Source organism: Acidovorax sp. GW458-11-26-14-TSB4 (assembly GCF_059423865.1).
This window is the reverse complement of sequence record NZ_JBWKYR010000019.1, coordinates 1-91916: the sequence shown is the minus strand read 5'-3', so window position 1 is coordinate 91916 and position 91916 is coordinate 1. Positions and strand designations below refer to the sequence as shown.

General features: G+C 68.7%; 79 protein-coding genes and 1 tRNA gene. 36 read left to right on the top strand and 44 right to left on the bottom strand.

What is annotated here, in order from left to right; genetic code table 11:
• Positions 1-896 (bottom strand): HAMP domain-containing protein (locus tag AC07X5_RS26565; protein WP_494772569.1); only part of this gene is annotated, 896 nt, incomplete at its 3' end.
• Between the two features lie 196 nt (positions 897-1092).
• Here AC07X5_RS26565 and AC07X5_RS26560 point away from each other — a divergent pair.
• Both AC07X5_RS26560 and AC07X5_RS26555 read left to right on the top strand, forming a co-directional pair.
• The gene (locus AC07X5_RS26560; RefSeq protein ID WP_494772568.1) at positions 1093-1959 is read left to right on the top strand and encodes a 3',5'-nucleoside bisphosphate phosphatase; all 867 of its coding nucleotides are present in this window, start codon (positions 1093-1095) and stop codon (positions 1957-1959) included.
• Positions 1960-1967: 8 nt separating this feature from the next.
• A complete protein-coding gene (locus AC07X5_RS26555) occupies positions 1968-2603 on the top strand; it encodes an L-threonylcarbamoyladenylate synthase (RefSeq protein ID WP_494772567.1) in 636 nt (211 codons plus the stop codon).
• A gap of 199 nt (positions 2604-2802) precedes the next feature.
• On the opposite strand, the gene AC07X5_RS26550 is transcribed toward AC07X5_RS26555, so the two are convergent.
• A complete protein-coding gene (locus tag AC07X5_RS26550) occupies positions 2803-4002 on the bottom strand; it encodes a methyl-accepting chemotaxis protein (RefSeq protein ID WP_494772566.1) in 1200 nt (399 codons plus the stop codon).
• Between the two features lie 184 nt (positions 4003-4186).
• Here AC07X5_RS26550 and AC07X5_RS26545 point away from each other — a divergent pair, with 184 nt between their 5' ends.
• A complete protein-coding gene (locus AC07X5_RS26545) occupies positions 4187-4855 on the top strand; it encodes a site-2 protease family protein (protein WP_494772572.1) in 669 nt (222 codons plus the stop codon).
• A 41-nt stretch (positions 4856-4896) separates the two neighbouring features.
• Positions 4897-6219: a tryptophan--tRNA ligase gene (locus AC07X5_RS26540; protein ID WP_494772565.1), complete on the top strand. Its 1323-nt coding sequence runs from the start codon at positions 4897-4899 to the stop codon at positions 6217-6219.
• A 2-nt stretch (positions 6220-6221) separates the two neighbouring features.
• On the opposite strand, the gene AC07X5_RS26535 is transcribed toward AC07X5_RS26540, so the two are convergent.
• Together AC07X5_RS26535 and AC07X5_RS26530 are read right to left on the bottom strand one after the other, a co-directional pair.
• Positions 6222-9638: a FecR domain-containing protein gene (locus AC07X5_RS26535; RefSeq protein WP_494772564.1), complete on the bottom strand. Its 3417-nt coding sequence runs from the start codon at positions 9636-9638 to the stop codon at positions 6222-6224.
• 21 nt (positions 9639-9659) lie between these two features.
• Complete coding sequence (locus tag AC07X5_RS26530; RefSeq protein ID WP_494772563.1) at positions 9660-11606, bottom strand: CHASE2 domain-containing protein; 1947 nt, start codon at positions 11604-11606, stop codon at positions 9660-9662.
• Positions 11607-11817: 211 nt separating this feature from the next.
• On the opposite strand from AC07X5_RS26530, the gene AC07X5_RS26525 reads away from it, so the two are divergent.
• The 4 genes from AC07X5_RS26525 (at position 11818) to AC07X5_RS26510 (ending at position 17802) form a co-directional block, all read left to right on the top strand.
• Entirely contained in the window at positions 11818-12852 is a 1035-nt protein-coding gene (locus AC07X5_RS26525) for a formylglycine-generating enzyme family protein (RefSeq protein ID WP_494772571.1), read from the top strand.
• 97 nt (positions 12853-12949) lie between these two features.
• Entirely contained in the window at positions 12950-13648 is a 699-nt protein-coding gene (locus AC07X5_RS26520) for a response regulator transcription factor (protein WP_494772562.1), read from the top strand.
• Between the two features lie 78 nt (positions 13649-13726).
• Entirely contained in the window at positions 13727-15436 is a 1710-nt protein-coding gene (locus tag AC07X5_RS26515) for a FecR family protein (RefSeq protein WP_494772561.1), read from the top strand.
• Between the two features lie 14 nt (positions 15437-15450).
• A complete protein-coding gene (locus AC07X5_RS26510) occupies positions 15451-17802 on the top strand; it encodes a CHASE2 domain-containing protein (RefSeq protein WP_494772560.1) in 2352 nt (783 codons plus the stop codon).
• 24 nt (positions 17803-17826) lie between these two features.
• Here AC07X5_RS26510 and AC07X5_RS26505 read toward each other — a convergent pair whose 3' ends face one another.
• The 6 genes from AC07X5_RS26505 to AC07X5_RS26480 all read right to left on the bottom strand — a co-directional run bounded on the left by AC07X5_RS26505 (position 17827) and on the right by AC07X5_RS26480 (position 24312).
• Positions 17827-18138 carry a hypothetical protein gene (locus AC07X5_RS26505; RefSeq protein ID WP_494772559.1) on the bottom strand — a complete coding sequence of 104 codons (312 nt, stop codon included), beginning with the start codon at positions 18136-18138 and terminating at the stop codon, positions 17827-17829.
• A 126-nt stretch (positions 18139-18264) separates the two neighbouring features.
• The gene (locus AC07X5_RS26500) at positions 18265-18975 is read right to left on the bottom strand and encodes an ABC transporter ATP-binding protein (protein ID WP_494772558.1); all 711 of its coding nucleotides are present in this window, start codon (positions 18973-18975) and stop codon (positions 18265-18267) included.
• Positions 18976-18985: 10 nt separating this feature from the next.
• Positions 18986-20794 carry a branched-chain amino acid ABC transporter ATP-binding protein/permease gene (locus AC07X5_RS26495; protein WP_494772557.1) on the bottom strand — a complete coding sequence of 603 codons (1809 nt, stop codon included), beginning with the start codon at positions 20792-20794 and terminating at the stop codon, positions 18986-18988.
• Positions 20795-20801: 7 nt separating this feature from the next.
• Positions 20802-21719 (bottom strand): branched-chain amino acid ABC transporter permease, encoded by a 918-nt coding sequence (locus AC07X5_RS26490; RefSeq protein ID WP_494772556.1) that lies wholly within the window; start codon positions 21717-21719, stop codon positions 20802-20804.
• Between the two features lie 34 nt (positions 21720-21753).
• The gene (locus tag AC07X5_RS26485; RefSeq protein WP_409962542.1) at positions 21754-22962 is read right to left on the bottom strand and encodes an ABC transporter substrate-binding protein; all 1209 of its coding nucleotides are present in this window, start codon (positions 22960-22962) and stop codon (positions 21754-21756) included.
• A 66-nt stretch (positions 22963-23028) separates the two neighbouring features.
• On the bottom strand, positions 23029-24312 hold the full coding sequence (locus AC07X5_RS26480; protein ID WP_494772555.1) for a hydroxymethylglutaryl-CoA reductase, degradative: 1284 nt from the start codon (positions 24310-24312) through the stop codon (positions 23029-23031).
• Positions 24313-24456: 144 nt separating this feature from the next.
• Here AC07X5_RS26480 and AC07X5_RS26475 point away from each other — a divergent pair, with 144 nt between their 5' ends.
• From AC07X5_RS26475 to AC07X5_RS26465, 3 genes are all read left to right on the top strand, one after another.
• Positions 24457-25878, top strand: coding sequence for an aminotransferase-like domain-containing protein (locus AC07X5_RS26475; RefSeq protein ID WP_494772554.1), 1422 nt, complete (start codon positions 24457-24459; stop codon positions 25876-25878).
• A gap of 211 nt (positions 25879-26089) precedes the next feature.
• Positions 26090-26599: a hypothetical protein gene (locus AC07X5_RS26470; protein ID WP_409962538.1), complete on the top strand. Its 510-nt coding sequence runs from the start codon at positions 26090-26092 to the stop codon at positions 26597-26599.
• A 13-nt stretch (positions 26600-26612) separates the two neighbouring features.
• Positions 26613-27599 carry a cation diffusion facilitator family transporter gene (locus AC07X5_RS26465; RefSeq protein WP_494772553.1) on the top strand — a complete coding sequence of 329 codons (987 nt, stop codon included), beginning with the start codon at positions 26613-26615 and terminating at the stop codon, positions 27597-27599.
• Between the two features lie 9 nt (positions 27600-27608).
• Here the strand turns inward: AC07X5_RS26465 and AC07X5_RS26460 are convergent, their stop codons facing one another.
• The 6 genes from AC07X5_RS26460 to AC07X5_RS26435 form a co-directional block, all read right to left on the bottom strand.
• Positions 27609-28247, bottom strand: coding sequence for a hypothetical protein (locus AC07X5_RS26460; RefSeq protein ID WP_494772552.1), 639 nt, complete (start codon positions 28245-28247; stop codon positions 27609-27611).
• A 331-nt stretch (positions 28248-28578) separates the two neighbouring features.
• Positions 28579-30744, bottom strand: coding sequence for an NHL repeat-containing protein (locus AC07X5_RS26455; protein ID WP_494772551.1), 2166 nt, complete (start codon positions 30742-30744; stop codon positions 28579-28581).
• 932 nt (positions 30745-31676) lie between these two features.
• A tRNA-Ser gene (locus AC07X5_RS26450) sits at positions 31677-31766 on the bottom strand.
• 70 nt (positions 31767-31836) lie between these two features.
• Complete coding sequence (locus AC07X5_RS26445) at positions 31837-32349, bottom strand: DUF1993 domain-containing protein (protein ID WP_409962530.1); 513 nt, start codon at positions 32347-32349, stop codon at positions 31837-31839.
• 185 nt (positions 32350-32534) lie between these two features.
• Positions 32535-33857: a serine--tRNA ligase gene (serS, locus tag AC07X5_RS26440; RefSeq protein ID WP_494772550.1), complete on the bottom strand. Its 1323-nt coding sequence runs from the start codon at positions 33855-33857 to the stop codon at positions 32535-32537.
• 33 nt (positions 33858-33890) lie between these two features.
• Positions 33891-34832 carry a threonine/serine dehydratase gene (locus AC07X5_RS26435; RefSeq protein ID WP_494772549.1) on the bottom strand — a complete coding sequence of 314 codons (942 nt, stop codon included), beginning with the start codon at positions 34830-34832 and terminating at the stop codon, positions 33891-33893.
• Between the two features lie 175 nt (positions 34833-35007).
• Here AC07X5_RS26435 and AC07X5_RS26430 point away from each other — a divergent pair, with 175 nt between their 5' ends.
• A complete protein-coding gene (locus AC07X5_RS26430; protein WP_494772548.1) occupies positions 35008-35700 on the top strand; it encodes a CBS domain-containing protein in 693 nt (230 codons plus the stop codon).
• An 18-nt stretch (positions 35701-35718) separates the two neighbouring features.
• On the opposite strand, the gene ispH is transcribed toward AC07X5_RS26430, so the two are convergent.
• A complete protein-coding gene (gene ispH / locus AC07X5_RS26425; protein ID WP_494772547.1) occupies positions 35719-36714 on the bottom strand; it encodes a 4-hydroxy-3-methylbut-2-enyl diphosphate reductase in 996 nt (331 codons plus the stop codon).
• Entirely contained in the window at positions 36714-37178 is a 465-nt protein-coding gene (locus AC07X5_RS26420; RefSeq protein WP_494772546.1) for an FKBP-type peptidyl-prolyl cis-trans isomerase, read from the bottom strand. Before AC07X5_RS26420 ends, ispH begins: the two co-directional genes overlap by 1 nt.
• A gap of 89 nt (positions 37179-37267) precedes the next feature.
• Here AC07X5_RS26420 and radC point away from each other — a divergent pair, with 89 nt between their 5' ends.
• The 3 genes from radC (at position 37268) to AC07X5_RS26405 (ending at position 40040) form a co-directional block, all read left to right on the top strand.
• Positions 37268-37981, top strand: a complete 714-nt coding sequence (gene radC, locus AC07X5_RS26415; RefSeq protein ID WP_494772545.1) for a RadC family protein — start codon at positions 37268-37270, stop codon at positions 37979-37981.
• Positions 37982-38286: 305 nt separating this feature from the next.
• Positions 38287-38931 carry a Smr/MutS family protein gene (locus AC07X5_RS26410; protein WP_409962572.1) on the top strand — a complete coding sequence of 215 codons (645 nt, stop codon included), beginning with the start codon at positions 38287-38289 and terminating at the stop codon, positions 38929-38931.
• 149 nt (positions 38932-39080) lie between these two features.
• Entirely contained in the window at positions 39081-40040 is a 960-nt protein-coding gene (locus tag AC07X5_RS26405; RefSeq protein WP_494772544.1) for a Bug family tripartite tricarboxylate transporter substrate binding protein, read from the top strand.
• A gap of 10 nt (positions 40041-40050) precedes the next feature.
• Here the strand turns inward: AC07X5_RS26405 and AC07X5_RS26400 are convergent, their stop codons facing one another.
• The 3 genes from AC07X5_RS26400 to AC07X5_RS26390 all read right to left on the bottom strand — a co-directional run bounded on the left by AC07X5_RS26400 (position 40051) and on the right by AC07X5_RS26390 (position 41631).
• A complete protein-coding gene (locus tag AC07X5_RS26400; protein ID WP_494772543.1) occupies positions 40051-40524 on the bottom strand; it encodes a RidA family protein in 474 nt (157 codons plus the stop codon).
• A gap of 30 nt (positions 40525-40554) precedes the next feature.
• Positions 40555-41136, bottom strand: coding sequence for a hypothetical protein (locus AC07X5_RS26395; RefSeq protein WP_494772542.1), 582 nt, complete (start codon positions 41134-41136; stop codon positions 40555-40557).
• Positions 41137-41199: 63 nt separating this feature from the next.
• Positions 41200-41631 (bottom strand): group II truncated hemoglobin, encoded by a 432-nt coding sequence (locus AC07X5_RS26390; RefSeq protein WP_184862997.1) that lies wholly within the window; start codon positions 41629-41631, stop codon positions 41200-41202.
• A 118-nt stretch (positions 41632-41749) separates the two neighbouring features.
• Here AC07X5_RS26390 and AC07X5_RS26385 point away from each other — a divergent pair, with 118 nt between their 5' ends.
• From AC07X5_RS26385 to AC07X5_RS26370, 4 genes are all read left to right on the top strand, one after another.
• The gene (locus AC07X5_RS26385; protein ID WP_494772541.1) at positions 41750-42577 is read left to right on the top strand and encodes an ABC transporter substrate-binding protein; all 828 of its coding nucleotides are present in this window, start codon (positions 41750-41752) and stop codon (positions 42575-42577) included.
• 92 nt (positions 42578-42669) lie between these two features.
• The gene (locus AC07X5_RS26380; RefSeq protein ID WP_494772570.1) at positions 42670-43368 is read left to right on the top strand and encodes an amino acid ABC transporter permease; all 699 of its coding nucleotides are present in this window, start codon (positions 42670-42672) and stop codon (positions 43366-43368) included.
• Between the two features lie 9 nt (positions 43369-43377).
• Positions 43378-44091: an amino acid ABC transporter permease gene (locus tag AC07X5_RS26375; RefSeq protein ID WP_494772540.1), complete on the top strand. Its 714-nt coding sequence runs from the start codon at positions 43378-43380 to the stop codon at positions 44089-44091.
• The gene (locus AC07X5_RS26370; protein WP_494772539.1) at positions 44088-44831 is read left to right on the top strand and encodes an amino acid ABC transporter ATP-binding protein; all 744 of its coding nucleotides are present in this window, start codon (positions 44088-44090) and stop codon (positions 44829-44831) included. Before AC07X5_RS26375 ends, AC07X5_RS26370 begins: the two co-directional genes overlap by 4 nt.
• 8 nt (positions 44832-44839) lie before the next feature.
• On the opposite strand, the gene AC07X5_RS26365 is transcribed toward AC07X5_RS26370, so the two are convergent.
• The 8 genes from AC07X5_RS26365 to apbC form a co-directional block, all read right to left on the bottom strand.
• Entirely contained in the window at positions 44840-47359 is a 2520-nt protein-coding gene (locus AC07X5_RS26365; RefSeq protein WP_494772538.1) for an ABC transporter permease, read from the bottom strand.
• Between the two features lie 85 nt (positions 47360-47444).
• Positions 47445-49013, bottom strand: a complete 1569-nt coding sequence (locus AC07X5_RS26360) for a C13 family peptidase (RefSeq protein WP_494772537.1) — start codon at positions 49011-49013, stop codon at positions 47445-47447.
• Between the two features lie 54 nt (positions 49014-49067).
• Positions 49068-49970 carry a formate dehydrogenase accessory sulfurtransferase FdhD gene (gene fdhD, locus AC07X5_RS26355; RefSeq protein ID WP_494772536.1) on the bottom strand — a complete coding sequence of 301 codons (903 nt, stop codon included), beginning with the start codon at positions 49968-49970 and terminating at the stop codon, positions 49068-49070.
• Complete coding sequence (locus AC07X5_RS26350; protein ID WP_494772535.1) at positions 49967-50260, bottom strand: hypothetical protein; 294 nt, start codon at positions 50258-50260, stop codon at positions 49967-49969. The genes fdhD and AC07X5_RS26350 overlap by 4 nt, the downstream gene beginning before the upstream one ends.
• Before the next feature lie 4 nt (positions 50261-50264).
• The gene (locus AC07X5_RS26345) at positions 50265-52598 is read right to left on the bottom strand and encodes an FdhF/YdeP family oxidoreductase (RefSeq protein WP_494772534.1); all 2334 of its coding nucleotides are present in this window, start codon (positions 52596-52598) and stop codon (positions 50265-50267) included.
• A 165-nt stretch (positions 52599-52763) separates the two neighbouring features.
• Positions 52764-54440, bottom strand: coding sequence for an OFA family MFS transporter (locus AC07X5_RS26340; protein WP_494772533.1), 1677 nt, complete (start codon positions 54438-54440; stop codon positions 52764-52766).
• A 240-nt stretch (positions 54441-54680) separates the two neighbouring features.
• Positions 54681-55625 (bottom strand): LysR substrate-binding domain-containing protein, encoded by a 945-nt coding sequence (locus AC07X5_RS26335; RefSeq protein WP_409958271.1) that lies wholly within the window; start codon positions 55623-55625, stop codon positions 54681-54683.
• A 52-nt stretch (positions 55626-55677) separates the two neighbouring features.
• The gene (gene apbC / locus AC07X5_RS26330) at positions 55678-56769 is read right to left on the bottom strand and encodes an iron-sulfur cluster carrier protein ApbC (protein ID WP_409958269.1); all 1092 of its coding nucleotides are present in this window, start codon (positions 56767-56769) and stop codon (positions 55678-55680) included.
• A 400-nt stretch (positions 56770-57169) separates the two neighbouring features.
• Between apbC and AC07X5_RS26325 the strand changes: the two genes are divergently transcribed.
• Together AC07X5_RS26325 and AC07X5_RS26320 are read left to right on the top strand one after the other, a co-directional pair.
• A complete protein-coding gene (locus AC07X5_RS26325) occupies positions 57170-57745 on the top strand; it encodes a restriction endonuclease (RefSeq protein WP_494772532.1) in 576 nt (191 codons plus the stop codon).
• A gap of 85 nt (positions 57746-57830) precedes the next feature.
• Positions 57831-59102, top strand: coding sequence for a patatin-like phospholipase family protein (locus AC07X5_RS26320; protein WP_494772531.1), 1272 nt, complete (start codon positions 57831-57833; stop codon positions 59100-59102).
• Here the strand turns inward: AC07X5_RS26320 and AC07X5_RS26315 are convergent.
• The gene (locus tag AC07X5_RS26315; protein ID WP_494772530.1) at positions 59089-60225 is read right to left on the bottom strand and encodes an SMP-30/gluconolactonase/LRE family protein; all 1137 of its coding nucleotides are present in this window, start codon (positions 60223-60225) and stop codon (positions 59089-59091) included. The two genes, AC07X5_RS26320 and AC07X5_RS26315, sit on opposite strands and share 14 nt — an antisense overlap.
• A gap of 111 nt (positions 60226-60336) precedes the next feature.
• Here AC07X5_RS26315 and metG point away from each other — a divergent pair, with 111 nt between their 5' ends.
• Entirely contained in the window at positions 60337-62442 is a 2106-nt protein-coding gene (gene metG / locus AC07X5_RS26310; protein ID WP_494772529.1) for a methionine--tRNA ligase, read from the top strand.
• A gap of 30 nt (positions 62443-62472) precedes the next feature.
• Here the strand turns inward: metG and AC07X5_RS26305 are convergent, their stop codons facing one another.
• The 3 genes from AC07X5_RS26305 to AC07X5_RS26295 are packed head-to-tail and all read right to left on the bottom strand — an operon-like array spanning position 62473 to position 65212.
• Positions 62473-63087, bottom strand: a complete 615-nt coding sequence (locus AC07X5_RS26305) for a DUF2306 domain-containing protein (protein WP_494772528.1) — start codon at positions 63085-63087, stop codon at positions 62473-62475.
• 59 nt (positions 63088-63146) lie between these two features.
• Positions 63147-64556 carry a sensor histidine kinase gene (locus AC07X5_RS26300; RefSeq protein WP_494772527.1) on the bottom strand — a complete coding sequence of 470 codons (1410 nt, stop codon included), beginning with the start codon at positions 64554-64556 and terminating at the stop codon, positions 63147-63149.
• Entirely contained in the window at positions 64553-65212 is a 660-nt protein-coding gene (locus tag AC07X5_RS26295; protein ID WP_007861256.1) for a response regulator, read from the bottom strand. The genes AC07X5_RS26300 and AC07X5_RS26295 overlap by 4 nt, the downstream gene beginning before the upstream one ends.
• A 213-nt stretch (positions 65213-65425) precedes the next feature.
• Between AC07X5_RS26295 and AC07X5_RS26290 the strand changes: the two genes are divergently transcribed.
• A complete protein-coding gene (locus tag AC07X5_RS26290; RefSeq protein ID WP_494772526.1) occupies positions 65426-66202 on the top strand; it encodes a MipA/OmpV family protein in 777 nt (258 codons plus the stop codon).
• A 2-nt stretch (positions 66203-66204) separates the two neighbouring features.
• Here the strand turns inward: AC07X5_RS26290 and AC07X5_RS26285 are convergent, their stop codons facing one another.
• From AC07X5_RS26285 to AC07X5_RS26270, 4 genes are all read right to left on the bottom strand, one after another.
• Positions 66205-67185 (bottom strand): Bug family tripartite tricarboxylate transporter substrate binding protein, encoded by a 981-nt coding sequence (locus AC07X5_RS26285; RefSeq protein ID WP_494772525.1) that lies wholly within the window; start codon positions 67183-67185, stop codon positions 66205-66207.
• An 83-nt stretch (positions 67186-67268) separates the two neighbouring features.
• A complete protein-coding gene (locus AC07X5_RS26280; protein ID WP_494772524.1) occupies positions 67269-68258 on the bottom strand; it encodes a tripartite tricarboxylate transporter substrate binding protein in 990 nt (329 codons plus the stop codon).
• Positions 68259-68493: 235 nt separating this feature from the next.
• On the bottom strand, positions 68494-69429 hold the full coding sequence (locus tag AC07X5_RS26275; RefSeq protein ID WP_494772523.1) for a hydroxymethylglutaryl-CoA lyase: 936 nt from the start codon (positions 69427-69429) through the stop codon (positions 68494-68496).
• Between the two features lie 9 nt (positions 69430-69438).
• Positions 69439-70635, bottom strand: a complete 1197-nt coding sequence (locus AC07X5_RS26270; protein ID WP_494772522.1) for a CaiB/BaiF CoA transferase family protein — start codon at positions 70633-70635, stop codon at positions 69439-69441.
• 166 nt (positions 70636-70801) lie between these two features.
• Between AC07X5_RS26270 and prpR the strand changes: the two genes are divergently transcribed.
• Entirely contained in the window at positions 70802-72739 is a 1938-nt protein-coding gene (prpR, locus tag AC07X5_RS26265) for a propionate catabolism operon regulatory protein PrpR (RefSeq protein WP_494772521.1), read from the top strand.
• Here the strand turns inward: prpR and AC07X5_RS26260 are convergent.
• Positions 72733-73365, bottom strand: a complete 633-nt coding sequence (locus AC07X5_RS26260; RefSeq protein ID WP_409957736.1) for a YitT family protein — start codon at positions 73363-73365, stop codon at positions 72733-72735. The two genes, prpR and AC07X5_RS26260, sit on opposite strands and share 7 nt — an antisense overlap.
• A gap of 196 nt (positions 73366-73561) precedes the next feature.
• On the opposite strand from AC07X5_RS26260, the gene AC07X5_RS26255 reads away from it, so the two are divergent.
• On the top strand, positions 73562-75223 hold the full coding sequence (locus tag AC07X5_RS26255; protein WP_494772520.1) for a SulP family inorganic anion transporter: 1662 nt from the start codon (positions 73562-73564) through the stop codon (positions 75221-75223).
• Between the two features lie 6 nt (positions 75224-75229).
• On the opposite strand, the gene AC07X5_RS26250 is transcribed toward AC07X5_RS26255, so the two are convergent.
• The gene (locus AC07X5_RS26250) at positions 75230-75742 is read right to left on the bottom strand and encodes an outer membrane protein assembly factor BamE (protein ID WP_409957734.1); all 513 of its coding nucleotides are present in this window, start codon (positions 75740-75742) and stop codon (positions 75230-75232) included.
• 42 nt (positions 75743-75784) lie between these two features.
• Here AC07X5_RS26250 and AC07X5_RS26245 point away from each other — a divergent pair, with 42 nt between their 5' ends.
• The 8 genes from AC07X5_RS26245 (at position 75785) to bioF (ending at position 82839) form a co-directional block, all read left to right on the top strand.
• Entirely contained in the window at positions 75785-75991 is a 207-nt protein-coding gene (locus AC07X5_RS26245; protein ID WP_409957733.1) for a DUF3460 family protein, read from the top strand.
• Positions 75992-76038: 47 nt separating this feature from the next.
• Positions 76039-76890, top strand: a complete 852-nt coding sequence (locus tag AC07X5_RS26240; RefSeq protein WP_494772519.1) for a segregation and condensation protein A — start codon at positions 76039-76041, stop codon at positions 76888-76890.
• A gap of 72 nt (positions 76891-76962) precedes the next feature.
• Positions 76963-78552, top strand: a complete 1590-nt coding sequence (gene nadB, locus AC07X5_RS26235; RefSeq protein ID WP_494772518.1) for an L-aspartate oxidase — start codon at positions 76963-76965, stop codon at positions 78550-78552.
• Positions 78553-78566: 14 nt separating this feature from the next.
• Positions 78567-79202, top strand: a complete 636-nt coding sequence (queE, locus tag AC07X5_RS26230) for a 7-carboxy-7-deazaguanine synthase (RefSeq protein WP_494772517.1) — start codon at positions 78567-78569, stop codon at positions 79200-79202.
• A gap of 31 nt (positions 79203-79233) precedes the next feature.
• A complete protein-coding gene (locus tag AC07X5_RS26225) occupies positions 79234-79608 on the top strand; it encodes a 6-carboxytetrahydropterin synthase (RefSeq protein WP_409957729.1) in 375 nt (124 codons plus the stop codon).
• On the top strand, positions 79608-80951 hold the full coding sequence (gene bioA / locus AC07X5_RS26220) for an adenosylmethionine--8-amino-7-oxononanoate transaminase (RefSeq protein WP_494772516.1): 1344 nt from the start codon (positions 79608-79610) through the stop codon (positions 80949-80951). Before AC07X5_RS26225 ends, bioA begins: the two co-directional genes overlap by 1 nt.
• On the top strand, positions 80951-81625 hold the full coding sequence (gene bioD / locus AC07X5_RS26215; protein ID WP_494772515.1) for a dethiobiotin synthase: 675 nt from the start codon (positions 80951-80953) through the stop codon (positions 81623-81625). Before bioA ends, bioD begins: the two co-directional genes overlap by 1 nt.
• On the top strand, positions 81622-82839 hold the full coding sequence (gene bioF, locus AC07X5_RS26210) for an 8-amino-7-oxononanoate synthase (RefSeq protein WP_494772514.1): 1218 nt from the start codon (positions 81622-81624) through the stop codon (positions 82837-82839). The genes bioD and bioF overlap by 4 nt, the downstream gene beginning before the upstream one ends.
• A 207-nt stretch (positions 82840-83046) precedes the next feature.
• Here the strand turns inward: bioF and AC07X5_RS26205 are convergent, their stop codons facing one another.
• Positions 83047-83805, bottom strand: a complete 759-nt coding sequence (locus AC07X5_RS26205) for a carbonic anhydrase (protein WP_494772513.1) — start codon at positions 83803-83805, stop codon at positions 83047-83049.
• Between the two features lie 391 nt (positions 83806-84196).
• Here AC07X5_RS26205 and AC07X5_RS26200 point away from each other — a divergent pair, with 391 nt between their 5' ends.
• A complete protein-coding gene (locus AC07X5_RS26200; protein ID WP_409957724.1) occupies positions 84197-84556 on the top strand; it encodes a 5-carboxymethyl-2-hydroxymuconate Delta-isomerase in 360 nt (119 codons plus the stop codon).
• 193 nt (positions 84557-84749) lie between these two features.
• On the opposite strand, the gene AC07X5_RS26195 is transcribed toward AC07X5_RS26200, so the two are convergent.
• The 4 genes from AC07X5_RS26195 to nadC form a co-directional block, all read right to left on the bottom strand.
• A complete protein-coding gene (locus AC07X5_RS26195; RefSeq protein ID WP_409957723.1) occupies positions 84750-85814 on the bottom strand; it encodes a porin in 1065 nt (354 codons plus the stop codon).
• Positions 85815-86049: 235 nt separating this feature from the next.
• Positions 86050-87828: a chorismate-binding protein gene (locus AC07X5_RS26190; protein WP_494772512.1), complete on the bottom strand. Its 1779-nt coding sequence runs from the start codon at positions 87826-87828 to the stop codon at positions 86050-86052.
• A gap of 19 nt (positions 87829-87847) precedes the next feature.
• Positions 87848-88987: a quinolinate synthase NadA gene (nadA, locus tag AC07X5_RS26185; protein ID WP_494772511.1), complete on the bottom strand. Its 1140-nt coding sequence runs from the start codon at positions 88985-88987 to the stop codon at positions 87848-87850.
• Positions 88984-89856: a carboxylating nicotinate-nucleotide diphosphorylase gene (nadC, locus tag AC07X5_RS26180; protein ID WP_494772510.1), complete on the bottom strand. Its 873-nt coding sequence runs from the start codon at positions 89854-89856 to the stop codon at positions 88984-88986. The genes nadA and nadC overlap by 4 nt, the downstream gene beginning before the upstream one ends.
• Positions 89857-89953: 97 nt before the next feature.
• On the opposite strand from nadC, the gene panB reads away from it, so the two are divergent.
• Together panB and panC are read left to right on the top strand one after the other, a co-directional pair.
• Complete coding sequence (gene panB, locus AC07X5_RS26175; RefSeq protein ID WP_409957719.1) at positions 89954-90835, top strand: 3-methyl-2-oxobutanoate hydroxymethyltransferase; 882 nt, start codon at positions 89954-89956, stop codon at positions 90833-90835.
• 50 nt (positions 90836-90885) lie between these two features.
• Positions 90886-91722 carry a pantoate--beta-alanine ligase gene (gene panC / locus AC07X5_RS26170; protein WP_494772509.1) on the top strand — a complete coding sequence of 279 codons (837 nt, stop codon included), beginning with the start codon at positions 90886-90888 and terminating at the stop codon, positions 91720-91722.
• Positions 91723-91916 lie beyond the last annotated feature (194 nt).

Below are 91916 nucleotides of genomic sequence, written 5' to 3'. Positions count from 1 at the left end.
TCGAGGTTGGAAGCGGTCTGCTCGGTGCGTGCCGACAGGTCGTGGTTGCCGTTGGCGATTTCCACCGAGGCCGAGGAGACCGAGTCCACGCCGTGGCGCACTTCGGTCACCACGGTCTTCAGCCGGGTGGACATTCCGGACAAGGCCCGCGTCAGCACACCCAGCTCGTCCTTGCGCTCGTCATGGATGCTCTGCGTCAGGTCACCGGCAGAGATGGCTTCGGCCAGCAACACGGCCCGGTCCAGCGGCCGCGTGATGGAGCGCACCAGCAGGGCTGCCATCAACATGCCCAACACCACCACGGCAATGGCGGCGGCTGCGCCGATCACCACCAGGCTGGCGCGAGAGTCGCGGGCCGCCTGCACCGCCGCATCGCGCTGGCGCTCCTGCACGGCGACGAACTTGTCGATGGACTCCAGGTAGGCCACTGCTTTCGGGCGGTAGACCTTGGCCAGGTAGTCCTGCTTGGCCGCCGCGTCGCCCGCGTCGGTCAGCTCCTTGAGCTTGTCGGTCTGCCCACGGATGTCGGCGCGGGTGGCGGCGACATTGGCCAGGGCGGCCTTGTCCTCGGCCGACACCGAGCTCTTGCCGATCTTTTCCTGCACCGGCGTGATGCGCGCCGTAAGGGCCGCCACGCGCGCGTCGAAGTCGGCCTTGAGTGCTGCATCCGTGGTCACGAAGCTGGCCATGGACATGGTGACCGCCACCTCGGCCAGCCCGCGCCAGCTCACCGCGGTGGTGATGGCGGCCTCGTATTTCTCGACGGCCTTTTCGGTGTCGGCCGTCACCTGTCGCCCGTACCACTGCGTCCAGATGGCTGCCACCAGCATCAGCGCCAGCAGCCCCAGGATCACGCTCCACATCTTGTGGGCCACACGCAGATTGTCGAATTTCATGGTTGATCCTTGCGCTCTGCGGGGTCGGCGATCGCCCCGCTCTGTGGGTTTTTGCCTGAGGAGAACCTTCTGTCGCACGGGCCCGCACCGGCCATCCTCCGGCAAGGCAGAAGGCGCTGGCGAAACCCGTCCATTTGTAACCAGTGTTGCTGGAATCCGCACGGCACGTTATCGGTACAAGCCCTAAAATGGCCCGGTGACCACCCTGCTCAACGCCGACCTGCACTGCCACTCCGTGGTTTCCGACGGAACCATGACGCCCGAGGAGCTGGCAAGCCGCGCCAAGGCCAACGGGGTCGAGCTGTGGGCGCTGACCGACCACGACGAGATCGGCGGCCAGCACCGGGCCGCCGCGGCGGCCCGCGCACAGGGCATGGCCTACCTCACAGGTGTGGAGATCTCGGTGACCTTTGCCGACACCACCGTGCACATCGTCGGCCTGGGCTTCGATCCGGACGACGTGCAATTGGCCGAGGGACTCGTTGCCACGCGCGGCGGGCGCGGCGAGCGCGCCCGCGACATGGCCCAGCAACTGGCCGAGGTGGGCATCGAAGGCGCCTACGAGGGCGCTCTGAAGTTCGTGGGCAACCCGGCACTGATCTCGCGCACGCACTTTGCGCGCTTTCTCGTGGAATCGGGCGTCTGCCGCGACACGTCCGAGGTGTTCCGCCGCTTTCTCACCGAAGGCAAGCCCGGCTACGTGCCGCACCGCTGGGCCCGCCTGGGCGACGCCGTGCGCTGGATCACCGAGGCCGGCGGCCTGGCCGTGATCGCCCACCCGGCCCGTTACAAGTTCAGCGCCAACGAGGAGTTTGCGCTGTTCTCCGAGTTCAAGGCCCATGGCGGGCGCGGCGTCGAGGTGGTGACCGGCAGCCACAGCCCGCCCGAGTACCTGACCTATGCCGCCATGGCGCAGGAGTTCGGCCTGGCCGCCTCGCGCGGCAGCGACTTCCACAGCCCCGACGAATCGCATACCGACCTGGGCACCCTGCCCCCGCTGCCCGGCACGCTGATCCCGGTGTGGGAACTGCTGGCCGACCGCATTCGCCCGGCAGCCGCCTGACCCCCACCATGGCCCAGTACTTCGAAGTCCACCCCGACAACCCCCAGCCCCGGCTGCTCAAGCAGGGCGCCACCTTGCTGCAAAAAGGCGGCATCCTGGCCGTGCCCACCGATTCGAGCTACGCGCTGGTCTGCCACCTCGATGACAAGGATGCCGTGGACCGGCTGCGCCGCATCCGCCAGGTGGACGAAAAGCACCACCTGACCCTGCTGTGCCGCGACCTGTCGGAACTGGCCAACTACGCGCGCGTGGACAACCGCCAGTACCGCCTGCTGAAGCTGGGCACGCCCGGGCCCTACACCTTCATCCTTGAAGCCACCAAGGAAGTGCCGCGCCGCGTGAGCCACCCGTCGCGCAAGACCATCGGCCTGCGCGTGCCCGACCGCAAGGGCCTGCAGCTGCTGCTGGAGCTGCATGGTGCGCCACTGCTGGCCACCACACTGATCCCGGCCGGCGAGACCGAGCCACTCAACGATCCACAGGAGATCCGCGCGCGCTACGAGAAGCTGCTCGACGCCATCGTGGACGCGGGCGCCTGCCCGCTGGAGCCCACCACGGTGGTGGACCTCACCCCCATGGGCACGGGCGGCGACCCCGAAGTGGTGCGCGAAGGCCGCGGCAGCCTGAAGGCATTGGGCCTCTGAAACAGGTGGGTGAGAGATTCATGGCACGCGCAAAAATGCGCGCCAATGCTTGAAACTGGCGCTACCCCAAGCCAGTGCCCCCGCGCAAGGGCCCCCCGCCGCGAAGCCGGCATATCCAGCTTTTGCGCTGGGGCGTCCCCCTCCCGACTCGCACAGCGAGTCGGGAGGGGGGTGAAGGCGCGAAGCGACTCCGGGGGTGTCAATCCAGCTTGAAAGCACCGACCGCGCGCTGCAGGTCTTGCGCGCGCGACGACAAGGCCGATGCCGCGCTGGCCGCCTGCTGGACCAGGGCCGCGTTCTGCTGCGTGGCGCTGTCCATCTGGGCCACGGCGCCGTTCACCTGCTCGATGCCCGAACTCTGTGCATGCAGCGCACCGGAGATCTCGCCCAACAGCGCGGTGACCTGGCCGACGGCGCCCACGATCTCCTCCATGGTCTTGCCGGCGCGGCCCACGTGGCCGGCGCCGCTCTCGACCTGGTCCACCGACTGGCTGATCAGGGTCTTGATCTCGCGCGCTGCCACGGCGCTGCGTTGCGCCAGGCTGCGCACTTCGCTGGCCACCACGGCAAAGCCCCGGCCCTGTTCGCCTGCACGCGCCGCTTCCACGGCGGCATTGAGCGCCAGGATGTTGGTCTGGAAGGCAATGCCTTCGATGACCTGGATGATGTCCACGATCTTGCGCGAGCTGCCGCTGATGGCTTCCATGGTCTGCACCACATCGCCCACCACGCTGCCGCCATGCGCTGCGATCTGGGAGGCATTCACGGCCAGGTTGCTGGCCGAGCGCGCGCGCTCGGCGTTCTGGCGCACGGTGGAGGTCAGCTCGGCCATGCTGCCGGCCGTGTCGGCCAACGAACTGACTTGGTCTTCCGTACGGCGCGCCAGGTCGGAGTTGCCCGAATCGATGTCCGCCGCGGCTTCGGTGATCGAATCGGTGGACTGCTTGATGCCCGAGACCAGCTCGGTCAGCGTGTCTTCCATGGTGCCCAGGGCCGTGAGCAGGCGGCCAAAGTCGCCTTCGAGCTCGGACGAGAACTCCTGGCTCAGGTCGCCCGCCGCCACCGTCTCGGCGATCAGGATGGCCTGGTTCAGCGGGTGCACGATGCCGCTGCGCAGCAGCACGAAGGACACCAGCGAGACCACGAACACGCCGGCACCCAGCAGCAGCACCCACAGGCGCGCGCGCTCCAGGTGCTCATGGCCGGCCCGGATGGCCTGCTCCAGGGGCGCGCGCTGCTCCGCCGTGAGCCCCGTGGCCGAACCCACCGCAGCGCGGTAGGCATCGTCGGCCTGGCCGATGCCCGAGCTGGCCACCACCATCAGTACCGCCACCAGCAAGGCAATGGCACCAAACGCCAGAATGAGGCGCGTTCCAATCTTCAAACGATCCAGGCCCATGGGATTCATCTCCGATATCAGTGTTGTATTTGGCAGGGTGGCCGCTGTGTTCAATGTAGCGCGCGCATGTCCCGGGGAGAGTCTGCCACGCCTGTATCCATTTGAAACAACGGAACCATCGTAACAATCCCGGAATGTGACTGTGCCAAAGGGTTGTTGTCGTGTGTCTGAGACAATTGGCATGGTGGACATCTCCAATCTCATCCAAACCGTTCTGATCTATGCCCTGCCGGTGCTCTTTGCGATCACCGTGCACGAGGCCGCCCATGGCTACGCCGCGCGCCACTTCGGCGACAACACGGCGTTCATGATGGGCCGGATCACCCTCAACCCGATCAAGCACATCGACCCCATCGGCACCATCCTGATGCCGCTGGTGCTGTACTTCGCCACCTCGGGAGCCTTCCTGTTCGGCTATGCCAAGCCGGTGCCGGTGAATTTCGGCAACCTGCGCAACCCCAAGCAGCACATGATCTGGGTCGCGCTGGCGGGCCCGGCCTCGAATTTCTTCCAGGCCATTTTCTGGGCCGTCCTGCTGGTCGTGCTGCTGGGCGCAGAGGTGGACGAGCGCTTCTTCATTGAGATGGCGCGCGCCGGTGTGCTGGTCAATCTGGTGATGTGGGCCTTCAACCTGTTCCCGCTGCCGCCGCTCGATGGCGGCCGCATACTTGTGGGCCTGCTGCCCTGGAAGGCAGCCCACATGGTCTCGCGCATCGAGCCCTTCGGCTTCTTCATCGTGATGGGCCTGGTGGTGGCCGGTGTGGTGGGCACCATCTGGCTGCGCCCGCTGATGTCGCTGGGCTATGGCGCCATCAATCTCCTGATCACGCCGCTGGTCGCGGTGCTGCGCTGACCCGCCTTTACTCCTATCTTCCCGCTGATTTCGTCTTTCCCATGAGCACCACGCGCTTTCTCACCGGCATCACCACCACGGGCACGCCCCACCTGGGCAACTTCGTGGGCTCCATCCGCCCCTCGGTGGCGGCCAGCCTCACGCCCGGCGTGCAGAGCTTTTACTTCCTGGCCGACTACCACGCGCTCATCAAGTGCGAGGACCCCGTGCGCATCCAGCGCTCCACGCTGGAGATCGCCGCCAGCTGGCTGGCCGCGGGCCTGGACCCCGAGAAGGTCACCTTCTACCGCCAGTCCGACATCCCCGAGATCCCCGAACTGACCTGGCTCTTGACCTGCGTGACCGGCAAGGGCGTGCTCAACCGCGCCCACGCCTACAAGGCCAGCGTGGACAAGAACACCGCGGCCGAGCGCGATGCCGATGATGGCGTGACCGCCGGCCTGTTCATGTACCCGGTGCTCATGGGCGCCGACATCCTGATGTTCAAGGCCCACAAGGTGCCCGTGGGCCGCGACCAGATCCAGCACATCGAGATGGCGCGCGACATGGCGGCGAGCTTCAACCACCTCTATGGCGAGCACTTCGTGCTGCCCGAGGCTGCCATCGACGAGCACGTGGCCACCCTGCCGGGCCTCGACGGCCGCAAGATGAGCAAAAGCTACGACAACACCATCCCGCTGTTCAGCTCGCGCGAGCAGCTCAAGAAGCTCATCGGCGGCATCCTGACCGACTCGCGCGCACCCGGCGAGCCCAAGGAGGTGGAGGGCTCGGCTCTGTTCCAGATCTACCAGGCCTTCGCCACCGAGGCCGAGACGGCCGCGCTGCGCCAGCAGTATGCCGACGGCATCGCCTGGGGCGATGCCAAGCAGCTGCTGCTGGAGCGCGTGGACCAGGTGATCGCCCCGATGCGCGCGCACTACGAGGAGCTGATCAACAACCCGGCCCGCATTGAAACCACCTTGCTGGCCGGCGCCGAGCGCGCCCGCGCGCTGGCCACACCCTTCATCCGCGAGCTGCGCAAAGCTGTTGGCCTGCGCGACCTTCGCGATCAGGCGATAGCACTCGAAGGCGTAGAGCTGGTTACGGCGGGCAAGCCTTCTATAAAACTTCTCCCGGCCTTCAAGCAGTACCGTGAGGCCGATGGCAAGTTCTATTTCAAGCTCGTCGCGGCAGATGGCGGGCTGCTGTTGCAGAGCACAGGCTTCGATGCGCCCAAGGAGGCCGGGCAGGCCATCGCCCAATTGAAGCGGGGTGGTGACGCCCTGCAGGCATTGGCGCCGCGGCTGATCCCGGTGGACGGCGTGCAAGCCGATGAAGTCGCCACCGCCCTGCAGGCCCTGGCGGACGCCGCTTCAGCGGGCTGAGCTCAGTCACGGTAACGCACCCGGGCCCACAGCGTGGGCCGGGTATCGCCGTTCAACGGCGCCTGCGCCGTGGCGATGAAGGCCCAGCGCCGGTCCGCTGACTCCAGGGAGTGCGCCAGCACCAGGTCCCAGCCCGGCCGGCGCGGCGTTGCGTTGGCCTCGTCGGCGAAACGGGAACCCCGGTAGACCAGCGAGCCGGCCGTCAGGTCACGCCCGCCGTGCTTCCACACGCTGGCCAGCGCCAGGGTGTGCTGCGCAAACCCTGGCAAGGCATTGCCCGCGAACTGGCTGCCCAGGTTGCGCGACCGGGCCCAGGTGTAGCTGCCCAGCACGCTCCAGCGCGGCGCCAGCACCCGGTTGAGCGCCAAGCCCGCCTGGTGTAGCCGGCCCTGGCTGAACTCCGGGTTCTCGTTGTACGGGTCCACCACCGTCTGCCCGGTCTGGATCTGCGCGCCCAGGCTGCCCACCCGGTCCAGGTTCACCAGGCCCCGCGGCGGCAGCGCCAGGCCTCCGCCCGCCAGGGTGGGGTTCACGACATCCTGGCTCGACATGGTGGCAAAGCCGAAGGTGCGCGCGTCGAATTCCCAGTCGAACTGCGCCGCGCGTTTGCGCCCGAAGGCGCCCGGCAACTGGTACTGGTGGTCGATGGCAATCGCCCCCAGCGCCACCGGCGACAGCGTGTGCGAGCCGGGTGAGCGCACGCTCTCGATGTAGGCCAGGTGCAGCGCACGGCCCGGCCCCAGGCGGTAGGACAGGCCCAGGCGCGGCAGCGGCTGGCGCGCTCGGCCGCCACGCTCGGCCGTGGGGTCCAGCAAGTCCTCGCCGGTCAGCGAATCGTAGAAACGGTCGCCACGCTGCACGGCCAGGCGCGCCCAGTAGGCCTCGGCATGCCAGGTCCATGGGCCCTGGCGCCATTCACCCGCGAGCCAGGGCATCTGAAAGCGCACGCGCGTGCCCTGCGCCGACGTCACGAGCGGGTCGGAGAGGCTGGAAACGAACACGCCCCGCGTTCCCTCCCAGCCCAGGCTCAGGCGCTGGCCGCCCCATTGCAGGGTGTGGCGCAACAGCACGCCATCGTCCTGGTCCGTGACGCGCGAATCCTGCGGGCCCCAGGCCGCATCGTCGAGCACCAGGCCCTGGCCGAAGCGTGCGCGGTGCAGCTTGAGCCAGGTCTGCGCGTCGGGCGACCAGCGCCAGGAGCCACCCAGGTCGGTGCGCTCGCTGCGCTGGCGCGCCAGGCCATTGAAGGTGATGCCATTGCCGAAATCCCGGCCGTCGGGGAAGCTGTAGCGCAGTCGGTGTTCGGTGTGCAGCAGGAACAGCCCAAGGCTTTCGGTAGGCCGCAGGCCCAGCGCGACATCGAAACCAGGGGATGACAAACGATAGCTGGGCACATTGCCGTCGTTCGGCCACATCTGCACACCGTTGGTCCGCACCTGCCAGGCCACGGGCACGGGTGCCGCGGCAAAGCCGTGGTGGCCCACGTCGGCGGCCAGCGTGTCGTGCAACGGACCACGCTCGGCGCTTGCAATCCAGAGCCACTCGCCGCCTTGGGTGAGCACGAGCGGGGCCTGCTTCTCGCTGGCGCCGAAGGCCGTGGGGTCGCTCAGGTAGCCTTGGTAGCGCTCGGAATTGCGGCTGAAATCGCTCTCGTAGCGGTTAGCCAGGAAGAAGTGGCTGCCCGCCCACAGCGGGTAGTACGAGGCACTGGCATAGGCGCGCGCCCAGTGCTCCAGGCCGAAGTCGCCCAGGGCCTTGCCCAGGTTGGCCGAGCCCTGGCTGTCGCTGGTCAGCGGATCGAGCGATTTGAGGTAGGGCAGCCGGGTGAGAGCCTCGCGCGCGGCGGCGATGGCTTCGATGGGCTCGCCCTGGTCATTGCGCAGCACCGATTCGACCTGCCAGGGCAACGGGTCTTTGGGATCGGCCACCTTGGCGCGCGCCAGGGAATCGAGCGCGGCGGCCCGCTCGCCCAGATGGTACTCGGCCACGGCCAGCCAGACCTGCGCGCGCGCGTAGCGCGGCTCGATCACCAGGGCCTTGAGCAGTTGGGTGCGTGCACCGGCCGGATCGCCCTGCTGCAGCGCCACCAGGCCCGCACCGGCCAGGCTCACGTAGTCGTCGCCGGCCTGGGCCAGGGCGGCATCGAAGCCGCTGCGCGCGTCGCCCAGGCGCAGTGCCTCGGCCGCCAGCGTGGCCTGCTCGCCCTGGTATGCGGGTTGTTCCGGTGCCAACGCCACGGCGCGTGCCAGGGCCTCGCGCGCGCCACGCAGGTCGCCGCGCTCGCGCAGGGCGCGGCCCAGGCTCCACTGGGCGGCGGCCTGGTCCCCGGCCGGCTCCTGGCGCCCCTGGGCACCGGCCACGGCACGGCGGTACAGCGCGATGGCCTCGTCGCCCCGGCCCTCCAGGCGGTGCCAGTCGCCGTCGGCCAGCAGCAGGGCCGTGGCATCCGGTGCCTGCGTGCGCGCGGCGTCGAGCCAGGTGCGCGCCTCGGCACCCCGGTCCAGGGCCAGCAGCAGTTCGGCCCGGCGGGCCGACGTGCGCGGATCCCGGGTACGCTGCCAGGCCGCAGCCAGGCGCTGTCCGGCTGCGTCCATCTGGTCGGCAAAGACCTCCAGGTCGGCCAACAGCAGATCGATCACCGCACCGCCCTGCCCGCTGGCGGACAGCGCCTGCAGCTGCTCGCGCGCACGCGGCCACTGCCCCGCGCGCAGGTCATCGCGGATGGCGGCCAGCGGGGGCGCCACGGCATCGCCCTGCAGCTCCACCCAACGTGTGGGATCCACCGGGTTGGCCATGACCCACTGCACACGGTCGCGCGGGCGCACCAGCACGCGCTTGACCGGGGCCTTGCCGGGCTCCACATACCCTTGTTCCGCCGGACCCAGTTCCACCCGGCCGAAGGCGTTGGACAGATCGACCTGGCCCGAGAGCACCGTGAGCGTGGTGCGGCCGCTGCCATCGACCTCCACGTCCCAGTCGGTGCCACGCACCACGGCCAGGGCGGCCGGGGTCTGCAACTCCAGCGCGGCCGGCGTCTTCTTGGTGCGCGCCCAGAGCCGGCCGGCGGCCAGTTCCAGCAGCGTGCGCTCGGGCTGCGACGCGCACAGGCGCAGTTGCGCATTGGCCGACATGCGGATCTGCGTGCGGTCGGCCAGCAGCAGCGCAGCCGATGACAGCTCCAGGGTGCGCACGCCCGTGCCCGCACCCAGTTGCTGGGCCAGGGCGGCGGGCGACCAGGGCCCCTCGCCCGCGGGCCGGGTCTGGCCCTGGCCGGCCAGGGCCACGATCTGCGCAGCCATGGCACCGGGTGCCGTGGCCACGCCAGCGCACTGGGCCCAGGCACCTGGCAGGAACAGGCTGGCAGCAGCCAGGGCCAGCGGGGTGGCAGCCCAGCGGCACCGGAAAGGCGAGGAAGGCATGGCGGGGGTCCTTCTGATGAATTACTTGTCCAGGGCGCTGGCAAAGCCCGCGTCGGACGGTTCCGTGCTGGCTTCGGCGTCGGCCAGGGCCTGCAGGCGCAGGCGCAGGCGCCCGGCCTGGGCGGCCAGCCCGGGCGCCGCCTGCAGCGCACGCGCGCTCCATTCGGCGCAGCAGGCCAGGGCATCGTGCCAGCGGCCCGCACGCACATGGGACTGCAGGTCCAGGCTGATGGCCACGAGCGGCGCATCGCTGCAGGGGGTGTAGACGTTGATGCCATTGCTGCGGCCCGCCAGCACCACCGCATCGAGCCAGAGCAGTTGCGCAGGCTGCGGCAAGGCGCTGCGCGTGGCCTCGGACAGCAGGATGCCGGTGCCAAAGGCCTTGTTCGCGCCTTCGAGCCGGGCCGCGGTGTTCACCGCGTCGCCCACGGCGGTGTAGGTGAAGCGTCCCTCGGAGCCCAGGTGCCCCACGGCCGCCTCGCCCGTGTGCAGGCCGATGCGCAACTGCAGGTCGGCAAAGGGGGTGCCGGCCCACTGGCTGCGCAGGGCCTGCATTTCCCGCTGCATCTCCTGCGCGCAGGCCAGGGCGCGTGCCGCATGCTGCGGCTCGGCCACGGGGGCGTTCCAGAAGGCCATCACGGCATCGCCGATGAACTTGTCGAGCGTGCCACCGTGGCGGTGCACGGCATAGGTCATGCGCGTGAAATAGGCGTTGAGCGCCTGCGCCACCGATTCGGGCGGCAGGTGCTCGCTGGCCGAGGTGAAGCCCGCCAGGTCCGAGAATAGCAGCGTGAGTTCGCGCCGCTCGCCGCTGATGGCCGGTGCGGTGCCGCTGGCGATCAGCGCGCTGACCACGGCTGGCGGCACGTAGCGCCCGAAGTCCAGCCTCAGGCGCTCGCGCTGGCGCCGTTCGCGCCAGTAGCTGTCGGTCGCGCCCACGTTGAAATGCAGCACCAGTGCCACCAGCGTGGGCAGCGTGGGCCACCACACGCCCTGCAGGTAGGCCCAGAGCCCGCCGATCAGCGCCAGCAGGGCCAGCGCCACGCTCAGCCACACGGCGAGCCAGCCGCGCCAGCGCCGGGTGAGCGCGGCCACCAGGACGATCGCCGCCGCGGCCTGCAGCAGCGGGCCCGCCGGGTGCGCGGGCACGATCCAGTCGCCCGTGAGGCCATTGATGAGCGCTGTGGCATGCAGCATCACGCCCGACTGCGTGCCGTGGCCCAGGCTGCGCAGCGGCGTGGTGAACTGGTCCACCCCGCCCACCGGCGTGTTCTGGCCCAGCAGCAGCAAGCGCCCCTGCAGTGCACCGGGCGCCAGTTGCCGCGCCGGGTCCAGCGCCTGGGTGTAGTGCACATAGGGCAGCGCCACTTCAGGAGCGTAGTAGCGCAGCAGCGCACCGGGCGGCGGGGGCACCACGCTGCGGCCCGCGGCCTGCGCCAGCACCCGCCACATCGCATCGCTCTGCGGCGGTGCGCTGCGCTGCACACCATCGTCGTCGGGCTGCATGCCCACGTCGCCGTGCAGCGCCTGGGCAAAGATGGAGCGCAGCGTCTGCCGGTACTGCGCCACCTGCCCGGTCTGCACCGCCACCTGGGCACTGGCCAGCACCACGGGCATGCGGCCCTGCAGGGCCCGGCCCAGGGCGGCGTCGTCCTCGGGGGACTGGGCGGTGGAAAGCAACAGATCGATGCCGAGCCCCGCCGCGCCGGCCGCGGAAAGCGCCTCGACCAGTTGCGCGTGCAGGCGCCGCGGCAAGGGCGGCGTGGCCTGCAGCGCAGCCAGGCTGGGCTCGTCGATGCCGATGACCAGCACACCGGCATCGGGCCGCACGGGTGCGGTCAGGCTGCTGAAAAGATCGTATTCCAGGCGCTGCAGCGGCTGCCATACCGGCAGCAGGTGCAGCACGGCCAGCAGCAGCAGCGGCACCAGCAGGCGCAGCGCCCACTGGCGCGCGGTGTCCCTTGCCACGGCGGACCGGATCCAGGCCATACATCTCCCGTCAGGTGTAACGCACTGTATCGCAGCGCGCCGGGGCCGCAAAGCGCAAGCCGGTGCACTTACATCTGGCGCGCGGCATTTGCCCCACAGTGCCGTAGACTGGTTTGCAAGCCAGCTTTCGGAGACTGCCATGGACGTTCGGATTGCCTGGGCCGCTTTCGCGGCCGCGCTGGCCCTTGCGATGGGCCCGCTGGCGCTGGGCCAGGTGCACCGCGGCCCGGCACACCCGGTGTGGACCAACAGCCTGGGCATGCACTTCGTGCAGGTGCCCGCCGGCAGCTTCGTGATGGGCGGGCCCGAGGCGCCCGACGTGCTCGCGCAGGCCTACCCACAGCTGGAAGTCAAGCGGTTCACCGAACTGGCCGATGAAGGCCCAGCCCACCGCGTGCTCATCAGCAAGGCCTTCTACCTGGGGCAGCATGAGGTGACGGTGGGTCAGTTCAGGCGCTTCCTCCAGGCATCGGGCTACCAGCCCGAATCCGTTGCCGACGGCACCGGTGGCTATGGCTACAACCCGCAGTACGACCCGGCCACCACGCGGCGCGGCGATGCCTTCGAGGGACGCGACCCGCGCTACTCCTGGCGCAACCCGGGGTTCCCGCAGGGCGACGACCATCCCGTGGTCAACGTCACCTGGAACGATGCCCAGGCCCTGGCGCAGTGGCTGAGCCGCACCGAAGGCCACCGCTACCGGCTGCCGACCGAGGCCGAATGGGAGTACGCCTGCCGCGCCGGCACGCGCACCCGCTACCCGCATGGCGATGACCCCGAGGGCCTGCTCCGAAACGCCAACACCTTCGACCAGGACGCCGCCCCACTGTGGCAGCGCTGGCGCCAGCATGCGCTGCGCGGCAGCGACGGCCACGCCTTCACGGCCCCCGTGGGCAGCTACGCGCCCAACGCCTTTGGCCTGCAGGACATGCTGGGCAATGCCTGGGAGTGGGTGTCCGACTGGCATGGCGACAGCTACTACGCGGAGTCACCCGCCGTGGACCCGCAGGGACCGGCCGACGGCAGCGTGCGCGTGCGCCGCGGAGGCTCCTGGCACACCTGGTCTTTCTACGCACGCTGCGGCTACCGCAACTGGAACAGCCCGCAGACCCGCTACACCCTGGTGGGCATGCGGCTGCTGCGCGAAATCGCACCGCCCCTTGCCAGCCGGCCCCACACGCGCCCCAGTGCCACGCGCCGCCTGGCATCGCCCGTGACACGGTGAACAACTGTCAAACCTGGCGATCACCGAAAAGGTGCATGGCCCTGGCCACCCGACATCGCGAATAATGCGGGGTGAATCTTGAACGGAACGGAGAACCATGCGCATAGCGGCGTTAGACGACGATGCGCTTCAGCTGGATCTGATCAAACAGGCCACCGAAGCGATGGGCCATGTGTGCCACACCCACCTGACCGGTGCCGCGCTGATGCGCGAGATGCGCCGCGAAACCTTCGACCTGCTGATCGTGGACTGGCACCTGCCCGACACCACCGGCCCCGAGGTGGTGCGCTGGGTGCGCGAGAACGTGGGCAAGCAGTTGCCCATCCTGTTCGTGACCAACCGGCAGGAGGAGCGCGACATCGTCGAAGGCCTGGGCAGCGGGGCCGACGACTTCATGGTCAAGCCTGTGCGCATCGGCGAACTCAACGCGCGCGTGGGGGCGCTGCTGCGCCGCGCCTACCCGCAGAGCACCGGCGGCACGCTCGATTTCGGGCGCTACAAGTTCTTCCCCGAATCGCGTTCGCTCGAGATCGATGGCACCGTGGCCGAACTCAAGAACCGTGAATACGACCTGGCCCTGTTCCTGTTCCAGAACATGGGGCGCCTGCTCTCGCGCGACCACCTCAAGGAGGTGATCTGGGGCCAGGGCTCGGACGTGCTGTCGCGCTCGCTCGACACCCATGTCTCGCGCCTGCGCACCCAGCTGGACCTGCGCCCGGCCAATGGCTACTTCATCACCGCCGTGTATGGTGTGGGTTACCGGTTCGAAGCCGTGGAACCCGACCGCAAGCCTTGATGCGCCCCTGGGCTCCCGCGCTGGAGCTCGCCCCCGAGAACGAAGCCCCGCGCACGCCGCGGCCGTAGGAGAGTTGACGTGGTCATCCACCGCCTTGCATTGCCCCTGTCCGCCATCGCCATGGTCACGGCGGGCCTCGGTTGCGCGCATGCGCAAGCCATCCCAGACCCGCAGACTGACGAAATCGCGCACACGGTGCGGGCCGGCGACACACTCGAAGGCCTGGCCGGCGCCTACCTGGACAACCCGCGCCAGTGGCCGCTGCTGCAGCAGCGCAACAAGGTGGCCAACCCCAGGCGCCTGCAACCGGGCTCCACCGTGTGGATTCCCGTGCGCCTGCAGCCGCGGGCCTCGGCCCAGGTGGAATTCGTGCAGGGCAATGCCACGGCCCAGCCGGCCGCGCAGGCCAGCCCGCAAACCTTGGCCCCGGGTGCCCGTCTGGACGAAGGCACGCGCCTGCAGGTGGGGCCGGACAGCTTTGTCGCCGTGCGCCTGGCCGATGGCACCGTGGTGCGCGTGCAGCCCCAGTCCGACCTGCAGCTGCGCCAGCTGCGCCGGCGCGGGCGCACGGGCAGCATCCAGTCGGTGATGGAGGTGCGTGCCGGCAGCGTGGAGTCGAGTGTCACCCCCAGCACCGATGCGCTGCGCCGCTTCGAGGTGCGCACGCCGCGCGCCGTGACCAGCGTGCGCGGCACCGAATTCGGCGTCGCGCTGGCGGCCTCGGGCCAGGCCACGGCCTCGGTGCTCGAAGGCACGGTGGCGGTACAGTCCCGCGCCGAGAATGCCGCGCAGCCAGAAGCCGGCGCCACCTTGCTGGCGCGCGGGCAAGGCATGTCGGTGGCGCCCGATGGCACGCTGGGTGCGCCGCGCCCCCTGCTGGCCCCGCCCGACCTGTCCACCGTGCCGACGCAACTGCACGACCTGGGCCTGCTGGCCATCAACCTGCCGGCCACGCCCGGCGCCAGCGGCTATGTGGCGCAGGTGGCGCGCGATGCGGCCCTGACCCAGGTGCTGCGCAGCGGCCGCTTTGCCGATGGCCAGCTGCGCTGGGCCGCGCTCGACGACGGCAGCTACCACCTGGCCGTGCGCGCCGTGGACGAGGCCGGCATTGCCGGCCAGCCCGCCACGCGCGCCATCACCATCAAGACCCGGCCGGTGCCGCCGCTGTACCAGCAGCCCGCACCCGGGGCCGTGGTGCCGCGCGTGACGGGCGCCCTGCGCTGCACCGAGGTTCCCGGAGCCCGCTGGTACCGCATCCAGGTGGCGGCCAGCGCGGATTTCACCAGCCCGCTGGTGGACGAGGCCCGCCTCAATCCCTGCCAGCTGACGCTGGCCACGCTGCCCCTGGGCAACTACTTCTGGCGCGCCGCCACGGTCGCGGAACTCGCAGGCGGCGCCCTGGACCAGGGGCCCTTCGCGCCCGCGCAGGCCTTCACCGTGGCCCAGCAACCCGCTGCGCTGGACCTGTCGGACATGCAGGCGACCGATGGCGACACCATTGTGCGCCTGCACTGGCCTGCCCAGGCCGGCCAGCGCTTTCGCGTGCAGTTGGCGCCGGACCTGGAATTCACCAAGGTCCTGCAGGACACCCAGCTCGACGAACCGCGCTGGACCTCTGCGGCCGATCTGCCTGCAGGCACCTACTTCGTGCGCATCCAGGTGCTCGACCCTTCGGGCCTGCAAAGCGAGTTCTCGCCGCCGCGCAGCATCCGCGTGGGCACGGGGCTGAACACCAGCTTTGGGCTGCCCCTGTCCACCATGGGCGGTGAGCCGGTGCGCCGCCCCTGAGCCCCCTGCGGCCAATGCCCACGCAACACTCCCGCACGCGCAACCAGCAGCGGCGGATCGAATGGGCGGCCATCGCGCTGAGCCTGCTGGCCCTGGTTGCCTGGCTCAGCACGCCCGGCACGCTGCCGCGCACCAACCACCTGGTGCAGGACACGGGGCTGCGCCTGGTGTCGCGCCCGCCGCAGCCGGACATTGCCGTGATTGCGGTGGACGACCGCAGCATCGGCGTGATCGGCCGCTGGCCCTGGCGGCGCGCCCTGCATGCCCAGCTGATCCAGAACGTGTCGCGCCAGGAACCGCTGGTGATCGGCATGGATGTGCTGTTCAACGAGGAAGACCTCGACTACCCCGAGGACGATCTGCTGCTCGCCGATGCCCTGGCCCGAAGCGGCCGCGTGGTGCTGCCGGTGATGCAGCGCCATGGCCCGTACGAACCAGGCGATGGCGCGGACAGGCCGATTCCCGCGCTGGAGCAGGCTGCAGCCCGGCTGGGGCATGTGCACGTGGCCGCGGACGAGGACGGCGTGGTGCGCAGCCTGTACGTGCGCGAAGGGCCGGCCAGTGCGCCCTGGCCGCACTTCAGCACCGCCATGCGCTGCGTGGCCACGCCCTCGCTCGGCGGCTGCCCACCGGCGCGCTGGAGCGACCCACCGGCCGATGGCGCGCGCTGGGAGCGGGCCGGGCGCCGCCTGATCCCCTACGCGGGCGGGCCGGGCCACTTCACCACCTACTCCTACATCGACGTGCTGCGCGGCGAGGTGCCGGCAGATGCCTTCCGCGGCAAATACGTGCTGGTGGGTTCCGTGGCCGCCGGGCTGGGCGACATGTTCGCCACCCCGGTGGGCCAGGAGTCGCGGCTGATGCCGGGGGTGGAGGTGATCGCCCAGGTGCTGGATGCCGACCTGGCAGGCGTGCACATCCACACGGCGGCGCCCGCCCTGAACATGGCCTTCAACCTGCTGCCGGTGGTGCTGGCCCTGCTGGCGCTCCTGCTGCTGGGCCCTTTCACGGCCCTGCTCATCAGCATTGCACTGGGTGCCGTGACGCTGGCCCTGGCGGTGTTGCTGCCCGTGTGGAGCGGCCTGCAGTTCGCGCCCGCCGCCGCCCTCATCGGGCTGGTGCTGGCCTACCCGCTGTGGAGCTGGCGGCGATTGAGTGCCGCGGCCCAGTTCCTCAGGCTGCAGATGGAGAACCTGCAGCGCCAGGGCCTGGTGATCCCGCTGCGCGGCCCGGCCGCCAGCAGCGGCGACTTCCTGGAGCGGCGCATCAACGCCGTGGAATACGCCTCGCGCCAGTTGCGCGACATGCACCATTTCGTGAGCGAGAGCCTGCAGCAACTGCCCTCGCCCACCATGGTCTGCGACACCGAGGGCCGCATCCTGCTGGCCAACACGGCCGCACGGCGCCATCTGCTGGGCGTGGCCGAGGTCGAGGGCGACCCCATGGTCTGGCCCTTGCAGGGCCGCCAGATCACTGACGTGTTGGGCGACCTGATCGACATCGCCACCGAACAGCCGCTGGTGACCCCGGAACGCCTGGCCAGCCGCAGCTTGCCGGCCCGCCGCGAAGGGCGCGACGCCAAGGGCCGCAGCGTGCTGGTGCAAAGCCGGCAGTTCACCGACCTGGCGCAGTCGGGCTGGCTCGTGACCCTGGTGGACCTGACCGAGATGCGCAGCGCGCTGCAGCAGCGCGACGAGGCCATGCACTTCATCTCGCACGACATCCGGGCGCCCAACGCCTCCATCCTCACGCTGCTGGAAATGCACCAGGCCTACCCGGGCCGCATGTCGGACGCGCAACTCATGCAGCTCATCGCACGCTATGCGAAAACCTCGCTGGGCATGGCCGAGAATTTCATCCAGCTGGCCAGCGCCGAATCGCAGGCGATGCGGCGCGAGGCCCTGGACCTGGCGGACGTGCTGCACCAGACGGTGGACGAAACCTGGGTGCTGGCGCGGGATGCGGACGTGCAGGTTGTGGTAACCGGTGCGCCGGATTCGGCGCCGTTCACAGGTGACCGCTCGCTGCTGTGCCGGGCACTGGCCAATGTGGTGAACAACGCCATCAAGTACAGCCCGCGCGGCGCTACCGTGCACTGCACCCTGGCGGCACGGGCGGGCCAATGGGTGATTGCCGTGCGCGACGAGGGTCCGGGCATTGCACCGGCCCTGCAGGACAAGCTGTTCGCCCCGTTCCAGCGGCTGCATGACCGCAGCCACCCCGGCATTGCCGGCGTGGGGCTGGGGCTGGCCCTGGTGCGCACCGTGGTGCAGCGCCATGGCGGCAGCATCGAGGTGGAAAGCGATGAGGGAAAGGGCGCGGAATTCAGGCTGGTGCTGCCTCAGGGCGATGTACCTGCAGAATGAGCCGGCACAACCTCTGGGCGCCTGTCAGGCCAGTGCTTCGTCTTCCACCTTCACAGGGTCGGCCAGGGCATCGCCCTCACCGGCCAGCAGGCCGATGCAGTCGAGGGCGGTGGGCGGATCGCAAGGCTCGGCATACACGCGCAAGGCAATGTCCTGCGCGGCGGGCGAGAAGAACAGCCACAGCTTGTCTGCCTGCTTGTCGTAGCACGAGAAAAGGGCACGTTTCGATCCGGCAGGCGAGATCAGAAACTGCGACATGAACATCTGCTGAATGCGCTGGGTGGGCTCGAAGGCCTGGGCATCGTTACCCAGCGACAGCTTGTACCAAGTTTTCATGGGAGCCTTTCGACCGCGAGGTCTGTTGTGTCTGGCTCCATCGTATTTTTGCCTCCGGGTTTTCCCTCCTCTCCAAGCGCGCATTGGTCTGTAGGACTGCCGCCCTTGGGCACGCCAGCAGCCCGGTCAGTGCTTGCCCAGGTAGGCCTCGCGCACGGCCGGGTCCTCCAGCAGCGCCCGCGCCGGGCCCGACGAAGCGATCTCCCCGGTCTTGAGCACATAGGCCCGGTCGGCCACCTTGAGGGCTTGGTTGGCCATCTGCTCCACCAGCAGGATGGTGATGCCGCGCTGCTTGAGCGTGCGGATCACGCCGAAAATTTCCTTGACGATCAGCGGCGCCAGGCCCAGAGAGGGCTCATCGAGCAGCAGCAGGCGCGGGCGCGCCATCAGCGCGCGGCCGATGGCCAGCATCTGCTGCTCGCCCCCGCTCAGGGTGCCGGCCATCTGGTGCTGGCGCTCGCGCAGGCGCGGGAAGGTGGTGAACTGCTCTTCAAGGTCGGCTTCGACCGAGGGATCCCCCGCCGGCCGCAGGTAGGCACCCAGGAGCAGGTTGTCACGCACGCTCTGGTCCGGGAACACCTGGCGCCCCTCGGGCGACTGGGCAATGCCCAGGGCCACGCGCCGGTGCGCTGGCGTGCGCGCCAGGTCCTGGCCGTCGAACACGATGCGCCCGCCGGCACAGGGCTCCAGGCCCGAGATGGCCTTCATCAGCGTGCTCTTGCCGGCACCGTTGCCACCGATGAGGGTCACCACCTCCCCGGCCGCCACCGTGAGGCTCACGCCCTTCAGGGCCTGGATGGCGCCGTAGTTCACTGCGAGTTCTTCGATTTGGAGCATGGACAACGCCTCAGGCAGGGACGGGGTGTGGTGTGGCGAGGGCGTTCTCCTCCTCGTCATCCACGCCCAGGTAGGCGGCAATGACCTTGGGGTCCGCCTGCACGGCGGCCGGCGCGCCCTCGGCGATCTTGGCGCCGTAGTCGAGCACCACCACATGGTCGGACACGGCCATCACCAGGTCCATGTGGTGCTCGATCAGCAGCACGGTGATGCCTTTGGCGCCAATGCGCCGGATCAGCTCCGTCAGCGCCTGCGTCTCCTGCGGGTTCAGGCCGGCGGCCGGTTCGTCGAGCAGCAGCAGGCGTGGCTGCGTGGCCAGCGCGCGGGCCAGTTCCAGCCTGCGCTGCAGGCCATAGGGCAGGCTGCCGGCCTCGTCATGGGCGCGGTCCAGCATGCCCACGAACTGCAACAGGCGCACCGCCTCCTCGCGCGCCTGGCGCTCCTCGCGGCGCGCCGATGGCAGGCCGAGCAGGCTGGCCCAGAAGCCCACGCGCAGGTGCGGGTGCAGGCCGGCCAACACGTTGTCGAGCACGCTCATGTGGGCAAACAAGCGCAGGTTCTGGAAGGTGCGGCCTATACCCAGCCGGCAGATCTGGCTGGCGCGCACGCGGGCGATGCCCTGTCCGGCAAATTCGATGCTGCCCCGGTCCGGCGCCACGATGCCCGACAGGATGTTGAGCAGCGTGGTCTTGCCAGCGCCGTTGGGGCCGATCAGCGCATGCACATGGCCCGCGCGCAGCGACAGGCTGACCTCGTTGGTCGGCACCACGCCGCCATAGGCCTTGTACAGGCCCTGGGCCTGGAGCATCACGCCTGCGGCCTCGGCGCCCAGCGCCTGGCGCGGCTGCCATTCCCCCTGCACCACCGGCAGTGGCTGCGCCTGATGCAGCCGCGGCCAGAGGCGCCGCCCCAACCGCTGCAGTGCCCCCGCCAGGCCCTGCGGCATGGCATAGAGCGCGAACAGCAGCAGCGCACCGTAGGTGAAGTGCTGCAGCCCCGGCCAGCGCGCGAGGAAGGCATCGAGCAGCGTGAGCACGATGGCGCCCACGGCCGGCCCCATCACCGAGGGCCCGCCGAACAGCACGATGAGCAGCAGGAAGATCGACAGGTTGAAGCTGATGAAGTCCGAATTGATGTACTGATTCTGCTGCGCCACCAGGGCCCCGGCCACGCCGCAGGTGACGGCGCTGATGACAAAGGCCAGCACCTTGGTGCGGTAGACGTCGATGCCCACGCTCTCTGCCGCTACCTCGGCGGCCTGCACGGCCTGGAACGCCCGGCCGTACTTGCCCCCGAGCAGGGTGCGCAGCACCAGGTGCGTGGCCAGCGCAAAGGCCAGCACCAGCCAGGCCCAGCCGCGCATGTCCAGCATGCGCCCGCCGATGGAGGGCGGCACGATGCCGTAGATGCCCTGCTGGCCACCAAAGGGCACCTGCCACTCGGTCACGATCTTCTCGACCACGATGCCGAAGCCGATGGTCACCATGGCCAGCGAAGGCCCCTTGACACGCAGCGAGGGCAGCGCGATCAGCACGCCAAAGAGCCCGGCCACCACGGCCGCCGCCAAGAGCGCGAGCCAGGGGTTCCACCCCGCCTGGGCCGTGAGCAGGGCTGCCGTGTAGGCCCCTGCGGCGAACAGGCCGGCATGGCCCAGGGACTTCTGCCCGCTCCAGCCCACCAGCACATTCAGGCCGGCGGCGGCCAGGTAGTACATGCCCGCCGTGAAGATGATCTTGAGGTAGAAATCGTTGCCGATCACCAGGGGGACCAGCACGGCCGCCGCAGCGGCTGCGATGAACGCAAGGGTATGGGTGCGCATGCTGTGCTCACACCTTCTCGAAAGGCTTCTGGCCGAACAGCCCTTCGGGCTTGACCACCAGCACCAGGATGATGAGCGCAAAGACCGTGATCTCGCGCAGCTCGGCACGCCACAGCCCCACCAGCGCCTCGATGCAGCCCAGCAGGAAGCCGCCCGCGATGCAGCCGCGCGGGTTGGTGAGCCCGCCCACGATGGCCGACGAAAACGCCTTGAGCGCGATGGCCAGGCCCATGAAGGCCGAGGCCGTGGTGATGGGCGCGATCAACAGGCCGGCCAACCCGGCCAGGCTGGACGATATGACGAAGGCCAGCACCACCATGGCACCCACGTTGATGCCCATGAGGGCCGCGGCCTGCTTGTTCACCGCCACCGCACGCACGGCCTTGCCGACCTTGGTGCGGCGCAGCACATAGTCCAGAGCCAGCATGACCACGGCCGTGACGCAAAGCACCAGGATCTCCTGAGCACGCATACCGGCCCCGGCGATGCGGATCACTTCGTCGCCCAGCGGCGAGGGCATGGCCATGGAGCCCGGGCCCCAGATGGCCAGCGCGGTGTTCTGCACGATGATGCCGAAGCCGATGGTGCTCATGACCCAGGCCATGCCGGTGGCACCAACGAAGGGCCGCACCGCCGTGAAGTACAGCACCACGCCCAGCAGCGCCAGCACCGCGAGCGAGGCCAGCAGGGCCAGGCCATAGCGGGCAAAGGTCACATCCGCCGCAGCCAGCACACCGGTGTGGCCCTTGCCCGAGAGCAGCAGCAAGGTGGCCACCGCGATGAAGGAGCCCGCTACCAGGAACTCGCCCTGGCCGAAGTTGAGCGTCTTGGTCGTGGTGTGGGTGATGCTGAAACCCAAGGCGACGAGCGCGTAGATTCCGCCAAGGGCCAGGCCGCTCAGCAAGGCCTGCAGTACGTTGGTCATGGGGTGCCGTCTCCGGGCTTGCCGCGCTGCGGGCTTATTTCTTGTAGTCGGCCGGCGTCAGCGCCTTGGTGATGGCGTCCTCATAGGCCGACACCTTGCCATCGCGCCAGCGGGCCAGGTGGAAGTCGGCCACCGACAGCGCCTCGTGGTCGCCCTTGGCAAAAGGCTTCTGGTAGAGCTTGACCACGCCCTGGGTGTCGGGTACACCGTTCTCCAGCGTGGCGGCGAGCTTCTCGCCATCGGTGCTGCCGGCCTTCTTCACGGCGGCGGCCAGCAGCATCACCGAGTCGTAGGACTGCGCGGCCGCCACGAAGGTGGGCAGCTGCGGGTAGCGCTCGCGCACGCGCGCGGCCAGCGCCACGGCGCGCGGGTTGCTGTCCTCGGCCGTGGAGGTGGCGAAGATGATGTGCTCGGCCAGCTTCTTGCCCGCCGTGTTGAGCAGCGGCGTGCTCATGTTGCCCCAGGTGCCCAGCGTGGTGGGCATGTAGTTGATCTTTTCCATGCTGCGCAGCAGCTGGGCATTTGCGTCGGCCAAGCCGTATACGATGAGCGTGTCGGCCCCGGCATCGCGGATCTTGGCCAGCTGCGAGGTCATGTCCGTGTCCTTGGGGCCGAACTTCTCCACCGCCACGGCCTTGGCGCCGTGCAGGGCCAGCACCTCGGTCAGGTCCTTCACGCCCTGCTGGCCAAAGCCCGTGGAGTCGGCTATGAAGGCGATCTTCTGGTTCTTGGTGGCCTTGACGGCGTAGGCGATCAGCAGCGCCACCTGCTCGCGGTCGACCATGGAGACGCGGTAGATGTAGTTCTGCGCCTCGTTGGCGTAGCGCTTGGTGATGTCGGTGGCCGTGGCCACGGGCACGATCACGGGCACCTTCTTTTGCTGCGGAATGTGCAGCCAGGCCAGGGCGTTGCCCGAGTTGGTCGGCCCGACCACGGCGGCCACCTTCTCGCTGTCGATCAGCTCGGTCATGTTCTGGATGGACTTCGGGGGCTGGCCCGTGTCGTCGCGCACGATGCCCACGACCTTGCGCCCCAGCAGCCCGCCGGCCTTGTTGATGTCCTCGATGGCCAGGTCGAAGCCGTGGCGCGCGGCCACGCCCAGCTCGGCAGCGCCGGTGCCCGACTGGTCGGCATTGAAGCCAAAGCGGATGTCCTGCGCCTGGGCCGCGGACAGGCCGAGCGCCAGCGCCGCGGCCGCGATCAGCGGCCGGAGCAGGGAGGGGATGCGTGTGTTCAGCTTCATGGTCTTGTCTCCTGTCGTTGTCGTTGAAAAAAGGCGGCCCTGTCGCGGGCCTGCCGGCCGTCTCTGTCAGCCTCTGATTTCTGCGAGCAGCGCGAGCGCGCGGTCCACGCGCACGTCGTGCTCCTGCGCCATGCTTTTGGCGATGCGGTCGATCTCGTCCCCCGTGGCGCCGGCCACCAGCGCGATGTTGCGGGCGTGCAAGGCCATGTGGCCGCGCTGGATGCCTTCGGTGGAGAGCGCACGCAGGGCGCCCAGGTTCTGCGCCAGGCCCACGGCCACGGCCACCTCGCCCAGCTCCTGCGCCGACTGCACGCCCAGGATGCGCAGCGCCAGGCGCGCCAGCGGATGGGTCTTGGTGGCGCCGCCCACCAGGCCCACGGGCATGGGCATCTCGATGCTGCCGACCAGGGCGCCGCTGGCGTCCTTCTCCCAGCGGGTGAGCGAGGTGTAGCGCCCGCCGCGGCAGGCATAAGCGTGGGCGCCGGCTTCCACCGCGCGCCAGTCGTTGCCGGTGGCGACGATGACGGGGTCGATGCCGTTCATGATGCCCTTGTTGTGCGTGGCCGCGCGGTAGGGGTCGATCACCGCGAAATCGCAGGCATCGACGATGCCATCGATGATGCGCTCGCCGCTGTGCTCGGCCGTGGCCATCACCTCGGGCGTGAGCCGCACCCGCGCCCGGGCCAGGCGCAGGTCGGCCAGGTTGGACAGGATGCGCAGGCGCACCGTGCTGCCGGTGATCTGCTCGACCAGCGGCGAGACGGCCTCGGCCATGGTGTTGACGGTGTTGGCGCCCATGGCGTCGCGCACGTCCACGATGAGGTGCATGACCACCATGGCGCCGCGCGGCGCGTCGTCGAACACGTGCACCTCGATGTCGCGGCAGCCGCCGCCCAGGCCGATCAGCACCTTGTCGCGGCTGTTGGCCACGGCCAGGATGGCCTCGCGCTGCAGCAGCAGGGCCTGGCGCGCGCCATAGGGATCGGCCAGACCGATCACCTGCACCTGGGCGCGCATCAGCGGCCCGGTGCTCGATGCCTGGAAGCCCCCGCATTCGCGCGCCAGCTTGGCCATGTACGAAGCGGCGGCCACCACCGAGGGCTCTTCCACCGCCATGGGCACCAGCACCTCGCGGCCATTGACCTGGAAGTTGCCGGCCACGGCAAAGGGCAGCTCGAAGGTGCCGATGACGTTCTCGATCATCCCGTTGGCCCGCTCCACGCCCAGGGCACCAGGCCCGGCCAGCAGAGCGGCCTCGTCAGCGGTGAGGCCGGCGGCCTGCACCACATGGTCGAAGCGCTGCGCGGGGCTGAGTGCGCGGAAGTGGGGAAGGCGGGAGTCGGCGACCATGTTGGGATGTCCTCGGGCATGTGATGGAACGGACTCTAGGCCATCTGTACCAGTATTTATGGGTACAGTTTTCAGGGACAGTTACGCCATCTGTCCAGGTACACACTGGCTGTGTCATAGTGGTCCAACCGCTGTGGAACCCTCATGAAAGCCGCGCCAAAGACCGCCTCGCTGACCCTCACGCTGGCCGATTCCATCGACCGGCAGATCCGCGACGGCGCCTACCAGGCGGGCGACAAGCTGCCCTCGCTGCGCGAGCTGGCACAGCTGCACGGCTATGCCAAGAACACCATCGTCGCGGCCTTCGAGATGCTGGTGGCGCGCGGCCTGATCGAGCCGCGCCGGGGCTCGGGCTATTTCGTGCGCGAGCAGCCCAGGGCCGCGGCCAAGGAAGAAGAGGCCGGCTCGCTGGGCCGCGCGATGGACATCGTGTGGCTGATGCGCGAGCAGCTCAAGTCCGAACCCGGCGCGCTGGCGGTGGGTGACGGCTTCCCTCCCGTGGAATGGCTGGCCGATGTGCGCCTGGACAAGTTCCACCACAAGGTGGTGCGCACGGGCCTGGGCGCGCTGTTCCGCTATGGCAACCGCTTCGGCTACGAGCCGCTGCGCCACCACCTGGTGCGCAAGCTGGCCGATCTGGGCATCGGCACCGAACCGCGGCAGATCGTTCTCACCCACGGTGCCAACGAGGCCATGGACACGGTGATACGCTACTTCGTGCCGCCCGGGGCGCCGGTGCTGGTGGACGACCCGGGCTACTACCCGCTGTTCGGCAAGCTCAAGCTGGCGGGTGCGCACATCGTGGGCGTGCCGCGCCTGGCCGACGGGCCGGACCTTGATGCGCTGGAGCAGTTGCTCATCGTGCACAAGCCACGGCTGTTCTTCACCCAGTCCGTCGCGCACAACCCCACGGGCTCGGACCTCACGGCCGCCAAGGCCTACCGCGTGCTGCAGCTGGCGCAGAAGTACGACCTGATGATCGTGGAGAACGACCCGCTGGCCGACTTCAAGCCCACCGGCGCACCGCGCCTGTCCTCGCTGGACCAGCTCGAGCGCACGATATACATCGGCAGCTTCTCCAAGTCGTTCTCGGCCGCGCTGCGCGTGGGGTACATCGCCTGCGGGGCCGACTTGGCCAGCGACATCGCTGACCTGAAGGCGCTGATCCACGTGAGCAGCTCGGAGTACGCCGAGCGCACGGTGGACGTGATCCTGAGCGAAGGCCACTACCAGCGCCACATCCAGCGCCTGCGCGACCGCCTGTCCGCGGCCACGCAGAGTGCCACGCAGATCTTCGACGCCGTGGGCGCCGAGGTCTTCACGCGCAACCCGCAGTCGCTGTACCAGTGGGTGGCCCTGCCGGGCGTGCAGGACTCGCTGGCCTTTGCGCAGCAGATGCTGCCGCGCCAGATCGTCATGGCGCCGGGGCGCATCTTCTCGGTGGACTTTGCGGCCACCTCGCGCTGGTCGCGCTTCAACGTGGGTGCGGTGACCGACCCGCGCTTCGCCAAAGCTTTGCGCAAGGCGCTGGTGCAGGCCGCAGAGGCCGCCGGGCGAGGCGCATGAAGAGGTGCGGGCTCAGCATCACAGCAAAGTACTACTGGCCCTGCGCTGTCTTGTCCGACCCCTTTGCGGGCAAGTCCAGCGCTCATGCATCGCCGTGGATTGCGGCGCTGCGGTGGCAAAGGCTTGATAGGATGCAACGGTACGGCTGTTGCATCCTTGCAGGATGCCCAGCACTTGGAATCACACGCCCAATCTTGGAGAAAGATATCCCATGAAAAAACCTGCTGTACTGGTTCTTGCACTGTTGGCGTCGCATGGTGTCTTTGCGGAACCCCTGTGGGGCAAGGTAGAAGCCGGGGCATCGCTGGAAACCATCAAGCGCAGCTACCCTGATGGGAAGGTGAATGAGCCATCTGCCAAGGAAAGAACCAAGAGCGGCGCCACCTTGCAATTTCGGATTCCGTCAGTTCCCATCGTCGGCGAAAACTTCAATGCCAGTTTCTACTTGCTGGAAGACCGGCTGGAGCAGGTTCTTTTGAACGTCACCGCGTCCAAAAACGAAAGCGACTGCCGCCGTTTGATCGGTGAGGTGCGAGAGGCTCTGGTATCCAAATACGGCCCCGCCATCACTACGGACCGGAGCTCAATGTCCGAGAACGCGTCCTGGTCGTCAGGAAAAACCACCATTGAGTTGTATGGATTGAGCCTCGCGACGGTCCAAAGCTGCAGTGTCTATGTGACCTACAGCCAGCGCATCGCGGCCTCTGCCGGGAATCTCTAGGTTTCCCCGGCCTATGCTTGACCACGGGTACAACGAGCCTGCCCAAGCCCGGAAACATACCCACGCCCCTGACGACACCCACGATCATGGGAGCCACGAGCACCCGGAAGGCGCGGGGCACAGCCACGCCCCTTCGGTTACTGCATCCAACGAAAGGCGCATCCGCCTGGTCTTTCTGATGACCGCTGGCTACGCCGCGGTGCAGGCCGTGGGCGGCGCGCTGTCGGGGTCGCTGGCCTTGATCGCCGACGCCGGGCACATGGTCTCCGATGCGGCGGCACTGCTGCTGGCATTGATTGCGTACCGCGTGGCACGGCGCCCGCCGGACCTGCGCCGCACCTACGGTTTTCACCGCGTGCGGGTGCTGGCGGCGCTGGCCAACGGGGCATCCCTGCTGCTGCTCGTGGCCTGGATCGCCTGGGAGGCGGTGCAGCGCTTTCGCACGCCTTCGGAAGTGCTGGCCGGGCCCATGCTCATCGTCGCGGCCATCGGCCTGGCGGTGAACCTGGTGGGCGCCTGGATCCTCATGCGTGGCGAGCGCAACGACGGCAACCTGCGCGGCGCCCTGCTGCATGTGGTCGGGGATCTGCTCGGCTCGGTGGGCGCCATCGCGGCGGCCATCGGCATCATGGCCACGGGCTGGACGGTGCTCGACCCGCTGCTCTCGGTGCTGGTGGCCGTGCTGGTGGTGCGCTCGGCCTGGGGGCTGGTGTCGGATGCGCTGGTGGTGCTGCTGCAGGCCGCGCCCAAGGGGCTGGACCTGGCGGCAGCGGCGGCGGGCATCCGCGCCCTGCCCGGCGTGGCCGAGGTGGGCCACTTCCATGCCTGGACCCTGACAGACGAGAGCACCGTGGCCACGGTGCATGTGGCGCCGGCCCCGGGCACCGACCCGCTGGCCCTGCCGGCACAGGTGGCCGGCTACCTGCGCCGCGCGCATGGCATAGGCCATGCCACGGTGCAGGTGGATGCGCCGGGCCACATTGAGGCCCAGCCGCACTGAACCGGCCGATCAGCGGTAGGTGAAGTTCGCGACGATAGGGATGGCGGCCGCCACGGGCGTGGTGATGGTCAGCGTACCCGTCATGCGGCCGGTGTTGCCGCTGAAGGTGCAGGTCGACATGGTCCAGGTGGCCTGCGCAGCGCCGGCGTTTTCCAGCACCGTCTGCTGCAGCGCCGGATCGCTGCAGAACGCGGCTTGGTTGCTGGGCTTGGGCATGTTGTTGATCGTGATCAGGGGCACGGGCGTGCCCTGGGCCGTCACGCGGATGTCCAGGGTGGCGTTGCTGGGGGTGCCGGCATCGATCACGACATCACCGAAGCTCACCAGCGTAAAGCCGGGGCTGGTCAGGCTGACGGCGGGGTAGAGGGTGCCGCCGAAGTTCAGTTGCGGAATGCGCAGCACATTGCCCGCCGAGGTAAAGCTGATCTCCGCCCCCACGCTGGCATCGTTGAGGCGCAGTTGGCCGGGCGAGACCAGCTGGATCACCACGTCGCGGAACTTCAGGTTGCCGTCGATCTGCAGGATGGGAAAGCGCAGGCGGCCCGTGGCCGCGTCGAACACGGCAGGGTCGGCCGCATGCGCGGGTGCTGCAGCCAGGCCAGCCATGGCGACGGCCAGTGCGAGAGCGGAATTCCGGAGGGAGATCATGAAGCACATCCTTTGCGGGGAAAGAAACGGTGAAGTGAAACGTATCGGCAACTACAAATTCTTGCACAAGCCAGCATGCAGGCGGGCGGCCCGAACCCAAGCAGCGCAGAACCGCCCGCGCATGCGTCACGTACAGGAGCCCAAGGATGCATCTTTTCACCCAACCGCGCCATCCGACAAAAGGGCGATGCATCCTGTCCGACCTGAGCTTCAACACGTATGGCGACCGACCTGGGCCATGAGAAGCCACGCATCACCTACGGACCGTACTCCGGGGGGCACTCGCTGGCTCCCATGAAGGAAGCCATCGAGGAGAGTCGGTTTCCTGGGATCAATCAGGAAGCCTGACCTGGATCACCCCATGGGGGACGGAGATGTAGAGCCTGGAATCACGGATTGCAATGCCGGCGGGGCGGCCGATGCTGCCTGGCAGGTCCACTGCTGCAAATCCCAGGCGTCCCACCTGTCCCACGGGGGTGCTGACCTGGCCGTCAGGAGTGATCTTGCGGATCACACTGTTGGCAGGGTCGGAGACATACACGTTGCCTTTGTTGTCCGCCGCGAGGCTGGCGGTCTTTGGCTCCTCTGGCCAATCAACCGAGAACAGTGCCGCTGAACCCAGGCCATCGGCATGGCCGGGGGGGGCATCAGGGTTACCTGCCAAAGTGCTGACGAGCCCAGACGGAGTGATCTTGCGGATGGTTGGACCCAAGCTCTTGAAGTTATTCAGACTATCGACCACATAGAGGTTACCGGCTGCATCGGTGGTCATGTTGCCCAGCCACGAAAATCTTGCGGCTTGGCCTTGACCATCCCTGTGCCCCCACTGGGCTTCGCTGCCTGCGAACAATGTGGCTGTCCCTTTGGTATCTATTTTGAAAATGACTCCTTGGTAGGAGGACGCATAGACGTTGCCTGTGCTGTCCGCAGCAATGCCGGTGATGGGGTTGACGGCGGGTCTGCCCGTGCCCGTCGATGGATCCACAATCAGCAATGGATTCACATCCGCCAGAAGCACGGCCTCGCAATTGCGCAACTTCAGAATGCGGGAATCAATGTAGGTGTAAAGGTTGCCTGCTCCGTCAGCGGCCAAGGCCGATCCGGGGACTGTGGCAATTCCACTTGGAAGAAATTCCTTGCCCAGGCCTGTGATCGAAGTGCACCGCCCTCCGGGCCGGCCCAGGGTGCCTACCAGACCATCTGCTTGCACAGTGCGGATGGTGTCGCTGCCCTTGTCGCGCACATACAGCATGCCCGATGGATCGAAGGCCAGCGCCGAAGGCTGGTCAAAGCGCGCGGCATCGCCTTGCCCATCTTTGGCCCCTGTGGGAGAAACCGGGCCTGCGACCACCGTGTATTTGCCCTGCTGTGTGTAGCTGCGCAACTGCACGTATTTATAGGAGGTACTGCTGCCGCCGATGCCTTCGGCCACCAGGAACTGGCCATCGGCTTTGGCCACCATGGTAATGGCCTGACACAGGTCATCGTTGCTGCGACCGCTGTAATTGTGGCAGTCGGATGGGGCGCTGACCAGGGTCGTGACACGTCCATCGCTGCCGACATGGCGAATGCCAAGCCGTACATACCGTATGGACGGGGGGCCGAGCATAAGTTCGGAGATCACCTCCTTGTCCAGCACAATCAGGCGATCAGCTGAGTCGAAGGTCATGGCCACGATGGTTTTGCCGAGCTGCCCTTCGCTGCCCGACACCGCAGTGGCCAGGCCGTTTGCCGAGTACTTGAGGATCAGTCCCGCATCTGCTGCGTAGAGAGTCCCCGCAGAATCCGTGGCGAGGAGTGGGTTCCGTCCTCTGGTTTGGCTGGCGATGGTGCTCACTGCACCATCCGCAGTGATCTTGCGGATTCGCCCTGTTTGAGTTGGACCAGGGAGAAAAGCTTCTGACACATAGACCGTACCTGTCTTGTCTACGGCGATGCTGCTGGGGTTGCACAGGGTGGCTCCGTTGCCCGCACCATCCTGGTTACCACATGCCCCTGCCCGGCCAGCCAGGGTGGTCACGAGTCCTGCTGCGCTGATCTTGCGCACCAGGTGGTTCGCGGTATCGGCCACATAGGTGTTTCCTGCTGCGTCCACTGCAACCGCAGCGGGGCGGTAGAACCGCGCGCTCTGGCCGTTGCCGTCCGAATAACTGGATGGGGTGCCAGGAGTGGCACCCGAAGGAACCCAGCCTCCGGCCAAGGTACTGACTTGCTCGCCATTGGCGCTGAGCTTACGTATCAGGTGATTGTTGGTATCTGCGATGACCACTTCCCCCGAACTGGTCAAGGCCATTCCTCCCACGTTCGTGCTGAAGCTCGCGGTCGTGCTTGTGGGGCCGTCCTGATTGCCTTCACTGAGCGGATAACCAGCAAGAAGGGACAAGGTGGCCGAAGAAGCGGGTGGTGGGGCAGGCGTTTCGACCGAACTGTCGGAACCGCCTCCGCATGCGGAGAGCATGGGAACAATCAATACGGCTAAAAGGCCGATGCGTTGCATTCGCTTTTGGGGTGCATGTTGTGTCATGAATCGCCTTGATTGGGATATCTGTCTTTCACGCAGTGGCAGTGCCGCCAGCGCTACCGGGCTGCAGGCACGCGTCCGCTGCGGCGGTGCCGTTGCTGCTGGCGAGACCGCGAGAAGGGCTGGGCAATTGGGGCGGTGTGGTGGTCGTCACTGGCATGGTCGAAACCCTCTCGGTTCAAAAGATAAAAAAGACAGCCCACCCGTGTCGCGCTCGCAGCAGTACGGCGGTGCGGTAAGGTCCGCACGCAAGGGTGGGGCTGCTCCAATCTTTGCCGAGCCGCGGCGATCCGTCTGTGTCGGGTGTCACAACTGTTCGCCCACACCCATTTGGGTGAGGCCTGCGATAGGCTCCAACCGTTCTTCAGGCCAGTGCAGTCCGGGCCGGGGACGCACTGGTCCTGCTCCCACAAGCCAACTGCCAAGGATCCCAGGACCGCACACCGCACCGCAACTGTGTCCACAGAGGCGGCGCCGATTGCGCCCGTGCCATTGCGCACCACGCAGCCAGTGCCCTGAGACTGGTTCTTGACCGTGACGGCATAGGCAGAACCTGCGGCCAACGGAGTGGTGAAGGTGAAGCCGCCGTCGGCGGTGAGCGGCAGATCTTCCCGGCCATTGGCCAATACCACTGAGGTCCCAGTGGGCACGCCGCTGACGATGCCGCCCAGGGTGTTGCGCTCATTGGGCAGTTGCGCGCACCCGAGCAGCACGGAAGGGAAGTCCCTGACAGTGCTCATGTGCCCCTAGCCACCGTGCAACGCTGGCCCGTGGGCTGGCTCTTAACAGTGAAGGCATGGCCACCGCCAACAGGCCAACAGCCCACTCGCAGGCCAGCCCCGTCGCGAGCAGCCCGGCAAAAGAAAAAGCCCCGAGCTATGGTTTAAATAGCATCGGGGCTTTGTCAGTGGCGGAGAGGGTGGGATTCGAACCCACGGTAGTGTTGCCACTACGCCTGATTTCGAGTCAGGTACATTCGACCACTCTGCCACCTCTCCTATGTGTCGAAGCCTGCGATTATAGCAGGCTTTTTTTGCGCTCTGCAACGAGCGCGGCGTGCATTGAGATTCAGGCCTTGCCCATGTAGTCCTTCTTGCCCAGTTCCACCCCGTTGTGGCGCGCCAGCGCATAGGTGGTCGTCACGTGGAAGAAGAACTGCGGCAGGCCGTAGTGCAGCAGGTAGGCCTGGCCCACGAACTGCTTTTCGCGCGGGGTGCCGGGCTGCAGGGTGATCTGGCGCGTGGCGGCGTCGGCAAAGTTCTCGGCGGGCAAGCCCTCGATGAAAGCCAGCACGGTGTCGATGCGTTCGTTCAGGTCGGCGAAGCTGGGGCGCTCGCCGTCGGGGAACGAGGGCACCTCGACGCCGGCCAGGCGGGCGCATACGCCCTTGGCGAAGTCGCAGGCGATGAGCACCTGGCGGGCCATGGGGAACATGTCGGGGTAGAGGCGGGCCTGCAGCAGCGCATCGGGTTCGATCTTGCGCGCGGTGGCGTGGGCTTCGGTCTTGGCGAGCACGTCCTTCAGGGCGCCCAGCATCTGGCGGAACACGGGGATGCTGGAGGTGTGCATGGGGTAGGTCATGGAAGATCGATCCTGAGAAGATGGTAGGGAGGCGACGCGCACTCTGGGGTTTGTGCGGGCCTGGCGCGCTGTCGGAACGCATTGCACCACAACGCGCAAAAAGCTGCTGGCGCGCGTTCGGCAAGGTGCGGGGCCATGAAAAACGGGCCCGAAGGCCCGTTGGTCGATGGAGCTCCCGCAGTGCTTCAGGCTTGCGGGGCCAGCACGGCCAAGCCGCCCAGGTAGGGGCGCAGCACTTCGGGCACGGTCACGCTGCCGTCGGCCTGCTGGTAGTTTTCCAGCACCGCCACCAGGGTGCGGCCCACGGCCAGGCCGGAGCCGTTCAGGGTGTGCAGCAGCTCGTTCTTGCCCTGGGCATTCTTGAAGCGGGCCTGCAGGCGGCGCGACTGGAAGGCCTCGCAGTTGCTCACCGAACTGATTTCGCGGTAGGTGTTCTGCGCGGGCAGCCAGACCTCAAGGTCGTAGGTCTTGGCGGCGCCGAAACCCATATCGCCGGTGCACAGGCTCATCACACGGTAGGGCAGGCCGAGCTTTTGCAGCACGGCCTCGGCGTGGGCGGTCATTTCCTCGAGCGCTTCGTAGCTCTTGTCGGGGTGCACGATCTGCACCATCTCGACCTTGTCGAACTGGTGCTGGCGGATCATGCCGCGCGTGTCGCGGCCGTAGCTGCCCGCTTCGGAGCGGAAACACGGCGTGTGGGCCGTGAGCTTGATGGGCAGCTCGGCCTCGGCCACGATCACGTCGCGCACGAAGTTGGTCAGCGGCACTTCGCTGGTGGGGATGAGGTAGAGCGCCGCGTTGTCCGGCACGGGCTCGCCGTCCTGGCCGCCCTTCTTGGCGGCGAACAGGTCGCCTTCGAACTTGGGCAGTTGGCCCGTGCCCTTGAGCGAGTCGGCGTTGACGGCGTAGGGCACGTAGCACTCGGTGTAGCCATGCTCCTGGGTCTGCACATCCAGCATGAACTGCGACAGCGCGCGGTGCAGGCGGGCGATCTGGCCCTTCATCACCGTGAAGCGCGAGCCCGAGAGCTTGACGCCCATGTCGAAATCCAGGCCCAGGGGCGTGCCCACGTCCACATGGTCCTTGACCTCGAAGGCATAGGTGCCGGGTGTGCCCCAGCGGCGCACCTCGACGTTGCCCGATTCATCGGAGCCCACAGGCACGCTCTCGTGCGGCAGGTTGGGCACGGCCACGAGGATGGCCTGCAGTTCGGCCTGGATCTGCTCCAGGCGCGCGGCCGATTGCTCCAGCTCCGCCTTCATGGCGGTGACCTGGGCCTTGGCGGCCTCGGCAGCGTCCTTCTCGCCGCGGCTGATCAGCATGCCGACCTGCTTGGAGAGCTGGTTGCGCTGCGATTGCAGCTCTTCGGTACGCGACTGCAGGGTCTTGCGCTCGGATTCCAGGCCCTGGAAGGCGGCCACGTCCAGGAAGGCCTGGGGTTTTTTGCGGGTCTCCAGGCGTGCGATGGCGGTGTCGAGGTCTTTGCGGAGAAGAAGAATGTCTAGCATGGTGCGATTTTAGAGGTGCGGAGCAATGCCGCTTCAGGCAAGGCTTGCAGGATCGAAATTGGCGCCGCAGAGAATCATCGCGACGGTTTCCTGGGGTTGTGGCTTGTAGGCGCCGGTCTGCAACGCAGCGAGGCCCAGTGCAGCGGCCGGTTCCACAGCCAGCTTGAGCTCCTTCCACAGCCACTGCTGGGCCGAGCGGATGGCCTCGTCGGGCAAGAGCAGCGATTCATGCACATGGCGCTGGCTCACCTCCCAGCCGATGGCGCCGATGCGGCGCGCGCCCAGAGAATCGGCAGCGATGCCGCCGACTTCCACGTCCACCGGCATGCCGGCGGCACGGGCGGCGTGCAGCGTGGGGGCGCGTTCGGGCTCCAGCGCCACCACATGGGCGCGGCTTTCCACCCAGGCGGCCACGCCGCCGATCAGGCCACCGCCGCCCACGCTGACGAGCACGCTGTCGGGCAGGCGACCGCCCTGCTCCTCGATCTCGGCGGCCAGGGTACCGGCGCCGGCCACCACCTCGGGCTGGTCGTAGGCATGGGCCTGCAGGGCGCCCGTGGTCTTCTGGCGCGCCACGCAGGCCTCGAAGGCCTCGGAATACACCGCGCCGGTGACGACCACGTCGGCCCCCAGGGAGCGCAGGCGGGCGCGCTTGGCCTCGGGCGAGACCTCGGGCACATACACCTCGCAGCGCACGCCCAGGGCCTGGGCTGCGGCCGCCACGGCGATGCCGGCGTTGCCGCCGGAGGCGATGATGGCTCCGCTCTCGGGCACGGGGTTGGCCAGCAGGCGGTACAGCATGCCGCGCGCCTTGAAACTGCCGCCCACCTGCAGGTGTTCGAGCTTGAGCCAGACCTCGGCGCAGTCCACGCCCAGGGATCGGCCACTCAGGCGCAGCAATGGTGTGGTGCGCAGGAAGTCGGGGCGGGAAGCCAGCTGGGCGCGGGCGGCGGAAATGGCGGCGCGGTCAATCATGGGAGTGCGGGGCCAGGAAGGCCCGGTTCAGGACAGCTGGTGAGTGTAGATGCCCGGGACGGCCCGCTTATGGCACACACGGATACACCCTGGCCTGTGCCCCGGCCTTTTTTCTGCCGATAACATGGCCAAGGGCGACTGCAGGGGGCAGGCCGCCACAGAGGAGGTTGCAGGCATGTTCTTCGTATTCGGCCCTTCGGGGCAGATGTACCGCGGCGGGGCGGAAAACCTGGCCAGCGTAGCGCCGGTGCGGCGCGTGCAGCGGCCGCAGGCCCTGCGCACCCGCTCGCTGGACGAGCAGGCGCAGCCCGAGGTGCTGCCCCAGCCCGGCAGCAGCACGGTGCAGCCAGTGAACCTGCGCCTGCAGGACGCCGTGAGCGCCTACGCCCAGACCGAACAAGGCCCGACGCAGGCACGCAAGCCCCTGACCCTGGTGAGCGACGTGATGACGCAGGAGGCCCTGACCGTGCAGCCCGGCGCCCTGGTCAACGACGCCTGGCAAACGCTGGCCGAGCACCATGTGGCGCAGGCACCGGTGGTGGATGCACAAGGCCGCGTGGTGGGCCTGCTGCTGCGCGCCGACATGGCGCCGCTGGACCTGCTGCCCGAGCCCGGTGCCGTGAAGCAAGCCATCGATCTGGCACGCCGGCCTGTCTCGGAGGTCATGGTGAGCCCGGTGCCCGCCGTAGCGGCGGATACGGAACTGCGCCGCGTGGCGGCCGTGTTGCTGGAAACCGGGCTGCCCGGCCTGCCGGTGGCAGACGAGGCGGGCCGCCTCACGGGCTTCATTTCGCGCACCGACATCCTGCGCGCGGTGGCGGCCGACCCGCCGCTCGACCTATGGAGCGGTCCCGCCGTGGCGCTGTGAGCGCCTACTTATCTGGGTTCAATGTCCAGCCGGCCCTGTCTCGGGCTGGCGCTCCTTGATCTCGAAGCCGGTGGCGGCGTCGATCTTGAGGCCCTTGGGCAGCGGGAACTTGATGGTTTCCTCGATGCCGTTCATGCTGCGCACCGATACCGCCCCCAGCGCCTTGATGCGGTCGATGACCTGCTTGACCAGGATCTCGGGCGCCGAGGCACCGGCCGTGAGGCCCACGCGCGCCACACCGGTGAACCACTCGGCCTGCAGCTCTTCGGCACTGTCCACCATGTAGGCGGTAGTGCCCAGCTTGGCGGCCAGCTCGCGCAGGCGGTTGCTGTTGGAGCTGGTAGGGCTGCCGACCACGATGACCAGGTCCACCTGGGGGCTCAGCACCTTGACGGCATCCTGCCGGTTCTGCGTGGCATAGCAGATGTCCTGGTGCTTGGGCTCACGCACCTGCGGGAAGCGCGCACGCACGGCGGCCGAGATCTCGGCCGCGTCGTCCACGCTCAGCGTGGTCTGCGTGACCACGGCAAGCTTGCTTGTCTGCCCGGGCTGCACACGGGCCACATCGGCCACGTCTTCCACCAGGTGGATGCCGTGGTCGAGCTGGCCCATGGTGCCTTCCACCTCGGGGTGGCCCTTGTGGCCGATCATGATGAACTCGTAGCCTTCCTTGGCCAGCTTGGCCACTTCGACGTGCACCTTGCTCACCAGCGGGCAGGTCGCGTCGAAGATGGAGAAGCCGCGCGCCACGGCCTCCTCCTGCACGGCCTTGCTCACGCCATGGGCGCTGAAGACCAGGGTCGCGCCCGGCGGCACGTCAGACAATTCCTCGATGAAGATGGCGCCCTTGGCCTTGAGGTCGTTGACCACGTAGGTGTTGTGCACGATCTCGTGGCGCACGTAGATCGGGCGGCCGAACTTCTGCAGCGCACGTTCGACGATCTCGATGGCGCGGTCCACGCCGGCGCAAAAGCCGCGCGGCTCGGCCAGCAGGATTTCCTGGGGGGTCTGCATCAGAGGATTCCGATCACGTGCACTTCGAAGGTGACGGGCTGGCCGGCCAGCGGGTGGTTGAAGTCAAAGCGCACGGCACCGTCCTCGCGCACCTGCATCACCGCACCGGCATAGCTGCCCATGCCGTCGGGGGTGGGGAACTGCACCACGTCGCCGGGGCTGTATTTTTCGTCGGCACTGCCCAGGTCGCTGAGCAGCTTCTTGGCCACCCACTGCTGCATGTCGGGGTTGCGCTCGCCGAAGGCCGCGCCTGCGGCCAGCTCGAAGGTGGCGCGCGTGCCCTCCACCAGGCCCAGCAAATGCTGTTCCATGGCGGGCGACAGCTCGCCCGTGCCCAGCGACAGCGTGGCCGGCTTGTCGGCAAAGGTGTTGATCACATCCCCCGCCGGACCTGCCAGGCGATAGTGCAGCGTGAGAAAGGAGCCCGGCTGTACGGTGGGAAGGGCTGTGGCGGTAGAGGTCATGAAAGTCCCGATAAACTGGCCTCTATTGTAGAAAAACGGGCAATCCCCCATGGCTGGGTGCCCGAGAGCCCCCTAACCCTCTGCACGCCATGGCCATCAAAGACCTCCCCCCGGACGCCCAGCCGCGCGAAAAACTGCTCGCGCGCGGCCCCGCCGCCTTGGCCGACGCGGAGCTGCTGGCCATCCTGCTGCGCACCGGCATCGTGGGCAAGGGCGTGCTGCAGATGGCGCAGGAGCTGCTCGACCCACCGGTGCTCGATGCCGCCACCGGCAAGCTCACGGGCGGTTTTGGCGGCATCGCTGGCCTCCTGCACGCCAGTGCGGATGATCTCATCCGAATCAAGGGCCTCGGCCCCGCCAAGCGCGCCGAACTGGTGGCCGTGCTGGAGCTGGCACGCCGCGCCCTGGCCCAGCAGTTGCGCGAGCGCGAGGTGTTCGACTCGCCCGACACCGTCAAGCACTACCTGCAGCTGCACCTGGCGGCCAAAGGGCACGAGGTGTTCGCCGTGCTCTTTCTGGACAACCAGAACCGCCTCTTGGCGCTCGAAGAACTGTTCCGTGGCACGCTGACCCAGGCCAGCGTCTACCCGCGCGAGGTGGTGCTGCGCGCCCTGCACCACCAGGCCGCGGCCGTGGTGCTGGCCCACAACCACCCCAGCGGCAGCGTGCAGCCCAGCCGCGCCGACGAGGCTCTGACCCAGACGCTCAAGACCACGCTGGCGCTGATCGACGTGCGCGTGCTCGACCATGTCATCGTAGCCCCTGGGCAGGCCCTGTCGATGGCCGAGAAGGGGCTGCTGTGACCAGCCCCGCTCCGCCGGCCCGTCCTCCCGCGCCGCCACCGCCTCCCCCGGCGCTGACCGCCCTGCAGTCGGCCCTGGCCCGTGCCGCCGGCAAGGACGCACTGCCCCCCAATCTGGCAGCGGCGCTGCCCGCCCCGGTACCACCAACGCCCACGCGCTCGGCACGGCGGGCATCCGCCGCCGCCTGGCTGGCTGCGGCACGCCCGGCCCTCGCCCCCCGGCCACCCGCCGCAGCGCCTGCAGCACCCGCAACAGCCAAGCCTCCGCGGCGCGCCCCCCCCGCCCCACGCCGTGCCAGCCAGCGCATCACCGACCTGCAGGAACTGGCCACCGTGGCCCGCCAGCTGCGCGAGCAGCACGAGCGCGAACAGGCCGAGGAAAAAGCCCGGCGCGAGGCCGCCGCCCGGGCGGAAGCCGAGCAACAGCTGTTCAGCCGCAGCGTGGGCCCCATTACCCCGCTGCGCGTGCGCAACCTGGCGCGCCTGCAGCGCCGCCCGCCCCAGCCGCTGCCGCTGCAGCACTGGCTGGACGAGGAGCGCGTGCTGCTCGAATCCATCAGCGACGATTTCGACGTGAGCACCCTGCTGGACACCGACGAAGCGCTGAGCTACCGCCGCCACGGCATCGGCGTGCAGGTCACGCAGCGGTTGCGCTCGGGGTACTGGGCCATCCAGGGCCAACTGGATCTGCACGGCCTGCGCGTGGACGAGGCGCGCGAAGCCCTGGGCCAGTTCATCCGCCAGTCGCACAAGACCGGGCTGCGCTGCGTGCGCGTGGTGCACGGCAAGGGCCTGGGCTCCCCGGGCAAGAGCCCCGTGCTCAAGGGCCGGGTGCAGCGCTGGCTGGTGCAGAAGAACGAGGTGCTGGCCTTCGTGCAGGCCCGGCCCGTCGATGGCGGCGCGGGTGCGCTGCTGGTGCTGCTGCAGCCGGCGGGGCCGCGCCATTCCTGACCCTGACGCCTGGCTCTTAGATCTTTTGCAGCTAACGATCTGAAAAAAGGATCGTTCCCGTTTTGCAGAAGCGTCCCCAGAATCGCGTCCTTCCTCGACTCCTTTGCGAACCGGCCATGCGCGCTGCAGCTTCCCTCAAAACCCTCGCCGTGGCCCTTGCCACCGCCTGCCTGGCCCTCGCCGCGTCGGCCCAGCAGCCATCGCCGGCCGCGCCCTTCCCCACCAAGACCGTGCGCCTGACGGTGCACAATTCGCCCGGCAGCGCGCCCGACGTGCTGGCGCGCTACCTCTCCCAGCGCCTGGCCGAGCAGTGGAAGCAGCCCGTGGTGGTGGACAACCGCGGCGCGGCCGGCGGCATCGTCGCCGCCGATGCGCTGGCCAAGTCCCAACCTGACGGGCACAGCCTGCTGGTGGGCGGCGACGGGCCCATCACCATCCTGCCCAACCTGCAGCACAACCTGCCCTACAACGCCCAGCGCGACCTGGTGCCCGTGGTGTCGCTCGGCCATGTGGACTTCGTGCTCGTGGCCAACGCCAAGACCGGGTTTCGCACCTTGAGCGACTTCGTGCGCGCCGCCAAGGCCGAACCGGGCCGCTACAGCTATGCCTCGGCCGGCAATGGCAGCGCGCTGCAGTTCAGCATGGAGCTGCTCAAGCAGCAGGCCGGCTTTTTCGCCACCCACATCCCCTACCGCGGCGGCCCGCTGGGCCTGCAGGACGTAGTGGCCGGCCAGGTGGAGGTGATGTTCGTGGCGCTGGGCCCGGCGCTGCCGCACATCCGCAGCGGCCGCGTGGTGGCCCTGGCCACCACGGGCGAAAAGCGCAACACGCTGCTGCCCGAGGTGCCCACGGTGGGCGAAACCTACCACGGCTACCGCTCGGGCACCTGGTTCGGCCTGTTCGCGCCGGCGAACACTCCGCAGCCCGTGCTCGACACCATTGCCGCCGACGCGGCGCGCATCGTGCAGACGCCGGCTGCGCGCGCCGAGCTGTCCGCGCAGGGCATCGACGCCACGGGTGCGCCGCAGCAGCAGTTCCAGCGCCAGGTGACTGCGGAGTATGGGCGCTATGCCCAACTGGTCAAAACGGCGGGCATCAAGGCTGAGTGAGCCAGCCCGCTCAGCGGGCTGTTGTCGCGATCAAGTCCACTTCGACGGTCGCGTTCTTGGGCAGCTGCAGCACGCCCACCGAGGTGCGGGTGTGCGCCCCCACCGGGCCGAGAACGCGGTAGAGCACTTCCGAAGCCCCGTCGGCCACCTCGCTTTGCTGCGTGAAGCCGGGAGCAGACTGCACGTAGACGGTGATGCGCAGCACGGCGCTGACGGCATCGAGCGTGCCCAAGGCACGCTGCAGCAGCGCCAGCGCGCGCATGGCACAGACCTTGGCGGCACGCTGCGCGTCCTGCAGCGAGGCATCGGCACCGGCCGCGCCGGTGACCACCACCGTATCGCCCACACGGGGGATCTGACCACTCAGGTAGAGGTGGCGGCCATCGCGCACCAGCGGCACGTAGTTGCCACCGATCTTGATCTCGCCGTCGAAGCTGTAGCCCAGCGCACGGGCCTCCTGTGCAAAGCGTTCATCGCAGGACATGGACAAGAATTCTCCGGGGGTTGAAGAGGCTCATTCGGGTACGACCGCACCCTCGAAGCCCAATGACATGGGCTGCTTGAGATCGCCCGTGTTGCCCATGCCCACGGGCGCCAGGCGCAGATTGCGCGCAGTGAAGTACAGGTAGCCATTGACCTTGGACAGCGTGACGGTGCCGGCCTTGTCGCCGCTCTGCCAGCCCAGGAGCTTGCCGCCCGACGCGTCGGCCAGCGAAACCCGCACCTTCTTCTGTGCCGGATCCGGCTTGGCCGCCACCTCATAGGCACCCGGCGCGGGTCGGTCGGTGCCGAAATCCACCTCGACCAATTGCAACTGCGCGTTGGTGGCAAACACGAAGGCCTTGGGGGTGGAGAGGTAGGTGAGCCCGGTCTTGAAGGCGTAGCGGGTCTTGGCGGCGTTTGCCACCTCGGCCCGCACCTCGCCGAAGTTGTGCCAGCCATTCGGGCCCGCGTAGAGCTTGCTCTTGGGGTTGGTGAAGCGGTCGTCCGATGCCGGCGGCACGTTGCTCCAGGTATCAGCCGCGGCGGGTGCCGGCTGGGCATACGACAGGGCACAGGCCAGCAGGCTGGCGGCAAGCACAAGGGAACGCTGCATGGCACGGACTCCTTCGTTGGAATGAACAGGCGCAGTATGCCTGCAGCCGCAGTCCACGGCCGCTCACATCAGCTTCTTGGCCACCAGGGGCTGGTTGACCATCCAGTCGGCCGTGCCCGTGAAACTTTCGCGCAGCCGCGTGCGCAATGCCTCGGGCACACCCGTCTCGCCCATGGCCTGGTCCATGCAGGCCACCCACTGCCGGCTCTCCAGGGGACCGATGGCAAAGGGCATGTGGCGCGCGCGCAGGCGCGGGTGGCCGAACTGGTCGGTGTAGTACGACGGGCCACCGAGCCAGCCGCACAGGAACCAGAACAGCTTTTGCCGCGCGCTGGCGAGGTCGCTGCCATGGGCGGCGCGCAGCGCGGCGTAGCCGGGCTCCAGGTCCATCAGGTCGTAGAAGCGCTCGACCAGGGCGCGCACGCGCTCTTCGCCGCCGATCCATTCGAAGGGTGTGGTGGCGGGGGTGGTGTTTTCGGGGGTGTCGTCGTCCATGGGGTCACAGTCTGCGCCAAGCACGTTTGGCGAGTTTGATTATAAGAAATGCGATGTTCATATCTCCCGGTTGGAAGCGTAGCCTTCAGTCTTCAACAAGTCTGGAGAGAGAGAAATCATGCGCATCCGTTTCATTGCATCCCTGGCCGCCGCCGCGTTCGCCCTTGCGGGCACCGCCCACGCCGACCAGCTGGCAGACATCAAGAAGAAGGGCGAGCTCGTTGTCGGCGTGCTGGGCACCGACGAGCCCAACAGCTTCATCGACCCCAAGACGCGCGAGCTGATCGGCTACGAGGTGGACCTGGGCAAGGCCATCGCCAAGAAGATCGGCGTCAAGCCCGTGTTCAAGCAGCTGGCCGTGGCAGCGCGCATCCCCGAGCTGCAGCAGGGGCACGTGGACATCCTGGCCGCCTCGCTCACCCACAACAAGGAGCGCGAGGCGCAGATCGACTTTTCGCTCACCACCTTCGTCACGGGCCAGAAGGTGCTGGTCAAGAAGGCCAGCGGCATCAAGGACGTGGCCGACCTGGCGGGCAAGCGCGTGGTCACCGTCAAGGGCGGCACGCAGGAGCCCAATGTGCGCAAGGCCGTGCCCACCGTGGAGGTGGTGACCTTCGAGACCACGCAGCAGGCCTTCCTGGCGCTGCAGCAGGGCAAGGGCGTGGGCTATGTGAACGACGAGTCCTCGCTGATCGACGACTTCGGCAAGCTCGGTGCGCGCAACAAGGACTACGCCATCCTGCCCACCAACCTGAGCGTGGAGCCGCTGGCCCTCGGCATCAAGAAGGGTGAAACCGCCGTGAAATCCATTGTGGACGACACGCTGCGCGACCTGGAGAAGTCGGGCGAGGCCGAGAAGATCTACTTCAAGTGGTACGGCCCGAACACCAAGATCAAGTTCACGACCCGTCCATTCAAGTTCGAGTCGGACAAGATCGACGGTTGATGGCAAGGCCGCCGAGGGCTGGCAGGAGGGTCGGCGCTCCATTGGTGCGCGCTGCCCCCCCCTTGCTGCGGCCTTCTGAATGACTGGCATGCATTCCCGTGTTTGACTATTCCCTGCTGCTGAGCGGCCAGTACCACCACATGATGGTGGGTGGCCTGCTGCTGTCGCTGCAGCTTCTGGCCGCCTCGCTGCTGGCGGCCCTGCCCATCGCCCTGGTCGTGGCCCTGCTGCGCCTGGCGCCGGTGGCCCCTTTGCGCTGGGCGGGTTTCGTCTTCATCGAAGGCATCCGCAACGTGCCGCTGCTGGCGCACATGCTGTTCTGGTACTTCGGCGCACCCGAGTTGCTGCCCGAGGCGGCCAGGCAATGGCTCTATGACAGCGGACATGCCGAGGCGGCAGCGGCCATCGTGGCGCTGGCGCTCTACACCGCGGCCTTCATGGCCGAGGACATCCGCAGCGGCATCCGCGCGGTGCCGGCGGTGCAGATGGAAGCTGGCCGCGCCCTGGGCTTCGGCTTCCTGGCCACCATGCGCCGCGTGGTGCTGCCCCAGTCGCTGCGCGTGACCGTGCCGCCGCTGATCTCCCAGGCGCTCAACCTCTGGAAGAACACCTCCATCGCCACCGTGATCGGCGTGGCCGAGCTGATGTACCAGGCCGCCAAGGTGGAGAGCGCCACCTTCCGCAGCGTGGAGGCGTTCGCCTTTGCGAGCGCGGCCTACCTCACGGTGTCGCTGCTCATCACGGGGCTGGCCAGCTGGTACCACCACCGTTACCCCGTACGCACGATCTGATCCCCTGGCATGCTGGAACTCATCGACACCTACTGGCTGTACTTCCTGGTCGGCCAATACCCCAATGGCCCCCTCGGCGGCCTGGCGCTCACGCTGCTGCTGGCGGCCGGCGCCCTGCTGCTGGCGCTGCCGCTGGGCATTCTGTTCGGCCTGGCGCGCGTGAGCCCCTGGCGCTGGCTGCGCTGGCCCGTCACGGGCATCGTGTTCGTGGTGCGCGGCATGCCGCTGCTGATGGTGATCTTCTGGGCCTACTTCTTCCTGCCCAGCGTGACGGGGGTGAAGACCGGCCAGTTCACCACCATGCTGCTGGCCCTGGTGGTCTTCAATGCGGCCTACCTGGCCGAGATCGTGCGCGCCGGCATCCTCGGTGTGCCGCGCGGGCAGATGGAGTGCGCGCGCGCCCTGGGCCTGACCTACCCGCGCGCCATGCGCCTGGTGGTGCTGCCGCAGGCACTGCGCAGCATGCTGCCTTCGCTCATCAACCAGTTCGTCTCGACCATCAAGGAGACCTCGCTGGGCTACATCATCGGCCTCACCGAAGTCTCCTTCATCGCCACCCAGATCAACAGCCAGGTCTTCATCCGGCCGGCCGAGGTCTTCGGCATCCTGGGCCTGACCTACTTCGTGCTGTGCTTCGGCCTGTCGCGCCTGGCCTACGGGCTGGAGCGCCGGCTGGCGCGGCGCGCAGCATCCCCTTCCCCCGCCAAGGCGCTCCCAACATGATCGAACTGCACGACGTCAACAAGTGGTACGGCAGCTACCACGCCCTGGTGGACGTGACCGAAACCATCGAGCAGGGCGAGGTGGTGGTGGTCTGCGGGCCCTCGGGCTCGGGCAAGTCCACGCTGATCCGCACGCTCAACCGGCTCGAACCCATCCAGGGCGGGCGCATCCTGATCGACGGTCACCACATCTACGGCCCCGACGTGAATGTGAACACGCTGCGCTCGCGCATCGGCTTCGTGTTCCAGCAGTTCAATCTGTTCCCGCACCTGTCGGTGCTCGGCAACTGCACGCTGGCGCCGATCCAGCTGCGCGGCCTCTCGCGCCCGCAGGCCGAGCAGCGCGCCCTGGCCCTGCTCGATCGCGTGGGCCTGGCGCACAAGGCCCATGCCTGGCCCTCGGAACTTTCGGGCGGGCAACAGCAGCGCGTGGCCATCGCCCGCGCCCTGGCCATGGAACCGCCGCTGATGCTGTTCGACGAACCCACGAGCGCCCTGGACCCCGAGATGGTGGGCGAGGTGCTGGTGGTCATGCGCGACCTGGCGCGTGACGGCATGACCATGGTCTGCGTGACGCACGAGATGGGCTTTGCCCGCGAGGTGGCCGACCGCGTGCTCTTCATGGACGAAGGCCGCGTGCTGGAGCGCGCCACGCCGGGTGAATTCTTCACCCGCCCGCAGCACCCGCGCGCGCAGCAGTTCCTCTCGGACATCCGCACGCCTTTTGCCAAGGCAGCATAGGCGCCGTGCTATTCCGCGGCGCTGCGCAGCGTCTCCACCACCGGGCGGCGCAGCACCTCGCGCAGGCCCCACCAGCCGGCTGCCAGGGCCAGCAGGGCACCGGCCACGGCACCCGCCAGCGGCACCCAGGGTGATGCCGTCCAGGTGAAGTCGAATACGAAGCGCGCCAGCGCCCAGCCCACGACCACGGCCACGGTGCTGGCCAGGAAGCCCGCGAGCAGGCCCACGCCCATGAGCTCGGCGCGCTGCACCTGGCGCAGCAGGCTGGCGCGTGCGCCCACGGCGCGCATGATGGCGAACTCCCGCGCACGCTCCTCGCGCGTGGCGGTGACGGCCGCGAACAGCACCACCAGGCCGGCGGCCAGGGTGAAGGCGAACAGGAACTCCACCGCGCGGATCACCTGGTCCAGCACGCGCTGCACCTGGGTGATGGTGGCGCCCATGTCCACATTGGTGATGTTGGGGAACTGGCGCACCAGTCCATTGTCGAAGCCCGCCTTGTCGGGCGCACGGTAGGCAGCCAGGTAGGTGACGGCCACGCCCTCCAGGTGTTCCACCGGGTACATCACGAAGAAGTTGGCGCGCATGGAGCCCCAGTCCACCTTGCGCAGGCTGGTGATGCGCGCCTCGTTCTGCACGCCGCCGATGTCGAACTGCAGCACATCGCCCATCTTCAGGCCCAGCGTCTCGGCAATGCCCTCCTCCACGCTGATGGCGCCCTTCTCGTTCTCGGTCCACTGGCCGGCCACGATCTGGTTGTGGGGCGGCTGCTGCACCGCAGTGGAGAGGTTGAACTCCCGGTCCACCAAGCGCTTGGCGCGGTCGTCGGTGTAGTCGGCCGGGCCCACGGCCTTGCCGTTCACGGCCAGCAGGCGGCCGCGGATCATGGGGTACCAGTCGTAGCGCTTGACCCCGCCGTCCTTGAGGCTTTGCTGGAAGGCATCGGCCTGCTCGGGCATCACGTTGATCACGAAGCGGTTGGGCGCATCGGGCGGCGTGGCCTGGCGCCAGCTGCTGATGAGGTCGGTGCGCAGCAGCACCAGCAGCACCAGCGCCAGCAGGCCCACGGCCAGGCTGCTGACCTGCACCACCGCATAGGCCGGGCGCGCGGAGATCTGGCGCGTGGCCAGCACCAGCCAGCGCGGCGCCGTGGCCTCGTTGACACTGCGGCGCAGCAGCTTCACCGCTACCCAGCTCAGGCCCGCGAACAGCGCCACGGCGCCGGCGAAGCCACCCACGGCGATCAGGCCCAGCTTGATGTCGCTGCTCACGGCCAGCAGCAGGGCGGCAAAGCCGGCCACGCCCACGCCCAGCACGGCCAGGGAGGCGGGCTTGAGCCCGCCCACGTCGCGCCGGATCACGCGCAGCGGCGGCACCTGCGCCAGCTGCAGCACCGGTGGCAGGCCGAAGGCGAACAGGAGCGTGAGCCCCATGCCCAGGCCGAAGGCCACGGGCCACAGGCTGGCGGCGGGCAGGGCCGATTCGACCAGGCCGGCCAGCAGCAGCACGAAGACGTAGTGCACCAGATAGCCCACGGCCACGCCCAGGGCGCTGGCGAAGAGGCCGATCATGGCGAACTCGGTGGTGTAGGCACCGGCGATGGTGCGCTGGCTCTGGCCCAGTACCCGCAGCATGGCCGAGGCATCGAGGTGGTCGGCGGCAAAGCCGCGCGCGGCCAGCGCCACGGCCACGGCCGAGAGCAACGCTGCCAGCAGGGCCACCAGGCTCAGGAATTTCTGCGCCCGGTCCAGCGTCTGGCGCATCTCGGGGCGGCCGCTTTCGAGCGACTCCACGCGCACGCCATGCTGCTCGGGCTTCTGGGCCTCGGCCGTGGCCCACTCGCTGAAGGTCTTGACGGCGACCTCGGGGCCGGCCACGGCAAAACGGTAGGTCACCCGGCTGGCGGGCTGCACCAGGCCGGTGGCGGGCACATCGGCCGCGTTGAGCATGACGCGCGGCGAAAAACTCATGAAGCCGCCGCCCCGGTCAGGCTCGAGCACGATGATGCGGGTGATGCGCAGCTGCGAATCACCGAGCAGCAGCATGTCGCCCATGGACAGGCCCAGCGATTCGAGCAGGGGTGCATCCAGCCAGACCTCGCCACGCGCAGGGATGTCGCGCGTGGTCTGCTCGGCCGCGCCCGGGCCCACGGCCACCGTGAGGGTGCCGCGCAGCGGGTAGCCGGGCTGCACGCTCTTCAAGGCCACCAGCTTGCTGGCACCGCCCTTGTCGTCGCTGGCCCGCCCCATGGTGGGGAAGCCCATGGTCGTCACGCTCTGCAGGCCCAGCGCCTTGGCGCGCTCGGCAAAGACCGCCGGGGTCGGATTGTCGCTGGCCACCACGGCGTCGCCGCCCAGCAGTTGCAGGGCATCGCGCTGCAGGCCGCCCTGCAGGCGGTCGGCGAAAAAGCCCACGGAGGTGAGCGCGGCGACGGCCAGGGTCACGGCCACGACCAGAAGGCGCAGTTCGCCCGCGCGCAGGTCGCGCAGCAGGGTGCGCCAGCCCAGGCGGATAAATGAGAGGTTCATGGGCGTGACATTAGCGCAAAAGGCCGCCAATCCACGGCAATGCAACATTTCCAGCCCGCATGAAGGCCTTTTCAGGCCTTCCCGGCTATCGGGGCGCTGCGTTCAGGCGTTCTTCCAGGCTCTTGAGCACGGAGGCGATCTCGGCGCCCACGCGGATCTGCGGGTTGGAAAACCCATCGTTCTTGCCCGCCTCCACCTCGCGCTGCTGGATCAGGGGCACGGCCTTCTTGAACGCTTCCTCGAAGGAGTGCGTGCTGCGCAGCTGCTCGTCGAACACCGCGCGGCCGAAGAAGGTGAGTTCCGACAGGGCGCCGCAGCCATAGGAGGTGTGGGTCGCGTCGGCCGCCGTCATGATCAGGGTGGACGGGTTGGCCAGCGTGTCGATCCAGCCGCCCGAGTAGCAGGCCGAGATCGCGATCACGCGGTGGCGTATGCCCGCCCCGTCCAGCGCCTCGCGCAGCATCTCGGGGCTGATGGGCGGCACCTCCAGCGGCCAGTGCGAGGCCGCGAGCTGGTGGTTCTGGGCGCCGTGCGAGGTCATGTAGACCACGAGCACGTCGTTGTCCTTGTCCATGCGCGCGGCCAGGGCGTTCACCGCGTCCTCCAGGTTCTCGGGCGTGGCCCAGACATGGGTGTCCGCCGTTTCCGCATGGTTGAGCAGGTGCAGCACCCGGCCCTGCGCGTCAAAGCGTTCCTCCAGCAGCTTGGCGACCATGCTGCTCTCGCGCCGGAACACGTTCTCGCGCGCGTAGGGGGCGAAGACCAGGCCATAGACATCGGTCACGCCGGGGCGCTCGGCGGCCAGGGCCTCGGCCTGCTGCTGCATCAGCGCCTGCTGGGCCTCGAAGACGGCCTGCGACAGCCGCAGCCGTGCCGGCCGAGGCCCATCTTCCGCAGGGGCCGCCACCCAGGACTGGAGCGGAACATAGGTCATGCCGGCGCCGGTCACGGCCAGCAGCACCGCCATGAACACGGCGGTCCGCGCCCAGGACCGGGTGAAGCGGGCCATCAGCACGGCATGGGCGAGCATGTATGCAAGCATCATGGCGCCATAGATGCCCCAGAAGGCCCAGTAACCCACGCCCGTGGACCACCACGCAGGCCGGTGCGCCCCCAGCGCCATGAGCCCGTAGACGACGAGCGCTGCGGGCAACACGGCCACCGTGGACAGCACCAGCCAGGCCGCGAGCCCGCCCGCAGGCCGCTCTCCATCGGCCAGCGGCGCTGCCGGGGGCACAGCCCACCAGGCGGCGCCGACCAGCACCAGCATGGCCCACCAGTGCGACAGCCAGTTCCCCAGCTGGAAAACGGCCGGGCCGGGCGTGTGCAGGCGCTCCAGGCCCACCAGCAGCGCGCTGCACAGCAGCACCAGCACCAAGGCCTGCAGCGGCGTGGGCAGGGCCGCGCCCGTGCGGGGCTGCTTCAGGAGCGCTGCGCGCAGGCCTTCGGCCACCCAGCCGGCCCAGGCCAGCCGGGCGGGCTGGGCAGGGGGCGCGGCAGGTGCCGGTTGCGGCGCGGGATCTTCGGGTGCCGGGGCGCCGGGCTGGGGTTCCACGGAGGTGCGGTGGGTTTCCGGCACCTCGTCGAGGTCGTAGGGCCCGAACTGGCTTGGCAGGGTGTCCGGCCAGACATGGGTGGATTGGCGGTCGCGCATGGCCCGATCATGCCATCGGCACGCGGCAGGCCCATGTCAAAAAATGCCGTACGGCTACAGGGCGGGCAGGCCCGATGCGTAGAGCACGCCGCGCGGCGCGCGGCACAGGCCCCACAGGCGCAGCCCGGCCAGCTCGGCCACCTGCACGCCAGTGGCCGTGGGGGCCGAAATGGTCGCCAGGGCCGACAGCCCCACGCGCGCGCACTTGCGCACCAGTTCATGGCTGCCCCGGCTGCTGAGCACCACGAAGCCCGGCTCCCCGAGCCGCCCCGTGCGCGACAGCCAGCCGATGAGTTTGTCCAGGGCGTTGTGCCGGCCCACGTCCTCGCAGACCTGGGCCAGCGTGCCGTCGAGCTGCGCCCAGCCGGCCGCATGCAGCGAGCCCGAAAGCGCGTTGTGCGGCTGCTGGTCGCGCAGCTGTCCCAGGGCATGCAGCACCGTGGGCAGGTCCACCTGGGCAATCCAGTCGCGCGCCGGCAGCCGGGTGGGCGCCAGGTCCAGCGAGGCAAAGCTTTCCACGCCACAGACGCCGCAGCCGGTGCGGCCCGCCATGCTGCGGCGCCGGTCCTTGAGGCGCTCGAAGCTGCGTGTGGAGATCTCCAGGTGCACCTCGACACCCGGCACACCGGGGGGCAATTGGGCGGCGCCCGCATCGGCCAGACGCAGCGAGGTGCCACGGCAGTCCTCGGCACGGTCCAGGATGCCTTCGCTCAGCGCAAAGCCCAGGGCGAAGTCTTCCAGGTTCTCGGGGCTGGCCATCATCACGGCATGCGAGACACCGTTGAAGACCAGCGCCACAGGCGTCTCGGCCGCCAGGGTGTCGGCGCGCAGACTGCCCGCTTCGGGGGTATGCGGCTCGCCGAACACGCGCACCGGCCGCTGCGCCAGGGCGGAGAGTGCGTCCAGCCGTTGATCGAGGTCCGGGTCCGCGGGCGCGGTATCGATGCGGGCGTTCATGGCGCAGCCTCGGCTGCGGGCAGTTCCTGCGCGGCGGCAAGCCCCTGCTCGGTGATGTGCGCGGTCCAGCGGTCGTCGGCCTGCACCACGCGCACCCAGCCCGGCCCCTGCTGGCCGCCCACGGCGGCATCGCTCATGAGGGTGAGCTGGCGCATGAGCACGCTCGCCCCCTGGCCCAGGCGCTTGCCCAGGCGCGGCAGCGACATGCCCGCGCCCAACTCGCCGTGGGCCTGCGCCAGCGCGCGCAGGATGGCCCAGGCCAGCGGTTCCTGCTCGGGTGTGGTGGTCATCGGCTCACGGCGCCGTGGCCGCAGCAGCGGGGGACACCACCCCGTCCGGCAAGGCCACCAGATGGGGCACCAGCAGCACGGGGATGGACTTGGAGGTGGGCGTGCCTGCCGTATCGGCCACGGCCGACAGCGGCACCAGTGGATTGGTCTCGGGGTAGTAGGCAGCGATGTTGCCGCGCGGAATGTCGTAGGCCACGAGCTTGAAGCGGTCGGCCCGGCGCTCCTGGCCGTCGCTCCACACGGTCTGGATGTCGACCCAGTCGCCGTCCTTCATGCCCAGCGCACGGATGTCCTTGTCGTTGATGAAGACCACGCGGCGCTGGCCATAGACGCCGCGGTAGCGGTCGTCCATGCCGTAGATGGTGGTGTTGTACTGGTCGTGCGAACGCGTGGTGAACAGCGTGAACACGATGGAGTCCTTGAAACGCTCGCGCGCCCGGTGCGATGGCGTGTCCAGCGGCACCACGGGCGCATGGAAGCTGGCCTTGCCCGAGGCCGTGGCCCACACGCGCTCGCTGGCCGTGTTGCGCAGGCGGAACCCGCCGGGCACGGCCACGCGCTTGTTGAAATCCTTGAAGTCGGGGAACACCTTCTCGATCTGGTCGCGGATGCGCGCGTAGTCCTCCACCAGCCACATCCAGGGCACGTTGCTGCGCGCGCCGATGGTGGCTGCCGCCAGGCGCGCCACGATGGCCGGCTCGGACAGCAGGTGCTCGGACGCGGGCGGGTTGATGCCCACTGAGATGTGCACCATGCTCATCGAGTCCTCCACCGTCACGCCCTGCGGGCCGGTGGCCTGCACGTCGATCTCGGTGCGGCCCAGGCAGGGCAGGATCAGCGCCTCCTTGCCGTGCACGATGTGGCTGCGGTTGAGCTTGGTGGTCACGTGCACCGTGAGGTTGCAGCGCTGCAGGGCCTTCCAGGTCTCGTAGGTATCGGGCGTGGCCGCGGCGAAGTTGCCGCCCAGCGCGAAGAACACCTTGCCCTGGCCCTTGAGCATGAGCTCGATGGCCTCCACCGTGTCCACGCCGTTCTCGCGCGGCGGCTCGAAACCGAACACGTCGCGCAGTTTGTCCAGCAGGGCCACGGGAGGCTTCTCCCAGATGCCCATGGTGCGGTCGCCCTGCACGTTGCTGTGGCCGCGCACCGGGCAAGGGCCGGCGCCTTCGCGGCCGATGTTGCCGCGCATCATGAGCAGGCTCACGATGGCCTGGATGGTGGGCACCGAGTACTTGTGCTGTGTGATGCCCATGCCCCAGCAGGCGATGACGCTCTTGGCGCCGATGTAGATGTCTGCCGCGGAGCGGATCTGCTCCTCGGTCAGGCCCGACTCCTGCTCCAGCAGGGCCCAGGACTCGCTGCGCAGCTCATCCGCCATGGTGTCGAAACCGGTGGTGTGCTCGGCGATGAAGGCGTGGTCGAGCACGCCGCCGCGCGCTTCTTCCTGCTCCAGCACATGCTTCATCATGCCCTTGACGGCCGCCAGGTCGCCACCCACGCGCAGCTGGAAGTAGTGCGTGCTGATGGGGGTGGAGCCCAGCGTGGCCATTTCCAGCTTGTCCTGCGGGTCGGCAAAGCGCTCCAGCCCACGCTCGCGCAGGGGGTTGAAGCTCACGATGCGCGCGCCGCGCTTGTGCGCCTCGCGCAGTTCGCCCAGCATGCGCGGGTGGTTGGTGCCCGGGTTCTGGCCGAAGATGAAGATCGCGTCCGCGCACTCGAAGTCGTGCAGCGTCACCGTGCCCTTGCCCACGCCGATCTGCGGGCGCATGCCGCTGCCGCTGGGCTCGTGGCACATGTTCGAGCAGTCGGGGAAGTTGTTCGTGCCGTACTGGCGCACGAACAGCTGGTACAAAAAGGCCGCCTCGTTGCTGGCGCGGCCCGAAGTGTAGAAGATCGCCTGGTTGGGGTCTGGCAGCGCGTTCAGGTGGCGCGCGATGATGGCGAACGCATCGTCCCAGGAGATGGGGCGGTACTGGTCGCTGGGTGCGTGGTAGACCATGGGGTGGGTGAGTCGGCCCTGGTCTTCGAGCCAGAAGTCGCTCTGCCCCGCCAGCTCGGCCACGGTGTACTGGGCAAACAGCGCAGGGCCCGCGCGCCGGGCCGTTGCCTCGGCCGCCACGGCCTTGACGCCGTTCTCGCAGAACTCGAAGGTGGAGGCGTGGTTGCGGTCCGGCCAGGCGCAGCCCGGGCAGTCAAAACCGTCGGGCTGGTTGGCCGACAGCAGGGTCTTGGCACCCTTGATCGGAATGTCCTGGCGCAGCAGCGTGTTCTTCACGCTGTTGAGCGCACCCCAGCCACCGGCGGGGCCCTTGTAGAACTCGATCTTCTCTTCTTTCATCATGGTCTCCTGGGCAATGCCAGCCGGTTGGATCACGCCGCACCCGTGGCGTTCCCCGGCCTGCAACTGCCGTCCAGGGAATCAGGAGGGCGAAGCGACGGCATGTGCTCCGCTGGCGGTGCGCAAGCGCCCGCCCCCGATTCCGTTGCTTGCGCTCCGTTTGCGTTACTGGAAGAACTTGGCCGCGCTCACCAAGGTCTTGTAGATACCCCAGATCAGTGGAATGCCCACCGCCAGCCAGGCGAAGGCCACCAGCGCGGGGCTGGTGGTGCCACCGCTGCCGGGGCCACCGCCCACTTCGGCCGCCACGCTCTTTTCGTGGGCCAGCTTCTTCTCGTGCGCCAGTTCCTCGTCGCTCATGAACCACTTGTCGGCCAGCGGGCGCACCATCAGGTTGGCGATCAGTCCGATGACCAGCATGCCCACCAGGATGTACATGGTCTGGTTGTACACCTGTTCGCGCGGCAGGCCCAGCCCCAATTGGTATTCACGCATGTAGTTCACGACCACCGGGCCCAGGATGCCCGCCGTGGCCCAGGCCGTCAGCAGGCGGCCATGGATGGCGCCCACGAACTGCGTGCCGAACAGATCGGCCAGGTAGGCCGGCACCGTGGCGAAGCCGCCGCCGTACATCGACAGGATGACACAGAAGGCGCCCACGAACAGCAGCTTGCTGCCCGCGCCGGCGGAGCTGGGGATGCTGGCGTACATCAGGCCGCCGAGCACGAAGAAGATCACGTAGGTCATCTTGCGGCCGAACTTGTCGGACAGGCTGGCCCAGAAGAAGCGGCCACCGATGTTGAACAGCGACAGCAGTGCGGTGAAGCCACCGGCCACGGCCGCGATGGCGGCCAACTGGGCCTTGTCGAGTTCACCGAACTTCTGCGACACGCCGATCAGGCCGCCGCCGAAGACTTCCTGCAGCATGGGCGAGGCCATGCCGATCACGCCGATGCCGGCGCTCACGTTCATGCACAGCACGACCCAGATGAGCCAGAACTGGGGGATGCCCCAGACACGCTTCACGTGCACGTGGCGTTGCGTGATCATGGCATTGGCCGAGGGGGGTGGCGGCGTCCAGCCGGCAGGCTTCCAGCCCGTGGGCGGCACGCGGTAGCCCAGGGCACCGGCCATCATGAACACGAAATACACCAGCGCCATGACCACGAAGGTCTGCATCACGCCCACATCGGTGGGGCTGGAGAAGTTCTTCATCAGGTCCACGGCCAGGGGCGAACCGATCATCGCGCCGCCGCCGAAGCCCATGATGGCCATGCCGGTGGCCATGCCGCGGCGGTCCGGGAACCACTTGATCAGCGTGGACACGGGCGAGATGTAACCGAGGCCGAGCCCGATTCCACCGATCACGCCCGAGCCCAGGATCATGAGCCAGAACTGGTGCAGGTGGATGCCCAGCGCCGACAGCAGCATGCCGCCGCACCAGCACACGGCCGAGACCACACCGGCCTTGCGCGGGCCGGCACGCTCCAGCCAGCCGCCCCAGATGGCGGCCGAGCAGCCCAGGAAGACGAAGAACAGCGTGTACATCCACCCGAGCGTGGCCACACGCCAGTCGCAGCCGCTGGCGAACAGCTCGGCAAAGAAGCTCATGTCCTTGGCGCAGGCAGCCCCCGTGCCGGCCGTGGACAGCGCCTTGGACAGTGGCAGCCAGAACACCGAGAAGCCGTAGGCCATGCCGATGCACAGGTGGATGGCCAGGGCGGCCGGCGGCACCAGCCACCGGTTGAATCCCGGTGCGGCAATGATGCGTTCCTTGTCCAGAAACCCGGGGGATGGCATGGCCCCGGGCGCTGTCGCAGTGCCCGCTGTGGAAGCTGTCATGTGTTCTATCTCCTTGGATGGTGCGCAAGCGCTGTTGTTCTTGACCTCGGTCAATCGCGGTCGGGAGTGTCTGAACAGGAGGGGTGCAGCGTCAAATTGAATCGACACATGCTGCGATTCAACATTTGAATGATGCGAACACGAATCACGCGCAAAGCGGCCGTGTGCATGCATGGTGCGGCGCAGCATTGCAGCCCAGGGACGGGGCGGGAACCGGTGGAAGGCACCCAGCGCCGGGGGCTAATCCTTCAATTCGCCACAGTGCTGCGCCACATGGTCGCGCCACTCGGGCAGGTCCAGCAGTTCGAGCGCGGCTTCGAGCGCCCGGGATACGCGCGGGCCGCGCTGCGTCATGAAGCCAATGGGGGTGCGCACCTCGGGCGAGACCAGGGGCAGCGCTTCCAGGCCGCGCTCGCTGCGCGCGGCCGCCACCATGGCGCCCGGCAGCACGCTGTAAACCTCGCCCGACAGGACGGACAGCACCAGCGTCAGCACCGAGTTGGTCTCGATGGCGGGGGGAATCGGGGCGCCCGCCTCGCGCAGGGCCTCGTCGATGATGAAGCGGTTGTGCATGTCCGGCGTGAGCAAGCACAGGGGCAACTGGCCGGCATCCTTCCAGCGCATGGGCGGGCCGATGCGCAGGCGGTCCGGGTCGGGCACGCGGGCGCGGCGCAGCAGGTAGTAATGCTCGTTGCATTGCGGCCAGGAGCGCAGGTTCACGCGCTTGGCCTGCATGCGCTCGCTGTAGCCCACGGCCAAGTCCAGGGACAGGTCTTCGAGCCGCTGCTCCAGCTCCTGCGAGCTCATGGACAGCACCACGGGCAGGATGCCCGGGTGCCGCGCCTGCAGCATGGCGGCAAAGCGCGACAGGATGGGCACCGCCGTGGGCGTGGATGCCATGCGCAGGCGGCCCTGCGGCGCGATCTCGGTGCTGCGCAGCTCCTGGCGCAGCACCTCGTTGTCGCGCAGCATGCGCTGGGCGGTGGCCAGCACCGCCTCGCCCTCGTGGGTCAGACCCACATAGCTGCGCGCCCGTTGCACGATGACGACGCCGAACTCCTCCTCCAGCGCACGCAGGGCGTTCGAGAGGGCCGGCTGGGTGATGTGGCAGGCCTGCGCTGCGCGACCGAAGTGGCGGTGCTCGTCAAGCGAGACCAGGTAGCGCATGGCGGCCAGCAGGTTCATTGGCGCACCGCTCCTTCATCGCCCGGCTGCCGGGCCTTGCGCGGGCGCACGCTCACGTATCCTTGCTGACCGAGATGGTCGGGAACTTGGACGAGAAGTCCTTGGCCTGCTGGGCAATCTTGACGGCCACGGTGCGCGCCACCTTCTTGTAGATCTGCGCCACGTCGCCATCGGGGTCGGCCACCACGGTGGGCTTGCCGCTGTCGGCCTGCAGGCGGATCTGCATGTCCAGCGGCAGCGCGCCCAGGTAGTCCATCTGGTACTCGGCCGCCATCTTCTTGCCGCCGTCGGCGCCGAAGATGTGCTCCACATGGCCGCAGTTGCTGCATACATGCACTGCCATGTTCTCCACGATGCCCAGGATGGGCACGCCCACCTTCTCGAACATCTTGATGCCCTTCTTGGCATCGAGCAGCGCGATGTCCTGCGGCGTGGTCACGATCACCGAACCGGTCATGGGCACACGCTGCGACAGCGTGAGCTGGATGTCGCCGGTGCCGGGGGGCATGTCGACGATCAGGTAGTCGAGGTCCTTCCAGTTGGTCTGGCGCAGCATCTGCTCCAGCGCCTGCGTGGCCATGGGGCCACGCCAGATCATGGCGTCATCCTGGTTCACCAGGAAGCCGATGGACATGACCTGCACGCCGTGGTTTTCCAGCGGCTCCATGGTCTTGCCGTCGGCACTCTCGGGGCGGCGGGCAATGCCCAGCATCATGGGCTGGCTGGGGCCGTAGATGTCGGCGTCGAGCACCCCCACGCGCGCGCCCTCGGCCGCCAGGGCCAGGGCCAGGTTGGCGGCGGTGGTGCTCTTGCCCACGCCGCCCTTGCCCGAGGCCACGGCGATGATGTTCTTCACGCCCGGCAGCAGTTGCACGCCGCGCTGCACGGCATGGGCCGTGATCTTGGTGGTGATCTGCACGGCCACGTCTTCCACACCGGGCACACCTTTGGCAGCGGCCACCAGCAGGCGGCTGAGTTCGGCTTCCAGGCTCTTGGCCGGATAGCCCAGTTCCACGCCGAAGGACACCTTGCCACCGTCGATCTTCAGGTTGCGCAGCGCCTTCGTGCTCACGTAGTCCTTGCCCGTGTGCGGGTCTTGTACGCTGGAAAGTGCGGCCAGAAGGCCTTGTTCGGTGACTGCCATTCAATTAACTCCGGTAAGGCGGATAGTCTATCCAAGAGCCTATTCAAAGTCTTTTTGAAGCCGCGCAAGTCCCTTTTCGGGATGGACTGCAAGGCGCGGTGCGCAGTTGATAGCTCGGCTATCAACAAGCGCCGCAACGCCGCAGGCCGCCCGAAAACCGAAGGTTTCGCCGAAGGCAAAAGGCACTTGCCCTTCGGGTTGGAGTGAAATCGGGCGATTGGACGCCCCGGCTGCTTGCATGGGCACGAGCCCATGCGGCGCATCCGAAGCATCCACTCATCCCGATTGCACTCCAACGCGGCTGCAAAAAGACTTTGAACAGGCTCTCAGCCCCGCCCCGCGTAAGTGCAGGACAATGCGCGTCTTCCACCCCCTGTCACAGACTCCGAAAGCTCCCCCCGTGAAATTCAAGATGGCCGAGAAATCCCTGTTCGCCGTGCTGCTGCGCTCGCCCTGGTGGGTCAGCTTCCTGGTGGTGGGGGTGATCGCACTGGCCGCCGGCGCCTTGCTGCCGCGCGAGTACGCCTATGTCGGCGCCGTGGGCACGCTGCCCATCTTCGTGGTGGGCTGCATCGCGGCCTGGCGCCAGCTCAGGGCCCCCAGCCCGGCCCGGGTCGAGGAAATGCTGGGCGCCGTCAACAGCATGCCCTGGCGCCAGTTCTGCGATGCACTGGAGGCCGCCTGGGTGCGCGACGGCTGCACGGTGGAAAAGCCCAAATCCGGCCCCGTGGACCTGCGCGTGGCCAAGAGCGGCCAGGCCACCCTGGTCAGCGCCAGGCGCTGGAAGGCCGCCACCCATGGCATCGAGCCGATCCGCGAACTGCATGCCGCCATGCAGGCCGAGGGTGCTGCCACGGGCATCTACGTGATGACGCAGGGCCAGCTCTCCGACAACGCCCGCCTGTTTGCGCGCGACAATGGCATCACCGTGTTGCAAGGCCCCGGCGTGGCCAACCTGCTCCTGGCCAAAGCCTGAAGCCATCCGCCATGCGGGTTTCCCCAAGTGGCGGACCGCAGCCAACGCAGCACACTTGCCGTTGACCCCACCCACGCACGCGCCGATGCACCCACCCGACAGCCCTGCCCCGCCAGCCCCTCCCGCCACGGGCTTGCTGCTGACGGGCGGCGGAGCCCGAGCGGCCTACCAGGTGGGCGTGCTCGAAGCCATCGCCGACCTGCGCCAGGCCTGTGGCGCAGGCGACGAGCCCAACCCCTTTCCCATCATCACCGGCACCTCGGCCGGTGCCATCAACGCGGCGGCGCTGGCCTGCGGGGCCGACAACTTCGACCGGGCCGTGCGCCGCATCGCCCGCGTGTGGCGCGACTTCCATGCCCAGCAGGTGTACCGGGCCGACTCGCTGAGCGTGCTGCGCAGCGGCGCGCGCTGGCTGTCGCTGCTGTCGCTGGGCTGGGCCCTGGCGCGCTGGCGCCGCATGCGCCCGCGCTCGCTGCTCGACAACTCGCCGCTCGAAAAACTGCTGGTGCGGCTGGTGCCGCTGGTGCGCCTGCCGCGCCTGCTGAAAAAGGGGCACCTCACGGCGCTGGCGGTCACGGCGTCAAGCTACAGCTCGGGCGAGCACGTGACCTTCTTCGAAACCAACGCCCCGCTGCAGCCCTGGGTGCGCTCGCAGCGCAAGGCGGCGCGCGACCGCATCACGCACGAGCACCTGCTCGCCTCCTCGGCGATTCCCTTCGTGTTCCCGGCCAAGCCCATCAGCATGGGCGACCACATGGAGTACTTCGGCGATGGCTCCATGCGCCAGTCGGCGCCCATCGCGCCGGCCATCCACCTCGGGGCCGAGCGCATCCTGGTGGTGGGCGCAGGCCGCATGCACGAGCCCAAGGGTGATGCCTCGGCCAACCCCACGCCGACCTACCCCTCGCTGGCGCAGATCGCAGGGCATGCGCTGTCCAACATCTTCCTCGACGCGCTCTCGGTCGACGTGGAGCGCGTGCAGCGCGTGAACCAGACGCTCTCGCTGATCCCGCCCGAGGTGCGCGCCAGGAGTGCCCTGCGCCCCATCGAACTGCTGGTGATCGCCCCCTCGCAGCGCCTGGACGCCGTGGCCGCCCGCCATGTGGGCAATCTGCCCACCCCCGTGCGCGCCATGCTGGGCGCCCTGGGCGTCACCTCCAACATGGCCGACGTGCGCGGCGCAGCCCTGGCCAGCTACCTGCTGTTCGAGTCGGGCTACACGCGCGAACTCATGGCCCTGGGCCGCGAAGACACGCTGGCCATGCGCACCGAGGTATGCCAATTCTTTGGCTGGACGGATACAGGCGCTGAAGTACAAACCCGCCTGCACACGGACAGCGCGCCTACGGCGCCTTGAGCACATCCTTGGGCAGCCAGCCCAGGCCGTGCGCATGCAGGCTCTGCACATACAGCCGGTCCGCCGTCTCGGTAATGGCCGTGCTCTCAGGGTAGGCGCCCGCCGGGTCCTGCAGATCGGCCACCACCTTTCCATCGTCGGTGAAGGCGATCACGTGGCCATAAGGTTTGGGAATGGGCCACAGTACGCGCGGCAGGCGCAAGGTCAGGCTGCGCAGCCAGGGCTTGCCGGCCATGTTGTCGATGGCGGCGCCGCGCGGCTTGGCAAATCCCATCCAGATGCGCCCGTCCTGCCCGCGCATGAGGTTGTCGGGGTAGCCGGGCAGGTTGTCGAGAAGGACTCGCGCCTGCGGGCCCGGCGGCGCGCTGCCGATGTCCAGATCCCTCGCGTCCACCGCGATCTTCCACACCCGGTACTTGCCGATCTCGTTGACGAACAGGCTCTGCTCGTCCCGGCTCAGCGCCACGCCATTGGCGAAGCTGATGCCCCGGGCCACCACGCGCGTAACGCGGGTGGCGGGGTCGTATTCGAGCACTCGGCCGGTGCTGGCTTGCTCCAGGATGTCGAGCACGCTGGCCTCGAAGGTGCCGCCCCAGTCCTTGGGCGCAAACCGGGTGGAGGCATCGCTCAGATACATCCTGCCGCTTTTTGCCACCACCACGCCATCGGCATAGCGGATGGGGTCATTGCCGACCTTGTCGGTGAGCAGGCTGACCTTGCCGTCGGGGCCGATGGACAGCAGGCCCTTGACCGCATCGGCCGCGATCAGGTTGCCTGCCGCGTCGAAGTCGAAGCCCAGCACGCGCCCGCCGGTGTTGGCGAACACCTGCTGGTCCGTTCCGTCGGGGTTCATGCGCAGGATATTGCCGCTCAGCACCGTGGTGTAGAGCTTGCTGTCCCGGCCCACGGCGATGTGCTCGGGGCCGATCTCGCCCTTCAGGTCGATCATGCGCAGCCCGGCCAGGCGCTGGTTGGGGGCATGCACGCCCTGGTAGCCGGGCGCGGGGGGTGCCGTCCAGACGACGGGTGCGATGGGCACCGGCCACCACGCCAGGTAGGCGGCCCCCGCCAGCACAGCGATCCCCAATCCCCCTGCCAGCCTGCCCCAGCGCATCTTGGCCATGCCTGTCTCCCCCTTTGTTCTTGAGCCGGGCATTGTGGCATCTGCCCCTGCCAGGCCCAAGGTGGTCCCGAGCGCCTAAAATCATGGGTTCCGCCCGAGAAAGTACGACCCATGACGTCATCCGCACGCAAGCTCTTCGTCACCACCGCCCTGCCGTATGCCAACGGCAATTTCCACATCGGCCACATCATGGAATACATCCAGGCCGACATCTGGGTGCGGTTCCAGCGCATGCGGGGCCACGCGGTCAACTTCGTCGGTGCCGACGACACGCACGGGGCGCCGATCATGATCGCGGCCGAGAAGGCCGGCAAGACGCCCCAGCAGTTCGTGGCCGACATCGCGGCCGGCCGCAAGCAGTACCTCGATGGCTTTCACATCAGCTTCGACAACTGGCACAGCACCGACGGCCCGGAAAACCACGAGCTGGCGCGCCAGATCTACCGCGACCTGCGCGACCGCGCCGACGGCTCGCTGATCGAGACCCGCACCATCGAGCAGTTCTTCGACCCCGAGAAGAACATGTTCCTGCCCGACCGCTTCATCAAGGGCGAGTGCCCCAAGTGCCATGCCAAGGACCAGTACGGCGACAACTGCGAGGTCTGCGGCTCCGTCTACGCACCCACCGACCTGATCAACCCGTTCTCGGCCCTGTCGGGCGTCAAGCCCGAGCTCAAGAGCTCGGAGCACTTCTTCTTCAAGCTCTCGGACCCGCGCTGCGTGGAGTTCCTCGAAAACTGGACCCAGGACGGCAAATTGCAGCCCGAGGTGGCCAACAAGATCAAGGAGTGGTTCACCGTCCGCACCAACCCGGACGGCACCACCAGCGAAGGCCTGGGCGACTGGGACATCTCGCGCGACGCACCCTACTTCGGCATCGAGATCCCCGATGCGCCGGGCAAGTACTTCTACGTCTGGCTCGATGCGCCCGTGGGCTACCTGGCCTCGCTCAAGAACTGGTTCGACAAGGGCGGCCCCAAGGAGAAGCATGGCGACACCCGCAGCTTCGACGAATACATGGCCGCGCCCGACACCGAGCAGTACCACTTCATCGGCAAGGACATCGTGACCTTCCACACGCTGTTCTGGCCCGCGATGCTGCACTTTTCCGGCCGCAAGACGCCGGACAACGTGTTCGTGCACGGTTTCCTCACCGTGAACAACGGCGAGAAGATGAGCAAGAGCCGCGGCACGGGCCTGGACCCGCTCAAGTACCTGGGCCTGGGCATGAACCCCGAGTGGCTGCGCTACTACCTGGCGGCCAAGCTGTCCAACCGCAACGAAGACATCGACTTCAACGCCGACGACTTCATGGCGCGCGTGAACAGCGACCTGATCGGCAAGTACGTCAATATCGCCAGCCGCGCGGCGGGCTTTCTGACCAAGCGCTTCGAGGGCAAGCTCACCACGCAGTTCGGCACCGATGGCGCAGCCCTGCTGGCCGAGATCCGCGGCGCGGGCGATGCGCTGGCCCAGATGTACGAGGCACGCGAGTTCGGCAAGGCCACGCGCGAGATCATGCTGCTGGCCGACAAGGTGAATGCCTACGTGGACCAGAACAAGCCCTGGGACCTGGCCAAGGACGCCGCCAACAACGAGGCCCTGCACCAGGTGTGCTCGGTGCTGATCAACGCCTTTGCCGTGCTCACGCGCTACCTGGCCCCGGTGCTGCCGGGCCTGGCCCGCGCGGTGGAAGCCTTTGTCGGCAGCGACATGCAGCGCTGGACCGTGGCCGGCGACGTGCAGGCCATCGCCCCCTACCAGCACCTGATGCAGCGCGTGGCGCCCGAGCAGCTCGACGCACTGTTCGAAGCGCCGGCACAACCGGAAGCTGCGGCACCTGAAGCGGCCGCACCCGGCGGTGAGGAACTGGCTCCCACCATCGGCATCGACGACTTCACCAAGATCGACCTGCGCATCGCGCTGATCGTGAACTGCGAGCCGGTGGAAGGCTCGACCAAGCTCCTGCGCCTGACGCTGGATGTGGGCGAAGGCCGCACGCGCAATGTCTTCAGCGGCATCGCCAGCGCCTACCAGCCGGCCGAGCTGATCGGCAAGCACACGGTGATGGTGGCCAACCTGGCACCGCGCAAGATGAAGTTCGGCGTGTCCGAAGGCATGGTGCTGGCCGCCAGCCATGGCGACGAGAAGACCCAGCCCGGCATCTACGTGCTCAACCCCTGGCCGGGCGCCACGCCGGGCATGCGCGTGCGCTGAGCCTTACGGGAACTGCAGCGCCTGCGGGCGCTACGTGCGGCCCTGGCGCCGCAGGTACCACTCGGCCACGAGCGCATTGGGCACCCAGCACAGCCAGGCGATGACGGGGTAGGACAGCTCTTCATCAATATCGGCCGCCATGCTGGCGCCCAGGTAGATGCGCAGCGTGATGGCGGCGGCCGTGAGCGCGAAGCTGCGCAGCATCCAGCGCCGGTGCTCGGCCAAGCGCCGCTGCAGGGCGAACGCCAGGCCCATGCCGGTGGTCACGATCCATGCGGCGCCCAGTGCGAAGAAGCCCAGGGCCGCCACCCACCCTGACATCGCGTCCCATGCCAGGGGGAGCGAGCTCAGCCAGGCGACCAGGATAGACAGCACATAGGCCCGCCCCGTCCAGCGGTGCAGGGCGGGAAAGCGCGCACGCCAGGCTGGCACGAACTGCAGCGGCCCGAGCACCAGCGCCAGCGAGGCGCTGACCGCATGCACGACGAAAGGCCGGGGCCACAGCGCGAGGCTGGGCAGGTCCGACGGCAGGGGCGTGCCGGGCAGCGCATAGCGCAGCGAAAACAGGCCGATGGCCAGCGCCGACAGCGCCAGCAGGGCCCAGGACCAGGCCAGGGCAGGAGAGGAAAAGAGGCGTGTCTTCATCGCAGAACCTTGAAGGGATGGGAGTCCATCCACTCTAGGCAGCGCGACTCAGGCCCGCATTAGCCCCGGCTGACACCAGCGTGAGCAAGGTGCACCCGCGCCACCAGGCCCGCCACCCCGTCCTCGCGCGCCCGCAGTTCTATCCGAAGTCCGTGGCGCAGCGCCGCCGCCCGGGTGATGGCCAGGCCCAGGCCGCTGCCGTCGGCGGCGGCACCGGGCACGCGAAAGAAGCGGTCGAACACCCGCTCCAGCAGTTCGGGCGGTATGCCGGGCCCGGTGTCGACGATGTCCACCGCCGGGCCGCCCGCCAGCAGGTGCAGGCGCACCTCGACGCTGCCGCCCTCGGGGGTGTATCGCAGCGCGTTGTCCAGCAGGTTGTCGAACACGCTGCGCAGATCGCTGGCCACGGCATTCACGCGCACGGCGCAGGCACCGCTGAAGCCCACCTCTATGCGCCGCTGGTCCGCCAGCGGCATGAGCTGGCCCACGCTCTCGCGCAGCAGGGCCTTGATGTCCACCGGCTCCGCGGGCGCCTGCACCGACGCCGGGGCTTCCTGGCGCGAGAGGCGCAGCAACTGGCCGATCAGGTGCCGGGCCCGGCGCATGCCGGCATCGAGCTGGGCGAATTGCTGTTGCGCATCGCCCGGGGGCAGCAGCGGCTGCAGGTTCTCCATCTGCAGCGCCATGGCCGCCATGGGCGTGCGCAGCTCGTGCGCGGCATCCTGCACGAAGCGGCGCTGGGCCGCAAAGGCCTCCTCCAGCCGCGCGAGCAGGGCATTGAACGAACCGACCAGCGGCACGATCTCTTCGGGCACACGGCCCATGGGTATGGCCCCCAGGCTGCGGTCGTTGCGCTCGGCCACCTCATCGGCCACGGCGCGCAGCGAGCGCGACGCGCGGCCCACCACCCGCCACAGCGTGAACAGCAGCGCAGGCACCAGCAAGGCCAGGGGAACGATGGCGTACAGAGTGCGCACGGCCACCTCCTCCTGCAGGAACTGTTCGCTTTGCAGCACCTGCACGCGGTGCTGGTACTGCCCACCCGGGGACGTGGTGTAGACGCGCCATCCAGGCGCCCAGGCATCACGGGTGCGCAGGCGCTGGTGGCCCGTTGCCGCCTGCAGGGGCACGCCGATCTCAGGGCCGGAGGTGGCGAGCAAACGGCCATCGGCCGACCAGACCTGCACGACGAAGGCACCCCATTCCACGATATGGGTGCGGCTGAGCGGGGGCAGCAGCTCGACCGCATCGCCCTGACCGGCCGGACCGCCCGCCAGGTGGGAGCGCGCCAGTATCTCCATTTGGTACTGCATGAAGGTATGGATGAGCGCGCTGTAGCTGGCCCAGAAGGCCCCGCCCGCCACCAAGGCACCCGCCAGCACCCAGGGGGCCAGCCAAAGCAGGATCTGCCCGCGCAGCGAGCGCGGGCGGTACCAGCGGGGCGCAGCCTCGGGCACTGGGCCCGTCATGGCGCCGCCACTCGCCAGCCCAGGCCGCGCACGTTGCGGATCGCATCGGGCCCGAGCTTGCGGCGCATGCCGTGGATGAGCACGTCCACGGCATTGCTGCTGACCTCCTCGCCCCAGCCGTAGATGCGGTTCTCGAGCTGCTCGCGCGAGAGGATGGCCCCGGGCCGCTCCAGCAGCGCATGCAAGAGCGCGAATTCGCGTGCCGTGAGGGCGCCACGCACGCCATCCTGCAGCACCTCGCGCGTGGCCAGGTCCAGCTGCACGGCACCGTTGCCCAGCAGCGACTGGGCGGCCCCGCTGCGCCGGCGCACCACGGCGCGCATGCGCGCCAGCAACTCGGTCATCTCGAAAGGCTTGAGCAGGTAGTCGTCGGCCCCGGTATCGAGCCCGAGCACGCGGTCCTCGACCCCATCGCGCGCCGTGAGCACCACCACCGGCGTGAGGTCGCCGCGCGAGCGCGCACGGCGCAGCACCTCGGTGCCGTCCAGCCCGGGCAGGCCCAGGTCCAGCAGCACGCAGCTGTAGTCGCCATCGGCCAGGGCACTGTGGGCCAGCTCGCCATTGCGCACCCAGTCCACCGACCAGCCCGCGCCCTTGAGCGCGTGCGTGAGGCCGCGCCCGATCATATCGTCGTCTTCCACCAGCAATGCGCGCAACGGGGGTCTCCTTGAGGAAAATGGGGCAGCGCAAGCCTAGCGCGGGATTCTTAGCCGGCCGTGAGCAGCGCCACGCAGGGTGGCTAACGGCAGGCTAAGAAAGCCTTCCTACAGTCCACCGGCCTGCCGCGGCAAAGCTACCACCGCGGCGGCCCCCTGTCCACGCAGGTACGCCCTGCCCCGAATCCCTTTCTTTCTGTGGAAACCGAGACCATGACGCTTCGCCTCCCGCATTCATCGATCCGCCTCCTGGCGGCACTGGCCGCCACGCTGCCCTTTCTGGCGCCTGCCAGCGCCCAGGCGCAGGAGGCAGGCGCAGCCTCCACCTGGGGCCTGGGCCTGGCCGTCAGCGCCGACCGCAAGCCCTACCGCGATTTCGACGACAAGCTGCAACCCTTGCCCTTGCTGACCTACGAGAACCGCTGGATCAGCATTGCCGGCCCCGGGGTGGATTTGAAACTGCCCTCGCTGGGACCCGTAGGCCTGCGGTTGCGCTCGCGCTTCGGCTTCGAGGGCTACGAGGCCGAGGACTCGCCCTGGCTGGCCGGCATGCACGAGCGCAAGGGCAGCCTGTGGCTGGGTGCCGCCGCCACCTGGGATGCGGGACCCGTGCAGCTCTCGGCCGAGCTGCTGGGTGACGCCTCGGGCCACAGCAAGGGGCGCCAGTTCTCGCTCAAGGCCGAGCGCCGCTTCCAGCAAGGCGCCTGGGACATCACGCCGCGCCTGGCGCTGCAGCAGCAGGACCGCAAGACTGTGGATTACTACTATGGCGTACAGGCAGGCGAGGCCCGGCTGGGCCGCCCGGCGTATGAAGGAAGCTCGGCCGTGAACCTGCAGGCCGGCGTGCGCGTGGGCTACACGCTGGCGCCGCGTCAGTGGATGTTCGTGGACGTGAGCGCCACGCGACTGGGCAGCGCCATCAAGGACAGCCCGCTGGTCAACCGGTCGAGCCAGCCAGCGGTGACGGCCGGCTACCTGTACCGCTTCTGAGCCTATTCGGCGCGGATGTTGGCCGCCTTCACCACCTCGCCGTATTTGCGCAGGTCGGCCTCGATCTCGCTGCGGAACTGGGCCGGCGTGTTGCCCGAGGCCACGATGCCCAGCCCGGCCAGGCGCTCCTTGACGTCGGGCGACTGCACCACCGCATTGAGCTCGCGCTGCAGGCGCTCGACGATGGCCGTGGGCGTCTTCGCGGGCGCAAGGATGCCGATCCACGAATTGACTTCGAAGCCGGGCACGCCCGACTCGGCCACCGTGGGCACGGCCGGCAGCGAGGGCAGGCGCTGCGCGGTGGACACGGCAATGGCCTGCACCTGGCCGCGCTGGATGAAGGGGTAGGCCCCCGCCACGGCCGTGTACAGCATGGGCAGCGAGCCGCCCACCACGTCGGCCAGCGCCTGGCCGCCGCCCTTGTAGGGCACGTGCACGAACTTGGCGCCGGTGCGCACGCGCAGCAACTCGCCCGCCAGGTGCGGCGTGCTGCCCGTGCCCGCGCTGCCGTAGGAGATGCCGCCCTCGGTGGCCTTGGAATGCGCGACCAGCGCCGCGAAATCCTTGGCCGGCACCGAGGGGTGGGTGACGATGACCAGCGCCGCATCGCCGATCTTGCTGACCGGGGCGAAGTCCTTGAGCGTGTCGAAGGGCACCTTGGCGAACACATGGGGGTTGATGACCATGGTGCCGTCGAAGCCCACCACCAGGGTGTAGCCGTCGGGCGCCGCCGTGGCGCCCATCTGCGTGCCGATGTTGCCCGATGCGCCGGGCCGGTTGTCCACCACCACCTGCTGGCCCAGGCGGGCCCCCAGGCGCTCGGCCACCACGCGGGCGCCGGTGTCTGTCACCCCGCCCGGCGCAAAGGGCACGATGAGGCGGATGGGCTTGTTCGGGTAATCCTGGGCCAGGGCTGGCCCGGTCAGCAGGCACAGCGCGGCCAGGCCAGCGGCGGCACGCCGCGACAGCAGTCGATTCGTCATGATTTGTCTCCTTGATTTTTAAAAAAAGCCAACGTGCCCTGCGCTCTGGTGGCGCATGGTGCGGGCACGTGGCGTTGTCGGCCTTACTCGGCGCTGATGCCGCCACGCTGGGCCACCTGGGCCCACTTGCGGGTCTCGCCCTCCACGAAGCGGCGGAACTCCGCGGGTGGCGTGAGCACGATGCTGGCGCCCTGGTCCTGCATCTGTTTGGTCACGGCCGGGTCGGCCGCCACCTTGCGCAGGTCCTGGTTGATGCGATCGACCACCGCGTCGGGCAGGCCGGCCGGGCCGAACATGCCGTACCAGTTGAGCGACTGCACGCCAGCCAGGCCCGCCTCCTTGAAGGTCATGGCCTCGGGAAAGATGCCCATGCGCTGCTCGGCCGCCACGCCCACCACGCGCAGCTTGCCTGAATGGATGTGGGGCAAGGCCGTGAGCACGCTGGTCACGCCAGCTGGCAGGTGGCCGCCGATGATGTCCACCATGATGGGCGCGCCGCCCTTGTAGGGCACGCCCGTGATCTGCAGGTTGCCCGACTGGCGGATGAGTTCGCCGGTCAGGCGCGTCTGGCCTTCCGAATAACCCACGGGAACCTCCTTCTCGCGCGCTGCCTTGAGCAGGTCGGGCAGTTGCTTGTAGGGGCCGTCGGCCGCCACCACCAGCACCATGGGCGAGTTGGCGATGTTGGTCACCGGTGTGAAGGCCTTGGCCGTGTCGTAGGGCAGGCTCTTCATGAGCACGGGGTTGATGGCGTGCGAGCCCACCACCAGCAGCAGGGTGTGGCCGTCGGACGCGGCCTTGGCCACATAGCTCGAACCGATCACGCCGTTGGCGCCGGTGCGGTTGTCCACGATCACCGACTGGCCCCAGACCTCGGACAGGCGCTGCGCCATGAGGCGGCCCACGATGTCGGTACCGCCCCCGGCCGAGTACGGCACGACGATGGTCACGGGCTTGCTGGGGTACTTGCGCTCCTGGGCATGGGCGCCGATGAGCGGGCTGGCCCCCCAGGCGGCGATGGCGGCCAGGGCGGTGCGGCGGGTGGTGTTCGAAAGGGATGGATGCATGTCCATGCGTTTTGTCTCCAGGTGTAGTTTGAATGGAATGGTTGGTATCAGTTTTTCATTGCGCTGCGCGCCGCCCGCGACGCATAAAACTGGCGCGGCGCAGGCAAGTGCCCCCGCGCAAGGGCCGCCCCGCCGCGAAGGCGGCGTATCCAGCGCTTGCGCTGGGGGCGTCCCCCTCCCAGATTGCGAAGCAATATGAGAGAGGGGTGAAGGCGCGAAGCGACTCAGGGGGTGTTTCATTTCAGGCGGGCACCGGCTCGGCCTCGCGGCGCTTGTCGCGCTGGCGCCGCAGCCAGGCGATGGAGCGGCCGCCCAGGGGGCGCTGCAATTGCTCCTGCGCGAAGTCCACGGCCGAGAGCAGCGCGTCGAGCGAGAGCCCGGTGGCAAAGCCGCTGCGCTCGGCCAGCAGCACCAGGTCCTCGGTCGCCAGGTTTCCGGCAGCACCGGGCGCGAAGGGGCAGCCGCCGATGCCACCCACGCTGGCGTCGAAGCGGCGCACGCCGGCCTCCAGCGCGGCCCAGGCGTTGGCCGCGCCCATGCCGCGCGTGTCGTGCAGGTGCACGGCCAGGCGCTCCAATGGCACCACGTCGCGCAGCGCCGCAAAGCGCTCCTTGACCATGCCTGGCGAGGCAGAGCCGATGGTGTCGGCAATCACCACCTCGCCCGCGCCGGCCGCATGCATGCGCGCGGCCAGGCGCAGCACCTCGGCCAGCGGTGTCTCGCCTTCGAAGGGGCAGTCGAAGGCCACGGCCACGTAGGCGCGTGTGCGCAGGCCCAGCGCCTGGGCCGCGGCCAGGGTCTGCTCGCTCACGTCGAGCGCCTGCGCCAGGCCCATGTTGATGTTTTTGCGGTTCATGGTCTCGGTGGCGGAGAGCACCACGGCGATCTCCTGCGCGCCGACGGCATGGGCGCGCTCCAACCCCTTGAGGTTGGGTACCAGCACCGAGGTGCGCAATTGCGGCCAGCGCGCGGCGATGCGCGGCACCAGTTCGCCTGCGTCGGCCATCTGCGGCACGGCCTTGGGGGAGACGAAGCTCGTCGCCTCCACGCTCTGCACGCCGGCCTCGGCCAGCAGGGCGATGAGCTGCAGCTTGGCATCGGTGGACAGGTGCACGGCCTGGTTCTGCAGGCCATCGCGCGGGGCTACGTCGGTGATGTGGATGTGGTTGTCACCCATGGCGCCCCCTCACGCGATCACGCCGTCTTCGCGCAGCCGCGCCAGGCGCTCGGCCGGGTAGCCCAGCCAGCCGCCCAGCACCTCGCTGGTCTGCTCGCCCAGGCGCGGCGGCGGCGTGAAGGCCTTGGGCTGCGCGCCCGAGAGCTTGACCGGGTTGCCCGGCATGCGCATGGCCTCGCCGCTGGGCAAAGGCACCGTGACGACCATGTCGCGCGCCAGCACCTGCGGGTCGGCCAGGGCCTGGGCGAAGTTGTTCACCGGGCCGCAGGGGATGCGCGCGGCGCGCAGCACTTCCAGCCAGTGCTCGGTGCCCTGTTTGCGCAGCTCGGCGCCCACCAGTGCATCGATCTCGGCCTTGGCCGCGAAGCGCACGGGCTGCTGGCGGTATTCTGGCTTGCGCAGGGCATCCAGGCCGATGCATTCGACGAAGCGCTCGAAAAAGGCGTCGCCGATGCAGGCGATGATGATGTGGCCATCGGCCGTGGGGTAGCTGTTGTAGGGCACGTGCACGAAGTGGCCGTTGCCGATGCCCTCGGGCACATGGCCCGACATGAAGTACATGGTGGCCATGTAGTTGAGCAGCGAGATCTGCGCGTCCAGCATGGAGATGTCCACATGCTGGCCGCGCCCGGTGTGGTCGCGTTCCACCAGCGCGGCCAGCACGCCCACGGCGCCGAACATGCCGCCGCCCAGGTCGCCGATGGGGATGCCGCTGCGCGTGGGCCCGGTGGCCGGCGTGCCGGTGATGGACATGCCGCCCCCCATGGCCTGCACCACCTGGTCGAAGGCCGGGCGCTGGGTCTGCGGGCCGGTCTGGCCGAAGCCCGTGACCGAGCAGGTGACGATGCGCGGGTTGACCTGCGACAGTGCCTTGTAGTCGATGCCCAGGCGCTCGGTCACGCCCACGCTGAAGTTGTCGAACACCACGTCGGCCTGGCGCACCAGGTCCAGGAACACCTCGCGCCCCGCGGGGGACTTGAGGTCCACGCACACGCTTTCCTTGTTGCGATTGAGCGTGAGGTAGTAGGCGCCCATGCCTTCGCGCGAGTAGTCGGGGTCGTTCTCCAGCAGCCGGCGCGTGCCTTCGCCGCTGCCGGGCGGCTCCACCTTGATGGTGCGCGCCCCCAGGTCGGCCAGCAGCATGGTGCCGTAGGGGCCAGACAGCATATGGGTCAGGTCCAGCACGGTGATGTGTTCGAGTGCCACGTCGGGTGTCTCCTTGTTCGTTGAGTACGCTGCCTGTTTGCACGGTGCGTGCCAGCCCCATGCAAGGCCACAAGTGGTTGATTTCATTGGATTTTGTAAAATCACGATGGCAACAACGCGTTTCATGCAACATCTATGAAACAATAAAACGTTTCAGGAGACACGCATGGCACTGCCCCCGTTCACCCCCACGGACCTGCCGCGCCTGTGCTTTCTCAGCTACCGGCAGATCCGCGAGTTCGCCATGCCGGTGGTGGCCGAGTACGCGGGCCGCGCGCAGATTGAGGTCGTGGACGGCACCTTCGGCGGGGCACTGGCGATTGCCCAGGACCGGGTGGAGCGCGGCGTGGTGGACGCCTTCGTGAGCGCGGGCTCGAACGCCAGCATCCTGCGCGCGGGGCTGCGCGCGCCGGTGGCCACCATCCAGCTGGGTGGTTTCGATCTGCTGCAGGCGCTGATCAAGGCCCGGCGCATCGCGGGACGCGTGGGCGTGGTGATGTACGGGCAGACCATCCCCGAACTGGAGGCCGTGAAGGACCTGCTCAACATCGAGATCAGCCAGCACGCCTACCAGACGCCGGACGACGCGCGCCAGCGCTTCGAGGCGCTGCGGCGCGAGGGCTTCACGGTCATCGTCGGCTCCAGCCTGGTGGTGGAGCTGGCCGAGGAGGCCGGTCTGGTGGGCCTTTTGGCGTATTCGCTGGCCAGCATCCGCAAGGGCTTCGACGATGCGCTGGAACTGGCGCGCGTGGCGCGGCTGGAGGCCGGCCGCTACGAGCAGTTGCACAGCGTGCTGCACAACCTGCAGGAGGCCGTGGTCGCCGTGGACCGGCAGGACCGCATCATCGCCGTGAACCCGCCCATGCAGCAGCTGCTGGGCGGCCCTGGGCTGCGCGTGCAGGGCCAGGCGCTCGATGCGCTGCAGCCCGCGCTCTCACTGCGCGCCACGCTGGACAGCGGCCTGCAGGAGCGCGCCGTGGCCCAGCGCTTCGCGCAGCGCGACTGGGTGGCCCACCGCACCCCCATCCGCGAGCATGGCGAGATCGTGGGCGCGGCGCTCACACTGTACGACGCGGGCACCATCCAGGCGGCCGACACCAGCCTGCGCATGATGCAGCGGCGCCAGCAGCATGCGGCGCGCCACGGCTTTGGCAGCCTGGCCGGCACCAGCCCGGCGCTGCAGCGCGCCATCGCCAGCGCGCGGCGCTTTGCGCGCACCGACCTGGGGGTGCTGATCACGGGAGAGAGCGGCGTGGGCAAGGAGCTGTTCGCCCAGGCCATGCACAACGACAGCAGCCGCGCAGGAAGGCCCTTCGTGGCGGTCAACTGCGCGTCCTTCCCCGAATCACTGCTGGAGAGCGAGCTCTTCGGTTATGAGGAAGGCGCCTTCACCGGCTCGCGCCGGGGCGGCAAGCGCGGGCTGTTCGAGGCCGCGCACACGGGCACGCTGTTTCTGGACGAGATCGGCGACATGCCGCTGCCGCTGCAGACGCGCCTGCTGCGCGTGCTGCAGGAGCGCGAGATCATGCGCCTGGGCGCCACCGCGCCCATCCCCATCGACGTGCGCGTGATCGCCGCCACGCACCAGCCGCTGGTGGAGCTGATCGCGGCGCAGCGCTTCCGCCAGGACCTGTACTACCGCCTGAACACGCTGCGCCTGGCCCTGCCCGCGCTGCGCGAGCGGCGCGAGGACATCCCGGCCATCGCCACGCCACTGGTGGCGCGCTGCCTGGCACGGCTGGGCTCGCCCCTGGACGCCGCCGCCGCGCTGGCGCCGCTGCTGTCGCTGCTCACCAGCTATGACTGGCCGGGCAATGTGCGCGAGCTGGAGAACCTGGCCGAGCGCATCGCCGTGTTTCTGCTGCAGTTCGACCGGGTGGGCGACGTGCGCTACGCCGAGCTGGCGCACGACTGCCCGGAGCTGTTCGCGCAGCCTGGTGTGCAAGGCGCCACGGACATGCCGCTGGCCGAGCGCGTGGCCCAGGCCATGGAACTGGCGGGTGGCCGCCGCGCCGAGGCCGCGCAGCGCCTGGGCGTGAGCCGCTCCACGTTGTGGCGCTGGCTGCGCGAGCTGGAAGGTGCGGAGCCGCCCACCGGTCAATGACCGACGTAGCGCCCGGGGCGGTGGCTGATCCAGAGAAAGCCGCTCATCACCAGCACCGCGAGCACCGAGTACGCCACCCGCTCGGGCGGCACGATGAACAGCGCCATCAGCACCACGGCGCCGTCGATGCCCATCTGCACCTTGCCCGCGCGGATGCCGTAGCGGTCCTGCATGTACAGCGACAGCACCGTGGCGCCGCCCAGGCTGGAGCGGTGGCGCGCGAGGAACAGGCAACCCGTGCCCAGCAGTAGCCCACCGAGCAGCGAGGCGAACAGCGGATTCAGGTAGTCCACGTGCATGACGTGCGGAAACAGCTCGGTGAGCCCCGAGAGCAGCGCCACCGAGACAAAGGTCTTGAGCGTGAACTCGCGGCCCATGCGCGTCCAGGCGAACCAGTAGAACGGCAGGTTCACCAGGAAGAACAGCTTGCCGAACGACACACCGGTGACGTAGTGCGCCAGGAAGGCAATGCCCGCCGTGCCGCCCACCAGCAGGCCGGCCTGGTTGAACAGCATGAGCGCCATGGCCACGAACAGGGTGCCCGCGAAGATGGCCTGGGCGTCCTCGTAGGTGCCGTGGCGCAGGGATTCAGCGGTGTCGATGGGCGGGGCAGGGGTGTCGGACATGGTGAGGTGCATCAGGATACAGCGCCGAGGGGGCAGATGGCGCCTGTACCGGTGAAAGCAAGCACCGCGCCAGAACGCGGCATCCCAGGGCTTCCGGCACGGGACATGCTTGCCGGCCCCGCGCCCCGAAACCCGGTCAGCGCCGCCACCTGGGCTTGCGCCCGCTGCACCGGGGAATACACTGGCTCCCACCGCCATGCAGCTGTCCTTCGCCTTCCACCCCCGGTTGATCGATGCCCTGAACGGCTACAGCCGCAGCCGTTGCCTTGCCGACGTGGGCGCGGGCATCACCGTGGGCATCGTCGCGCTGCCCCTGGCCATGGCCTTTGCCATCGCCAGCGGCCTGCCGCCCGGGGCAGGTCTGTGGACGGCCATCATCGCGGGCTTCCTGATCTCGGCGCTGGGCGGCACCAATGTGCAGATCGGCGGGCCGGCGGGGGCCTTCATCGTCATCGTCTACGGCATCGTCGAGCGCTACGGCGTGGCCAACCTGCTCATTTCCACCGCCTGCGCGGGCGCGCTGCTGGTGCTGCTGGGCCTGTTCCGGCTGGGCACGCTGGTGCGCTTCGTGCCAGTGGGCATCGTGATCGGCTTCACCAACGGCATCGCCGTGCTGATCGCGCTGTCGCAGCTCAAGGACTGGCTGGGCCTGTCCATCGCCCGCATGCCGGGCGACTTCTTCTCGCAGGTGGGCACGCTGGCGCACCACATCGGCAGCTTCAACCCCTATGCCTTCGGCCTGGGCACGGCCTGCCTGGTGGGGCTGTTCGTGTGGCCACGCCTGTTCATGCAAGGATCGCCGGTGGTGCGCCTCATGGAAGGCTACAGCGTGCGCAGCTTCGCACGCGTGCCCGGGCCCGTGGTGGCCCTGGTCACGCTGAGCCTGCTGGCCTTTGTGCTGGATTTCCCGGTGGAGACCATCGGCTCGCGCTTCGGCGGCATTCCGCAGGGGCTGCCCACGTTCGAGCTGCCCGATTTCTCGTGGGAGACCGTGCGCCTCTTGGTCACGCCCACGCTCACCATCGCCCTGCTGGGCGCCATCGAGTCGCTGCTGTGCGCCCGCGTGGCCGACCAGTTGGCCACCGACGCCCACCACCGCAAGCACGACCCCAACCAGGAGCTCATGGCCCAGGGCGTGGCCAACCTGGTCGTGCCTTTCTTCGGCGGCATGCCGGCCACGGGCACGATTGCGCGCACGGTCACCAACATCCGCTCGGGCGCCACCTCGCCGGTGGCCGGCATCGTGCATGCCGCCACGCTGGCCGTGATCGTGCTGGCCGCGGCCCCGCTGGCGCTGCACATTCCGCTGGCCGTGCTCGCGGGCATTTTGCTGTTCGTGGCCTGGAACATGGGCGAGTGGCACGAGTTCGCGCGCCTGCGCCAGTTCAGCAACCACTACCGGCTGCTGATGCTGGGCACCTTCTTCCTCACGGTGGTGTTCGACCTCACGGTGGCGGTGGAAGTGGGCCTGCTTTTGGCCTGTGCGCTGTTCGTGCGCCGCATGAGCCGGCTCTTCAAGGCCGAGCTGCAGCCAACGGCAGCGGATGCGCACGGCCGCCCCGCCCAGGCATGGCGCCTGCACGGCGCGCTGTTCTTCGGCGCGGCCGCCAAGATCGACCCCATCATCCAGGCGGTCGAGGCCGGCCCGGCCGGCATGGACGTGGTGCTGGACGCCAGCGAGCTCGTGGCCCTGGACACCACCGGCCTCGACGCCCTGGCCCAGGTGCTCAAGGCGGTGCAGCAGCGCGGTGGAATACTGCACATCGTGCACCTGCACGAGCAACCCCGCTCGCTGATGGAACGCTCGGGCTTTGCCGACCGGCTGGCAGCCCAGGGCAGCACCGGCGTCAACGTCTAACCGCGGCTACTTGCCGCCCTTGAACTCCGGCGCATCCAGATCAGGCCCTGTCTCGGTGCGCAGCACCATGGCGCCCGGCCCCTGGACCACGGTGAACACCTGCGGCTCGTTGCGTGCATTGGCAAAGCGCCACTGCACATGGGTCTCGTTCTTGAGCGGGTACGGCGCCACCTTGGCCGCCTTGCCCAGCATGCGGCGCACGGTGTCCAGGGGCATGCCGGGCTGCACCTTGGCAAAATTCTCGGGCGTGAGCACTTGGCGCACAGCGATCAGCTTGCCGTCCGCGCCCAGGTCGATCATGTAGTTGACCTGGCCGGCCGGCTGGCGGTTGTACTCGAAAGTGCGCACGCCGGCGTCGGTGTTCCAGACGTTTTCGGGCTCGCCGAAGCGCTCGCGCACATCGGTTTCGGTGGACACGCCGGGCTGCAGTTCGCTGATGCGCTGGGGGTCGCACCCCGTGGTGGCCAGCAGCGCCAGCCCCAGGACCAGGGCGGAAAGAACGCGAAAAAATGGAGTCATGGGGCCATCCCGGTAAAATCAGGGAAAAGAGGTTACCAGTCCATGTCCATTTTCCGCCGCCCCGACTACCAATCCGACACCACACAGTTCATCAACCAGCTCAAGGCGAGCCGGCCCGAACTCGACGCCCAGCAACAGGCCGGCCGCGCCCTGCTCTGGGACAAGCAGGTGGACCGCAAGATCTGGGGAGACTACCGCGAAGGCCAGGTCGAGCAAAAGCCCTACGTCTACCAGACCAACGCCGACTGATCGCATTGCAGGCAATGCGCCTGACGCTATCTTTTGCGTAGCAGCCGATGAGCAGCGCCAGCGAAGCCGAAGCGCCTGTGGCCCAGGCGCGGGACCAGGGCATGCCCAACGTGGTGGACCAGGTGGCCCTGGCGCGCCTGTACGGCGAGCCCCTGTTCGCCCTGCCCAACGACCTGTACATCCCGCCCGATGCGCTCGAAGTCTTCCTCGAAGCCTTCGAAGGGCCGCTGGATCTGCTGCTCTACCTGATCAGAAAGCAGAACTTCAACATCCTCGACATCCCCATGGTCGGGGTCACCAAGCAGTACCTGGCGTATGTGGACGAGATCCGCAGCCGCAACCTGGAACTGGCGGCCGAATACCTGCTGATGGCCGCGATGCTGATCGAGATCAAGTCGCGCATGCTGCTGCCGCCCAAGAAGCAGGAGGGCAGCGAGGAGGCCGAGGACCCACGGGCCGAGCTGGTGCGCCGCCTGCTCGAGTACGAACAGATGAAGATGGCCGGCGCTCGCCTGTCACAACTGCCGCAGTATGGGCGCGACTTCCTCAGGGCGCAGGTCTACATCGAGCAGAGCCTGCAGCCGCGCTTTCCCGATGTGCACGTGGTGGAACTGCAGGAGGCCTGGCGCGACATCATGAAGCGTGCCAAGCTGGTGCAGCACCACAAGATCACGCGCGAGGAGCTGTCGGTGCGCGAGTACATGAGCATGGTGCTCAAGACCCTGCAGGGCCGCCGTTTCGTGGAGTTCGAGGAACTCTTCGAGCCCGAGCGCGGCAGCACCGTGCTGGTGGTGACCTTCATCGCCCTGCTGGAGCTGGCCAAGGAAACCCTGATCGAGATCACCCAGGCCGAGGCGTTTGCGCCCATCTACGTGCGCCTGGCCTATACGCCCGCCTGACGAAGACCGCCGCCTGATTTCTGGCCATGGCAGGCGGCCATGGCCCTGTTCGACTCCCTCTCAACGCACGCCATGGCATCTCTCGACTTCGACGTTCTCATCGTAGGCAGCGGCCTCGCCGGCCTCTCTGCGGCACTGCACCTGGCGCCCACGCACCGCGTGGCCGTGGTCACCAAGCGCCAGCTGCACGACGGCGCCAGCGCCTGGGCCCAGGGCGGCATTGCCGCCGTGCTGGCCGAGGGCGACAGCTTTGGCGCCCATGTGGACGACACCCTGGTCGCAGGGGCCGGCCTGTGCGACCTGGCGGCCACCCGCTTCGTGGTGGAGAACGCGCCCGAAGCCATCGCCTGGCTGCAGCAGCTGGGCGTGCCGTTTTCGCTGGAGGACGGCGCCCTGCACCTCACGCGCGAAGGCGGCCACAGCGCGCGGCGCATCGTGCACGCCACCGACGCCACGGGCGCGGCCGTGCAGCGCACCTTGATCGACGTGGTGCGCGCCACGCCGGGCATCGCCCTGTTCGAGCAGCACACGCTGGTGGACCTGGTCACCGCGCGCAAGCTAGGCGCCAAGGGGGCCGACCGCTGCCTGGGCCTGTACGCGCTGGACGAGGCCACCGACGAGGTCCTCACCTTCCGCGCGCCGCAGACCATACTGGCCACGGGCGGCGCCGGCAAGGTCTACCTGTACACCACCAACCCCGACACCGCCACGGGCGATGGCATCGCGGCCGCCTGGCGCGCGGGCTGCCGCGTGGCGAATCTGGAGTTCATCCAGTTCCACCCGACCTGCCTGTACCACCCGCACGCCAAATCCTTCCTGATCACCGAGGCCGTGCGCGGCGAAGGCGGCCTGCTCAAGCTGCCGGCTGCCGCCGGCGGCACGCGCTTCATGCCGCAGCACGACGAGCGCGCCGAACTCGCGCCGCGTGACGTGGTGGCCCGCGCCATCGACTACGAGATGAAAAAGCGTGGCCTCGATTGCGTGCACCTGGACATCTCGCACCAGAGCCCTGCGTTTTTGCAGGAGCACTTCCCCAACATCCTGGCGCGCTGTGCCGAGCTCGGGATCGACATCACGAAGGAGCCCATCCCCGTGGTGCCGGCCGCGCACTACACCTGCGGCGGCGTGCTCACCGACCTGGCAGGCCGCACCGACCTGCCCGGCCTGTTCGCCATCGGCGAGACGGCCTGCACCGGCCTGCACGGCGCCAACCGCCTGGCCAGCAACTCGCTGGTCGAATGCATGGTCTTCGCGCGCGCGGCCGCCCAGGCCATCGCGGCGGCACCGGCGGCGGAGCTGCCCGCGCTGCCGCAATGGGACGACAGCCGCGTGACCGACGCCGACGAGTGCGTGGTCATTTCGCACAACTGGGACGAGCTGCGCCGCTTCATGTGGGACTACGTGGGCATCGTGCGCACCAACAAGCGGCTCGAACGCGCGGCCCACCGCATCGCGCTGCTGCAGGGCGAGATCCACGAGTTCTACTCGCACTTCCACGTCACGCGCGACCTGCTGGAGCTGCGCAACCTGGTGCAGGTGGCCGAGCTCATCGTGCGCAGCGCGCAGATGCGCCGTGAGAGCCGGGGCCTGCACTACAGCCGCGACTACCCCGAGCTGACCGCCCCCGCCGCGCCCACCATCCTCGTGCCACCAGTGGCCTGACAAGGTGTGAACGCATGACTTACGCCGTCAAGGAAATCTTCTACACCCTGCAGGGCGAAGGCGGGCAGGCGGGCATGCCCGCCGTGTTCTGCCGCTTTGCGGGCTGCAACCTCTGGAGTGGCCGCGAGGCCGACCGCGCCAGCGCCATCTGCCGTTTCTGCGATACCGACTTCGTGGGCACCGACGGCACCCTGGGCGGCAAGTTCGCCGATGCCGACGCGCTGGCCACCACGATCGCCGCGCAATGGCCGGCGGGCGCGGGCCACCGCCTGGTGGTGCTCACCGGCGGCGAGCCCCTGCTGCAGGTGGATGCCGCGCTCATCGGCGCCTTGCACGCGCAGCAGTTCCGCATTGCGGTGGAAAGCAACGGCACCGTGCAGGCGCCCGAGGGCATCGACTGGCTGTGCATCAGCCCCAAGGCGGGCGCGCCCTTCGTGCAGCGCAGCGGGCAGGAGCTCAAGCTGGTCTGGCCCCAGCCAGGCTTCGACCTGCAGGCACTTGAGCACGGCACGGCGTTCGCCCACCGCTTCCTGCAGCCTATGGATGGCCCCTTGCAGCGCGAGAACACCGCCGCCTGCATCGACGCCTGCCTGGCCCACCCGGCGTGGCGGCTGAGCCTGCAGACCCACAAGCTCACCGGCATCCGGTAGGCACCACGGACCTTTCCGGTCGTTTTTCCCCATGCAGTTCACCATCTCCCAGCGCTTCTTCTTCGATGCAGCCCACACCTTGCGCCGCGATATCGAGGCCGAGGGCAGCCGCCGCATCCACGGCCATACCTACCACGCCGAGGTCTCGCTCAGCGGCCCGCGCGACCCCGCCACCGGCATGGTGCTGGACCTGGGCCTGCTGCGCCGGGGGCTGGACGTGGTGCGCGAGCAGCTCGACCACCACATGCTCGACGAAGTGCCTGGGCTGGGCATCCCCACGCTCGAAAACCTGTGCCTGTTCATCGCCCAGGCCCTGCCTGCCGAACTGCGCCCACGCGTGAGCCGCGTGCGCGTATGGCGCGAGGCCCTGGGCGACAGCTGCGCGCTGGATTTTGTGCCGCAGTGATGGCCACGATTGCACCCAAGACGGCCGGCGACAATCTGGTCGCCCGCAGCCTGGCCCATGTCTGGCACCCCTGCACGCAGATGAAGCGGCACGAGGCCCAGCCGCCCGTGGCCATTGCGCGCGCACAAGGCCCCTGGCTCTACGGCACCGACGGCCGGCGCTACCTCGATGGCATCAGCTCCTGGTGGGTCAACCTGTTCGGCCACAGCCACCCGCACATCAAGGCCGCCCTGGCCGACCAGATGGAGCGGCTGGACCACGTGATGCTGGCCGGCTTCACGCATGCGCCGGTGGTCGAGCTGTCGGAGCGCCTCTCTGCACTCACGGGCCTGGGCCATGCCTTCTACGGCAGCGACGGCGCAGCCGCCACCGAGATCGCACTCAAGATGAGCGCCCACTACTGGCGCAACACCGGCCGCCCGGGCAAGAGCCGCTTCGTGGGCCTGGCCGGCGGCTACCATGGCGAGACCGTGGGGGCACTGGCCGTGACCGACATCGCACTGTTCCGCGAGGCCTATGCCCCGCTGGTGCGCCTGGCCGCCACGGTGCCCAGCCCCGATGCGCGCCAGGCTGCGCCCGGAGAGACGCCCGCGGACGTGGCCCGGCGCAGCGCCGCCGCGCTCGAAGCCTGGCTGGCCGAGCACCATGCCGACACTGCGGCCCTGATCGTGGAACCCCTGGTGCAGTGCGCGGCCGGCATGGCCCTGCACGACCCCGAATACCTGCGCCTGGCGCGCGCGCTGTGCGACCGCTACGAGGTGCATCTGGTGGTGGACGAGATCGCCACGGGCTTCGGCCGCACGGGCAGCCTGTTCGCGCACCAGCAGGCGGGCATCCGGCCCGACTTCATCTGCCTGTCCAAGGGCCTCACGGGCGGCACCCTGCCGCTGTCGGCGGTGCTCACCACGGACACCGTCTACCAGGCCTTCTATGCCGACGAGGTGGCGCGCGGCTTTCTGCACTCGCACTCGTACACCGGCAACCCGCTGGCCTGCCGCGCGGCCCTGGCCACGCTGGAGCTGTTCGACCAGTTGGATGCGCTGAACGCCAACCGGGCCCTGGCGCAGCGCATCGACACGGCCTGCGCACCCCTGGCCCGGCACCCGCGCGTGCGCCACGCGCGCCGCCTGGGCATGGTCTGGGCCTGGGACATCGCAACCACTCTGCCCGACTTTTCGCGCCGCTACCACCAGCACGCCATGGCCGGCGGCCTGGTGCTGCGCCCCATCGGCAACACGCTGTATGCCATGCCGCCCTATGTGCTAGATGCCGAGGCCATCGGCTGCCTGGCCGGCGGCGCGCTCGACGCGCTCGACGCCACCCTGAACGAGGAGACTTGCTGATGGCCATCGCCTGTTTTGTGACCGGTACCGACACCGGCGTGGGCAAGACGCTGGTGTCCGCCGGCCTGCTGCACGCGCTGGCACGGCACCACCGCCGCGTGGTCGGCATGAAGCCCGTGGCCGCCGGTGTGGTGCCCTGGGGCAACGACGTTGCGAGCGAAGACGCCATCGCGCTGCGCGCCGCCTCCACCGTGGCCGTGCCGGCGGCGCTGGACAACCCGGTGCTGCTGCCCGACCCGCTGTCGCCGCACATCGCGGCGGCACGCGCGGGCTTGCAGATCGACACCGCGGCCATCGTGCGCAGCTACCAGGCCTTGGCAGCCGGGGCCGATGCCGTGGTGGTCGAAGGCGCCGGGGGCTTTCACGTGCCGCTGTCGGACACCGCGACCGGCGCCGACCTGGCCCAGGCCCTGGCCCTGCCCGTGGTGCTGGTGGTGGGCCTGCGCCTGGGCTGCCTGAACCATGCGCTGCTCACGGCCGAGGCCGTGCGCGCGCGCGGCCTCACGCTGGCCGGCTGGGTGGCCAACCGCGTGGACCCCGCGATGCTGGCCGCGGACGAGAACATCGCCTACCTGCGCGCGCGGCTGCAGGCCCCGCTGCTGGCCGAGGTGCTGCACCAGGCCGCGCCCGACGCGCGCACGCTGGCCTTCGACCTGCCGGAGCACTGGCGATGAGCGCATCGCCCGCCTCCTGGCTCGACGAGATTCCAGCCCGCCTGGCCGACATCGAGCGCGCCCACCTGCTGCGCCGCCGCCGCGTGGTGCAGCCCGCGGGCGGCGCCCAGCTGCTGGTGGACGGGCAGCCCATGCTGGCCTTTTGCAGCAACGACTACCTGGGCCTGGCCGGCCACCCGGCGCTGGCCGAAGCCGCGCGCGAAGCCATCCGCAGCTTTGGCGTGGGCTCGGGCGGCTCGCCCCTGGTCAGCGGGCACAGCGCGGCCAATGCGGCGCTGGAGCAGGAGCTGGCCGCCTTCGTGCAGTTGCCGCGCGCCCTGTACTTCTATGCCGGCTACGCCACCAACGCCGGCATCATCCCGGCGCTGGTTGGCGAGGGCGATGCGCTGTTCTCCGACGCGCTCAACCACGCCTGCCTGATTGACGGTGCGCGCTTGTCGCGCGCCACCATCCACCGCTACCCGCATGCCGATCTGGCGGCGCTGGAGGCGGCTCTGGCGGCCAGCCCTGCGCGGCGCAAGCTGGTGGTCAGCGATGCCGTGTTCAGCATGGATGGCGACCTCATAGACATCCCCGCCCTGCTGGCGCTGTGCGAGCGCTTCGATGCCCTGCTGCTGCTCGACGACGCCCATGGCTTTGGCGTGCTGGGGCCCCAGGGGCGCGGCAGCCTGGCGCAGGTGGGACTCACCGGGGCCGGCGCATCGCGCCGGGTGCTTTACATGGCGACGCTGGGCAAGGCCGCCGGCGTGGCCGGGGCCTTCGTGGCGGGCGACGGGGCACTGATCGAATGGCTGCTGCAGAAGACGCGCACCTACATCTTCGCCACGGCTGCGCCACCGCTGCTGGCCAGCGCCCTGAGCAAGAGCCTGGAGCTGATCGCGGCGGCCGATGACCGGCGCCAGCAGCTCGGCGCGCGCATCGCGCAGCTGCGCAGCGGGCTGGCCGCCCTGCCGGCCGCAGTGGGCTGGCACCTGCTGCCCTCGGACACCGCCGTGCAGGCGCTGGTGATCGGCAGCAACGAAGCCGCACTGGCGGTGATGGAAAGCCTGCGCGCAAAGGGCCTGTGGGTGCCCGCGATCCGCCCGCCGACGGTGCCGGCCGGCACGGCGCGGCTGCGCATTGCGCTGTCGTCCGCGCACACCGCAGAGGATGTCGACCAGCTGCTGCAGGCGCTGCAACGGCACGCGGCAGGGTGCGCAACGGGACAGAATTGAGCCCGAGCAGCCCCGGGCTGCTCGGTGTGTCCTGTCACATCAGGTGCAAGGCGCTGCGAGCCCCCCGCAACGCACGAAACTGGCGCAGCCCAAGCCAGCGCCCCCGTGCAAGGGCCGCCCCGCCGCACTGGGGGCGTCCCCCTCCCGACTCGCGCAGCGAGACGAGAGAGGGGTGAAGGCGCAAAGCGACTCAGGGGGTGCTTCGCTTCAGGTGCTTTCCTTGATCACGCGCCCGTGCAGGGGCTGCAGGGGCCGCGCATTGGCGCTGTAGACCTTGCGGAACGATTTGATCTGCTGCGCGCTGAGCTTGACGGGCTCCTTGAGCACCATCCACTGCACGCCTTCCGAGCACGGCGGCGTGGTCAGCGAACCCTCGAAGCTGTAGTAACCGTGCTTTTCCGGCAGCAGGGCCGCGGGATGCAGCGCCAGGCCATCGACCGTGACCTGCTCGCCCACGCGCGGCAGGTGCGCGAAGATGGGTTCCCAGGCTTGGTTCTTCTTGTTGCCAGGCTGGATCAGCACGGCCACCACGCCCAGGCCGCCGTCCTCGCCCTTGTGCACGAAGTGGGCGACCATCGCGGCGCGCTTGCCGCCCACGGCCTCCTCGCTGGGCGTATGGAAGTGGAACTGCAGCAGCTCCAGGGTTTTGCCGCCCACCACCAGCTTGCTGCCGGCCGGCACATTGACCTGCACCGTGTGGCCGTTGTTGACCAGGGTGGGTGCCCCGGATGCATACTGGAAGTCGAGCGTCGGCAAGGCCTCCTTGACCGTCTTGCGGATGTCGACAGGGCTCTGGGCGGTGCCGCGGGCACAGGCCTCGAAGCCCTGTTCGAGCGCGCCCCAATGGGCTGCGCCATGCTTGCCCTTGTACTCCCAGTGCGCATGCGGTCCCTGAGCATTCGCCAGGGTGGCACACAGCGCAAGACAGGCAAAGGTCACGCGTCGAATCAATTTCTGGTATGTCATGGTTGTATTGAAGACGAGGGTAGTTGGTAGATACCGCCGCCGCCCGAGACAAGTGTGCGCACACCTTCCGCGTGGTTCAGGGGAAACGGGCAGCCGGGCGGAGCGCGGGGAAAACAACGCAAAGAGGCATGCGCAGCCAGCCTGGAGACCGCACCAGGCCGGCATGATTGTGTGCAGAGGCAAGTGTTTGCGCACTGTTTTCGTCAAAGCCCCCTGACCCATGTCAAGCATGGCCTTTGGACTCGAAAGGGCTTCGCAGCACCCGCCAGCCACCCGCAGTTGCCACGGTGAGCCGATACACTCCACAGTCCCTGCGCCGCGCACCCCGCGGCGCCTTCGATCACCGCGCCGGCAGCAATGCACAGGCCGCACCGATTTCTGTGGAACCGCCATGCCCCATCTCATCGTCGAATACTCCGGCAACCTGCCGCACTACCCCGAGGCCGAGGCGCTGACCGCGCTCAATGCAGCGCTGTGTGCCCACCCCCAGGTGCAGGACGAACTGGACCTCAAGACGCGCTTCGTGGTGGCCGACAGTTTCGAGATCGGCACGGCGCCGGCGCAGCGCGCTTTCGTGCATGCCCAGTTGCGTGTGCTCTCGGGCCGCACGCCCGAGGCCAAGAAGGAGATGTCGGAACTGATCGCTGGCGTGCTGCGCCAGCTCACCCCGAGGCCCCAAGGTGTGCTGGTACAGCTGAGCGTGGAGATCGTGGACATGGACCGCGGTTCGTACGCCAAGGAAAAGCTCTGACCCGGCACCCTGCCGGACGCACCCAACAATAAAGCCGCCCAGGGCATTGCCCTGAGCGGCTTTGTCGTTCCTGTACGGGAGAAACGTTCCGTGCTGCGCCCCCCTCGCATCCCCACCAGGTGGAAGGCGCACAGCCGGCCCCAGGGGCCGGGCCACCCGCTGCAACAGGTGTCCCCGCCACTGTCCGCTCCCGTCAGAACGTGTGGCGCACGCCGAACTCGTAGCCGGTCACGTCGTTGCCGGCACCAATCGTAGGGCTGCCCAGCGAGGACGAAGACACGGCCAGGCCGCGCGTGGCCGCGCCGTCGTTGCTGATGCGTGCGACGGTGGCGTACAGCTGCGTGCGCTTGGACAGGTTGTGGCCGTAGCCGATGGCGAACTTCTGCGAGTCGGCGTTGTTCACGTCCTTGCGCTTGAAGTTGACATACGAGGCGCGCAATTCACCCACGCCCAGCGGCACCGTGGCGCCCAAGGTATACATGTCCACGCGGCGGCCGTTGCCACGCTCGGTGGCGAACAGGAACATGGGCTTGACCACGCCGAAGCTGTAGGCCACGCCGACGTTGCTGGCCTTGTAGTCCACCGAGCTGGCGGTGGCAGCACCGCCGCGCGTCTCGCCATAGGCCAGGGCCACGTTCAGGGGGCCGTTGGCATAGCCGGCGCGCAGGGCAAGGGAATTGCCCATGCGGTCGTTGACCTGGTTGGACAGCTGCTCGCCCAGGGCGTACTGCAGCTGGCCGTAGAAGCCGCCCAGCTCGGGCAGCAGGTAGTTCACGCCGTTGCTGGTGCGCTTGGGGGCGCTGCCTTCGGGCGTGCCGGCGGCCGAGGTGGCGCTGCCCACCATGTTGGCACCGTTGTTGCCGCCCACGCCCGAATCGCCGAAGGGATCGAAGGTCTCGATGTTCAGGTAGGCGGGCGACTTGTCGCGGCCCAGGCGGACTTCACCGAAGCCACCCGAGATGCTCACGGTGGAGCGGCGGTCGAAGCGGAAACCGGCGGCGGTGCCGTTGTCCGTGGCCAGGCCACCTTCGAGCCAGAAGCCGGCCTTCAGGCCGCCACCGAGGTCTTCCACGCCGCGAAAGCCCAGGCGGCTGCTGGACTGGCCGCCGCTGGACAGACCGGTGACGCTGTTGGTGTCGCTGGACATGCGCACCAGCGAGGCATCGACCACGCCGAACAGGGTGACGCTGGACTGCGCCTGGGCGCCAGCGGCAGCGGCAAGGGTCAGTGCCGCGAGGGCAAGGGTTTTGAGTTTCATGGATTTCTCTTTTCGAAATGTGCAGATCACCGGGGCATGGTGTGCGGCACGGCACGCATTCCGCCGGTCGGCACCCCGTGGTGGGGAGCTGCGTCCATTAGAAAAAGCCTGTGTGACAGTACTGGGGTAAACCCTTGCACACTCAGCGGAAAATAAGCATGCATAGCAATGCGTTCGCGCCATGGTGTATATGCACGGGCTGCGCCCGAGCGCGTGCACGGTGCAGCCCGGCGGCTCAGGGCACCAGTTGCGCGGCCAGCCAGCCGCGCAGGCTGTTGATGAAGGCCCAGCCGTCCACGCGTGGCAGGTCTTCGATCCGCACCACGGCCTCGGCCATGCGCCCCTCGCGCAGGGCCACGGCACGCCCCACGCCGGGCAGCAGGCCAGAGGCCAGCGGCGGCGTGACCCAGCGGCCATCCAGGTGCAGGGCGATGTTGCCGAAGGTGCCCTCGGTGATCTCGCCCGCACGGTTCCACAGCACCGTATCGAACACGCCGGGGGTAGTGGGTGCAAAGGCCGCATAGTGTGCGCGGCGCGTGGTCTTGTGGCGCACGAACTCGCTGTCGGCCTCGTCGAAGGCGCGGTCGGCCAGGCGCAGGCGCACGGGGGTGGGCGTGGGCTGCAGCGCGAAGGCCTCGGCGCGCGGCGCACCACGGCTGTCCAGCAGCAGGCGCACGCGCCAGGCGCCACTGGCATGCCGGGCGGCCAAGGCCTGCAGGCCGGCCTGCACGCACGCAAGGTCCCACGGGTAGCCGAAGTGCGTTGCCGCCGCCGCCATGCGGTTCAGATGGTCGTCCACATGGCGCGGCCGCCCATGGTCCAGCGCCAGGGTTTCGAGCAGATCGAAGGCGGCGCTGGCGCGCTCGACGAAGGCGCGCTTGTGGCGCCATTCGTGCCATTCGGCCTCGGCCTCGGCGCCCGAGGTGATGCCGCTGCCGATGCCGCAGGTGGCCTGCACCGCGCCATCGCGCGCCTGCAGCACCACGGTGCGGATGGGCACGTTGAAGGTCGCAGCCACACCGCCCTGCCCTGCCGGCCCATGCGGACGCACCACCCCCACCGCACCGCAGTACACGCCGCGCGGCGCGGGTTCAAGTTCGCGGATCAGCTGCATGGCGCGCACCTTGGGCGCACCCGTGACCGAACCGCAGGGAAACAGCGCTGCGAACACGTCGGTGAGCGTGGTGCCCGGGCGCGTGCGCGCCTGCACGTCGGACGTCATCTGCCACACCGTGGGCAGGGCCTCGGTGTGGAACAGCCGGGGCACGCGCACGCTGTGCGGCTGCGCGATGCGCGAAAGGTCGTTGCGCAGCAGGTCCACGACCATCACGTTCTCGGCCCGCTCCTTGGGCGCCGTGCGCAGGTGCGCGGCCTGCGCGGCGTCGGCCTCGGGCGTGGCGCCGCGCGATGCCGTGCCCTTCATCGGGCGGGCCAGGATGTCGCCGCCCGTGGCATCGCTGGTCCAGTCGAAGAACAGCTCGGGCGAGACCGAGAGCACCTGCTCGTCACCGGCGTCGATGTGTGCGCAGTAGCCCTCGGGCTGGGTGCGGTGCAGTGCCTCGAACAGCGCCTGCGCGCTGCCCTGCGCGCGGCCCAGCAAGGGCGCGGTGTAGTTGACCTGGTAGACCTCGCCATCGCGGATGGCCTGCTGGATGCGGTCCAGGGCCACATCGAATTCAGCACGCGGCAAACCGGGTGCCCATACCACCTCGGCAGGCGCATCGGCCCCCAGGGCATCAGGCCACGGCAAAGCTTGGTCGTGCACCGAGAACCAGGCCAGCGGCCGCTCGGCGGCGTGGGTCTGCAGGGCCGCATCGAAGGCGGCAGCCGCCTCGTAGCGCACATAGCCGATGCACCAGGCGCCGCCCTGCGCTGCCGCATGCACGGCATCGAGCACGCCACGCACCTCGTGCAGCGCATGCGCCACCAGTATCGCGCGCGGCGGGCCGAAGGCATGGCGCAGGCGTTGTGCGCCGGGTTCCTGGGGGCGGGTGAAATCGATGCGGGAGGGCATGCAGGAGAAAGCGATCTGCTTATGCCGCCCCGATGTTCGGCACCAGCCCCTGGACGGACTGCCCGCCCCTGAGCGCTGCCGTGAAGGCCAGCATGCGGTCGATGGGCTGGCGCGCGCGCGGGATCAGCGCCGGCTCCACATGCACCGCATTGGCACCGGTCTCCAGCACCCGCGCCACGTCGGCCAGGCCGTTCATCGCCATCCAGGGGCAGTGCGCGCAGCTCTTGCAGGTGGCGCTGTTGCCGGCGGTGGGGGCTTCGTAGAAGGTCTTGCCGGGGTTGAGCGTGCGCAGCTTGTGCATCATGCCGTTGTCGGTGGCGACGATGAACTCGCGCGCCTCCATCTCGCGCGCGGCCTTGAGGATGGCCGAGGTCGAGCCGACCGCATCGGCCAGCGCCACCACATCGGCCGGGCTTTCGGGGTGTACCAGCACCTTGGCGCCAGGATGCTCCTTTTTGAGCGCTTCGAGCTCGAAGGCCTTGAACTCGTCGTGCACGATGCAGGCGCCGTTCCAGAACAGCATGTCGGCCCCGGTCTCGCGCTGGATGTAGGCCCCCAGGTGGCGGTCGGGCGCCCACAGGATCCTGTGGCCTGCGTCCTTGAGGGCACCAACGATCTCGAGCGCGCAGCTCGACGTGACCAGCCAGTCGGCCCGCGCCTTCACCGCCGCGCTGGTGTTGGCGTACACCACCACCGTGCGGTCGGGGTGCGCATCGCAGAAGGCGCTGAATTCATCCACCGGGCAGCCCAGGTCGAGCGAGCAGGTGGCGTCGAGGTCGGGCATGAGCACGGTCTTATCGGGCGAGAGGATCTTGGCCGTCTCGCCCATGAAGCGCACGCCCGAGACCACCAGGGTCTGCGCCGCATGGTCGCGGCCGAAGCGCGCCATTTCCAGCGAATCGCTGACCAGGCCGCCGGTCTCCTCGGCCAGGTCCTGCAGGTCGGGGTGCACGTAGTAGTGCGAGACCATGACCGCGTTCTTTTCCTTGAGCAGGCGGCGGATACGGTCCTTGAGCGCAGTGCGCTCGGCCTGCGAGGGCTCGGGCGGCACGCGGGCCCAGGCGTGCTTGGTGGAGCAGACAGCGCCGCCATTCTCCAGCACATCCAACGGCTGGTCGTACTCGACCTCGATGCGGCTGAGCGCTATGGCCTCGGTCATGACAGCTCCTGCAGGCGCATCGAGAAGTCGATGGCCTTCACGTCCTTGGTCAGCGTGCCGATGGAGATGCGGTCCACACCGGTCTCGGCCAGTGCACGCAGGCCATCGAGCGTGACGCCGCCCGAGATTTCGAGGATGGCGCGGCCCGCATTGAGGCGCACGGCTTCTTGCAGCATGTCCAGGGGCATGTTGTCGAGCAGCACCATGGTGGCACCGGCGTCGAGCGCCTCGGTCAGTTGGGCCAGCGTCTCCACCTCGATCTCGATGAAGGCGGCGCGCGCGCCCACCTGCTGCTGTGCGGCGTGCAGCACCGCGGTGACGCCACCGGCGGCGGCGATGTGGTTTTCCTTGATCAGCAAGGCATCGTGCAGGCCGATGCGGTGGTTGGTGCCGCCGCCCACGCGCACGGCGTACTTCTGCGCAAGGCGCAGGCCGGGCAGGGTTTTGCGCGTGTCCACGATGCGCGCGCGCGTGCCCGCCACCACGTCCGCATAGGTCGCGGTCTTGGTGGCCACGGCCGAGAGCAGTTGCAGGAAATTGAGCGCCGTGCGCTCGGCGCTGAGCAGCGCGCGGGCGCTGCCCTCGATCTCCAGCACCACCTGGTCGGCGCTGCAGCGCTGGCCCTCGGCCACATGCCAGGTGAGCTGCACGCCGGGGTCGAGCGCGCGCAGGGCCGCCTCCACCCAAGGCGTGCCGCAGATCACCGCGGCCTCGCGCGCCAGGATGCGCGCACGGGCGCGGCGCGCAGGGTCGATCAGGCCTGCGGTCAGATCGCCGCTGCCCACGTCTTCGGCCAGGGCGCGGGCCACGTCGGCACGGGCCAGGGCTGCCACGTCGGCACTTTTTTCATCGTCGCTGGGATGGATCATGGGGCGCGAGCATAGCGGCTTCTTGCACCGGGTTTTGGGACACCGCTGTCCCGGCCGCTTAGCCCCTACACTCGCGCCATTTTGCCCAGGGGAGCCCATGACCGATCCAACGCCTTCCGCCGCCACGCCCTACGGCACGCTGCCGCCGGCCTCGCCGCTGCCGCAACGCCGTCCCCTGAGCCTGCCGCGCCTCGCACAGATGCGCGATGCGGGCGAGAAGATATGCATGCTCACGGCCTACGACGCGACCTTTGCGGCCGTGGCCGACGCCGCGGGCGTGGAATGCATCCTTGTCGGCGACTCACTCGGCATGGTCTGCCAGGGCCTGCCCAGCACCGTGGGCGTCACCCTGGACACCATGGCCTACCACACGGCCAGCGTGGCGCGCGGCCTGCACCGCGTGCAGGGCACGGCCTGGCTGGTGGCCGACCTGCCCTATGGCACCTATGCCGAGAGCCGCGAACAGGCGCTGCGCAGCGCCTGCGTGCTGATGCAGGCAGGGGCCCACATGGTCAAGCTCGAAGGCGGCGGCTGGACCGCGCCCACGGTGGAGTTCCTGGTGCAGCGCGGCGTGCCGGTCTGCGCCCACCTGGGCCTGACGCCGCAGACCGTGCACGCCCTGGGCGGCTACCGCGTGCAGGGCCGCAGCGACGATGCGGCGCGCACGCTGCGCAAAGAGGCGCATGAACTGCAGGATGCCGGCGCCGCCATGCTGGTGCTGGAGATGGTGCCTGCGGCGCTGGCGGCCGACCTGACAGCCGAGCTGCCGCACTGCCACACCATCGGCATTGGTGCAGGCAACGGCACGGCCGGCCAGGTGCTGGTCTTGCACGACATGCTGGGCATGAACCTGGGCAAGAACCCGAAGTTCGTCCACAACTTCATGCAGGAGGCCGGCAACGTTCGTGGGGCCATTGAGGCCTATGTGCGCGCCGTCAAGGAAGGGCGCTTTCCCGACAACGCTCTGCATGCCTGGTAGCCCTCGCCCGCACTTTTTGTTATTCGCTTTTCAGCCTTTCGGCACAACCCATGCTCATTGCACATTCCATCGACGATCTGCGCCAGGCCCTGGCCCCCTACCGCCGCCCGGCCTTCGTGCCCACCATGGGCAACCTGCACGACGGCCACATCGCGCTGGTGGAGCAGGCCCAAGCCCTGGGCGACGTCACGGTGGCCAGCATCTTCGTGAACCGCCTGCAGTTCCTTCCGCACGAGGACTTCGACAGCTACCCGCGCACCTGGGAGGCCGACTGCAGCCGCCTGCAGGCCGCTGGCTGCGACGTGCTGTTCGCCCCGCGCGAGGCCGACCTGTACCCCGAGCCCCAGACCTTCAAGGTGCACCCCGACCCGGCCCTGGCCGACCTGCTGGAAGGCCAGTTCCGCCCCGGTTTCTTCACGGGAGTGGCCACGGTGGTGATGAAGCTGTTCGCGTGCGTGCTGGGCCAGAGCGGCGGCACGGCGGTGTTCGGCAAGAAGGACTACCAGCAGCTCATGGTGATCCGCCAGATGGTGCGCCAGTTCGCCCTGCCCATCACCGTGGTGGCCGGCGAAACGACCCGCGCGCCCGACGGCCTGGCCCTGAGTTCGCGCAATGGCTACCTGGGCCTGCAGGACCGGCAGGAGGCGGTGGCCTTGTCGCAGGCCTTGCGCCAGTTGGCTTTGCGCTGGGGACAGCAGCCTGGGGTGGAGTGGGAGCAGCAGGCGATGGATGGATTGCGGGCGCGGGGGTGGCAGCCGGACTATCTGACGGTGCGGAGGCGGGGGGATTTGCAGCCGGCCACGGCTGGGGATGCTCTGGGGACGTTGGTGGTGTTGGGGGCGGCGCGGTTGGGGGCTACGCGGTTGATTGACAACTGGGAGTTTTGAGGCCGCGCTCCTGGCCTCATCCCTGGTCCCCTTGTCCTGATTTTTAAGCCGCATGCTTGGTTGAAAGGCGGAGGCCGGGATGTGCGCCCGGCGGCGCAGTAACTTTCTCTCAGGCCGCCAAGAGAAAGTCACCAAAGAGAAGGCGGCCCCCAGTCTGCGTCCCTTCGCTTCGCTACGGGCAACCTGCGGTGCTC

Coding starts and splice junctions, on each gene's coding strand:
- AC07X5_RS26555 (WP_494772567.1), top strand. CDS start 1,968: ATGGCCCAGTACTTCGAAGTCCACCCCGACAACCCCCAGCCCCGGCTG.
- AC07X5_RS26550 (WP_494772566.1), bottom strand. CDS start 4,002: ATGGGCCTGGATCGTTTGAAGATTGGAACGCGCCTCATTCTGGCGTTT.
- AC07X5_RS26540 (WP_494772565.1), top strand. CDS start 4,897: ATGAGCACCACGCGCTTTCTCACCGGCATCACCACCACGGGCACGCCC.
- AC07X5_RS26535 (WP_494772564.1), bottom strand. CDS start 9,638: ATGCCTTCCTCGCCTTTCCGGTGCCGCTGGGCTGCCACCCCGCTGGCC.
- AC07X5_RS26525 (WP_494772571.1), top strand. CDS start 11,818: ATGGGCCCGCTGGCGCTGGGCCAGGTGCACCGCGGCCCGGCACACCCG.
- AC07X5_RS26520 (WP_494772562.1), top strand. CDS start 12,950: ATGCGCATAGCGGCGTTAGACGACGATGCGCTTCAGCTGGATCTGATC.
- AC07X5_RS26510 (WP_494772560.1), top strand. CDS start 15,451: ATGCCCACGCAACACTCCCGCACGCGCAACCAGCAGCGGCGGATCGAA.
- AC07X5_RS26505 (WP_494772559.1), bottom strand. CDS start 18,138: ATGAAAACTTGGTACAAGCTGTCGCTGGGTAACGATGCCCAGGCCTTC.
- AC07X5_RS26500 (WP_494772558.1), bottom strand. CDS start 18,975: ATGCTCCAAATCGAAGAACTCGCAGTGAACTACGGCGCCATCCAGGCC.
- AC07X5_RS26495 (WP_494772557.1), bottom strand. CDS start 20,794: ATGCGCACCCATACCCTTGCGTTCATCGCAGCCGCTGCGGCGGCCGTG.
- AC07X5_RS26490 (WP_494772556.1), bottom strand. CDS start 21,719: ATGACCAACGTACTGCAGGCCTTGCTGAGCGGCCTGGCCCTTGGCGGA.
- AC07X5_RS26485 (WP_409962542.1), bottom strand. CDS start 22,962: ATGAAGCTGAACACACGCATCCCCTCCCTGCTCCGGCCGCTGATCGCG.
- AC07X5_RS26480 (WP_494772555.1), bottom strand. CDS start 24,312: ATGGTCGCCGACTCCCGCCTTCCCCACTTCCGCGCACTCAGCCCCGCG.
- AC07X5_RS26475 (WP_494772554.1), top strand. CDS start 24,457: ATGAAAGCCGCGCCAAAGACCGCCTCGCTGACCCTCACGCTGGCCGAT.
- AC07X5_RS26470 (WP_409962538.1), top strand. CDS start 26,090: ATGAAAAAACCTGCTGTACTGGTTCTTGCACTGTTGGCGTCGCATGGT.
- AC07X5_RS26465 (WP_494772553.1), top strand. CDS start 26,613: ATGCTTGACCACGGGTACAACGAGCCTGCCCAAGCCCGGAAACATACC.
- AC07X5_RS26460 (WP_494772552.1), bottom strand. CDS start 28,247: ATGATCTCCCTCCGGAATTCCGCTCTCGCACTGGCCGTCGCCATGGCT.
- AC07X5_RS26455 (WP_494772551.1), bottom strand. CDS start 30,744: ATGCAACGCATCGGCCTTTTAGCCGTATTGATTGTTCCCATGCTCTCC.
- AC07X5_RS26445 (WP_409962530.1), bottom strand. CDS start 32,349: ATGACCTACCCCATGCACACCTCCAGCATCCCCGTGTTCCGCCAGATG.
- serS (WP_494772550.1), bottom strand. CDS start 33,857: ATGCTAGACATTCTTCTTCTCCGCAAAGACCTCGACACCGCCATCGCA.
- AC07X5_RS26435 (WP_494772549.1), bottom strand. CDS start 34,832: ATGATTGACCGCGCCGCCATTTCCGCCGCCCGCGCCCAGCTGGCTTCC.
- AC07X5_RS26430 (WP_494772548.1), top strand. CDS start 35,008: ATGTTCTTCGTATTCGGCCCTTCGGGGCAGATGTACCGCGGCGGGGCG.
- ispH (WP_494772547.1), bottom strand. CDS start 36,714: ATGCAGACCCCCCAGGAAATCCTGCTGGCCGAGCCGCGCGGCTTTTGC.
- AC07X5_RS26420 (WP_494772546.1), bottom strand. CDS start 37,178: ATGACCTCTACCGCCACAGCCCTTCCCACCGTACAGCCGGGCTCCTTT.
- radC (WP_494772545.1), top strand. CDS start 37,268: ATGGCCATCAAAGACCTCCCCCCGGACGCCCAGCCGCGCGAAAAACTG.
- AC07X5_RS26400 (WP_494772543.1), bottom strand. CDS start 40,524: ATGTCCTGCGATGAACGCTTTGCACAGGAGGCCCGTGCGCTGGGCTAC.
- AC07X5_RS26395 (WP_494772542.1), bottom strand. CDS start 41,136: ATGCAGCGTTCCCTTGTGCTTGCCGCCAGCCTGCTGGCCTGTGCCCTG.
- AC07X5_RS26390 (WP_184862997.1), bottom strand. CDS start 41,631: ATGGACGACGACACCCCCGAAAACACCACCCCCGCCACCACACCCTTC.
- AC07X5_RS26385 (WP_494772541.1), top strand. CDS start 41,750: ATGCGCATCCGTTTCATTGCATCCCTGGCCGCCGCCGCGTTCGCCCTT.
- AC07X5_RS26375 (WP_494772540.1), top strand. CDS start 43,378: ATGCTGGAACTCATCGACACCTACTGGCTGTACTTCCTGGTCGGCCAA.
- AC07X5_RS26370 (WP_494772539.1), top strand. CDS start 44,088: ATGATCGAACTGCACGACGTCAACAAGTGGTACGGCAGCTACCACGCC.
- AC07X5_RS26365 (WP_494772538.1), bottom strand. CDS start 47,359: ATGAACCTCTCATTTATCCGCCTGGGCTGGCGCACCCTGCTGCGCGAC.
- AC07X5_RS26360 (WP_494772537.1), bottom strand. CDS start 49,013: ATGCGCGACCGCCAATCCACCCATGTCTGGCCGGACACCCTGCCAAGC.
- fdhD (WP_494772536.1), bottom strand. CDS start 49,970: ATGAACGCCCGCATCGATACCGCGCCCGCGGACCCGGACCTCGATCAA.
- AC07X5_RS26350 (WP_494772535.1), bottom strand. CDS start 50,260: ATGACCACCACACCCGAGCAGGAACCGCTGGCCTGGGCCATCCTGCGC.
- AC07X5_RS26345 (WP_494772534.1), bottom strand. CDS start 52,598: ATGAAAGAAGAGAAGATCGAGTTCTACAAGGGCCCCGCCGGTGGCTGG.
- AC07X5_RS26340 (WP_494772533.1), bottom strand. CDS start 54,440: ATGACAGCTTCCACAGCGGGCACTGCGACAGCGCCCGGGGCCATGCCA.
- AC07X5_RS26335 (WP_409958271.1), bottom strand. CDS start 55,625: ATGAACCTGCTGGCCGCCATGCGCTACCTGGTCTCGCTTGACGAGCAC.
- apbC (WP_409958269.1), bottom strand. CDS start 56,769: ATGGCAGTCACCGAACAAGGCCTTCTGGCCGCACTTTCCAGCGTACAA.
- AC07X5_RS26320 (WP_494772531.1), top strand. CDS start 57,831: ATGCACCCACCCGACAGCCCTGCCCCGCCAGCCCCTCCCGCCACGGGC.
- AC07X5_RS26315 (WP_494772530.1), bottom strand. CDS start 60,225: ATGGCCAAGATGCGCTGGGGCAGGCTGGCAGGGGGATTGGGGATCGCT.
- metG (WP_494772529.1), top strand. CDS start 60,337: ATGACGTCATCCGCACGCAAGCTCTTCGTCACCACCGCCCTGCCGTAT.
- AC07X5_RS26305 (WP_494772528.1), bottom strand. CDS start 63,087: ATGAAGACACGCCTCTTTTCCTCTCCTGCCCTGGCCTGGTCCTGGGCC.
- AC07X5_RS26300 (WP_494772527.1), bottom strand. CDS start 64,556: ATGACGGGCCCAGTGCCCGAGGCTGCGCCCCGCTGGTACCGCCCGCGC.
- AC07X5_RS26290 (WP_494772526.1), top strand. CDS start 65,426: ATGACGCTTCGCCTCCCGCATTCATCGATCCGCCTCCTGGCGGCACTG.
- AC07X5_RS26285 (WP_494772525.1), bottom strand. CDS start 67,185: ATGACGAATCGACTGCTGTCGCGGCGTGCCGCCGCTGGCCTGGCCGCG.
- AC07X5_RS26280 (WP_494772524.1), bottom strand. CDS start 68,258: ATGGACATGCATCCATCCCTTTCGAACACCACCCGCCGCACCGCCCTG.
- AC07X5_RS26275 (WP_494772523.1), bottom strand. CDS start 69,429: ATGGGTGACAACCACATCCACATCACCGACGTAGCCCCGCGCGATGGC.
- prpR (WP_494772521.1), top strand. CDS start 70,802: ATGGCACTGCCCCCGTTCACCCCCACGGACCTGCCGCGCCTGTGCTTT.
- AC07X5_RS26260 (WP_409957736.1), bottom strand. CDS start 73,365: ATGTCCGACACCCCTGCCCCGCCCATCGACACCGCTGAATCCCTGCGC.
- AC07X5_RS26255 (WP_494772520.1), top strand. CDS start 73,562: ATGCAGCTGTCCTTCGCCTTCCACCCCCGGTTGATCGATGCCCTGAAC.
- AC07X5_RS26250 (WP_409957734.1), bottom strand. CDS start 75,742: ATGACTCCATTTTTTCGCGTTCTTTCCGCCCTGGTCCTGGGGCTGGCG.
- AC07X5_RS26245 (WP_409957733.1), top strand. CDS start 75,785: ATGTCCATTTTCCGCCGCCCCGACTACCAATCCGACACCACACAGTTC.
- AC07X5_RS26240 (WP_494772519.1), top strand. CDS start 76,039: ATGAGCAGCGCCAGCGAAGCCGAAGCGCCTGTGGCCCAGGCGCGGGAC.
- nadB (WP_494772518.1), top strand. CDS start 76,963: ATGGCATCTCTCGACTTCGACGTTCTCATCGTAGGCAGCGGCCTCGCC.
- queE (WP_494772517.1), top strand. CDS start 78,567: ATGACTTACGCCGTCAAGGAAATCTTCTACACCCTGCAGGGCGAAGGC.
- AC07X5_RS26225 (WP_409957729.1), top strand. CDS start 79,234: ATGCAGTTCACCATCTCCCAGCGCTTCTTCTTCGATGCAGCCCACACC.
- bioA (WP_494772516.1), top strand. CDS start 79,608: ATGGCCACGATTGCACCCAAGACGGCCGGCGACAATCTGGTCGCCCGC.
- bioD (WP_494772515.1), top strand. CDS start 80,951: ATGGCCATCGCCTGTTTTGTGACCGGTACCGACACCGGCGTGGGCAAG.
- bioF (WP_494772514.1), top strand. CDS start 81,622: ATGAGCGCATCGCCCGCCTCCTGGCTCGACGAGATTCCAGCCCGCCTG.
- AC07X5_RS26205 (WP_494772513.1), bottom strand. CDS start 83,805: ATGACATACCAGAAATTGATTCGACGCGTGACCTTTGCCTGTCTTGCG.
- AC07X5_RS26200 (WP_409957724.1), top strand. CDS start 84,197: ATGCCCCATCTCATCGTCGAATACTCCGGCAACCTGCCGCACTACCCC.
- AC07X5_RS26195 (WP_409957723.1), bottom strand. CDS start 85,814: ATGAAACTCAAAACCCTTGCCCTCGCGGCACTGACCCTTGCCGCTGCC.
- AC07X5_RS26190 (WP_494772512.1), bottom strand. CDS start 87,828: ATGCCCTCCCGCATCGATTTCACCCGCCCCCAGGAACCCGGCGCACAA.
- nadA (WP_494772511.1), bottom strand. CDS start 88,987: ATGACCGAGGCCATAGCGCTCAGCCGCATCGAGGTCGAGTACGACCAG.
- nadC (WP_494772510.1), bottom strand. CDS start 89,856: ATGATCCATCCCAGCGACGATGAAAAAAGTGCCGACGTGGCAGCCCTG.
- panB (WP_409957719.1), top strand. CDS start 89,954: ATGACCGATCCAACGCCTTCCGCCGCCACGCCCTACGGCACGCTGCCG.
- panC (WP_494772509.1), top strand. CDS start 90,886: ATGCTCATTGCACATTCCATCGACGATCTGCGCCAGGCCCTGGCCCCC.